Source organism: Gimesia maris, assembly GCF_008298035.1.
GTDB classification, from domain to species: Bacteria; Planctomycetota; Planctomycetia; order Planctomycetales; family Planctomycetaceae; genus Gimesia; species Gimesia maris.
In genome coordinates this window covers 4376512-4491854 of sequence record NZ_CP042910.1, presented here as the reverse complement: position 1 = coordinate 4491854, position 115343 = coordinate 4376512, and the positions used below count along the sequence as shown (strand labels likewise).

The 115343-nt window shown below is 50.5% G+C and carries 78 protein-coding genes and 1 tRNA gene (2 of these 79 only partly in view); 25 read left to right on the top strand and 54 right to left on the bottom strand.

Translation table 11 applies throughout. From position 1 onward, the window contains the following. On the bottom strand, positions 1-664 hold the start of the coding sequence (gene htpG / locus GmarT_RS16410; protein WP_002647477.1) for a molecular chaperone HtpG. Its footprint begins 1247 nt before the window's first position; 664 of the gene's 1911 nt are visible here — the first part of the coding sequence; its start codon is at positions 662-664; its stop codon lies off the left edge, out of view. A gap of 295 nt (positions 665-959) precedes the next feature. Between htpG and GmarT_RS16405 the strand changes: the two genes are divergently transcribed. Beyond that, a complete protein-coding gene (locus GmarT_RS16405) occupies positions 960-1853 on the top strand; it encodes a TIM barrel protein (protein ID WP_002647479.1) in 894 nt (297 codons plus the stop codon). 44 nt (positions 1854-1897) lie between these two features. On the opposite strand, the gene csrA is transcribed toward GmarT_RS16405, so the two are convergent. The 13 genes from csrA to GmarT_RS16340 form a co-directional block, all read right to left on the bottom strand. Further along, on the bottom strand, positions 1898-2095 hold the full coding sequence (gene csrA / locus GmarT_RS16400) for a carbon storage regulator CsrA (RefSeq protein WP_002647480.1): 198 nt from the start codon (positions 2093-2095) through the stop codon (positions 1898-1900). Between the two features lie 243 nt (positions 2096-2338). Then, the gene (locus GmarT_RS16395; protein ID WP_002647481.1) at positions 2339-3130 is read right to left on the bottom strand and encodes an MOSC domain-containing protein; all 792 of its coding nucleotides are present in this window, start codon (positions 3128-3130) and stop codon (positions 2339-2341) included. Positions 3131-3155: 25 nt separating this feature from the next. Continuing rightward, on the bottom strand, positions 3156-4634 hold the full coding sequence (locus GmarT_RS16390) for a hypothetical protein (protein WP_149302973.1): 1479 nt from the start codon (positions 4632-4634) through the stop codon (positions 3156-3158). A 155-nt stretch (positions 4635-4789) separates the two neighbouring features. Continuing rightward, a complete protein-coding gene (locus tag GmarT_RS16385; RefSeq protein WP_002647483.1) occupies positions 4790-7315 on the bottom strand; it encodes an ABC transporter substrate-binding protein in 2526 nt (841 codons plus the stop codon). Beyond that, positions 7312-10959, bottom strand: coding sequence for an outer membrane protein assembly factor BamB family protein (locus GmarT_RS16380; protein WP_002647484.1), 3648 nt, complete (start codon positions 10957-10959; stop codon positions 7312-7314). Before GmarT_RS16380 ends, GmarT_RS16385 begins: the two co-directional genes overlap by 4 nt. Before the next feature lie 65 nt (positions 10960-11024). Beyond that, complete coding sequence (locus GmarT_RS16375; protein WP_002647485.1) at positions 11025-12188, bottom strand: biopolymer transporter ExbD; 1164 nt, start codon at positions 12186-12188, stop codon at positions 11025-11027. 68 nt (positions 12189-12256) lie between these two features. Next, a complete protein-coding gene (locus tag GmarT_RS16370) occupies positions 12257-12733 on the bottom strand; it encodes an ExbD/TolR family protein (protein ID WP_002647486.1) in 477 nt (158 codons plus the stop codon). Positions 12734-12753: 20 nt separating this feature from the next. Continuing rightward, entirely contained in the window at positions 12754-13410 is a 657-nt protein-coding gene (locus GmarT_RS16365) for a MotA/TolQ/ExbB proton channel family protein (RefSeq protein ID WP_002647487.1), read from the bottom strand. Between the two features lie 22 nt (positions 13411-13432). Next, on the bottom strand, positions 13433-14332 hold the full coding sequence (locus GmarT_RS16360) for a hypothetical protein (protein WP_002647488.1): 900 nt from the start codon (positions 14330-14332) through the stop codon (positions 13433-13435). Between the two features lie 38 nt (positions 14333-14370). Further along, positions 14371-16071: a HEAT repeat domain-containing protein gene (locus GmarT_RS16355; RefSeq protein ID WP_044238809.1), complete on the bottom strand. Its 1701-nt coding sequence runs from the start codon at positions 16069-16071 to the stop codon at positions 14371-14373. Positions 16072-16290: 219 nt separating this feature from the next. Continuing rightward, positions 16291-16659 (bottom strand): MazG nucleotide pyrophosphohydrolase domain-containing protein, encoded by a 369-nt coding sequence (locus GmarT_RS16350; RefSeq protein ID WP_002647490.1) that lies wholly within the window; start codon positions 16657-16659, stop codon positions 16291-16293. A 38-nt stretch (positions 16660-16697) separates the two neighbouring features. Continuing rightward, entirely contained in the window at positions 16698-19601 is a 2904-nt protein-coding gene (locus GmarT_RS16345; protein ID WP_002647491.1) for a tetratricopeptide repeat protein, read from the bottom strand. Between the two features lie 94 nt (positions 19602-19695). Next, positions 19696-24294, bottom strand: a complete 4599-nt coding sequence (locus GmarT_RS16340) for a DEAD/DEAH box helicase (protein ID WP_002647492.1) — start codon at positions 24292-24294, stop codon at positions 19696-19698. Between the two features lie 360 nt (positions 24295-24654). On the opposite strand from GmarT_RS16340, the gene GmarT_RS16335 reads away from it, so the two are divergent. From GmarT_RS16335 to GmarT_RS16290, 10 genes are all read left to right on the top strand, one after another. After that, positions 24655-27048: an NfeD family protein gene (locus tag GmarT_RS16335; RefSeq protein ID WP_002647493.1), complete on the top strand. Its 2394-nt coding sequence runs from the start codon at positions 24655-24657 to the stop codon at positions 27046-27048. Between the two features lie 320 nt (positions 27049-27368). Continuing rightward, a complete protein-coding gene (rpsO, locus tag GmarT_RS16330; RefSeq protein ID WP_002647494.1) occupies positions 27369-27638 on the top strand; it encodes a 30S ribosomal protein S15 in 270 nt (89 codons plus the stop codon). Positions 27639-27692: 54 nt separating this feature from the next. Next, positions 27693-29828 (top strand): polyribonucleotide nucleotidyltransferase, encoded by a 2136-nt coding sequence (pnp, locus tag GmarT_RS16325; protein ID WP_002647495.1) that lies wholly within the window; start codon positions 27693-27695, stop codon positions 29826-29828. Positions 29829-29970: 142 nt separating this feature from the next. Continuing rightward, positions 29971-30705, top strand: a complete 735-nt coding sequence (locus tag GmarT_RS16320) for a sensor histidine kinase (protein ID WP_044238812.1) — start codon at positions 29971-29973, stop codon at positions 30703-30705. Positions 30706-30870: 165 nt separating this feature from the next. Continuing rightward, positions 30871-32301: a sigma-54-dependent transcriptional regulator gene (locus tag GmarT_RS16315; RefSeq protein ID WP_002647497.1), complete on the top strand. Its 1431-nt coding sequence runs from the start codon at positions 30871-30873 to the stop codon at positions 32299-32301. 373 nt (positions 32302-32674) lie between these two features. Continuing rightward, positions 32675-33403, top strand: coding sequence for a TetR/AcrR family transcriptional regulator (locus GmarT_RS16310; RefSeq protein ID WP_044238850.1), 729 nt, complete (start codon positions 32675-32677; stop codon positions 33401-33403). Beyond that, positions 33378-34733 (top strand): efflux RND transporter periplasmic adaptor subunit, encoded by a 1356-nt coding sequence (locus GmarT_RS16305; protein WP_002647499.1) that lies wholly within the window; start codon positions 33378-33380, stop codon positions 34731-34733. Before GmarT_RS16310 ends, GmarT_RS16305 begins: the two co-directional genes overlap by 26 nt. Before the next feature lie 87 nt (positions 34734-34820). After that, positions 34821-37988, top strand: coding sequence for an efflux RND transporter permease subunit (locus GmarT_RS16300; RefSeq protein ID WP_002647500.1), 3168 nt, complete (start codon positions 34821-34823; stop codon positions 37986-37988). Between the two features lie 100 nt (positions 37989-38088). Then, on the top strand, positions 38089-39186 hold the full coding sequence (locus GmarT_RS16295; RefSeq protein WP_044238814.1) for a sialidase family protein: 1098 nt from the start codon (positions 38089-38091) through the stop codon (positions 39184-39186). A 311-nt stretch (positions 39187-39497) separates the two neighbouring features. Next, positions 39498-40637: a DUF3179 domain-containing protein gene (locus GmarT_RS16290; protein ID WP_002647502.1), complete on the top strand. Its 1140-nt coding sequence runs from the start codon at positions 39498-39500 to the stop codon at positions 40635-40637. 79 nt (positions 40638-40716) lie between these two features. Here the strand turns inward: GmarT_RS16290 and GmarT_RS16285 are convergent, their stop codons facing one another. After that, positions 40717-42039, bottom strand: coding sequence for a PQQ-binding-like beta-propeller repeat protein (locus tag GmarT_RS16285; protein ID WP_002647503.1), 1323 nt, complete (start codon positions 42037-42039; stop codon positions 40717-40719). A 730-nt stretch (positions 42040-42769) separates the two neighbouring features. Here GmarT_RS16285 and GmarT_RS16280 point away from each other — a divergent pair. The 4 genes from GmarT_RS16280 to GmarT_RS16265 all read left to right on the top strand — a co-directional run bounded on the left by GmarT_RS16280 (position 42770) and on the right by GmarT_RS16265 (position 46356). Beyond that, on the top strand, positions 42770-43759 hold the full coding sequence (locus tag GmarT_RS16280) for a DUF1559 domain-containing protein (protein WP_002647506.1): 990 nt from the start codon (positions 42770-42772) through the stop codon (positions 43757-43759). Between the two features lie 198 nt (positions 43760-43957). After that, entirely contained in the window at positions 43958-44350 is a 393-nt protein-coding gene (locus GmarT_RS16275) for a hypothetical protein (protein ID WP_063825441.1), read from the top strand. Between the two features lie 222 nt (positions 44351-44572). After that, the gene (locus GmarT_RS16270; RefSeq protein ID WP_044238818.1) at positions 44573-45562 is read left to right on the top strand and encodes a DUF1559 domain-containing protein; all 990 of its coding nucleotides are present in this window, start codon (positions 44573-44575) and stop codon (positions 45560-45562) included. A 122-nt stretch (positions 45563-45684) separates the two neighbouring features. Continuing rightward, positions 45685-46356, top strand: a complete 672-nt coding sequence (locus tag GmarT_RS16265) for a DUF2726 domain-containing protein (protein ID WP_044238821.1) — start codon at positions 45685-45687, stop codon at positions 46354-46356. 50 nt (positions 46357-46406) lie between these two features. On the opposite strand, the gene GmarT_RS16260 is transcribed toward GmarT_RS16265, so the two are convergent. Both GmarT_RS16260 and GmarT_RS16255 read right to left on the bottom strand, forming a co-directional pair. Next, the gene (locus tag GmarT_RS16260) at positions 46407-47753 is read right to left on the bottom strand and encodes a DUF1501 domain-containing protein (protein ID WP_044238823.1); all 1347 of its coding nucleotides are present in this window, start codon (positions 47751-47753) and stop codon (positions 46407-46409) included. 230 nt (positions 47754-47983) lie between these two features. Next, positions 47984-48271 (bottom strand): LexA family protein, encoded by a 288-nt coding sequence (locus GmarT_RS16255; protein ID WP_002647511.1) that lies wholly within the window; start codon positions 48269-48271, stop codon positions 47984-47986. Positions 48272-48745: 474 nt separating this feature from the next. On the opposite strand from GmarT_RS16255, the gene GmarT_RS16250 reads away from it, so the two are divergent. Then, entirely contained in the window at positions 48746-50194 is a 1449-nt protein-coding gene (locus GmarT_RS16250; RefSeq protein WP_149302969.1) for a DUF1501 domain-containing protein, read from the top strand. Positions 50195-50213: 19 nt separating this feature from the next. Here the strand turns inward: GmarT_RS16250 and GmarT_RS16245 are convergent, their stop codons facing one another. The 17 genes from GmarT_RS16245 to GmarT_RS16165 all read right to left on the bottom strand — a co-directional run bounded on the left by GmarT_RS16245 (position 50214) and on the right by GmarT_RS16165 (position 71322). Further along, positions 50214-51353, bottom strand: a complete 1140-nt coding sequence (locus tag GmarT_RS16245) for an ABC transporter permease (protein WP_002647513.1) — start codon at positions 51351-51353, stop codon at positions 50214-50216. Then, a complete protein-coding gene (locus GmarT_RS16240) occupies positions 51350-52081 on the bottom strand; it encodes an ABC transporter ATP-binding protein (RefSeq protein WP_002647514.1) in 732 nt (243 codons plus the stop codon). Before GmarT_RS16240 ends, GmarT_RS16245 begins: the two co-directional genes overlap by 4 nt. Before the next feature lie 2 nt (positions 52082-52083). Next, positions 52084-53637: an HlyD family secretion protein gene (locus tag GmarT_RS16235; protein WP_044238826.1), complete on the bottom strand. Its 1554-nt coding sequence runs from the start codon at positions 53635-53637 to the stop codon at positions 52084-52086. Positions 53638-53640: 3 nt separating this feature from the next. Then, positions 53641-54180 (bottom strand): hypothetical protein, encoded by a 540-nt coding sequence (locus GmarT_RS16230; protein WP_002647516.1) that lies wholly within the window; start codon positions 54178-54180, stop codon positions 53641-53643. Positions 54181-54234: 54 nt separating this feature from the next. Continuing rightward, complete coding sequence (locus tag GmarT_RS16225) at positions 54235-55404, bottom strand: ABC transporter permease (RefSeq protein WP_002647517.1); 1170 nt, start codon at positions 55402-55404, stop codon at positions 54235-54237. 108 nt (positions 55405-55512) lie between these two features. Continuing rightward, complete coding sequence (locus tag GmarT_RS16220) at positions 55513-55890, bottom strand: hypothetical protein (RefSeq protein ID WP_002647518.1); 378 nt, start codon at positions 55888-55890, stop codon at positions 55513-55515. A gap of 60 nt (positions 55891-55950) precedes the next feature. Beyond that, positions 55951-57126 (bottom strand): multiheme c-type cytochrome, encoded by a 1176-nt coding sequence (locus tag GmarT_RS16215; protein ID WP_002647519.1) that lies wholly within the window; start codon positions 57124-57126, stop codon positions 55951-55953. Next, the gene (locus GmarT_RS16210; protein WP_002647520.1) at positions 57123-59270 is read right to left on the bottom strand and encodes a tetratricopeptide repeat protein; all 2148 of its coding nucleotides are present in this window, start codon (positions 59268-59270) and stop codon (positions 57123-57125) included. Before GmarT_RS16210 ends, GmarT_RS16215 begins: the two co-directional genes overlap by 4 nt. 202 nt (positions 59271-59472) lie before the next feature. Beyond that, positions 59473-61596 (bottom strand): neutral/alkaline non-lysosomal ceramidase N-terminal domain-containing protein, encoded by a 2124-nt coding sequence (locus GmarT_RS16205; RefSeq protein WP_052301264.1) that lies wholly within the window; start codon positions 61594-61596, stop codon positions 59473-59475. A gap of 167 nt (positions 61597-61763) precedes the next feature. Continuing rightward, positions 61764-62081: a peptidase associated/transthyretin-like domain-containing protein gene (locus GmarT_RS16200; RefSeq protein WP_149302967.1), complete on the bottom strand. Its 318-nt coding sequence runs from the start codon at positions 62079-62081 to the stop codon at positions 61764-61766. Positions 62082-62306: 225 nt separating this feature from the next. Further along, positions 62307-63305, bottom strand: coding sequence for a DUF1559 domain-containing protein (locus tag GmarT_RS16195; protein WP_002647973.1), 999 nt, complete (start codon positions 63303-63305; stop codon positions 62307-62309). 231 nt (positions 63306-63536) lie between these two features. Then, the gene (locus GmarT_RS16190; protein WP_044239264.1) at positions 63537-64400 is read right to left on the bottom strand and encodes a DUF1559 domain-containing protein; all 864 of its coding nucleotides are present in this window, start codon (positions 64398-64400) and stop codon (positions 63537-63539) included. A gap of 226 nt (positions 64401-64626) precedes the next feature. After that, entirely contained in the window at positions 64627-64998 is a 372-nt protein-coding gene (locus GmarT_RS16185; protein WP_002647975.1) for a cupin domain-containing protein, read from the bottom strand. Between the two features lie 196 nt (positions 64999-65194). Then, positions 65195-66514: a DUF1552 domain-containing protein gene (locus GmarT_RS16180; protein WP_002647977.1), complete on the bottom strand. Its 1320-nt coding sequence runs from the start codon at positions 66512-66514 to the stop codon at positions 65195-65197. Positions 66515-66528: 14 nt separating this feature from the next. Beyond that, positions 66529-68883: a DUF1592 domain-containing protein gene (locus GmarT_RS16175; RefSeq protein WP_002647978.1), complete on the bottom strand. Its 2355-nt coding sequence runs from the start codon at positions 68881-68883 to the stop codon at positions 66529-66531. Positions 68884-69052: 169 nt separating this feature from the next. Further along, a complete protein-coding gene (locus GmarT_RS16170) occupies positions 69053-69775 on the bottom strand; it encodes a 3-keto-disaccharide hydrolase (RefSeq protein WP_002647979.1) in 723 nt (240 codons plus the stop codon). Positions 69776-69912: 137 nt separating this feature from the next. Beyond that, a complete protein-coding gene (locus tag GmarT_RS16165; RefSeq protein ID WP_002647980.1) occupies positions 69913-71322 on the bottom strand; it encodes a DUF1501 domain-containing protein in 1410 nt (469 codons plus the stop codon). A 661-nt stretch (positions 71323-71983) separates the two neighbouring features. On the opposite strand from GmarT_RS16165, the gene GmarT_RS16160 reads away from it, so the two are divergent. From GmarT_RS16160 to GmarT_RS16150, 3 genes are all read left to right on the top strand, one after another. Then, complete coding sequence (locus GmarT_RS16160; RefSeq protein ID WP_002647981.1) at positions 71984-72547, top strand: sigma-70 family RNA polymerase sigma factor; 564 nt, start codon at positions 71984-71986, stop codon at positions 72545-72547. Continuing rightward, positions 72534-73826, top strand: a complete 1293-nt coding sequence (locus tag GmarT_RS16155) for an anti-sigma factor family protein (protein ID WP_002647982.1) — start codon at positions 72534-72536, stop codon at positions 73824-73826. Before GmarT_RS16160 ends, GmarT_RS16155 begins: the two co-directional genes overlap by 14 nt. Positions 73827-73925: 99 nt before the next feature. Further along, positions 73926-75386, top strand: a complete 1461-nt coding sequence (locus GmarT_RS16150; protein ID WP_002647983.1) for a sulfatase — start codon at positions 73926-73928, stop codon at positions 75384-75386. 18 nt (positions 75387-75404) lie between these two features. On the opposite strand, the gene GmarT_RS16145 is transcribed toward GmarT_RS16150, so the two are convergent. The 3 genes from GmarT_RS16145 to GmarT_RS16135 all read right to left on the bottom strand — a co-directional run bounded on the left by GmarT_RS16145 (position 75405) and on the right by GmarT_RS16135 (position 79211). Continuing rightward, on the bottom strand, positions 75405-76445 hold the full coding sequence (locus tag GmarT_RS16145; RefSeq protein ID WP_002647984.1) for a Gfo/Idh/MocA family protein: 1041 nt from the start codon (positions 76443-76445) through the stop codon (positions 75405-75407). A gap of 47 nt (positions 76446-76492) precedes the next feature. Further along, a complete protein-coding gene (locus tag GmarT_RS16140; RefSeq protein WP_002647985.1) occupies positions 76493-77782 on the bottom strand; it encodes a Gfo/Idh/MocA family protein in 1290 nt (429 codons plus the stop codon). Between the two features lie 142 nt (positions 77783-77924). Continuing rightward, positions 77925-79211 carry a sialidase family protein gene (locus GmarT_RS16135; protein ID WP_002647986.1) on the bottom strand — a complete coding sequence of 429 codons (1287 nt, stop codon included), beginning with the start codon at positions 79209-79211 and terminating at the stop codon, positions 77925-77927. A gap of 150 nt (positions 79212-79361) precedes the next feature. Here GmarT_RS16135 and GmarT_RS16130 point away from each other — a divergent pair, with 150 nt between their 5' ends. Further along, positions 79362-80705 carry an outer membrane protein assembly factor BamB family protein gene (locus tag GmarT_RS16130; protein ID WP_230682485.1) on the top strand — a complete coding sequence of 448 codons (1344 nt, stop codon included), beginning with the start codon at positions 79362-79364 and terminating at the stop codon, positions 80703-80705. 63 nt (positions 80706-80768) lie between these two features. Here the strand turns inward: GmarT_RS16130 and GmarT_RS16125 are convergent, their stop codons facing one another. Together GmarT_RS16125 and GmarT_RS16120 are read right to left on the bottom strand one after the other, a co-directional pair. Further along, the gene (locus tag GmarT_RS16125; protein WP_002647989.1) at positions 80769-82685 is read right to left on the bottom strand and encodes an exo-alpha-sialidase; all 1917 of its coding nucleotides are present in this window, start codon (positions 82683-82685) and stop codon (positions 80769-80771) included. Positions 82686-82766: 81 nt separating this feature from the next. Continuing rightward, the gene (locus tag GmarT_RS16120; protein WP_002647990.1) at positions 82767-83864 is read right to left on the bottom strand and encodes a twin-arginine translocation signal domain-containing protein; all 1098 of its coding nucleotides are present in this window, start codon (positions 83862-83864) and stop codon (positions 82767-82769) included. 239 nt (positions 83865-84103) lie between these two features. Between GmarT_RS16120 and GmarT_RS16115 the strand changes: the two genes are divergently transcribed. Next, the gene (locus GmarT_RS16115) at positions 84104-85699 is read left to right on the top strand and encodes an arylsulfatase (protein WP_044239267.1); all 1596 of its coding nucleotides are present in this window, start codon (positions 84104-84106) and stop codon (positions 85697-85699) included. 5 nt (positions 85700-85704) lie between these two features. Here GmarT_RS16115 and GmarT_RS16110 read toward each other — a convergent pair whose 3' ends face one another. Both GmarT_RS16110 and GmarT_RS16105 read right to left on the bottom strand, forming a co-directional pair. After that, positions 85705-86490: a polysaccharide deacetylase family protein gene (locus GmarT_RS16110; protein ID WP_002647992.1), complete on the bottom strand. Its 786-nt coding sequence runs from the start codon at positions 86488-86490 to the stop codon at positions 85705-85707. Positions 86491-86541: 51 nt separating this feature from the next. After that, positions 86542-87306 (bottom strand): hypothetical protein, encoded by a 765-nt coding sequence (locus tag GmarT_RS16105; RefSeq protein WP_002647993.1) that lies wholly within the window; start codon positions 87304-87306, stop codon positions 86542-86544. A 221-nt stretch (positions 87307-87527) separates the two neighbouring features. Here GmarT_RS16105 and GmarT_RS16100 point away from each other — a divergent pair, with 221 nt between their 5' ends. From GmarT_RS16100 to GmarT_RS16090, 3 genes are all read left to right on the top strand, one after another. After that, positions 87528-88100 carry a sigma-70 family RNA polymerase sigma factor gene (locus GmarT_RS16100; RefSeq protein WP_002647994.1) on the top strand — a complete coding sequence of 191 codons (573 nt, stop codon included), beginning with the start codon at positions 87528-87530 and terminating at the stop codon, positions 88098-88100. 189 nt (positions 88101-88289) lie between these two features. Beyond that, positions 88290-92987, top strand: a complete 4698-nt coding sequence (locus tag GmarT_RS16095) for a serine/threonine-protein kinase (protein ID WP_081459568.1) — start codon at positions 88290-88292, stop codon at positions 92985-92987. A gap of 73 nt (positions 92988-93060) precedes the next feature. Then, on the top strand, positions 93061-93474 hold the full coding sequence (locus GmarT_RS16090) for a hypothetical protein (RefSeq protein ID WP_002647996.1): 414 nt from the start codon (positions 93061-93063) through the stop codon (positions 93472-93474). Between the two features lie 40 nt (positions 93475-93514). On the opposite strand, the gene GmarT_RS16085 is transcribed toward GmarT_RS16090, so the two are convergent. The 4 genes from GmarT_RS16085 to GmarT_RS16070 all read right to left on the bottom strand — a co-directional run bounded on the left by GmarT_RS16085 (position 93515) and on the right by GmarT_RS16070 (position 104644). Next, entirely contained in the window at positions 93515-100630 is a 7116-nt protein-coding gene (locus tag GmarT_RS16085; RefSeq protein ID WP_149302965.1) for a Calx-beta domain-containing protein, read from the bottom strand. A 260-nt stretch (positions 100631-100890) separates the two neighbouring features. Further along, complete coding sequence (locus tag GmarT_RS16080; protein WP_002647999.1) at positions 100891-101919, bottom strand: DUF1559 family PulG-like putative transporter; 1029 nt, start codon at positions 101917-101919, stop codon at positions 100891-100893. A 196-nt stretch (positions 101920-102115) separates the two neighbouring features. Continuing rightward, a complete protein-coding gene (locus tag GmarT_RS16075) occupies positions 102116-103003 on the bottom strand; it encodes a DUF1559 family PulG-like putative transporter (protein ID WP_002648000.1) in 888 nt (295 codons plus the stop codon). 84 nt (positions 103004-103087) lie between these two features. Beyond that, complete coding sequence (locus tag GmarT_RS16070; RefSeq protein ID WP_002648001.1) at positions 103088-104644, bottom strand: DUF1559 family PulG-like putative transporter; 1557 nt, start codon at positions 104642-104644, stop codon at positions 103088-103090. A gap of 377 nt (positions 104645-105021) precedes the next feature. Here GmarT_RS16070 and GmarT_RS16065 point away from each other — a divergent pair, with 377 nt between their 5' ends. Next, positions 105022-106290, top strand: coding sequence for a lactonase family protein (locus GmarT_RS16065; protein ID WP_002648002.1), 1269 nt, complete (start codon positions 105022-105024; stop codon positions 106288-106290). A gap of 102 nt (positions 106291-106392) precedes the next feature. On the opposite strand, the gene GmarT_RS16060 is transcribed toward GmarT_RS16065, so the two are convergent. From GmarT_RS16060 to GmarT_RS16020, 9 genes are all read right to left on the bottom strand, one after another. After that, positions 106393-106477, bottom strand: a tRNA-Leu gene (locus GmarT_RS16060). 119 nt (positions 106478-106596) lie between these two features. After that, positions 106597-107382 (bottom strand): sensor histidine kinase, encoded by a 786-nt coding sequence (locus GmarT_RS16055; RefSeq protein ID WP_002648003.1) that lies wholly within the window; start codon positions 107380-107382, stop codon positions 106597-106599. A 666-nt stretch (positions 107383-108048) separates the two neighbouring features. Continuing rightward, positions 108049-109053: a glycosyltransferase gene (locus tag GmarT_RS16050; protein ID WP_002648005.1), complete on the bottom strand. Its 1005-nt coding sequence runs from the start codon at positions 109051-109053 to the stop codon at positions 108049-108051. 236 nt (positions 109054-109289) lie between these two features. Further along, positions 109290-110516: a hypothetical protein gene (locus GmarT_RS16045; protein WP_187782296.1), complete on the bottom strand. Its 1227-nt coding sequence runs from the start codon at positions 110514-110516 to the stop codon at positions 109290-109292. A 6-nt stretch (positions 110517-110522) separates the two neighbouring features. Continuing rightward, on the bottom strand, positions 110523-111797 hold the full coding sequence (locus GmarT_RS16040) for a glycosyltransferase family 2 protein (RefSeq protein WP_002648008.1): 1275 nt from the start codon (positions 111795-111797) through the stop codon (positions 110523-110525). Further along, positions 111794-112378: a serine O-acetyltransferase gene (locus GmarT_RS16035; RefSeq protein WP_002648009.1), complete on the bottom strand. Its 585-nt coding sequence runs from the start codon at positions 112376-112378 to the stop codon at positions 111794-111796. Before GmarT_RS16035 ends, GmarT_RS16040 begins: the two co-directional genes overlap by 4 nt. Before the next feature lie 49 nt (positions 112379-112427). Then, complete coding sequence (locus GmarT_RS16030; RefSeq protein WP_002648010.1) at positions 112428-113837, bottom strand: glycosyltransferase family protein; 1410 nt, start codon at positions 113835-113837, stop codon at positions 112428-112430. 28 nt (positions 113838-113865) lie between these two features. Further along, entirely contained in the window at positions 113866-114603 is a 738-nt protein-coding gene (locus tag GmarT_RS16025; RefSeq protein WP_002648011.1) for a polysaccharide deacetylase family protein, read from the bottom strand. Positions 114604-114614: 11 nt separating this feature from the next. Beyond that, positions 114615-115343, bottom strand: partial view of a glycosyltransferase gene (locus GmarT_RS16020; RefSeq protein ID WP_002648012.1) — the 3' portion only. The gene runs 573 nt beyond the window's last position; 729 of the gene's 1302 nt are visible here — the last part of the coding sequence; its start codon lies beyond the right edge, outside the window; it ends in the stop codon at positions 114615-114617.

Below are 115343 nucleotides of genomic sequence, written 5' to 3'. Positions count from 1 at the left end.
AGATCGGTTTCTGATCATTGACAAGTTCTTCGCCGATTTTGATCGGGTAGGGGACGAAGGTGGAATATTTTTTCAGGATGAATTTCAAACGCGTATCGTCGGTATACTCGTCCAGGTCTTTGCGCAGATGCAGGCGAATGGATGTACCGCGCTGCAGGTCGGCCTGGGATTCGATGGTGAAGGACCCGGTTCCATCCGATTCCCATTTATAACCGGTCTCATCCTGGTAACTGCGCGTGAGAACTTCAACTTTGTCGGCCAGCATGAAGGCAGAATAAAAGCCGACGCCAAACTTACCGATCAGGGAGACTTCTTCTTTCTGATCACCGGCGGCTTTACTCAGAAAGTCCAGGGAACCACTGTGGGCAATGGTGCCGATGTTTTCGATTAATTCATCGTGCGTCATGCCGACGCCGTTATCGGTGATCGCGAGGACGCGGTTTTCGGAATCGGGCTCGAGACGGATTTCCAAGGGCTGATCGTCTTTGGCAGATTCATCGGTCAGCGAGATGAAGCGGAATTTGTCTAACGCATCGGAGGCGTTTGAAATGAGCTCCCGGATCGCGATTTCCCGGTTCTGGTAGAGCGAGTGTGAGAGCAAATCCAGAAGTTTTTTGATTTCGGCCTGAAAGGTAAATTTTTCGGGTGCGGTTTTTTCGTTCATGGTCTTACTCGGAATCAAATGATAAAAAGTCAACAGTCGTTTTATTGAAAAGCGGGAAAGAAACAGTTTTCCCGCTGACAGTACGGATCCTGACCTGTTTTATAAAAGGAATGAGTTTTATTGTAAAGCAGACGGCTCCCTCTGCTTGTGTGGTTGAATCAGAAATCATCAGAAAGTTGTTTGTAATCTCTCTCGTGAATCAGTAATAATAGGTAAGATCAAAGAGACGGGTAGGGAACTGACTTCTCTCAGTGATCAGGAACTACCGTATTAATATACTCTGGAGAATGCACTCATGGAATTTTACTCACGTCGTGACTTTTTGAAAACCGCTGCAGCCGGAAGTACTCTGGCGTTAGGCTATGGTTTGTCGAGTTCCGTGTTTGCAGAAAAGAAATCAGCGAAACAGGCCCAGTATGGTCTGGTCACTTATCAATGGGCCAAGGACTGGGATCTGCCGACCCTGTTGAAAAACTGTGAAACAGCGAATGTTCTGGGGGTCGAACTGCGTACGACTCATGCCCATGGTGTGGAACGCACTTTGACAGCAGATCAGCGTAAGGAAGTTGCGAAACGGTTTGCGGACAGCCCGGTGACGTTAGTGGGAATTGGCAGCAATGAACGCTATGACAGTCCCGATCCGATTGTATTGAAGAAGGCAATTGCCGATACGAAGGACTTTATCAAACTCAGCCACGATGTCGGGGGAACGGGCGTGAAGGTGAAGCCCGATTCTTTCCATGTTGGTGTTCCGGAAAGCGTGACGATCGAACAGATCGGAAAAGCATTGAATGAACTGGGCGAATATGGTCAGGGCTTCGGACAGCAGATTCGGCTGGAAGTGCACGGCAAGTGTGCCCATCTGCCGACGATTCGCAAAATCCTGGATGTGGCCGTTCATCCGAATGTGGCAATCTGCTGGAACTGCAATAAGCAGGATCTGGAAGGAGCAGGGCTGGCTGCGAATTTTGCGATGGTTAAAGATCGCTTAGGTGCCACGACACATATTCACGATCTGATTCATAACCCTTACCCGCACAAAGAGTTTTTCGAGTTGATGGCAGGCGCAAATTATACGGGTTGGCTGATGCTCGAAGAAGGTAAACTGCCCAAAACAGACACAGTGGCTGCGTTAGCTGAGCAACGAAAAGTCTTCGATAAAATGTGGGCCCAGGCACAGGACAGCTGAAAACAGCATACGAATGCCCGATGACATGACAGGAAAACGACTGCTTACGGAGTTTCGCAGTTGGTGTTGTCGTGCTCGCTCTGTTCTTTAATGGCGGCGTAGACTTCTTCCCGATGTACGGTCACATCTTTTGGTGCTTCAATACCAAGTCGCACTTTATCGTTTTTGATTTCAATCACCATTAAAGTGATGGAATCTCCAATAATGATCTTTTCGTCTTTTTTTCGGCTGAGGACAAGCATCGCGATTCCCTGCGAATAGTGGGGAGAACATCTTCGTTAAAAGCTTCCTCTGAGTATGAAAAAATTATCATGTTCAGAAAAAGCGACACCTGAAACTTAGCGTACTGTTTTCAGGGTGTCTGCTGCGATCTTGTAAAAAAGCAGGGTATTCCTGTAACCGATTCGCTTTGAGAAGCAGTTGTAGCAGTTGTGCCGTTTGTAATCTCTCACTTTTGGGAGTCTGTTCGGATTATAACTCAGGCCTCAATTCAGGATTTTCAGCGAATCTCCCACATGTAGCCGTAAAGAAACTGTCTTTTGTGAAGCAGGCAGCCTGGTGTTTACAGCCAGTCGGTACATGTTTTCAAACAGGTTGAGATCTCCCCATGTCGGAAACGTTTCCCGGCGTTTCTGAATAAACGTTTTCATGAATTGCGGGTCAGGCTCTCCCGACCAGGGCGAACGGGAAGGAACCACACAGCGTTTACAGGGGTTCGCGCCCTCGAACATGACAGGGCCGACTTGAAACTGCACCGGGGGAGCTTCTGCTGAATAGAGACGATCTTCACAGAAGGGAAGGTCGCCCGTGAATTCCAGGTTGGCGCGAAAACGGAGCCGCAGTTCTTCGACTGAAATCTCCGGGAACCACTGTGCCAGTTCTCCGTACGTTTGCGTACTGATAATGGTTGGTCCTGATGCTGCCAGGTCATCCGGAAAGCCGGTCTCACGATTCTCCTGAATGTGGATTTGGGAATGAAAATAATCGCTGAACCAGGTTTCCAGTTTCCGTCGGTCCTCCTGAAGCGAAAAATGCACGGGTTCAGATGACTGCTGTGGGGCGGAAAGCAGAACTGATTGTTCTGCGAGATCAAACACTGCACGGATCTGATGAATCGTCGGGTACTGTTTTCCGTTGATCAGTTTGCCGGACTCATCGAACAGCGCAAACTGGCGATCGCCTGCCAGTGCACCGTCGGGGAGGAGGTCGGCCTGCTCAACGTAGACCGGATCAAGAGATTTCACGGGATAGACTGCGATCGAAGAGAGCGTCCACATGGTGTTTGTTTTTCAGTCTGCGGTTTCAGCGATTTCTGTTATTACCTGACAGTTGCTTTAAATCCTGGATTTCGGTTTTTAGATCTATGATGCCGGTGGGACTTAGAAAACGGTCGATCCGGTCACCGGTTTCGCGACAGAGGCTGGCAATTCTGGCCTGTGCGGTTCTATTATTTTGCGCCTGCGCTGCTTCCACTGCAGAGATCCGAATGGCGTTCAGTTTATCCAGAAAATTCTTTCGTGGAGAAAGTTCACTCTCCAGTTGCCGGATACCTGTATTGACTTTATCCCAGTCCTCGCTTTTAGCCCATCTGCGAATGCGTGACATTTTCATGGAAAGTTCGGCCACCGCTTCGATCAGTTCTCCATTGAGCACTGCCAGTTCACCCTCTACACCAAGTCGAATTCGGTCATCGGGAATCTGGAGCGAGATCTGTGAATCAATGCCAGGCAGATAGGGGACGTTCGCAACCAGTGCTTTACCGCTGCGAATATACAGCCAGATCAGCGGCTGTTCCGGATCTGCGTCGATCGCAATTGAACCGCTGCGATTGGTCAGGAATTCAGCGGTCACATAATCGGGTTCTTTCAGCGGTTTTCTGGTCTCCTCGCTCTCTTTTTTTGCCGCAATCTGCAGCTGACGAACCTCCTGCGGGTTGAGGGGTGAGAGCTGGACTTTCATACCGGCGTAAGTTTGGGTCGAAGTCCCCCGCGGAATGAGTGACAATTCTGTTGCCTGGAAACGGGGCTGGACATGCAAGGCCAGTGTTTCAACCCGCCGCCGACTGCCGGCCAGAATTCCTCGCAATCCGGATGTAACAGAGCAGGTCGCATGTTTGCGATCCACTTTTTCAATCTGGAGATAGGTCCAGGGGACAATCTGGATGTTTTTGACTTCCCTGTCACGATTCAGATAGCGAAAAAATGGTAGAAAGAAGGAGTTGTTTTTCACAGTGGCAACTTCGGGATCGGGGGTGGGGAACTGGCTGGCCTGCTCGCTGACGGTCACCAGTTCTCCCTCAACCGTTTCAATGCTCACGACAGAGGAAAACAGATCACGCAGTAAATCAAACGTGGTTTCCGCCAGGAACAGTTTTTCATAAGTGATTTTCTCAGACAGCGGGCTGAGACGCTGCGAATAATAGTCAAACTCTCTGCCTGAAACACGATAGCCAATACCTGCCGGCTCAATGGTAATCAGAAAGAGTTTCTCAAATGGTTGAGACGGGTAGCGTGCGAGGATCTGTTCCGGCTGCAATCGTGACAACCCGATAGAAGTGCAAAGTGGTAACCAGCGATTTTCGAAGATACCTGTATTTACATCCTGCAGAGGAACACCGGATTCATTCAGCTGCCATTTTTCTCCCACGGAACGTTCGATGATCTGAGATAACTTTTGATGCAACTGCTGACGTTCAAACTCGTCGAGTCTGGATTCCGGATCGCAGGCGATTTCGATGCGGGTACGGTACGGATTCAGACTGATATGCGTGTTCGTATCCACGCTTGTCTCAGCTGCCGCTGCCTGTGCATATAGCGTTTTCGTTTCGGGAACGAAAAGGATCCCGAGTATGAGAATACCGCAATATAATTTCAAACCTGTAAACGGGGCCATTATTTTCCCAAAGATTCAACTGAGGAAGCCAAAAGTGACACGATCTATTTCTGAGTAAACGATTCCACATCGGGGTAGAAGGGTTCCGGTATCCATTGCTCTATGTTGTCATAAAAATTCAGGGGACGATCGGCATAACCTTTGATGTTCTTACGAAAGACATGAAACTGGTCGATCTCCCAGAGCGGAATAATATGTGCCATCGAGTAGAGCTGCTGCTGCAGTTTTTTAATGAGTGCCGTTGCCGATTCCCAGTCTGTGGCTTCATCAAGTTCAATGAGCGAGAGTCGCATCCAGTCCGGGAGGATTTCCAGTGATTCGATTTGTGCGCCTTTGCCCACCGTCAGAAAAGGCCAGAGCTCCATCACGGGTTCTGTCATGGCGACCGTACGGTAGACGATATCCCATTGCAGATTTTCTTTTCCGGCTTCAGCAGTATTCGGTATCAATACGACCTTCAGTCCGATCTGGGACCAGGCTTTGATCATTTCCTGGGCTGCTGCCTGTGCTTCTGGATTGGGATCACACAGCATGCGCAGCGTTGGAAACTTTCCCCCCAGTTTTTTTTGTGAAGCCACGGCCAGTGCGACCGCGAGTGGGAAACGGTATTCGCGTTGAGGAACCTGCTGGTTATAAACCTGCAGTCCGGTGAAGTACGGCGCGGTAATCAGGCGACCGTTCAGCAGTCGAGATCCCTGGAGCAGGGTTTCAGATAAAATCTTTTGCCGGTCGATGGCGTATGCCAGTGCCCGTCGCAGCTCAACGATCTCCATCGGTTTGCTCTCGGGGTTAAACTGCAGAACGTGGGTGAGGGGAATCGCACTCTGTACGACATTGAACTCCTGGCTATCCTGAAAATAGGAAACCAGCCTGGCCGGCAGAAAAGCGAGCGCCGAGACTTCTCCCAGCAGCAAACCCTGGAACGATTTTTCGAAACTGGGATAGGGGACCTCATTGATCTGGGCAACACTGTATTCCCGCTGGTCAGCTGGTTCGGGTACGGCTCGCCTGTAACTGACAATCCCTTCGTGCTGGTGATCGACTATAAAGCGACTGGAGGCGAGGATTTCATCCCCGGCCGGTGATGTTTCAGACTCCGATGCGGTAGAGATATTCTGCCAGATCGGGGGGGAATCCACGGGGTCGGAGAGCAGCCATTCCGTACGCAGGGGGACACGATCAAAATAAACCCGGAATGTGAAGGGGCCCGTCGATGAGACCGAACGGACATAACTGTCAAATCGTTCGTCGTATTTCGCAGTACCGGGAGTGATTTTCTCTCTCAGGTACGTCGTGATATCAGCAGCAATTAAAGGGGGGTGCGACTCCCAGGGAGAATAGGACTGTCGCAAGATAAAGTCAGCACGCCGTCCGAGGTCGGTCGGTTCCCACTGTTCCAGAAAACGGCTTTGGTAATGAGGAGTCTGGTTGACTCTGGTTACCTCAAATAGCGGGATTTGAGTTAACGTGCGATGGCGGCGGGTCGATTCACGCTCGAGAAAATAAGGTGTTTCTTCCAGTGCGGTTTCCAGCACGCCCACATTGATTACCGGATAACGCTTCTGGTATCTCAACAGTGATTCGCGAAGCTTTGGATTGGCGGGCCAGATGACCACTGCGGTAGACACGGCGTGTATCGCCTGTGGATACTGCTGCTGACTGGCGGCCTGTTCCGCCGCTTTCAGTATTGAATTCGACTCATTGAGGAAGGCGGTTTTCCATTTGGTCACAGTTTCCTGTTGCGGGAACATTAATTCGAGACGTTTCAGATAGTAATGCGCCTTGCGATATGCTTTTTCCTGGACCGCCTGTGAGATCATCACATCAATGATTTCACCAGCGAGTTTACTCAAGCCGGGATATTTGGGGGCGCGACTGTGGAGATCCTGGACATAAGCCAGGGCATTGAGATATTGTTTCGATTGTTGTTTATCCTGCGCTTCCAGCAACAACAGCTGATTCTGCCGCTGATCAAAACCAGGCCAGTCTCGATGCTTCCGGTCGAGCACCAGCAGAAGTTCAAAAGCGGTTTTCAGGTCTTTCTCCTGAAATAACAGATCGATTCTTTTGATGATCTGGTCTTCATGATGAATGACTTCTTTTACGCTTTTTCTTTGAATCTGATATTCCGGGTTTTCTTTATCATCGACGAGGGTGATCTGAATAAAATTCATGTCCGCCCGCATTTTGCGCTGTTCGTCAATTTCCTCTTTGCTTTTGGGTTTCGGCCAGTTGTAGCTTTCTTTAAGGGCAAGATCGAGCTTTCCCAATGTATCAGGTCGGGGATAGATCGGTTCGACGACCAGCACGGAATCATTTTCGAGCACTACCCAGTCAACCGGTGGTTTCTTCAGCAGTTCTTCTACAGTTGGGATCTGCATCTCTTCCAGCTTGGGAAGAATTTCCACTTCGTTACTGTCTGAGTCTTCGTTCTTCGTTTCTTGCGTGGCGGAGCCCGGTTTCGTGTCTGCTTTTTTCTCATTTTGAGCGATGGCAAACGGGCGGTCCACGATGAACGAATGTCCGAACAGAACAAGCAATGTCAGAAAAAGATTTCGATATGTCCTCATAGCGACGCCTGACCTTTCTGCTGCAGTGCCTGGTCAATTCGATAGAGGCTGCCATCCATAGTTGGTACCAGCAGAAAATTCTCAAGATTGACTACCGAACCGCTGGCCGGGAGAGGCGCGACGAGTTCGGCTGAAACTTTTCCGGTCTGTAAATCGACAGATTGTACTTTTCCATTCTGCAGAGAAAGCAGGAGCTGGTTCTTAATGATCGCAGGGGGACCGGCCAGAGAGGCGTCTGGTAAATCCAGATTCCATATTTTCTCGAGTCCCTGGTTGATATTAAAGCAGCTTAATTTCTGTTTTGTTTGTACAAACAGAAATGGATCAATTAACCGGAGATCGCTGGTTGCCGGGCTGGCCAGCTGCAGTTTGGCCTTTGGTTGCAGCGACTTCAGGTCCAGCAACTGCAATAAGCCTGACGCATCAGATACCGCCAGCGTGTCTTTTCCGATGCCTGCCTTGAAATCGATCGGTTGCTTCTTGTCAATGACGGAAAGGACCGCCAGGTGGCGAACCGGGCTGGTACGATATTGCAGTGAGATGATCTGGCCGGACGATGTGATGGCAATGCATTGATCTTTGTCAGACGGGATCAGCTGTTTCCAGCTCACGCTGGCATCGACATCGTCCGGCAGCACATGCTCCAGCACGGAATCCAGTCCACGACCTTTGCGGTAGACTGCGATACTTTTTCGAAATGGCAATGCAATCCCATCGCCGATCAGCACGGGGGGCGCATCGAGGGGTGACTTTAAATCAATTGTCTCTTCCAGTTGTCCGAACTGGTTGAGGATCCAGAGAGTCGGCTGTGGTGCACCGCAGTAAACTGCTGTTTTCCCATTCGACAGACGGCTTGATTGCAGCGGTCCTTCCAGCGAATCGGGGAGCTTGAGTTGCGTACTGGGCTTTTCTTTGAACGGTGATTGTGTTGATTCAAAATCGTTCTCACGCAGGCGGAAAATATCACCATCCGAAGTGATGCAGACCAGCCCCTGTTGATCGCCTGCACCGTAGGGATAGGTTGCGACGATGTCGGTTCCCAGAATGGACTTCCAGGTACTCGACATTTCATCGCGATTGGCGATGCTAAAGATGACGGAATTGGATGAGAGCAGGCGGCGGGCCAGGTAGAGATTGTTTCCGATCAACTGCATCGGCTGTGAAGCCAGGCCGTCCGCGATTTTTTTCTTGTCCAGTGTGATGCCCGTGTTCTGGAGCGTGAATTTACGTAATGCAGAACTGCACATCCAGAGTTGACCACCAGAGCCTGCAGAAAGGTAGATCTGGCAGGAAAGGGGATCCTGTAACTGAGCTGATGCGATTTCGCTCAGCTTGCGTTTGCCCTCTTCGTCTGTGACAGTAAAAGCAGTAATGCGTTCCGGAACGGTCGGAAAGAACATCTGTTTGCCGCGAAGGACAGGGACGCTGTGGACCTGACCTTTGATCCGGACCTGTTCCAGTCCGTTGAGTGTTGCATTTTGTCCGTTTCCATCCAGGACATGCAGTAAGGCAGAGTCGGCACGATCGTTCTCACAAACCAGCAGCAGTTTGCCCATCGAGAGAATGGGAATACCGATCGTACCCGGGCGATGTCCGAGAGAAGCCACTTTCTGACATTCAAAGGGACGCAGGCTTACCAGGTAGATCACCGCTTCAAAACCGGCAACAGCAACAGCCTGTTCGCCATAGACCAGCCCCGGAGCGCCAACGAGAGGCTGGGCAAATTTAAGTTGAGATACGATATCCCCTTTTAACAGATCCAGATTGAGCAACTCACCTCCACTGCAGGAAATGACTATCTGTCCCTGGTACACCAGTGGTTTCCCGGTCGGGCGGGAGGGCATGGGCTGTCGCCAGACCAGTTTTCCGCTTTTCTGGGTGACACACAACAGTTCGTGCTGACGCGTATCGTACAGCAGTAGAGAAGGTTCACTGCCGGCGACCGTCAAGGGAGCAAACGGTGCATCCAGTCCCGTCGGTCGACGCCAGATGGGGTTTCCCGTAATGGAATCGATACCGAAGCAGCTGCCGTTGGCAGTCGCAAATACATTCCGACCATCGGAAACTTCATTCGACCGGGATCGCGTATGCAGCGTGAGCGTCACTGCCTGGGGAAACGGTTCCGGATAGTCTTCCGTCACTGCCGGGACTGCTGCATTACTGGTCTGCACCAGCGATTTTTCCAGATCCAGTATTTTTGTTAATACCGTTGCCATTTTACGATCATCTTTATAGTAGGGGTAACGATCGAGCAGGTGGCGCCTCTGTTCCAGAGCTTGCAGTGTTTTTTTCTGCTTAATGGATTCTTCTATTTGATTGACGGCGACATCAAAAACTTCTTTACGCAGAATTTCCGCCTCCGCTTTTTCATAGCCTGCTTTGATTCTGGCTAAGGCGTCTGCTGGGGGAGCATCGGGAGGGCTGTAACGCGTGAGGATCTTTTCTGCATTACTGGATACGACTAACAGATCGCGTTCTTTTGTGCGGCTGGCTGTTTCGACGGCTCCGAGCGCGATGCGCTGACCGTAGTCGACCAGCGTCGGATACAGTACTTTGAAGTCAGAATCATCACGGTGTTTTTTTATGAACTGATTCGTCGCTTCCAGCCCCCTGCTCCAGGCAGGTGTCGAGCCGGAGATTTCTTTTTCCACCAGTGATTCACTGAGCATGATCCGTGCTTCGTCGGCGTAGTCACTCTTGTTATAATTTTCCAGGAAATGTTCAAACAGTTGAATGGCCTGAGAATATTTACCAGCTTCCATCTCCTGGACTGCTGCATCGAAATGACGCTTTGCGGTATCCCGTCCAATGATAAACCAGAACGTTAAGGCGATTAATACCAGTAGAATGCTACCACCTGCCAGTGAAAGCACAAACGGGGAGCGGACCACCTGGCGTTCGCCCGGTCTTACTGCGTTACGGGAAGAACGTCGACGGACACGGTCTTTCAGAGAAAGGGGACTTTGTGCTTTCGAACGATCATCGTTAGCTGTCTCTTCCTCATCAGAGGCATGTTCACTGGAGCGAGCGAGAAACGTTCCGGCAGGTGTACCGCCAGTGGAATCAGGTTCTTCATAAGTCAGCATTTCCGCAGCGGAAACCAGGTCCAGGTCGTCGACATCCAGGATTTCTTCATCATCGTCCTGGAGAGTCTCTTTCTGTCTGGCAGATTTCTTTTTTGAGGATTTCTTCTGTTTAGGGGGTTTCTTTTCCGGGGGTGCCGTTTCTTCTTTGGGTTTGAGGGGGTTCTGTAAAACCAGTTCCAGTTCATCCTGGCTGACCGGTTTGAGGTCATACATGGAGCTTTCCGCATCTTCTGCAGCATCCGGCAGCGGTTCACTCAGATCAAGCAGGTCGACTTCATCAACAAACAGAATGTCCGCCTCTCCAATCCGAATCAGATCCCCATCCTTTAACAGGGACCGCCCGGACATGGTTCCGTTGATTTCGATACCGTCACTGGTCGCAGCGAGAACTTCAAAGCCTTTTTTGTTCCAGCTGATCCGGCACTGCATCGAAGCAACATTCTCATTATCTATCTGTAAATCATTGGAAGCATGGCTGCCGATCGAAACGGGCTGTTGTTTTGACAGCTCGATGATCTGATGTTTTCCAGACAGGAATGAAATTTCTAAACTTGCCATTTCAGATACTTATCTTTTTTGAAGGTCATAGGCGTGCATTGCAGGAGTGTTCTGACTGATACGGATCAGTCTTCAGGCCCCTTGTAAGAGGCGAGCCGGATTTTTTGCATCCCGACTTCATTCGCTGCATCCACAACCGCGACCACCGTTTCATGTCGCGCTGCTTTATGCGCACTGAGTACCAGTTCTGATTTTGGTTTTCCGTCCGCGTCGCGCCGGTCCAGAATCGCCTGGACAATTTCAGCAGGATTGGAGAGTTTGGTGTCGTCTACATAAATACCGTTATTATTGTCGATCTCGACGATGATGGATTCTTCCCGGAAGTCATCCAGTGTCTGCAGGGATTGGGAGACGCCATCCTCGTCCGGATTGGGTGGTGGCACCTGAATGCTTTTCTGCAGACTGAACGAAGCGGTGATCATAAAAAAGATCAACAGCAGAAACGTGACATCGACCATCGGCGTCAGATCCATCTCTTCAAATTCGGAATCGGCAGAACGGATTGAGAAACCATCGTCGTCGTCCTCATCGTCTTCTTCGGGGGGAAAATACTTTTTAACAGCCGTCGCAGTCTCTGGGGCTGTCTCTGTTGATGCAATGGGAGAAACAGCTGATTCTTCAGGCTCACGTACGATTTCACTGGAGACAGCTTCGGGCACTGATTCGAGTGGGATTTTCGGATCCATCACTTCCGGAGATACCGCTGGTTCACTCTCCGCGACTGGTTCAGTCTCCGGCTCGGCAGCGAAAGTATCATCGACTTCCTCTACCTGCTCCACTTCTTCTTCAAAAAACTCTACGGGAGAAGATTCAAGTTGAGGCGACTCCTCTTCCACAGGAGGTTCAGGTTCTTTCAACTCGTCAGAAACGACGGGCTCAGGCTGCGGGAACGATTCTGGTTCCTGTTCCCAGTCACCGGCGAGCAGTTCGTCCCAGCTTTCGCCGATCGGCCCCAGGTCGTCCAGGTCGTGTAGTAGCTGGTCCTGTTCTTCATCCAGAGGAGTGTCTGCGGCAGGAGTGGGGACAGTCTCTGGATGTTTTTTGCGAGGGGGGACTGGTGGTTCTTCCGCAGCGGGAGCCGTTGTCGGCGGATCAGTGCGCTTGTCCTCGCTCTCAAATGGTATGGTGATCCGGCTTCGGCACGCAGGACAGGCGACAGCCTTACCCGCTCTTTTGCTGGTAATGCTCAGCCTTTGACCACACTTTTTACAATAAAACTTGATTGGCATATGAGATTCAGTATTTGAGTACCTGTAGGAGTGTTCTCATCTGTATTACGTTCTTTCCCGCTGAAAAATCAGTTGTTTTTCTTCTCTTCAATTCCAATATAAAATTTCACGCCATCCACTTCGGTCACGGCGCGTGTGACCTCCTGTACAAATCCATGCGGAACACCACGATCCGCTTTGATAATGACATCCATGACCCCGTTCTGCACACGTTCGCGAACGCGAGCCGTCAGTTCATCCAGCGAGACTTCGGTTGCGCCGCCAGCTTCTTTCAACTCGATGACACTTTGACCGTTGAGTCCGTTTCCATCATTGTGAACCAGGACAATGGTGGAACCCCGCGTATCGACGCCGACACCGTGGCGGGCAACGGGGACATCAGAATCCTGGGTGGCCTGCATGGTTGAAGTGACCATGAAAAAAATCAACAGCAGGAATGTGACATCGATCATCGGCGTGATGTCGAGGTCGTTACCCGCTCCGGCAGCCGGACGCTTCTTCCAGCCATCGGAATCGCCGTTAAATAATGATTTCTTACGCGCCATGTTCTGTATACCTTAGTGAATCACGACTTACGAGAGTCTTCCAGGATCTCGAGAAATTCGCCCGTATGCTCCTGGACCGAATCCTGAAGTTTGCCGATTCTCACATGGATTAATGCCCCTGCCATGACCAGCGGAATCGCCACTGCCAGACCAGCGGCTGTGGTGAATAGGGCAAAACTGATTTCCCCCGCCAGCTGGCTGGGATCGCCACCTGATTCCTGCATGTTGCCGATTTTGTCAAACGCGTTGATCATCCCGATGACGGTTCCCAGCAGCCCGAGCATCGGGGCGCTTTTCACAATCGTACTGATCCAGGACATGCGATATTCGAGGTCAGCCAGAATATCCCGTTCAAACTTTTCAGCGAGCATCTGTCTGAGTTTTTTCGCAGGACGTTCCAGGTTCGCCATGGCTACCAGAATCAACTGGGGGACCGCCTTACTCCAGTAGGGGGGGGAATCGCAGAGGTTGATTACCGATTCATAATCTTTATTCTCGATGTCTTCGTGAATCTGATCGAGAAATTCATTCGCTGCATTTTGTGTCATAAAGCGTTTTTGTGAGATTTGCCTGACCAGCAGAATCACACAGAAAACACCGTACAGAGCCGTCAAACCCAGTGATACGTAGATGGCAATTCCGGCGGCATTTAATATCGGAGCAAGGGAGTAGTTCATAGTTGCCTGCTGATTATCTCATTTAATGGAAATAAGTTTGTCGAGTCACATCAAAGGTGTATCCGGAACGATTTCCGCGAACTGTAAAATAGGTTCTGCGGATTTCATCAAAGTTCTTATTGCGATACTTTTTTTCCTGCGTCAGTAACTGGTTTTCTGTCTCTTTGGGATAGAAGTGAAACAGGATGGCCCCGGTCACATCGTGCCCGGCTTTTTTAAAGAGACTGATATCGCTGGTTCTGCGCTCGCCTCCCTGCCAGGTCATGTAGAGTCGTTTTTCGTCGGTTCCGGAAGACGCAGTACGCGTCACGGGTTTATCTGATGACAGATTGGAGAGATAGACCATTTTGCCGCTGCGGAGCAGGGCCCCCAGTTCGATTTTGAAATAATCCAGTTGCCGGGCGTAATCAATCAGAGAGCCACGATCGGAGAATTTAATAAACCACCGCTGCTCGCGCGGCAGCCCTTTTTTGCCTGGTCCAAAGCCCAGCGCCCGTTTGCCTGTGCCGGCAGCACTCCCGACTTTACCCGAGTTGGTCAGATCGGTTTGCATCTGCTGTTGTACCTGCTGAGTGGCTTTGTCTGACAGCTCAACTACGCTGTCCAGCATCTCTTCTACCTGGTTTTCTTCGCTGGGGGTATCAACCTGGGACGGATCATCAACCGGATCTTCAGGCGATTCAACCAGCAGTTCCTCATCGGGCGAGCCATCTTCGGCTCCACCCGACAGGTCAATCATCTCTAAAGCCACTTCGTTTTCGGTCTGAGGCAGGCGATTGGTGAACCAGACAATGGAGAGCCAGAGGACAGCGATCACCAAAGCCAGCACAATTGCGATCAGCGACGAACTCACCTGGTCATACTGGGTAACCCGCATGACCGGCGACTTGCGATGATCTTCTTGTGGTGGTGCCTGTGCCATTGTATGTAGCGAATCTCTAGGAGACGAATTGATTGAGGTTATTTCGACGCGGGGAGCTGGTTGAGCACTTCGTAGAGGTTGAATTTTTCTTCAAAGGGTTTGATGCTGTTATACCATTTCTGCCAGCGTTTTGCTGTTTCATCTGACCACTGATTGACAATCTGAATCCGTTCTTTTTCATCCAGGCTTTCCAGAGTGTCTGCCAGTGGATCTTCGGGCATTCCCAGCCCTCTGATTTTTCGGCTGAGAGTACAGAGACCATTTCGCGCTTCAATGCGTACGCCTAAATCGGGATCTTTCAACGCATCAATCAGCCGCGGTGCCACAGTAAAATCATTGGTACGCGCCAGCGCCCAGATCGCGGTTCTGCGGACATCGGGTGAGCGGGCATCGATCAGTTTCAACACGCGTTCTTTCTGCTGGATCAGTTTCTCGCGATCACCCAGGGTGATGGTTTCGATCAGTGATTCCTGGGTGGCTTCCAGATCAGCATTCGCAGGATCTTCGAGTTGTGCCAGCAGCTCAGTGAGATCGCCGGACAGTGATTTACTTTCCACTTTGCCGTTTCGCATCTGAACTTCTGCAAGGTTTTTGGGCAGACCTCTGCCTCCTGCCAGCAGTCCGGATCCGACCGGTTCAGGTTGATACTTTCGGTGTAACGTTTTTCCGGTTGCCTTGGAAAGAAAAATAATCGCCAGGCAGGTGGAAGGAGAAATGTTCCCTACTCCATACCAGCTGCCGTCATCGCGCTGGGTCGTGAGCAGCTGTTGGGCTCCATCCGCATACCAGTCGTGCGGTCCCAGTTTTTTAGCATCTGCCAGCGCAGCGATTCGTTCCAGTCCATACAGGTAATAAATGGGCCAACCGGTTGGGTTACGGATGTTGTAATTCCTAATGACCCAGTCTCCCCCTTTTGATTTCGCATTTTCGATTGCACTTAATGGAATATTCGGTTTGGTAATCAGGTTCTTTTCATTGCCAACTGGCTTTTCTGCCAGTTCGACTTTCTCCAGAAAACCAAATCGTTTTTTTCTGATGCTCCCCGTCTGGGGATTGTCGGCCGTGCGCGGTTTTCCCTCGGGGTAAAGCATCAGGGAGATTACATACAGGCTGCCCGTGCCGGCGACCCCCATGGTGTGTTTGGCTGTCGCTTCGGAAGGTGAAGCCGGATGGTAACCAAATCCTCCATCTCGCAGCTGGGTTGTCAAATGCCAGCGTGCTGCCTTATCCCAGACTGCAGTGGGACACTGTACTCCGGCACGTTCCGCAGCCCAGAGTCCCAGAATGGCATATTGAGTAATACTGGTATCACCATTGTGCGGATTGTTACCTGGATAATACCAGCTGCCGGTAGAGTGTTGCGTCCTGATGAGGAAATCCACAGTGGTCTGAATCTCTGTCTGATATTTTTCCGGGTCGATCGCTTCGAGAACCATCAACTGGACTCCCGCGCAATAATTGTAGTCACGCCCCGGCTGGTAGATTATTTCCCCTTTTTCATTTTTCTGATTATGGTCGGCCAATATATTCTTGACGCAATTCTGAATATAGGGTGAATCAGGTGACTCGCCTGTTTTCAGGAGTGTGTAAGCTACAAATGCATTCAGACCACTGCGGCCATAATCAGGAGTATTTTTCAAAAATGCCACACCGCGCTGTATGGCAGCATCGATTTCTGCCTGGGGGGGTTGTGCGTGAACGATCGCCGGAATCAGGCTGCATAGAACCAGAGCAGGCATCCACACCTTCAACATGTGATTAATGTGATGTCTTACCGAATTACGAGAATCATCTGCGCAATATTTTACCATAGTGATGCGATAGCAATCTGAGATGAGAGATAATTGCTGACAGGAATCAGGAGTCACTACTTTCCACGCATGACTCCAGTCTAAATTCTACAGTGAAGCAGTGTCAATCTTTATGACTCAAATCTTTATGGGAATCGCATTTACGTTTCAGGGCTTCCAGGCCAGATCACAGGTACAAACGATCTGATGACAGCGGGGGCAGCCCTGAACATACTTGCGGGATACCGCCTGTTCCAGATCCACTCCCGCAACATTCGCCATGGTCGCCAGCCAGGCCAGCACATCGGCGAATTCCTCTTCCAGATTCTCCCGGTCCGTATTATCCCGCAGCGCCGAGGATAATTCTCCCACCTCTTCCATGAACCACATAAAGGTCCCTTCAATGCCCCGCGACTGATCTTTTTCGTAGAACATCTTATGGATCACCGACTGAAAGTCAGACAACGACAAGGCATTCTGCTGTTGCTTACCCTCATTGGTAGAGGCTGAAGAGGGGGGCTGGGGCGTTTCGCTCACAAGGGTTCCTTTAATTCAGTGTGCTGGGATTTTACAGTCTAAAGTTTGGCTTTTAATTCTCTGCCTGCTGCATGATCGGGATTCAGTTTTAACAGTTGCTCGACTTCGGTTTCCGCTTCCTGTTTTTTTCCGCTTTCAAATAAGGCATTCGCCAGTTGGTAGCGGGCTTCCGTGTTTTTTCCGTCGAGCTGCAGCAGAACACGATATTCGCGAATCGCCAGTTCAGGTTGCTTCAGCTTCAACGCCGTCTCTGCCAGGCATTCATGGGTCTCCGGGTCCAGCACATCGATCTGCAGCGCCGCCTGGCCCCAGTGAAGTGTCTCTTTCAGGTCTCCTTCACTCTGATACAGATACATTAACTCCTGCATACTGTCTACATCAGTGGGATCCAGGTGGACCAGTTTTAACAGTGCTTCTTTCTGTTTATGATCTTCTGTCAGGTGGCGATAGATGATCGCCAGTCCCTGCAGCCATTCCGTCTTATAAGGATATTTTTTGTGAGCCGCTTCGTAAATGGCTAATGCTTCCGGATACTGTTTCTGTTTCAGCAGGATTTTTCCTGCGAGACCCAGCAGTTCGACATCGTCTGTTTTCGCTTTCAATGCAGGTTGCATAATCGCCAGGGCAGCGGGGAGATCTTCGGAAAGCAGTTCCAGTCGAGCGATGGTCAGAGCGGCCTGTGGTTGTGCCGGATTTCGACTCAGAACCGATTGAGCCAGTTCCCGTGCCTCCTGTTTTTTGCGACGAGACAGCAGATTGGCTGCGTATTCGCCGGCCAGAGCCAGGTTTTTTTGATCCGCTTCGTAATCTTTCTGCAGTTCCTTGAAACTGCGTGTTGATTCTGTCCGGTAACCTTTCAGGGATGCGGTGATTTTTTTCAGATAGGCATGATAACGCTTCTCAAATTCTTCGAGACTGATTTGAAAACACTCTTTCACCGCTTCCTCTGTGGAACGCTGGTTCTGATACGACGTCAGCAGCTTTTTCAATGCGTCTTCGCCGAATTCTTCCACCATAAAGTCGGCACACAGCAGGCTCTGGCAGTAAGCGAAATTCCAGTTTTCCGATGACTTGGGCCTGACGAATACGCCGTCCAGTTCTTCCAGCGAATAGATTTCTCCTTTTGGAACACGCTTGACCAGCAACTGGTTGAACCGCTGCGGGCGGGCGCTACCTTCACTGCGTACTGCCAAAGCTTCTGTAAACCAGTGGGGAATTTTGTATTTCGTCTGCTGCAGGGTAAAAACATGTACCAGCTCATGTTTGAGAACACTGGCCCAGTTGAAGGGCTCTTTCATGGCCGTCGGTGAAGTCAACGCGACAACGGCCCCGGTAGAAGCGCCGATGGTCTGAATCCAGGGCAGGCCAATCATGCGGGCACTGAACCACTGATGGGCGCCCAGCCCTTTGGCATCGTGATAGATTTCAAACTGCGTTTTACCCGGCGGCTCATATCCGAACTGTGCGGCGAGTTCCGGGTAGATCTCTTCCAGGTAATCCGCCATGTACTGACCGAGGATCGCGTCGGCCTTGGAATCGTAACGAATCACAAAATGATCGGTGACGATGGCGCCGTATGACTCAAGGACGCCGAGCACTTTCCGCATATTGCTGACGCGCACATGGTAAGGGTCCGATTTGAATGCTTCGTCCAAGGTCTGCTGCGCCAGCTCTGTTTTTCCCATCTGCATGTAGAGCATCCCGAGTGAAGATTTGGGACCGGAAAGCTGAGGCATGAGGCTGATGGTTTTCAGGTAAGCGAATTCGGCAAACACAAACCGACGTTTCATTTCCATCAACTGGGCCAGTTCATACAGAAAGTAGCCCGGTTTTGGATTTTGTTTCAGCAGGTCTACAGTGAGCTTCGTAAAACGGGATGAAGTTGTTTTCGTTTCAGAATCTTCGTCAGCATTAAACAGTTCCGCCAGGGATTCGCGAGCGGGAACACCATCCAGCAGCAGATAGCAGGCCGCCAGTCTGGCGAGAACCAGCTGGCTGCGGGCATTGATGTCGGCTGCTGACTGCGCCGTTTTCAGCGCCTGTTGATATTGACCGTTAATCAGTTCCAGATCGCAGCGGGTGAGCAGCGCGTCGATTGACCGGGGATTAATTTCCAGTGCCCGATTAATCATTTTGACAGCCAGGTCAAAATCATGGCTTTCAATTGCGGAAAAGGCGAGGGCAACATAAACTTCAGCCGCCCGGGGATTGATTTTCAGAGCGGCGGTAAATTCGTCCGCGGCCTGGGGACGATTGTATTTCTCCTGCAGAATCGAACCACTGATGTAGGAAGCCTGCCAGGCCAGCGGATCGGCTTTCAGGGCATCCGGACAGACCGTATTGATGACAAAGGTAAAGATCTGCGACACACTGTTCCACCGTGCGTACTGAGTGGCCCCTTCCGCAATCTGCAGCAGTGTTTCCGCATCTTCAGGTTGAGCCCGGTTGTAATAGCGGACAAACCAGCGATAGCCTTCATTGGCTTCATTAATTTTGCCAGCATCGGTCAGCAGATGCGCCTGGATCAGGTGGGCCAGCGGCTGATCAGAATCCAAAGCCAGCGCACGGGCCACATATTGGTGAGCTTTGTTGTATTCTCCCGTTTCGTATGTGAGCCGCGCACCGACAGCGTGCAGAAGCGGCTGGTCGGGAGTCTGTTTAATCGCCGCCTCCAGCCTTTTGATGGCTGCGCTAGTCTTCCCCGTCAGCCGATCCAGTTCAATCAGTCCCTGTTGTAATTTCAGATTCGCTTCTGCAGTTTGCGGTGTGATTTCTCCCAGTTGTTTTGCTGCCTGGTCATACACTTCGCGCGATTCTTCATAGCGGCCATGCTGCTGATGTTCATAAGCTGATTTCAATAATTCTTTGACGTCGAGGGAATCTGTTTTTTCTGATGCAGACTGCAGTCGGGCGGGATTCGCATTTACACAGCACAAAAACATCAACGCCAATAACGGGTTTCTGCATATTTTGAAAAGAGTGTCTGACATTCTTTGTTTCGCAGTCATATTTAGGGAAACGCCACTGACTTACATCTCAGAGAAAAGAAGGACGCGGTGATTTTTTATCAGGAAGACTGGCGTCGTTACCAGTGGAGATCAGCTGGTCTTCTGCATTAGACACGGATTGTGACGTCACTTCCAGCTCATCCGAGGAATTCTCCTCCAACGTTTGTTGTCTGTTGAATTCCTGAATGGGGAGTCCGAATCCCAGGATCAACTCCCGTTTGAGTTTCTCTGAAACCTTTGTCAACAGAAACAGTTCTTCGTTCTTGGCCCAGGCAATCAGATTCCCATTCCTGTAGGCGATGCGATTGGTAGGAGTCGCCGGCACCCGCGCATCTTTGGTGAGAATTCCTGTCAGGTTCAGCGGGTCGGTAGCAGAAAGAATTGTTAACTCATCGCTGCTCGGGGCATCACGCAGTTTGCGCAATTCCTGAATCGTACCCGACATGGCAAACTGCTCCCCCGCGACCCCGGTTACAAACCGACCCCCTCGAATTTCACCACGCGCTTCCAGTCGACGGTAGATCTGCAGTAATTCAAACCATCGTGGTGCGCCGGATTCCTTGCTGAGTAAATCGCGAAAGACTACACCCCAGCGTCTGATCAGTTGCCAGGCCCACTGTTCAACATATTCAAAGTATTGCAGGCTCCGTTCTTCCACTTCCTCACTGGATTCCCGTCTCCAGATCGACCAGCGTCCGGTGTTGTTCGGAGTCGATCTTTTCCGAACCAGGCCGATTCGCGATTTGCGGGAAGATCGTCTGTTTTTGGAAATACGATCTTCTGTAAACTGTCGCATGCCGGAGAAACTGTCCGAGGTCACCAGGCCACGGGAGATGAGTTCTCCCAGCGAATCAGCAATCTGCGAAGGCAGTGACTGGGTCGTCGCCATCAGATCAGAAGCAAACAGGGCGCCCCGTTGCGTTAACAGTTCCTGAACTTCCTGTGCAGGGCTGCTCAGGTGGTGTTCTGCTTCACTGTCTTCCAGATTCGAGGAGACCTGATTGAAACAGGCCAGCCAGGGAATGTCCTCTCTCAGAAAGAATGAGACCGGCGCATTGCGTGTGATGCTGGTCATCGCTTTACCCTGGTCGGCGGTGCGGCGGGGAGGGTACAGACGCCCCCAGCCCACTTCTCCGGTAAAGCAGAGTTCATCCAGATGACTGCTCTGATAATTCGACAGCCGGGCAGGCAGAATGTCCCGTTCCCAGCAGATCGCCGGGATATCGATGCCTTGCAACATCGAAAGGACTTCAAACAGACCATTGGTGCCGGATCGCTTTTCGTCCTCCGTCAATCCATGTAAACGTGTCAGATATTGAATCAATACACTGACATCTACAGGTTGAACCTGAGCTCGTAAACCCTGCAGAGTCAGGCGATGGATGCGGGAGAGCAGCCGTCGATGACACCATTCTTTGGGCGGAGCAGGGGACGCTTCTTTTTTAGACTCTGTTGTCCCGGACTCATCCAGGCTCTGGTCCCAGTTGGGGTCTTTGATGCGGAAATACCCCTGCATGGCGATGCCTTCGCCTTCCAGCGCCATTAAAGCAGCTTCGGTTTGCGCATCTGTCATACCTGCCTGATTTGCCAGTTCAGCAACCGTCTGGGGGCCGCAGTTATCCAGCAGGCCGCGAATGATCGAGGTACGGGCCTCCGTCGATTCCCAGTCCTGCTGCACACCAGCGGGAACGTTCACATGGGGAGCATGCTGACTCTCCGGAAAAGCAGCCAATGCGGCCGGCAGTCGTTCCGTGGCGACCCAGCTGTGAGCGGTCTTCTGATCGGGACCTGAAACTGTTCGGGACAGAGTGGTAGCCCGTCCTGTCGCTTCCAGTTCCTGATACCAGTCAGACCATTCAGGACGTTCGTTAACGGGCAGGTGGATGCGTCCCAGCAGCACATCGTGAAATTCATCGGCATTTCGCACGACGGGTTGCGCTTCCTGGCAGACCTGGGCGATGGCTTCTGGAGAGAGCCTTCCCAGGTCTTCCACACTTTCGACTGAGAGTGTATGTCGAGTCGCGACAGCCCGCGCCCGGCGTTCCTGCGCTTCGCCTCCATCCAGAAACGTATAAGGACTGGAGTTAAGCAGTTCGTAGCAGAAGGGAGATGGTTCGCGGGTATCGCGGGGAATGAGTTTGACCGAGCCCTGTTCGATTTTGAGCAGAACGTTTTTCAAACCCTCAATATCAAGTTGCTCATTCAGGCAATCGTAAAGTGTCTGGTCGACGAGGATGTGATCGGGTCTGACGATCTCCCCAATTTCGTTTTCAGGGCAACCCGTCAGTCGCGGGAAGACCGCGGTGAGTAAGTCTTCCGCACGAAACCGCTGTAACGGCGGTGGAACTTTTTTACCGTTCTGCATCCGCGAGACCAGCAAAGCCCGCGTCACGTTCCAGCGCCAGCGCACATGGAACATGGGATGATCCAGAATCGCCTGCTCGGACAGTTGCTGCACATTCCGGGTATTGAGCATGGAAAACAGGCTCTCCAGCGGGAAGCTGTGCTGCGGTCCCAGTGACAGAATGATGCCGTTATCGTCGGCGGTCGCCTGCAGTTCAAAGTTGTATGAGCGGCAGAAACGTTTCCGCATGGTATAACCCCACGCGCGGTTGATGTCGCCTCCAAAGGGAGCGTGAATTACCAGTTGCATGCCCCCCGATTCATCAAAAAAACGTTCAAACACAATTCGTTTTTGCGTGGGTACGACTCCCAGGGCGGCTTTCTGTGCCTGGAAGTATTCCACGATCTGCTTGCTGCCCCATTCGTCGGTATTGGTCTCTTGTGAGAGCCAGAGTATCGCCCGTTCGGTATCTTCGATGCGGCGTTCCAGTTCTTTTCTTAAATGCGAGATTTCTGTCGACAGTTCCAGCGAACGTCCGGGAGCTTCACCAAACCAGAATGGAATGGAAGGGGGCGCACCATGCGCGTCGACCACGGTGACATCCCCGCCACGCACGTAGCGCACCTGCCAGGATGTGTTTCCCAGCAGGAAGATATCTCCAGCCATGCTCTCGACGGCGAATTCTTCATCCACGGAGCCGACCACGGTCTGGTCTTCTTCGGTGACCACACGGTAAGAAGCGATTTCGGGGATCGCACCGCCGTTCATCGTGGAGACGAGTCGGGCATTTTTGCGGCTGCGGACGCGGTTCTGAACCTGATCATGATGCAGATAGACGCGGCTACGGCCAGAGGTACTGCTGATGCCTTCGCTGAGGAACTGAATTGTACTGTCAAAATCTTTGCGCTTGAGGTTGCGGTAGGAATAAGCACGGGTCAGTGTGTCAAACAGTTCATCCGTGTTCCATTCCTGGCAGGCGACTTCGGCGGTGATCTGTTGCGCCAGGATATCAATTGGCGCTTCAGGCATACGGACGGTATCCAGAATACCCTGTTTGATGGAGCGAACCAAAGCCATGCTTTCTACGAGTTCGTCGCGCGAGAGTGCAAAGATCCGCCCTTTGGGAACCAGTCCGAGCGAATGCCCGGAGCGGCCGATGCGCTGTAGAAAAGTGGCGATGCCACGCGGTGAACCAATCTGTACAACCAGGTCGATATAGCCGACGTCGATGCCCAGTTCCAGAGAGGCAGTCGCGATGACGGCTTTCAGCTCGCCGCTTTTTAATTTCTGTTCGGTACGATGTCGAATTTTCGCAGACAACGAACCGTGATGGCTGCCGACTACTTCCTCTCCTAATCGTTCGGTGAGCTGGTGCGTAATGCGTTCTGCCAGACGGCGGGTATTCACGAAGATCAACGTACTGCGATGTGAGTTAATCAGTTCAATAATCTGTTCCAGCACTTCCGCCCATTGTTCGTGGCTGCAGATCGCGCTCAATTCAGATGGGGGGACCTGGATAGCGACATCCAGCGTACGGGAATGCCCGATATTAACGATCCGACAGGTCTGCTCAGGGAATTCACTTTGCTCTTTAGAGGGGGGATTGGCGGTGATTTCGATTTCAGGCCGATGACCTACCAGGTACTGCGCCACGCGATCCAGTGGCTTCTGTGTGGCGGACAGGCCGATGCGTTGCAGCGGATGTTCAACCAGTGCTTCCAGCCGTTCGAGAGTGATCGACCAGTGAGAGCCCCGTTTGTCTCTTAACAAAGCGTGGATTTCATCGACAATCACGGTCTCGACCGTTTTCAGTGTTTCCCGTGCTTTGGAACCGGTTAACATTAAATAGAGCGATTCGGGGGTTGTCACCAGGATATGAGGCGGACGTTTGACGAGTGCGGCGCGTTTTGAAGAGGGCGTGTCTCCCGTTCGCAGGCCGATACGGATCGGTGTGAATATCTCGCCGGCTTCTTCCAGAAGCTGGGAAATCTCTTCCAGTGGCTGTTCCAGATTGCGATGCATGTCATTGGACAGAGCCCGCAGCGGTGAAACATAGATGACACTGGTTTCATCATCCAGGTCACCAGCGAGCGAGCGTTTCACCAGACGGTCAATGACTGAGAGGAATGCGGTCAGCGTTTTTCCACTACCGGTGGGAGCCGAGATCAAAGTGTGCTCACCCCGATTGATACACGGCCAGCCCTGTTGCTGCGGTTCGGTCGGCCCCTGAAAACGTTTCCGGAACCATTTTTCGATGATGGGGTGATAGCCGTAAAATGACATGACTGCCCTTTGGAGTGTCGATTGAGAGTTGCTTCTATATTGTAAGAGGTTGATTCTGAGAATTTAACCTGTTTTCTCGGAATTTCTTCCGGTTTAAAAATTCCGACCGGAGGGAAGGAATGAACAGGACGGTTAACTATGCTGAATCGGTCGACCCGAACGGCGTATTTCGATTGAGTGTCCATTCCGAAACAGGGAAATTTATGAAGTTTCTTCATCTCGGGGTGTAAGAATGGAAGAGCGTCTTATTTACCCATGGTAATTCGTCTATAATTGGGGAAATGAATTGATCTGTCGGGTGTAAAATCTCGTTAAAAAGAGTACACCAGATGATCAGTATCTGGCTATGATACAATAATAATGGGTATTGAACGTTCCGGGTTCATCGTGAGCGTAACCTCAGGTGAATCACAGGCATTGCTATCTCATATTGAAAACGGTGAAAGTCACACGATGAAACATGTCAACCAGATGCTACTGGCTTTTATTCTGGGACTGCTGGTGCTCAATGGAAGTTCAACTTTGCGGGCCGATCCGGCTCCGTCTGAAAAGCCGCAGAAGCAGTCTGCGGAACCTGAAAAGAAGGCAGACGCCGATGCGCCTCCTTCGAGACCGGCCTTGTTTATGACAATCGAGAGCCCCGTGGGGGAAGTGACCTATGGAAGAGTCACGAATGCCGCTTTGTCATTGCAGAATGAAGCAGCCAAATCAGGGCAGAAGGGGTATCTGGTACTCCAGATCTCACCTGGTTCCAGCCCGTTTCACCAGGTGCAGGGGCTGGCCAAATTTCTGGCATCCGCCCAGTTATCCGATTTAAAAACCATTGCCTGGATTCCGGAAACAGTGATCGGAAACAATGTGGTTCTGGCACTGGCCTGTGATGAAATCGTGATGCATCCGGACGCGGAACTGGGGGACATAGGGTATGGTAAAGCACTGGATCGGGATGAACGCGAGTTCGTGCTGTCCATCGTTGAGAAACGCCACAATGCCAAGCTGAGTCGCGCCCTGGCCCTGGGCATGATGGACCCACAGCAGGCCGTCCTGAAAGTAAAAATACAACAGGGAGAAGGCGAAAACAGGCAGATTATCTCCCGCATCGTGACTCCCGATGAGCTAAAACGGCTGCAGGATAATATGGCCGTGATCACCGATGTCGAAACCATTAAAGAAGTCGGTTCGCTGGGCGTTTTTTCAGGCAGCAAGGCCCGCGCCCTGGATGTGCTGGTACAGCAACTGGCCCCCACACGTGGCGAACTGGCTGAGATATATGGGATTCCCCGCGAGAAATTACGCGATGATCCCACCCTGGGAGAAGCCCCCAAAGTCATGCTGATTAAAGTGGACGGGATGATTGAACCACTGCTCGAGGCCTTTCTTGAACGACAGATTAATCGGGCCGTCAATTCCGGTGCGAATATGCTGATATTTGAGATTGATTCAGGGGGAGGCTACCTGATGTCCGGCACCAATCTGGCGAATATGATCGCCGATCTGGATTCAAGACAGGTGAGAACGGTGGCTTATATTCCTGATCATGCCATGAGTAGTGCCGCTATTATCGCGCTGGGCTGCGACGAAATCTTCATGCGTCCCGGAGCACAAACGGGAGACGCCGGGCCCATTGAAATGAAAGAGGACGGGCAGTTCGAGCACGTACCAGAAAAAATTCTGAGCTCCCTGCGCGTGACATTGAAGGATCTGGCAGAGAAAAAGGGGCGACCCGCGGCAGTCTGCGAAGCGATGTCCGATAAAGATCTGATCGTCTACGAAGTCACCAACAGTAAAACCGGCCAACTCTGGTACATGAGTGAAGATGAAATTCATCAATCGAATGGCGAATGGATCCAGGGACCAGCCGTGCCCGAGTCGCGGAAAGCAAATTTATTGACGGTCAACGGGGGGCGGGCGCATGAATTAAAAATAGCAGAACCGCCTGTCCGGGATATGGATGAACTCAAGCAGCGACTGGGGATTCCCGCTGATGTCAAACTGAAAGCGGTAGGACGGACCTGGGTCGATACACTGGTCTATATTTTGAATTCTCAGATCATTACTTTCCTGCTGTTCATTTTGGGGGCGATCTTTGTCTACCTGGAGCTCTACACGTTGACCGGTTTGTTCGGCATCATGTCAGCAGTCTGTTTTGGACTCTTTTTCTGGAGCCGCTTTCTGGGGGGAACAGCCGGTTACCTGGAAGTCATGATCTTCAGTATCGGGCTGATTTGTATCCTGCTGGAAATCTTTGTCATCCCCGGTTTTGGTATTTTCGGGATCTCGGGCGGTCTTCTGGTTGTGACTTCGATCATTCTGGCCAGCCAGACCTTTGGTGATTTTAATACACTGCGTCCCGGTTCAGATTTTGCCACCATGTCGAGTACGGTAGGGACAATGAGTGCCTCGCTCGTCACGGTCATTATCCTCGCGATCGTGCTCAATCGTTTTTTACCCGAATCAAAACTGATGAGTTCGATTGTACTGTCGCCTCCGGGCGAACATCAGAAACCCGGGACTCACGAGATCCAGCTGGATCCCGATCTGCTGCCCGGCAAAGCTGGTTTGAAGGTGAAAGGCCTGCATCTGGAAGTCGGCATGCAGGGGGTAACGCGCTCCGTTTTACGCCCGGCAGGACGGGTTGAAATCGATGGCGTCTGGGTGGATGTCATCAGCGAGGGGCCATTTATCCCGTCTGGGGCCTCGGTAGAAATTGCGCATATCCAGGGGAATGAAGTGGTTGTGCGTGAGTTAACATGATACTGCCAAATGGTTTACGGGTGTGGTGTTCAGGTGGGCTCCTGTGGGGAATGGGAAAAAATACGAAAAAAAGAAGTCTCTCTGATTCTATTCAGACAGGTTTTCGTAATCGAGGTAGCGTATCCATTGAATAATCTATTCAAATTGCTACATTAAGTACCTTAAATACCCTGAAAGCTAGCGTAATAGCTTTGTTTTCTCTCGCCATTACCAGTCTCAGATGAAGTCAAGACACGGACGTAGTGGCTGTCTTTGCATTGGGTTTTCCCCGATCTTCTCTGTTTGTCAAGTGGTTTGTTTTAAAGGTTTAGGTTAGAAGAATGTCAGTCACGCAGGAACGAAGAGCAGAATTGATTCAAGAATATCAGTCCAAAACAGGGGATACCGGATCTGCTGAAGTGCAGATTGCTGTACTTACAGAACGGATTGTTAATTTAACAGAGCATTTACGATCAAACTCGAAAGACCACGCCAGCCGAAGAGGTTTGCTGCAGATGGTCAGTCGTCGTCGTAGTCTGCTGGATTACTTGCATAAGAAAAATGCAGAAAGCTATAGGGAAATTCTGGAGAAGTTAAACATCCGAAAATAGTTTCGTTGTTTGCTGCTCTGTGTCGGTTTGTCGGAAAAGAATTAGGAAAATATTGTGAAAGTAGTTGTTGAATGTGAGGTTGGCGGACAGAAACTTAGTCTTACAACTGGTCAGTTAGCGAAACAGGCAGCGGGTGCTGTTCTGGTTCAGTATGGTGAAACAGTAGTCTTTGTTGCAGCAGCAACAGGCCCGGGAAGACCCGGGATTGATTTTTTTCCACTGACGGTTGATTATCGGGAACGCGCAGCGGCTTCCGGTAAATTCCCTGGTGGATTTTTAAAACGTGAAGGTCGTCCTACGACCAAAGAAATTCTGACGGCTCGTTTAACCGACCGTCCCATCCGTCCGCTGTTCCCCAAGGGGTTTCACGACGAACTGCAGATCCAGTCCAACGTGATGTCCTGTGATGGCATCAATGAACCGGACGTGCTCTCAATCAATGGTGCCTCAGCGGCGCTCTGTCTCTCACCTGTTCCCTTCCAGGGACCCATCGGTGCCGTTCGCATCGGTCGTATTGATGGTGAGTTAATTGTCTTCCCGAATCACGAACAGATTGCCGAAGGCGATCTGGATCTGATTGTTGCCGGAACCATCGAATCGGTGCTGATGATCGAAGGTTTCGGAAACCAGATTCCCGAAGACGAAATGTTAGAAGCCATTATGCTTGCTCATACTGAGCTGGCGAAAATCTGCAAATTGCAGCTGGAACTGCGGGAAAAAGCAGGAATAGAGCCCTTCGAATACGAAGCTCCTCCAGAAAATCCGTTTGTGGCCAAACTGGATGATGCGATTTTCCAGAAGCTGAGTTCTGCCATGCAGAGTACTGTAAAAGCAGAACGACGCGATGGTGCCAAAGCCATTCAGGAAGAACTTATAAACAAATTCTTTCCCGAAGGTGCTGACACCACAGAAGACGGTGCCACCATTGGAGACTTCAAAGAAGCATTCCACGATCTGGAAGCGAAAGCAGTCCGCGAAATGGCGATCACCGGTCGTCGTCTCGATGGACGGGCCCCTGACGTTCTGCGTGATGTAACCTGTGAAACCGGTGCCCTGCCGCGAGTGCATGGGTCAGCGGTCTTTACCCGTGGTGAAACTCAGTCACTGGCAACGGTCACACTGGGAACCTCACGTGATAAACAGCGGGTCGATGGTCTGTTCGAAGAAGAACTGCAGCAGTTTATGTTGCACTACTACTTCCCCTCTTTTTCAGTTGGTGAATGCCGACCGATCAGAGGACCGGGACGTCGCGAAATCGGTCACGGTTGTCTGGCAGAACGTTCTGTTTTACCGGTACTGCCGAACGAAGAAGATTTCCCTTACACCATCCGCGTGATTTCCGACATTCTGGAATCAAACGGCAGTAGCTCGATGGCTTCGGTCTGCTCGGCAACTCTGGCTCTGATGGATGCCGGTGTGCCACTGCGACAGCCGGTTGCCGGAATTTCCATTGGTCTGGTGACCAAAGGCAAAGAATATAAGATTCTGACTGATATTATCGGCGATGAAGACCATTTCTGTGACATGGACTTCAAAGTGGCAGGTACTCAGAAAGGGATCACCGGGATTCAGCTGGACCTTAAGAATGATGGAATCAACGAAGAAATCATCAAGGCCACACTGGAACAGGCCAAAAAGGCCCGTCTGGAACTGCTGCGGACCATGTTGACTGCCATTCGTCGTCCACGTGCAGAAATTTCTGCATATGCACCACGTCTGCATCAGACCAAGATCAATCCCGAGAAAATCGGTCTGCTGATCGGTCCTGGTGGAAAAACAATTCGTGCTATTCAGGAAGAAACCGGCGCGACCATCGACATTCAGGATGATGGTACAGTGACTGTTTCCGGCGGAAATGTTTCTGTGGTTGAAAAAGCCATGGCACACATCGAAGCTCTGACGGAAGAAATTCGCGTCGGTCGAATCTATGATGGTGTCGTCAGTTCCATTAAAGAATTTGGTGCTTTCATTGAGATTGCTCCGGGTAAAGATGGACTGTGTCATATCAGTGAACTGTCAGACGGTTTCGTCAAGTCGGTCAGTGACATCTGCAAAATGGGTGACCGTCTGCAGGTGAAGGTGATCGCCGTTGATGATCAGAATCGAGTCAAATTATCCCGTAAAGCAGTACTGGCTGAGCAGGCTGGTGAAAGCAACGGAGATGTTGATACAGAAGCAGAAGAAGAGTAAGAGAAGATTCTCTTTAATCTGAGAAAATAAAAAACGATGAAGGAGCTCGCCGTGAGATGACTTCATCGTTTTATTTTTGTAGATGCGGTTTCGGCATTGGTTTGTCGAAAACCTCTTTTCCTGGACGATCTGGATAAATTGTATGACAAGATCATCAGCAATCAATGAAAGCCCGTTGAGCGCCGAAGAGCGTGAGAAATTTGAAGCGCAGTATTCCGAAATTGCGACCTTGGCCGGAGGGTTGGCTCACGAAATCAAGAACCCCCTTTCAACGATGAGTATGAATCTGGAACTGCTCACGGAAGATCTGGAAACGCTGGATGTCCCTGCGAAACATCGCATGCTGAAGAAAGTGGAAAGTGTTCAGAAGGAATGTAAGCATCTGCAGGATATTCTGGACGCCTTTCTGCAGTTTGCCCGGGTCGGCAAACTGGCGCTGAGTGCGTCCAATCTGAATGATCTGGTCAGCGACTTTATCGATTTTTTCAGGCCCCAGGCGCGTGAAGCCTCGATCGAAATCAGTCCGCATTTTGATGCCGACCTCCCCCAGGTTCAGGTGGATCAGGCGCTGTTTCGACAGGTGCTGATGAACCTGGCCCTCAATGTGATACAGGCAATGCCCGATGGCGGGTTGATTGAGCTGCAGACATCGCATAAAGACGGAATGGTCTATCTCGACATCATCGATAACGGAAAAGGCATTGATGAAAAAGTAAAATCACGGATTTTTGAGACCTTCTTTTCCACAAAACCGGGGGGCAGCGGACTGGGGCTACCGACGGTCAAAAAAATTATCGATGCGCATCACGGCAAAATTGAATGTGAAAGTGAACAGGGGAGAGGAACCCGTTTCACCATTTCATTTCCCGTTTGCTGAAGTTTGACAACTCCCGGGAATTTATTTGTAATTCTGACTTGAATATGATGGGGGCTGCCTGGTCCGACAGTGATCTGTGCAAATCCTCTTCGTTTAATTCAACCGATTTACTTCATGGGAAAGAATATTTCCCCAACCAATCTGGAAAGGCAGAGAGTCCGCTCAATGAGCTCGAAAGACGCCACGGAAACCGATCTGGAATCGATCGTCATTCGCGTATTAATTATTGACGACGATGAAGCCCATGCGCAGGCCGTTGCAGAAAGCCTGGAACGGGTTGGCTGTGATTGCAAAATTGCCACTTCCGGTGAACAGGGTGCCAAGCTGATCGAAAGCGAAACGGCGGATATCGTCATTACGGATCTTCGCATGGATGGTGTCGACGGGCTGGCGATCCTGAGGACAGCAAAAGACGAACTGCCGGATGCAGAAGTCATCGTGTTGACGGGGCATGGATCCATCAACTCAGCAGTGACCGCGATGCAACTGGGCGCTTATACTTATCTGACCAAACCCCTGGATATCAATGAACTGCGTAACGCGGTCGAAAAAGCTTCGACGCGGGTGCGCCTGATGCGGCGGAATGCCGAACTGCACAGACGGCTGGATGAAAAATTTGGTTTTGAAGGTGTCATTGGTAATACACCACAGATGCATAAAATCGTCGACAAACTGAAAAATGTCGCATCAACCAACAGTACCGTGCTGATTGAAGGGGAGAGTGGCACGGGGAAAGAACTGGTAGCCCGCGCCATTCATCAGAACAGCGAACGCAAAAGCAAGCCCTTTGTGCCCCTCAATATTTCTGCGCTGCCTGACAGTATTCTGGAAAGTGAACTGTTCGGTCATGAGCCGGGGGCATTTACCGGAGCGGTGGGAAAACGAATCGGGAAATTCGAACATGCAAACGGAGGCACACTGTTTCTGGATGAAGTCGGCGAAATGCCGATGCAGACGCAGATCAAACTGTTACGCGTGCTGGAAGATCGAAAGATCGCCCGGCTGGGAATGAACGAAGAGATCAGCCTGAATGTGCGACTGGTGGCGGCAACCAATGCGGATCTGCTGGAGATGGTGAAAAAAGGCACATTTCGCCAGGATCTGTATTACCGGCTCTCCGTCGTCAAAATCGAACTGCCTCCTCTGCGCGAACGACGTGGTGATATCCCACTGTTGACGGATCATTTTCTCAAGGAACTCTCTTCGCAGTATCACAAACCCTATGATGGCGTTTCGCGTGCCGCACGTCGCGCCTTGATGTCTTATGACTGGCCGGGCAATATCCGCCAGCTCAAAAACGCTGCTGAGCGAATGCTCGTACTGGACACCGATGGGATTCTGGATCTGGATGACCTGCCCGAAGAAATCGTGCCCATGACGGGACCAGAGGGAGACAGTAGTTACATCTCGGATCGTTCAGGCGCTGATTTTCTGATTGGACGTCCTTTCTCAGAAGTCGAGCGGTATTACATCGAACGGGCTCTGGATCTGGCGGACGGTAAGCGGGAAGAAGCTGCCAGGATGCTGGGCATTGGGGAACGAACCCTCTATCGTAAGCTCAAAGAATATCAGAAGCAGCGGGAAGAACAGACTTAGGTTCTGGAACACAGCACATTTAAGTGTCGCGTCTCGCAATCTGATATACTCGGGTCAAACATCCTGGAAACGCTACAGTAAAACTGGACACAGTCCAGCAACATGTGACGGTCATTTCCTGATGAAAAAATGACGCAACGTACGCTAGCTGACGGCCTGTCTCATTTTTCCAGACTCTGATTCAATTGCAGGCATGCATCCGTTGTCACGATAGCTTGTGTTGCCTAAAGTTTATATATGAAACGAGATGGGTGTGTTCTTCCAGCTTGTTCTGTGGGCGTAGATGTCGCCCCGATGTCCCTTTTCCCGGCAATCTGAAAAAATCCCATTATTAACTTGACAATAAATGACGATCCGTCAAAATAGTGACATCATGAATACCCGAGATCGCAAACAACGAGAGATTCAGGAACGCGAAGCGAAAATCCTGGAGTGCGCGCGCCCCATGTTCATTGAAGGCGGGTATAACGGTCTGAATATGGATCGGCTCACCAGTCTGCTGGAGTACTCTAAGGGCACGATTTATAACCATTTCTCCTGCAAAGAAGAGATTATCATAACTCTGGCGATTCAGACCCTCGAAAAGCGGCTGGCCATGTTTCAGAAGGCGGCGCTGTTTCAGGGAACCTCGCGCGAACGGATTGCTGCAATCGGCGCTGCTGCCGAACTGTTTGTCAAAACCTATCCCGATCATTTCTGTGTCGAGCAGACCATTCGACTCGATTCGATCTGGGATAAAACATCAGAAGAACGTCGTAAACTTATGTCAAACTACGAGCATCGCTGCATCGGGATCGTAGGCGGCATCGTGCGTGATGGTGTCTCTCGGGGGGATGTGCATCTGGGAGAATCTGCCACCCCTGAAGAAATTGTGTTCGGTCTCTGGTCTCTGTCTGTAGGCGGCTATTCGATCATTACTACCAGTAACTCGCTCAGTGAATTGGGCATTTCTTCACCCTATGAAATGCTCCGCCGAAATTTTAATCGTTTTCTTGACGGAATTCAGTGGCAGCCATTGAGTACCGAAGTCGATTACGACGCGGTTTACGACCGTATTACCCGGGAGGTATTTGGAAATGAACTTCAGCAGAACGCAGTCTGAGTCGTATTTTTTTGAAAACAAGTTGACGTTTCGTCAAAAACTGGCACGCTATAACATGCTGTTCGCTCTGGCGGTGGCAGTGTTGCTACTGACAGTTTTCCTGGGGTTGTTCCAGGGGAGCGTGCACAATGCCTTTTCCACTGAAGCTTCCATGAAAGAGACCAGGCAATCCGGAATACCAGTGGATGTGATCGAACTGGAGCCCGTCGATTCGTTTGCCCGAAAACGAACCTATACCGGTAAAGTGACGGCGGCTCGATTGAGCGAACTGGCATTCGAGCGGAGTGGAAAGCTGACTGAAATTGTTGTCGATGAGGGAGATCAGGTTCAGACGGGGATGGTACTGGCCCGACTGGATACCAGACATCTGGAAGTCAGTCGTTTGAAACTGCAGGCAGAGCGCGCCGCAGCACAGGCAAAGCTGGATGAGCTGCAAGCAGGGCCACGAGCGCAAACGGTTGCTGTCGCGGAAGCCGAAGTCAGGCAACTGAATGCCCGTCTCAAAAATCTCCTCGCGGATCACTCCCGGAATCAGCAGTTGCTGAAACGCAATGCAATTACCAGTTCCGATTATGAAGCGTCCCAATACGAAGTGGAACAGCAGCAGGCCCAGCTCGATGCAGCGCGCAGTCGGCTCTCAGAGTTGCAGGAAGGGACTCGCAAAGAGCAGATTGCAGCCCAGAAAGCGGTTGTCGCTAATCTGGATGCCTCACTCGAAGACAACCAGGTCGACCTGGATGATACTGTGCTCAAAGCCCCCTTTGGTGGTCGGATTTCAAAACGCTATGCCGATGAAGGGACCGTGATCTTTCCCAATGCGCCACTGTTTCGCCTGGTCGAAGATCAAAGGCTGGAAGCTCATATTGGTGTGCCCGTAGAGATGGCCATCCATCTGAAACATGGCAGCCAGCAGGAAGTGGGGCTCAACGGAAAAAGTTATCAGTCAACACTGAAAGCGATTCTGCCTGAACTGGATCCGGTAACGCGAACGCAGGAAGTGGTGCTGTCACTCAGTGAGCAGGCGGCTGAACAACTCGTTCCAGGTCAGGTCATTCGCATTGAAATCTCTGAACCGGTCGAAATGCAGGGGTTCTGGCTTCCTCTCAGTTCACTGGCACGGGGAGAGCGGGGGCTCTGGTCTGCCTATGCCGTGATTCCAGGAAAAGAAGCGGGAGAAAAAGTCCTGGAAAAACGCCAGCTGGAAGTATTGCATACGGAAGACAATCGGGTACTGGTACGTGGTACTTTAAAAAGCGGTGATCAGATCGTGGCAGATGGAATTCATAAGTTGACTGGCAATCAGCGGGTGGTGATTAAAGACCGTCGTTGAACGGGGATGGCAGTCATTCGGAAATCAATCGTTCAGCGTTGATCGGGTAAACATCAGACCTTTCAGAAAACAATGGGGAATCAAACTATGCTGGAAGGATTATTTTACCGAAACAGGCGGTTACTCATCCTGCTGATGGCGCTGATTACCGTCGCGGGTCTTTCCAGTTACTATGTGCTGCCTCGGATGGAAGATCCCGTGCTGACGCAACGCGTCGCGCGGGTCAATACGCGTTTCCCGGGCGCAGACGCCACCCGTGTGGAATCGCTGGTCTCTGAAAAGCTGGAAGAAGAACTGCGGGAAATTGATGAGATCAAAGAACTGAGGACCATTTCCCGCAGTGGGATGTCCTCAATGACGATTGAGCTCCGCGATGATGTCTACGAAGTTGACGAAGTCTGGTCGCGGATCCGGGATAAAATTGATGATGCCCGGGTGGAATTCCCAGCCGGTGCCCAAGAACCGGATTTTGAAGAGCTGGAAGTCAAAGCCTACGCGTTGATTGTGGCACTGGTGTGGGACAATCCCAATCATGTGAATTATGCTGTGCTGCGTCGTTCAGCCAAGCAGTTGGAAGACCGACTGCGGGCGATTTCCGATACCGAGGATATTGATACGTTTGGCGATCCGGATGAAGAGATTGTGGTCGAAGTCCAGCCCGATAAGATTGCTTCGCTGGGTTTGAGTGTGAAACAGATCGCGCAGCAGGTGGAATCGTCGGATGCCAAGTTAACTGCTGGCCAGTTGCGTGGCGTGAAAAGTGATTTGCTGATTGATGTCGACTCCGAACTGGATAGTCTGTCACGAATTGCTAATACACCTGTCCAGTTCGGTTCGGAAGGCCATTCCGTGCAATTAGGGGATATTGCGACCATTCATAAGGGAGTGGCTTTGCCATTGAGTAGTCTGGTAATTGCCGACGGTAAGCCTGCGGTCACGTTAGGAATGTTTGTGCGGGATAATGTGCGGATTGATCATTGGAGCCATGCAGCAAAAGTGGCACTGGCTGAGTTCGAACAGTCGCTGGCAGATGATGTCAGCGTGCAGACGCTGTTCGATCAGAACCGCTATGTCGAGGCGCGTCTCAGCGGTCTTGTCTGGAACCTGGTGCTGGGCGGAATCGCGGTGATCGTGGTTATCGTCTTCATGATGGGCTGGCGAAATGCGCTGGTGGTAGGAACCGCGTTACCGTTATCCGCGTTTATGGTACTGGCAGGACTGCGCTTTATGGACATCCCCATTCATCAGATGTCAGTTACCGGGTTGATCATTGCCCTGGGATTACTGATTGATAATGCGATTGTCGTGGTCGATGAAGTCAGGGCCAAATTGCATATGGGGATGGCTCCTGAGGATGCCGTGATTTCAACCGTAAGACATCTGGCAGTTCCGTTATTGGGGTCCACTTTAACGACGGTACTCGCTTTTGCGCCGATCGCATTGATGCCCGGACCCGCAGGTGAGTTTGTCGGCTCGATCGCCATCAGCGTGATTCTGGCGATCTGCAGTTCCTTCTTCCTGGCGATGACAGTGATTCCCGCCATTGCAGCTCTGTTTGCTGATGCGAATGAAGATCTCGAACACGCTCACTGGTGGCAGGTGGGGTTCAGCCATGCTGGTCTGCGTGACTGGTATCAGAAATCGCTGGATTATCTGTTTGCTCGTCCCGTGCTGGGCGTGGCACTGGGATGCCTGTTGCCTATTAGCGGGTTTATCGTCGCTGGTTCGCTGCCCGAGCAGTTTTTCCCGCCAGCTGACCGCGATCAGGTAAATATTGAACTGGAACTGAATGCCCATGCTTCACTGGCTGAGACCCGGCAGACGATCGAATCGATTCGACAGGTGGTACTCGAACATCCGCAGGTGAAGGGGATTGAATGGTTTCTGGGTGAAAGTGCACCCCAGTTTTATTACAACATCGTTGCCAAACGGGAAAACGCTTCCAACTATGCCCAGGCACTCGTGCAGCTCAATACAGCCGAGGGAGGCGAAGCCCTGATTCATGAACTGCAGCGGGAACTGGATCGCAAGGTGCCACATTCGCGTGTCCTGGTGCGGCAACTGGAGCAGGGGCCTCCCTTCGATGCGCCGATCGAGGTACGGCTGTTCGGACCTGACCTGCATCAGCTCAGTCAGAGTGGAGATGAGCTGCGGACGATATTAAGTCGCACGACGAATGTACTGCATCATAAAGCGGAACTGGCGGATCCCCTGCCAAAACTGACATTGAAGATCGACGAAGAACAGGCACGACTGGCGGGGCTGGATCATGCGGAAATCTCGAATCAGTTAAATGCGGCTCTGGAAGGTTCGCTGGGGGGAAGTATCCTTGAAGAGACAGAAGAACTGCCAGTACGAATTCGCGTACCACAGGCGCGACGGGCTTCGGTCAACGATATTGCATCGCTGCAACTGATCTCCCGTAAAATAACAGAAGACGGTCAGCCACAGTTTGTGCCCTTGACGGCGATTGCGGAAGTGAAAATGTCGTCGGAAGTGGCCGCCATTTCTCACTTCAATGGTGAGCGGATGAATGAAGTGCAGGCGTATCTGAAGGCAGGTGTACTGCCCGCTGAAGCACTGGCAGAATTCCAGTCAAAATTGAAGCAGGCGGGCTTTGAACTTCCCCCGGGCTATCGTCTGGAATGGGGGGGCGAAGCATCCAAACGCGATGACGCAGTCGGAAATCTGCTGGCGAATGTCGGCGTGTTGATGGTCCTGATGGTGGCGACCCTGGTGCTGTCTTTTGCTTCGTTTCGCGTGGCGGCGCTGGTGGGGACGGTCGGGATTCTTTCGATTGGTCTGGGGCTGGGGATGTTGTGGTTATTTGGTTTTCCCTTTGGCTTCATGGCGATTGTCGGTTCGATGGGACTGGCGGGCGTTGCGATTAACGACGCCATCGTGGTGCTGGCCGAGTTGCGTGCGAATCCTGAAGCCCGCAAAGGGAATCGAGTCGTCGTCCGCGACGTTGTGCTGCGATCGACACGACATGTGGTCGCCACGTCGCTCACTACGGTAGCCGGCTTTGCACCGCTGGTGATTGCCGGAGGCGGGTTTTGGCCACCGCTGGCGATCACGATTGCCGGGGGCGTCGGCGGTGCCACGCTCTTGGCCCTCTATTATATTCCCTCGGCTTATATCCTGGTGATGTGTCGTCAGTGCCCGCTTCGCGCAAAGGTTGGTGAACCGGTGCAGGCAGACAGAGAATCTTCGCTGCTCTCTAAGCTGAAAGATCGACTGCCGGTGTTACGTTAAAAAAAAGATGGACGCGAAATCATTCTTTTCTGTATTATGAATCGTTCATTGTTCTTTTTCGGTACCGTTTCTGATCATGGAAAGCTTGTCAGGTGTCATCATGCGTATCTTCATGTTGTGTATTGTTGTCGTTGTGTTGGCTGCCTTAAGCCCTGTAGAACTGTCCGCAGAAGAACCGCATGTTCTCAAACAGGTGGTCGCTGTGGAAAACGTCTGTGCCTGGCCCAATCTGACACTGCTGCCTGACGGAACGATTATCGCAGTGTTTCACAACCAGCCCAGCCACGGACAGCAGGAGGGAGACATCGACTGCTGGGCGAGCCCTGATGGAGTGAACTGGGAGAAACGCAGCACTGTCACAGAGCATGAGCCGAATACGGTGCGGATGAATCATGCGACGGGACTGGCGAAGAATGGCGATCTGATTGTACTCTGTTCCGGCTGGAGTAATCTCAAACAGCCGGAGCGTCCCAAGCAGACAGTCTTTCGGGATGCGATTCTGCGCAGCTGGGTGCTGCGGTCGAGCGATGGGGGGCGCAGCTGGACGAAATCGGAAGACTTCCCGGCAGCAGAAGCGGGCTGGTCGGAATACATTCCTTTCGGTGACATCTGGGCCGGCTCTGATGGCGCGCTCCATGTCTCCTGCTACCAGGGCCAGTTTAAAGATCCCAGCCAGTCCACCAAAACGAAAGGCTGGAAATCATCGCACTTGAAGAGTGAGGATGATGGACGGACCTGGAGTGTGGTTTCTGTGATTGGTCCTGCGCACAATGAAACCGATCTGTTTTACCTGGGAGAAAAAAACTGGCTGGCGGCAGCCCGCATCGACAAAATGGAACTGATTCGCAGCAATGATAATGGCGTGACCTGGCAGAAACCGCAACCGGTGACCGGTCGCAATGAGATTAACGGACATCTGACGCGGCTGAAAGATGGCCGCCTGCTGCTCAGCTATGGCATCCGTGTCAACGGGCGGCGGGGCGTGAGTGCGAAGCTCAGCAGCGATGAGGGGCAAACCTGGAGTGAACCGATCCGGATCTCACACACAGCGGATGGCGGGGACTGCGGTTACCCATCCAGTATCCAGAAGGAAAACGGCGAAATCGTGACGGCCTGGTATTCCAGTGAGTCACCACAACACGTGGGATATCACCTTGGAGTGACGGTCTGGAAAGTACCAGAGAGGGAATCGAATTAAGCTGGCGAGCGGGTTTTAGAGGCTCAGTCGGTGCGCACCAGGGAGACTTTTTTATCGGTTCAGAGCTTCTGTCTGACCAACTCATGGGCCGCTGTTCTGAGTCTGGTAAGTTAACTTTCCAAACGAACTCTTCACAAAAAAAAATAAAAAACCTTACCCAAACTCATGGCATTTCTGTATGGTTTAGGCTTCAGTAAGTTTCTATTGCGAAGTTCTTCGCTGCGTTTTTCTACTTTCACTCTGAATGAGCTTATTTGATTGTATGTCGGGCCTCGAGATATGCAGTCGATCTACATAAGAAAGCGCCTGTTATGGATTCCTCTCATCTGAGTGAGGAGGTGACGGTTCAGGATCCGTCAAATACTTCTTTCCCGGCAGCTCCTGCCAGTGATAAACCATCACAGCCAGCATTACTGCTGATTGCTGTTTCAGGTCTGTTATTTGCCGGCTGGTACGCGTGGGTCAATCAGGTTTATTTTCTGTCGTTCTGGCATAATCGCCCGGTGGCGGCGTTGACGAATAAACCGGAGTTCAATGTGCAGGGCCTGATGTTGCCGAACCACGAAATTGTCAATGCACGGATTCCCAAAGATGGTATTCCCGCTTTAACAACCCCTGACTTTATCCAGAACAAAGATGCCACATTTATGAAACCACATGATCGCGTGGCGGGAGTCTGTCTGGAAGGCGAAGCCCGGGCCTACCCACTGAAGATCCTGGATTGGCATGAAGTGGTGAACGACCAGATTGGAGAGACTCCGTTTATCGTGACCTATTGCCCTTTGAGTGATTCGCTGGCGGTATATAACGGCCAGGGAACAGGCGGAAAGATTGAGTTCGGGATCTCTGGTTATCTTTTCAACAGTAATCAGCTGTTGTATGACCGTACCGGATCGGGGGAGACGGATGGGCTCTGGTCACAAATGATGTCTCAGGCTATCTGTGGTCCGCGGGTACAGGAAACGCTGATGCATCTGCCTGTCGAATTGACAGACTGGCAAGACTGGAAACAGCGCTACCCCGATACAAAGGTTCTTTCTCCGGAGACCGGGTTTCCATTTGAGTATCAGTCGACGGCTTACAAAGAATACCTGAGCAATGACAGCCTGATGTTTGAGGTCAACAGACAGGATCTCCGACTTCCGAAAAAAACACCTCTGCTTGGGATCTGGGTGGGAGATCAGAAGCGGGCATATCCGGTAACCGCTTATCAACATCTGACGGAGGCGACCGAGTGGGAAGAGGAACTTGAAGGCAAAAAATTCACACTGGCCTATCATCCCGAAGCAAAATCATTGCGCGTGGTAAAAGCAGAGTCAGGGCTCAACTGGATGTATGCCCTGTGGTTTGCCTGGTATGCTTTTTATCCCGATACCGAACTCTATCCCGCATTGGAATCTGCCGTCACGACTGAAGCTGTAAAACCAGACATCAAAATTCTGGCAGACTAAGATTTTAACTGAAACCCGATCGCGAAAACCCTCTGGTCATGGTGTCTGCCTGACCAGAGGGAGGTACACGGCATCCGGTTTATTTCTTGAGATTGACGCGAACCAGTTCCTTGTCATTGCGGGCGAACAGCGACTGGTTGGCAAACGCCGGGTGGCTCCAGACGACGGAACGGCCGAAGGCTTCGTTTGTTGGTTCCAGGACATGGAAACGACTGATTTCTTTATAACCTTCCGGGGTGAGGTCAGCGAGGATCAAATCCCCTTTTTCCGTGAACAGGAAAAAGTGCTCGTCGTGTTTCACAATAAAAGCCGTCGCATGACGATCACGGCGGCCTGCGTTCGTGACTTCTTTAGTTGACCAGCGACGACTGCCATCCTTCAGATTGACGGCGACAAAGTCTCCCGACTGAATATCGCTGCCATACACGGTGTCACCTTCAATGTAGGGAGTGCTGTTGCAGCAGAACAGAGCGGATCGCGGTTTTCCTTTCCAGACAACTTCCGCAGCAGGTTTTGTGTTTCCCGATAGTTTGATCCAGGCAGCTTCGTCACCAATGGCAGAGACATACAGATAATCTCCCTGTTGCCGGGGGACAGTGACCGACATTCCATATCCGGGTTGGAGGGGGAGTGACCAGTAAACTTGACCGGTTTTGGGATTCAATGAGTTTAACGATCCCGGATGCCAGATGAGCAGCTGTTTCGTGCCCTGATGTGTGATCATGGTCGGAGGGCAGTACCCGGTTTCTGCATTATCCAGTGAGCGCCAGAGTTCTTCGCCGGTATTTTTATTGAAAGCGACGGCGATGGAATCTTTCCCGCCCACCAGGCAGTATAACGTATCGCCATCAACGAGCGGGCTCGCAGCGTGACCCCAGAATGGAGTTTTGGCCTGGTAATCTGACTGAAAGTCTTTTTTCCAGATGAGCTTGCCAGTTTCAGCGTCCAGGCAGGTCAGATTCCCTTCAGCTCCCAAGGCATAAACCTTGCCATCTGCGACCGTGGGAGTACAGCGTGGACCCGCTGCATACGAAATCTCGTAAGGGCGATCGTATTTATATTCCCAGATCACCTTTCCCGTATCAGCGGACAGGCAGAGGACGCGTTCTGCGCCTTCCAGGCTGGAAGCACCACCCGGGTTATTCTGAACCTTCCCGGACTTTTTCTGGTAGTCCATCACATACACCCTGTCGTTGGCTACGGCAGGGCCACTGTAGCCCAGTCCCACGGGAGTGCGCCATTCCACTTGCAAACCGGATTCAGGAAAGACATCGACAATTCCATCCGCCTGCCACTGACTGGAACGGTCCGGCCCGAGCCATTGAGGCCAGTCTTCCGAAAAACCAGTTGACGAACCAATGAGCAGTAGAGCAGTAACAACAGGGAGTATACGCGTCAGCATGATAAAGCGTTCCTTTTCCGGGTGGCGGTAACAGAAATCAAATATTCCAGATAACTGAATTAATCAGTTGTTCAGACTCACTTTAGGTGTTGTCCAACGGATGATCAACGTCCCGATTATAACCCGCGAAGCAGGTTGAGGAGTTAAGAACCTGATAAGTGCATCTATTCATGCATGAAACAGGTCGGTGTCTGGTATGGACATTTAAGAATCCAACAGCGATTTCTGCAGCTGCTTTCAGCGCAGAAAATTTGAAAGTTTCTGCGGAAATACAATATATGTGAACAAAAGATTCGACGTGCTCGAGTGCTGCTCTTCCAAAATTAACATAAACTTTTTGATATTCGAGTATTACGTCGTCTGATTATTGAAAGGTGTTTAGTACTGTTCGAGGGAAAATTATCCTGAATCAATAGTTATTTATGTTTATTAAGTTGAAATTTGGTAATGGTTTAAGAATTGTTGTCACGATTTATTTTGACAAATCAAAAAATGGTTGTTTAAATAAGTGAACATATTCCGGCTTCTGTAATTTTCAATTCCAGGAAGTTCTCTATTTCAGGCCATTCGGACTGTTGATTTTCCATCATTATTGTGAGTTCGTTTTAATTTGCGGAATCCAGCGCAGACATAAGGTTTTTCCATCGGCATTGGCATCACACATTTGTCCGTAATTCAGGCAGATATGATGTTTCATTTTTTATTCTTTTCTATTCCTACGGAGTGTAATATGAAAAACGAAAGAGGTTGTCGAAACAAAGCGGGGTTTACCCTCATTGAGTTACTGGTTGTGATTGCCATCATCGCGATCTTGATCGCTTTACTGTTACCAGCCGTACAACAGGCACGTGAAGCTGCCAGAAGAAGTACCTGCAAAAACAATCTAAAGCAGATGGGGTTGGCTTTACATAATTATCATGAAACGCATCGGGTATTTCCTCCCGGTGCCATCGTGACAGCAATCGCTTCTGGATCAGGTACCAGTACCCAATGGACACCATGGCTTGAGGCTGGTAACACAACGGGAACTGGGTTGCATGGCACCAGCTGGATGCTCATGATCCTGCCGTTTGTCGATCAGTCTAACATTTACAATAAATGGAATTTTAATACCAATGTCATTGGAAACCGTACGCAGGCGGAAGTGGATATTCCCGGTTTTTACTGTCCGTCACGACGCAGCAAAATTCGCAAGAACGAACTGAGACTTCAGCTGGGGGAAAACCCTTCCGCAACATCACCAGTCAACGGTTTTACCAAGGGTGGGACTGACTATGGTGCCTGTATTGGTTCTGGAAACGGCTTTGGAGATACTTCGCCTGGACATAATTTATTAGATTCCGATTGGAGTGGGTATTTGAGTGGTGGTGAGCTGGGTATTTTTTACGCGAACAGCGATACTCAAATTCGGGATATCAAAGATGGAACGACAACCACCATCATGACTGGAGAAATGCAACGATTAACCAGCAGTGGCTGGACAACGACCCGGAGTAACGATGGTTGGGCCGCCGGTGGTGTGAGTACCTTGTTCGATACCGATGCCGGGAGCAAGGGGATCAATGGGAATTTTTTCCAGGGACCGGGCAGTGATCATACTGGAGGTGCGCATTTTGGGATGGGAGATGGCGCAGTTCGTTTCATTTCCGAGAATATCGATGCAACAACGTTCCAGCGTCTGGGCAATGCCGACCAGGGATCGGTCGTTGGCGAGTTCTAACCAGCCTCTCACCACTTTTCCCCGGCGCCTCCGGAGTACTGGAAGTGCCGGTAATTGTCCGAGAAATACTCCAGTAAAATGTGACGGGTCTTCGTCGTACCGGGCAGATTCACAAAACACAGAGGGCTGATTGAGTTCTCTGTGTTTTGGAGAATATGGGGATGCCACCAGTATTATTTAGCTAAGGATTCATTGAGTATGCAACCAATGCGAGCGCTTTGTAAGGCTGTTATCTGTTTCCTGTTTATCGTGTTTCTCACCGCGTGTGGTGGAGGAGGCATCGCTCCACCAGAATTAGGACAGGTGACTGGTAAGATTACTCTGGATGGTGCCCCGCTGACTGATGCCAGTGTGACTTTCATGCCTGAAAAAGTGCGTGCTTCTTCTTCCATGACAGACAGCGAAGGAAAATATGATCTAGTTTACATTCGAGATGAAAAAGGAGCTGCAATAGGCCCTCATAAGGTTGTCGTGAGTAAGTTGGTCAATGAGAAAGAAGTCATACCGGAGAGATATAACTCTGAGACAGAGTTGACGGCAGATGTGAAACCCGGAGCAAATGAATTCAATTTCGATTTGACTTCAAAATAGAGTCGTACCAGTGATTCAGAGATCAATTAATTGATCGCACTCTGTGGCTGCTTCCGCTATAGAGTGCGGTTTGATTTAGCCTGTGCCCAGGTTGACTGTGGCGTCTACAGGTCGATTAAGACAGAGTTAATAGTTTGAGAGAAGCTATAATTGAATGTGATTCGCTCTAGATTATTTATATCATTTTATCTTCATTTCTATTATCTAATAAAGGGCTCTCTGATGCGCTATCGGAACAGAAAGTCAGGGTTTACGTTGATTGAGTTGCTGGTGGTGATTGCCATTATCGCCATATTGATTGCACTGCTGTTACCCGCGGTGCAACAGGCGCGGGAAGCTGCCCGACGCAGCACCTGCAAAAATAATATGAAACAGATCAGCCTGGCGCTGCACAATTATCATGAAATTCATGGTGTGTTTCCTCCCGGGGCCATTGCAACAACGGCAACTTCCTCTGCATACAATGTCTGGGGAGACGCTGGAAATACCAGTGGGGTCGGCCTGCACGGCACGAGCTGGATGGTGCAGATTCTCCCCCTGGTAGATCAGGCCAACATCTACAATCAATGGAACTTTAGTACGAATGTAATCGGGAACCGGTCTGCTGCCGAAAATGATATTCCCGTTTTCTATTGCCCGACGCGGCGGAATAAAGTCCGTAAAGTAGATGAGAAAATTATGATTGGAGAAAATCCGGGGACCAGTACGCCCCCCTCCAATCGTTTTGCCAAAGGAGGCTCTGATTACGGTGTCTGTATCGGAGGCGGAAACGGCTGGGCCGATGGAGATCTCATCCATCTGACACACAGGACAGATTCGTTAATTGGAACATTTGGTGGGGGGAGCCAGGGGTTTCTGGGGATGTTTTACGTGAACAGTGATACGGCGCTTCGTGATATCGATGATGGCGCGTCGAACACAATTATGAGTGGTGAAGTACAGAAACTTCATGGTCCTTCGGCGCCTAATACCAGTCAGGACAGCTGGGCCGCGGGTGGCGTCGCAAACATGTTCGATACCGGAATCTCGGGGGGAACAGCAGGTGGGTTTAATAACAACTTCTACCAGTCTGCCGGCAGCGATCACACCGGGGGCGCTCACTTTGGTTTCGCAGATGGCTCCGTGCACTTTCTCAGCGAGAATATGAGTTCTCGGGTTTACCTGGAACTGGGAACAGCCGATGGCAGAGAAACAACCAATTTTGTCCCCTGATGAATAGATTGATACACTTGTTTTTTGTATCGACTGGGGGGGGGGTTACGGCTGTGACCTGAACTTACCGAATGATTTCTCTTATCGGCATTGACTAGTTTCCTGTAGATCATTGTGCTCAAATGTCAAAGAAAAAAACGACAGAACCTGTTGGTTGTTTAGCTGTTCTTTTGAAACTGGTTGGTATCGACCTGGGAAGAATACCAACGGATAAAACGCTGCCTTTTCATTTAAGGGATAACTTTCTTTCACCCGCAGAGTTATCGTTTTATCATGTTCTGCTGCAATCCATTCGGGGTGAATATACAGTCTGCAGCAAGGTCAATCTGTCAGATGTGTTTTTTGTTTCCAGGCCAAACGAGAATCAGGGATACCGTAATAAAATTGATCGCAAGCATGTCGACTTTCTGTTATGTGATTCAAAAACAATGCAACCACTTCTCGGTATCGAATTAGATGATGCCAGTCATGCAAAGAAAAAAAGGCAGGAACGGGATCAGTTTGTCGATCAGGTTTTTGCTGCTGCCGGTTTACCAATCTTACATGTGCCTGCCACCAGAGGATACAATGTTTCAGAACTGTCAGAGATAATTAGATCGAGTCTGCAGAGTAAGAAAACGGTGCCCCGTACTCCCAGGGTTCTGAATGGTGAGCGATTTTGTCCTAAATGTCAGATTCCCATGGTTCAGAGAATCGCATCTAAAGGGATGAAGAAAGGACAATCGTTCTGGGGCTGCGCTAATTATCCGGAATGCCGTGAAACAGTCTGGGGAGATGATTCATCTGCGGTCTGATTTATCGTGGAGCTTATTCTAAGAAAGTCCTGGTTTATGTTCTTGCGGGGCTACACCAGTTCGCGGATCGGTGTCTGTTCGTCGATCAGGTACTGGGGACGGCCGTTGTTGTCTTCGATGGTTGTCGAGGCGACATCGATGCCCAGGTTGTGATACAGGGTCGCAAAGACTTCCTGCATATGTACGGGGCGGTCGACCGCTTCTTCACCCAGACGGTTGGTTGAGCCGATCACCTGACCGGTTTTCATGCCACCGCCGGCCATCAGGGCAGCGTGCACACGCGGCCAATGGTCGCGACCGGCATTTTTATTGATTTTAGGCGTACGTCCAAATTCACCCCAGACCAGAACGGTGACGTCTTTGTCCATGCCACGCTCATGCAGGTCTTCCACGAGAGCGGCGACTCCCTGGTCGAGCAGAGGGATCACGCTGCGGGCATGACCAAAATTATTGCCGTGCCAGTCGAAATGGGCGAAGCTGCAGGTCACGCAACGTGCCCCTGCTTCGACTGCCCGGCGTGCCAGCAGAAAACGGGACATGATCGCCTGGTATCCCATATCCAGCGGGTACTTCAGAACTTTAGGGTCGTCTTTCCCATAACGGGCTCTGACTTGGGGATCCTCATTTTCGAGGTTCAACGCTTCGACCAGTCGGGATGAGGAAAGAACTTCCAGAGCCTGCTTCGTGTAGCCATCGTATGTGCCATCAGTCAGTTTTGTCTCAGAAACCCGCCGGAAGCGATCCAGGTTATTCAACAGGCTGGCACGTTCATTGAGCCGGGAATTCGAAATGGAGTTGAGTGTCATGTTCTGCATCACATCACCGTCCGGTCGGAACGGTGCATGTTCCAGCCCCAGGAACCCGGAACCTTTAATGTTCCAGGGATTGTGTGCCATCGTGTGTGACAGGTCGATGTAAGCGGGTACGGTAGGGTGTACCGGTCCTTTGACTTTGGAGATTGCCGAGCCAACAGAAGGCCAGCCACCCTGTGGCTGTGCGCTGCGGAAATGATGGCCGGTACAGCACTCGAATGAATCGTGACGGCCTTCCGCGCCAACCAGTGAGCGGATAATCGAAAACTTATCCATCATACCAGCTACGCGTGGCATCAGTTCGCTGATTTGAATCCCGGGCACGTTGGTGTTGATCGGTTTAAATTCGCCCCGAATTTCATCGGGTGCATCCGGTTTTAAATCGAACATATCCTGATGCGGAGGACCACCTGCCAGGAAGATCATGATGACTGCTTTATGAGAAGATCGTTTTCCGCTTTCTTCCTGCGCTTTCAAAATCTGAGGCAGAGAGAGTCCGCCCATGGCAAGGCCGCCAATCTGCATGAAAGAACGGCGTGGCATCCGGTCACATAAACGTATCGATTGATCTTCAATTCTGAGCATCTAAGTCAGAGCCTTCCGAATAAGATGAAACAGTTTTTAACTCGAGGCTGTACAGGGATTTTCTGTCCCATAAGCGTACACTCATGGGAAGGGTTTGAATAGAAGAATCGGCTTAAATGAAAGGAAAATTAAGAAATTATTGGCGACCTGCTTTATTATACCCTTCATAATGAATTCAGGCCCGGTCCTGGCTTTTCCAGACAGGGAGTAGCACGAATCTTTTTTTGCTCTCAGGAGCTTTTTTTGAACGCGACCCGGCGGCCTTCAACATCGCCACAGACAGCCAGACGGTAAGAGTTGCCGTTTTCCACCAGAGCAATTCCGCCTTGAGGTGAGGCGTTGCAGGTAATCCAACCTTTGCCTTCCAGGGCGTGCAGGTATTGAGTGACCCGATTAAGCGAGGGGATTTCAAATTCGGAAGCAATCTGTTCCGTATTGGGGGCGATACCCGATCGATCAATTTCTCGGGTAATATAGTCCAGAATTTTCTGTTGTCGTTCAGTTAAATACTGGTTCATGATTTTCTCCTGTGCGCATCACGGTGCGCGTTGGGGGCGCAAACAGAGCCCACATCATCCTTGAGAATCAGACCCGGATTCCAATACAGGTCTTTAGAAGAAAACAGTAATTTTAATTTTCAACGTGACTTCCTTCAGCGAGCCACACGCGGTCACCACCTGGCGAACGGGGAGGGAATCAGTTAGCGAAAAGCATATCTACGGTATCGTCGATCGTCAATCATATTTTGAAGCGCGATTTCCTGATTTGATCTCATTCTGCGGAAATTACAGTCAATCAGGCCCTGAAAAAAAACAACTTTCTTTGCAGTCGCCAGAATCAGTGCAGTGAAAAAATACACAGTTCTGTGTGACACTTTATAGTAATTGGACTTTTACTCAGTATCGCATTAGATTATATTGATGTGAATATATAAGGTATGTTAAGATAACTGCTTACGCTACACAGTTTCGTCTCTTGTATTCAGGAGAGTCATGATGCCTGCGAATACTTCTGTCAGCCACCCTGCCATGTCGCGACGTACGGCATTGGAAGTTGGTTCAATCAGTCTGCTTGGTTTTGGAATCAACCATCTGGATGCACTCCGCGCGGAAGCAGCAGCCCCCACCAAGTTTCAAACTGCGAAGTCATGTATCTTTATCTTTCTCTCGGGTGGACTTTCGCAGCATGAAAGTTTCGATATGAAACCGGAGGCGAGTGCCGAAGTCCGCGGAGAATTTAACCCGATTTCGACAAAAATACCCGGTCTGCATGTTTCAGAACATCTGCCGATGCTGGCGAAACGCAGTCATCTCTGGTCGGTCTGTCGAACACTTACGCATGGTACGAATGAGCATTCAATGGGCCATCATATCATGTTGACCGGTCGTTCAGATGTGCCTGTCGGTTTCAATCCCAGCAGACCGATGAGTACCGATCACCCTTCGATTGCCGCCATTGCCGGTGATGTCATTCGGCCACGCACGAATCTGCCGCCGGCCATCGTGCTTCCGGACAAAATCGTCCATCGCAGCGGGCGAGTTGTTCCGGGACAGTTCGCTGGCAGAATGGGTTCCAACAGAGATCCCTGGTTTATCGAAGCCTCACCATTTCATGTGCAGTCCTATGGTGCGTTTCCGGAGTATGCATTCGACCATCAGCAACGTGGAGGCAGCGACAACCGGGTATTCCAGACTCCACATTTGAAACTCTCGCAGGGCATGACTCAGAAACGCATGGGCAATCGGATCGGTTTACTTAAGGAACTGGGGAAGCAGCGCGAAGTGCTCGATATCGCCGGTCAGGTTGAAAGTTTTGACCGGTATCGCAGTGCTGCCATTTCATTGCTCAATGACGACAAAGTCCATTACGCAATGGATGTGACCCATGCGGATGATAAAGTTCAGGAACGTTACGGCAAGAATTCATTTGGCTGGTCTCTGTTGATGGCAAGAAGATTGGTAGAAACCGGAGTCAATCTGGTTCAGGTCAACCTGGGAAATAATGAATCATGGGATACGCATGGCAATATCTTCCCGCATCTGAAAGAGAAACTGCTGCCGCCAACCGACCGGGCTGTCTCCGCTTTGCTGGATGACCTGGAGACGAGCGGCCGACTGAAAGATACGCTGGTGGTAATGTGCAGCGAGTTTGGTCGAACTCCCAAGATTTCTCAACTGGCGAAAGTTTATGCTCGCCCGGGCCGTGACCACTGGGGGGCGACGCAGTCGGTCTTTTTTGCCGGCGGCGGTGTGAAAGGGGGGCGTGTGATTGGAACGACGGATAAGATCGGTGGCTTCCCCATTGATCAACCACAGAAACCGGAAAACTTTGCCGCGACCATTTACCGCGCGTTAGGACTTCCGCAAACTACCTACTGGCACGATGATGTCGACCGTCCCCACTTTATCTATGAAGGTGAACCGATCGCCGGACTCACCTGATAAAGAAGATCTCAGTCGGTCAGACATTTCGTAATGCCGGCACAATTTCTGCACGAGAAGCATAACTGGCAGGAATGATGCCTGCGCAGATCCCCGTCACACATGCCAGCAGCATGCCGACCCAGGCCAGATGCAGTGAGGGAATAAAGGCGACGGTGACTGCTTCCGCACCAACGGAAAGACTGCTCAGTTTAAGAACCACCAGAGCGGTTCCGACTCCCAGGGTGCCACCAGCTACACTGAGAAAAGTGCTCTCTGCCAGAACCAGCGTGAAAACTTTGAATCCGGAAAAACCAAGCGTGCGTAACACCGCGTGTTCCTGGATTCGGTCTTCGACTGACATCAGAGTGGTCGTTGCCACCAGGGCCAGGACCAGTCCGACACAAGCCAGTCCCAGGTAGTGGGCCATTTCGATCAGTTGAGAAAGATCCCCCAGACTTTTGGCCTGAAACACTCCCTTGGCACGTGTATTGGTTTCCACGGGTCCTTTACGATATCGCTCATCAATGGCTGTGCTGACTTGCATGGGATCGGTACCCGGTACAAGAATCACTTCTAATTGTGTGACTGTACCCACCAGATTCGCGCCCTGACGACGCTGTAGAAACTCCAGATGGCTGTAGATGTAGTTTTCTTCTGCGGGATTCTCCGAACGATAAATGCCCGCGACGTTCACCGACAGATCGCCGATGGAAAATTTATCGCCGACCTTGATTTTCCTGCGATTGGCAACAGACTGACCCACTATGGCGGCATCCTGATGCGTTTCGAACTCGTTCCAGTTACCTGAGATAAATTCAAAGTCACGCGCGGAACGCAGTTTCTTCGGTGGAACGCCATAAAACACTACGACATCCAGACTGGCACGACAGTTATTGGTGAAGACCTGAATGGGAATGACATCTTTGACCCCGGCGAATTTAGAAATCTGCTGATCATAATCCTGGGGAAGGTGACTGGTTGCCGGGCAGAATTTGTTTGCCTGGAAAACAATCAATGAACCGCGGGCTTCCTGCCGCTGTTTGAGATCGTTCATGCCTTCCTGGATTGACTGAATAAAACAGAAGACGAATAATGCGACCGCAGAACCAGCGACGGTAAGCATGGTCCGGGCACGATGCCCCCACAGGGTTTTCATGATGTAAGCGATCAGTTTCATGGCGCTTCTCCGGCTGTTGCAGCTGTATTCGTCAGTTCGGCGTGCTCCGGTGACTGTCTGAGAATCAGTTTTCCATGATCCAGGTAAAACCGACGATCGGCGATACCGGCGGCTTCGGCGTCATGGGTGACCATCAGCATCGTGATATCCAGTTCCCGATTGAGCCGTTTGAGTAGAGACAGGATTTGATCAGAGGTTTCCGGATCCAGATCGCCCGTTGGTTCGTCGGCGACCACGATTTTTGGATGTTTGACGATCGCGCGGGCAATGCCCACACGTTGTTCCTGACCGCCGGACATCTGCCGCGGATAGTGGTCTGCCCGGTCCAGCAGGTCAACAGCCTGCAACGCGACTTCCACCCGTTTCCTGCGTTCGACACGAGACATGGGTAACAGCAGCAGGGGGAGTTCCACGTTTTCGTAAGCAGTTAAAACGGGGACCAGGTTATGGGTCTGGAAAATGTAGCCCAGGTTTGCCGCCCGCCATCGGGCCAGTTGAGAACGGGAAAGTTTCGTAATTTCGACACCATCGACGTGAATGGAACCGGAGTCCGGATGGTCGATGCTGGCGATCAGATTCAGCAGCGTCGATTTTCCAGTACCGCTGGCACCCATGAGAGACAGGAATTCTCCCTGCTCGATATTCAGGCTGACCTGATCCAGCGGAGTGATCGATTCACCCCCCTTGTGATATTGTTTCGTCAGATTTCTGATGACAACAAGTGACATATTCAATTTCCTTTTTGATCGGTTTCGCCGGTGATCAAGATACGTCTGCCCGGTTCAAGATCGGCTGTGGATGACGAAATCAGGTGGCTGGTCATATTTAAACCATTTGTAACTTCGACCAGCGGTCCACTTGAACTGGATTCGGTTTGAATGATTTGTGGTTGAGCCGTGCGAGTCGATTGATCGGCTATCCAGACGATATTTTGCCCCGCTGCATTCTGCTCGATCATATTGCGCGGAATATAAATACGCGTTTCCTCTGTTTCGGCTTCCGCATCTTTTGCAGGTTTCGGAGCCAGAAAAGTGACATCGACCAGCATTTCCGGTTTTAACACCGGGTTTGCAGCATCGATGTCGACTTTGACCTGCAGTGTATTTTTCTGAATGTCGGCTTCGGAACTGATGAAGAGTACTTTACCTGTAACCGACTCACTAAGAGCCGGGTTATTGATCTCAACAGGCTGATCCAGGCTGACTTTGGGAATATCCTCAAAGCGGACATCGACGCGAACCTGCAGCATTTCCGGCTGGTACATGGTGACGACGGTACTACCATCATGGCTTGACATTTGTGTGAGCATGTTGCCGACACTCGATCCAGGATGACCAATCAGCCGATAAATGCGACCAGAGACCGGGGCACGGATCGTCATGCGGTCTAATGTCAGTTTTGCCTGATCCACGGCGACGCGCGCCTGATCCAGGCGTGCAGTGGCTGCCTGGATGATGGCGATGGTTTCATCTCGCGCCTGAGTTTCTTCGGTCAGCAGTTCCAGTTCCTTGCTGAGAGCATCGCAGCGTGACTTCAGGGCTTTGCGTTCTGCCACCAGCGAAACCTGGCGTCCCTCCAGTTCTTCCGCAGCTGCCCGCGCCGATTCCAGTGCCGTCAACGCTTCGTCAACAGCCCGTTGTGAGACTGCTGCTTTGGCTGACAGCCTGCGTTTATAATCGTTCTGCGCAAAATTTAATTCTGACTGAGCGCGACGGACCATGAAGGGAAGGTTTTTCAGTTCGGTTTCAATTTTTGCCAGCTCCGCTTCGGCAGCCCTTAATGTTGCTTCACGATGCACGGGTTGCGCCAGACGTACTTCAGCAGCAGCTAAGGTGGCTTTGGCCTGTTTGAGTTCCGCTTCACGCAGTTTGAGATCCGCAGTGGCAGCGCGCACTGAGAGTGCAGCATCTTCTTTGACCAGTAACGCAATCGGTTCTCCCCGTTTCACTTTCTGGTCTTCGACAACCAGCAGTTCTTCAATGACCCCGGGGGATAATGCAGCGACGCGGACAGGAGTGGGACGCGGCTCCACCCAGCCTGCTGCCTGGAACAAAGGTGTGCCAGCATTCCGAATCGATGCTTGCGTGACGATGACAGGCATAACGGTGACCTGGCGGGGAGGAAAAATAAAATCACGGGCGGCCCAGGTGATCAGCGCCAGAAAACCGAAGATGAGTACACCGGGCAGCAGAAAACGCGTAACAAGCCGCAATCGCGTGTGCCCTCTTACCTGTGAGGGCGCACTGCGATCAATGGCTAACTGTGATAGGTCGACTTGTGACATGGTTTACTTCCGTACAAAAATTCCATTGGCAAATACGGTCAGATTTCCCGCGTCGTCACGTTTGGCTTTACCTTTGACGACAACCGTCTGCAGTTCTTTCAGATTTAACAACTTACGCGCATCTTCATTGATGAGAGTGCCGTCCTGATCTACGACTTTGACCAGCGCCGTTGCAGTCGGGAGTTTGTCTGTTTCACAACAGTAATCCCAGGGTTTTGGACACCCATCGCCTTCAATGTCAGAGCAGGCTTTCAGCGAGTTATCCACAATTGAGAATACAGCTCGACCGTCGACCCAGGGATTTTCGCTGCCACCAATCCGGCCGACCACGACGACTTCAGAGTTGTCTTCTGCGGATTTACGAGCCGCGATTACTTCTTCTGCACCCGTTGGTTCACTGGTGAGCAACACGTCTGAAGTTGTTACCGCTTCGGCAGTATCTGGTTCTGTGGAAGTCGCCTGTTCGGGAGCAGATTGTCCGCATCCCGAAACCAGAACGGCCATAACAACAGAAAATACGAGGGGGGTTACTGAAAAATTCATTCGTTTCAATCCTTTTAAAAAAACAGATACTCGAACACAGTATTCGAGATAGAGTTAAACTGATTTCAAACCATCGACCACAGGTAACCGTAGTGCCCGCAGAGCAGGGGGGATTGCTCCCAGCAGGCCCAGCAGCACGCCGACTCCACTGCCGATTAAAAGTGAAATACTATCGATCTGGAGCGAAAATGCTCCCATCGTAAAACGTACCGCAACTCCGTTAATCAGAAATACGGCAATCAGAGCAGCAATCAGGCTGGCAGCAGTCGACAGCAACACGCCTTCCTGTATCAGGCTGATCACAATTGCGCGGCGTAAAAAACCGAGTGTCTGCAATGTAGATAATTCGCGCGTGCGGCCGACGACTGCACCGTAAAGCGTATTTAAACCGGCAAATACTCCTGCACCGGAAACGAGAAAAACGACCAGCCAGGCCAGCATGCGAATCGGCCCGTAATCTTTTTTCAGCCCCTGGTAATAATTGATTTCACGCAGGGCCTGCAATTCCAGGTCGAGACGTTCCTTGCAGAATAAATCCAGGTCAGGAAAATCGGCGGGCGAGTTCATTGTAACAGCGACCAGACTCAGGTCCTGGCGTTTCATTGCCTGTTGCAGATCATCCAGGCGACACCAGATCTCAGATTCAAATGCGGAATCGGCTGCAGAGAAAGTCCCACTGATCCGCCAGGTACGACCTTCCAGAAGTATATTCTGGCCAACGGCCAGTTGCTGATCAGTGAATCCCAGTTTGGTGGAGACGAGTGTGCCGATCAGCACTTCTCCCGGAGCAGGCCAGCCACCTGATTCCAGTTCCACCTGTCTGCGAACCAGGAGGGCAGACTGTGTGACTCCCCGTACCAGTCCCATGGAAGACTGACCCTGCTCAGGCAGTTCAATCTGCGTTCCCAGGTAGAGTTCCGGCGAGACATACTTACGCTCTTTGAATTCTTTGATTCCAGCGACACTGGCAGCAACCAGTTCACTGCTGCGCATCGGGATGGATGAGTATTCCAGGTTTTCTCCCATGCCCAGTGAAAACAATAACGCGACCTGAGGGTCGCCACTGGCGGTGAGTGAGTGTTCGAGTCCGCGAATAAACCCGATGACAATAAAGACCAGCACGATTACCGTAGTTAATCCTGAGAGTGTCAGCAGGGTGCGCACCGGTCTCCTGAAGAGATTACGGACACCATATTCCCAGGGAATGAGGGAAAACCAGATCATGGAAAATCATTCTGAATGCTTCCGCCGACGCGTCTCAATGGCAGGAGCGCGCAGCAGAATTGAAGCTAAGATCGAGTAACGGGAGCGAATCAAAGATTCAGAATGAAATCAGCACTGAAAGGACATCTGCTGGCAGCGCAGCGTGCGGCCGTAGAGCGGAACAGGTTCCGCGGGAATCGCGAAAATAGTCTGTTCGTCAATAAATGTTGGACTGGAAAGGCTGATGAGCGGTAAAGTGATCCAGTAGGCAGACGTGGTATCGTCGTCAAGCTGCGCGGTCTGTTCCTGAATGGCTCCCGAACAGAGGCATTGACAACAGTCAGATTCAGGAGAGGGGGCCAGCGGTGCCTGTTCCGATTTTGACTGGCAGTGACTGCAGCAGCTGTGTGCCGTGGCATCCGTACCAGCATCGATTTCTGGCATGCAATTGAAAGGGCAAACCAGAATCAGTAGAGATAACAGGATGGGTAATACATTCGCAGTCACAGTATTCCTTTGAAACAAAGTACTAATACATCGTAGTAGCTGGTGTGACGTGTGACAACATCAGTTTGATTTGTTGAGCAGAAATTCCGGAAAGCGTTCCTTGTCACGTTCATGGATACGAATCCAGTGATCCGTGAACGGCAGGTTATCGTGAACCTGAACAGAAGGCATATGGCATTGCAGGCACTCACTTTGCATGGGTTTTTTGGAACAGACCGGAGCATGATCTTTCAGATCGCTATGGCAGTTCAGACAGATCTGCCGATAAAATTCAGGATCTCGACTCGCCTGCTCATGGGGATTGTGACAGGTGGTGCAATCCATGCGAGCCGTTTTTCCATCGGCGAATTTCACGTCATTCTGCTTCAGAAAGCAGGGACTTTGAGACAGACCGACCGGAGCGAAGCGAATCAGCAGTTTATTATCCGGATGGATTTCGTCCGGTTCCAGTTGATCGGATCGGCGATGGCATTCTCCACAACGGTTGATCGAATCGAGAGGCGTCAGCTGATTCCAGTTGAGAATGTGTAAATTCTTGTCCCCCCGTTCCGCGGCCTGAATATGCGCTTCTCCCTCCAGATGACAACGAACACAGGAGACGCCGGCAATCATCTCTTTAGTATTGATTTCTCCCTGGACATCGCCCAGATAGGAAGTATGACAGCCAAAGCAGTTCAACGTGCTGGCATGCGAACTGACTTCACCGAGTGCCTGAATGCCGGACCGGTCATGGGCCAGTTCCTGTAATCCCAGTGTGATACCTAATTTATCAGAGGGGTACCAGGAGACAATATGTTGCAGCAGTTCCGATTTACCCGCTTCATTCGGGAACAGGGAAACGGGAGTGATCGCGTGCAGACCGGAGCCGAAGAACCATTCGATGCGAACCGGGCTGGGATAACCGTCGCACTTCACCCAGAGTTCGTCGTGGTCTTTATAGAAGCGGTAGGTGTGTCCGTTCTCTTTGAGCGTAATCTTCCTACCGGCAAATTTATCCAACACAGACGGATCAGTGGCTTTACGAAGAGTTCTCAAGTGGGGCGCACCGGTGTATTGCTGGCAGACTTTATCGTGACATTCACAACACTGTTTCATTTTGACCGGCTGTACGGTGGCACGCACTTTGGGAATAAACAGGTCAGATTGTTGAGAGCCGTTCAGATACCAGGCCGTTCCTGAAAGACAGGCCAGCAGCAGAATCAGCAGCGGTGGTATCAGTGGCTTGTTTCGGCTCATTGCAGTGTATCCACCATATTCTTACTGGGATTAGCCAGTTGATCGTCAGGATAAAGCTGAATCAGTTGACGAAACGTTTTTTTAGCGCCATCAGGGTCTCCTGATTCCAGCAGGATATGAGCTTTCGCGTACAATGATTCGCTGTCGGTATTAGATAATTCTCTGAGTGCCGCTTCCCAGTCACCTTGGGTATAATGCTGAATGGCACGTTCGATAGTATGTGATGTGCGAAGCGGGTTAGCCGTTTCATTGAGCATCGGTCCTGCGTGGATGAGGTCCACATCGGAGCTTCCCTGGGCCTGGATCAAGACAAATGTTCTGAGAGAACTGGGAGTGTGTAAACCGGTTTCCAGTTTTTCCTGATAGGCCAGTTCTTTCTGACAGAGGATAAACTCTCGGCGAACCGCCGGCGAAGGATAATGTTGCAGCAGAGGATGCAGAACCCTCAATGCAGCGGTATACAACTCCATGGCACGAAAGGTTCGTGCCTGTAACAACGCCGGATGCAGATTTGGCGAGCCAGTCAGAATTCCCCACCAGTCAGAACACTCAGGTGTACCGGATGGATTGGGGAGAGAGTAGTTCCACTGTTTCCGGTTCAGAAAATCTTTGATGGGTAACAAAGCGACAATTTTGGGACTGCTCAATAGCTCCCCCGACCAACCGTAGGGGATGATAGCGGCATCAATCGACATGGGTTGCCAGCGGCTGTTGAGCAGTGCACGAATTGTTTGTGCTTCACCATTGGGAACGAGCAGAAGTTGACAGTTTCTGTTTTTAAGGCGAATCCACCAGCCCCCCCAACTGTTGTCGGCGCGCGGATGTTGAAACTCCCATCCATTGGACAGTTCGGCATTCAGAGTAAGTTCTTGATACAGATGTCCCTGGAGAAGCGCCTGCCGAACGGTTCTGACGGGACGGATTTTGCGATCGGCCTTGATCCAGGTCAGCATGCCTGTGGAAGCGATATCCATTCCGTGCGCGGTCCCCTGATAGTCGACCGGGCCGATGGCTTCTGCCAGCAGTGTAATATCCAATTCGGGAGTAATACCCCAGCCCAGACGTTGTGACTGCCCTGCCAAGGTGCCGGAGGCGGATTTTAAGCATAGAATGAGAATACCGATCACCAGTAATGATCTTCCCATTAAGGGAGAGATGTACCGACTGAATTTCAGCCTGTGAAATGATAGGGGATATGTAGCCAGGCAGTGGCAGGCGAGCAGGGAGATACCGATTACACAGGGGGCCAGACTGTCGTAGTTTGTCCAGGCGGGAATCGCGAACAGGATAAAAGCGATGCTTTCGATCCAGCCTCGACAATTAGTCAGCAGGTAGACCGCCATACCCATTGTCAGGATACTCAACCCGATGGTTTCAATATTCAAACCCGCTGAAAACGTGGGGTGCCAGACTGTCTGCGCGAGCAGTCCCTGATCATAAAATAAGCCGGGAAACAGCTGGATGCACGAATCATAGGGAGTCAACCAGCCTCGCGGCGTGAGCATGATGGCGATAATTGCGAACAGAACGAGCAGTCCCGATTGTTTTGGGAACGATGAATTTCTGGTAGAGATTCCCGGCAGCCAGGGAACACAGGTGACTACAACAATTCCCAGCAGACAAAGCGGAGCCAGGTTGGCCCAGGCCAACAGCGTCAGTAAAACGAGCAGCAATTTTTTTGTATTGGGGGCCTGGGCCCAGCGTTCTGTCAGCAGACAGGTCAGCAGAAGAAACCAGCAGTCGAAGAGCCGCGGCGTGGGTTGCCAGGCAGAGTTGGCAGTCACGAATGACAGCACGACGATGGCAAAAGCAATCCAGTGCAAACGGGCTTCAAACTGTCGCAGGATCGCGTAACCCAGCAAGCCTGCGGCCAGAAACTTAAGCAGCATCAGTCCCGAAATTCCCGCTAACTGCCACGTTAGAAAGAATGGAAGTCCGCCCAGCCAGTCTGCCTCAGCGATGTTCGTGCCTGCAGTCAGCAGGGGGCCCGGAGGGGACAGCTCGGAGAAGACAACGCGTCCCCGGCTCAACTCCCACCAGAAATCTGGTGCCGCGATCGGTGTCAGTACAAAACTGACCGTGATCACGAAGAGCAACACACGGCGCAGTCTCCGGTCGATCATGGAATAGTCGTGTTCAATCATGGGACGCTGGAATCAGAGTGGAAAACGGGATGCGATATTTCAGAATGGTATCTTCTCTTATTATAGAGTCGATATGGGGGTCTGAATATGCTGGAATCCTGTTCGAGACAGAGAATGTGAAATTCCAACGGTGACAAAAAAATCAGCCCGATCACAGAAGCAATCGGGCTGATATTATCAGGATATCTTTTAAGGAAGACTCCTATTTTGCCAGTTTCTGTACTTCAGCATCAGTCAGAACGCGATTGAAGACGGCGATTTCATCCAGGCGTCCTTCCCAGTTAGACTGGTTATCCGTGCGCCCCCCGAAGAAGATCTGATCGAGCATCGGGCCAGCCTTGGCAGATGTCGTCTGCAGATCGATTTCCAGTTTGCCGTTCAGATAGACTTTGAGTGATTTCCCGTCGCGGACCAGGGCCACGTGGTTCCACGTCCAGCGTTTGATGGCCGTTTTGCCTGAATGTAGCTTACGGTCGGCTCCGTTCATGAAGATCAGTTTGCCGGGAAACTCTGTACCGCCGACACCCAGGTGATCTCCGTAAGCGGCCAGCCCATGGTCGGGTCCCTGTGAAAACATCCAGCCGCTGATCTCGCGGGCATCCAGGGGCATGCCATTCCAGAGCCAGAGTGAGATCGTAAACTGATCGCTGAGATCGTTGATGCGAGACTGCAGACGATCCCCGGCGAAGTGGACTGCGCGGTTGGTTTCCCCCTCTTTACAGAATGATTTCGATTTGGGGCCTTCCAGGAAGTAAGCGATGGCCGGTTCATAAAAAGCATCGCGTTGATGACCGGACAGATCGCGGGCACGCGGACCGTTGAATTCATCCAGACGCCAGTATGCGGCTGGTTTGAGCGAGAGAATCGCTTCTGTCGCCGGTCCTCGACTCTGCTGGTAGAATTTGCGACGCTGATTGGTCACTTTTTCCAGCAGTTCCAGATCAGATTCTACAATGCGGGGTTCCGCTAAAACTTCGAGACCAGCAGAACGGGCAGCCCAGGTGTTATAGCCCCCCAGCAGATGCTGTTCAGGAGGAGGAATATAACCGTCGCCCCCATTGGCCAGCTCAATGACCATTGTCTGTTTAAGTGGGCTTTGTCGTTTCAGTTTCAGGCCGGTCAACGCATAGGTTTCATTGGGAGTGGTTGTGATTGCAATATCGCCGATACGAAGCGCCTGCGTGACGATTTCCGTCGACTGGCGTTCGTGCAGGATGACCTGTTCGCGTGCGTAGATTTCTTCCTGGGTTTTAGGGAGACGGTCACCGAGTTCTTTCACGATGCGCTGAGACCACTCCAGCAACTGTTTATTGGGAACGCGATAGTTCATCTGCAGACGGTTTTCCGCCATCTCGATATCAGCATCTTCAAGGTAGTTGATATTCTTGTACGCCTGCATGGTGATTTTGATCAGCCCATCAGAATACTCGTTAATATCATTGGTAATCGCCCATTGATCTTTGGGTTTAGTGTAGTCACGGCGGTAGATGTCACCACTGCAACCATGCGACATGATGGCGACAAACGCGGGTGCATCTTTCACATCTTTTTTGCCCAGTTTTTCCTGCAGTCCATTACAGTACAGGCCGAAGTAGTCAGCAGAGAGCGCTCCATCGCCGAAATAGTGCATGGAGAAATTCGCCAGCAGCGCAATGGGGCGTCCATTTTTCGCGCGGAACGAGATCAACGATAATTCCGGGTCCTCTGGTCCGGATTCACCGACGGCGTTGTCCCAGTTGGTACCGGCGTGCATGGTGGCGCGGACGGTGGGATTGCCGAACGGATCATTTCTGAGTCGATCGGATCGCAGGATCCAGCGTCTGAGTGCCGTGTAGTCGGCAGCGTTTTCTGATCCCCAACCGACTTGGGCGGGTTCCAGGTTCGCTTCCGCGGCAGCGATCGCATCCACCAGTTTCCCTCTGAGAAAGGGGACGTATTCAGGATCGGCGTCGGTTCCCAGGCAGGCCAGGCTGGAAGGGGCCGAGTGAGCATGCGTGGCGGAGATCAGAATATGGTCGGCAGGAATTTTGGTTCGTTGTGCGGCCAGCTTTTTGACTTCATCCAGCAGGGGACGGGGCAGCATGCAACTGTCGACAACGACAATCGCCAATCGTTCTTCTCCGTCAGCAACAACGATGGCGCGGGCGTTGACTTTGGTTTTGACCGTGCTCACGCTGCGACTGGTCATACTGCCGTTGACAAGAACAGGGAATTTGGTGGGAGTAACATCAACAATGGTGGCACCTGCCTGCAGTTCAGCAAACACCTGCGACGGTATCAACAATGCCAGGGCGGCAAGCAGGAGCGGGGCGAGTGGCGATTTCATAAGAGGATCCTTTTTGATGGTCAGCCAATAGAGGTGGGTTTTGATAAATCATCACCGATGATTTGAGTATAACTGTCTGCTTCTCAGAGCGAAACGGAGATAGTTAAAAAAGTTAAGTAAAAGGATTGCCTGAAACATCACCCTGTTCATGAGACAACTGCAGAAGGTTATTTACTTTTTAACTCAAAATCAGCTTCGTTTGTTCCCGCCTGTTCAACGCGGGCGGAAAGACCGCTGGTAGTGCGATCAGAGTATTTAGCTGGAATCTTCATGGTTGATTTATTCTGAGCCTGTTCTGCCAGTGCCATCGCGTTTTCTTCCTCGACGACCGGCGGGGTGATTGTGATTTCGTATGCAGAACCGATGTCAGCTTTAGGAAACGTGATCGAATACCTGCCATTTTCATCCAGGTTCGCGTAGGCGCTTTCCCCGGTTTTGGGAGACGTGAACTGGATGCTGGCTTCTTGCAGGGGAGAACCGTCCATGGTTACGGTCCCCTTAATTTCTACTGTAGGTCGTGAGTCGGGATCACTACCACAGCCTGGTAGGAAAGCCGTCAAGAAGAGCAGGCAGGCGGTATGTTTTAATTGGTTGAATTGATAAAAATGCATGTTTAGTGTCCGGTTGAAAAACAGGTGATTCGATCAAAGAGAATTCTGATCGAATCACGGGATGCTATCGAAATTTCAGGTAGAGAATGAAAAGGGGGCTTACCATTCCCCGACCGTCATGCCGTCATTTCGTGCACACAACTTCTGGATTAGCAGGAGGTCTGTATTGTCGCCCAGGAAGCGAGTTGCACCATCACCCAGCAGCACATGGACTCCGCCGGTGTGATAGGATGTGAGCGGTGTGTTCCAGTCCCATTGGGCATTGGCTTCGCTGCCCGTGGAACTGGGGTTCGGACTGTGAAAAACCGAAGTGACTCCGGTTCCGAATTTATGTTGCATCGGTGAGCCGGCGATCCATTGGGCAACGGTGCCTGCGACACTGGTGCCTGCCCAGCCTGAGGTATAATCGGACCGTCTGAGAACAGGATTGCTGCTGGAGTTGCGTGATTGCTCTCCAATGATGATCGTATTGGAACTGCCGTCGGTGATATCGCGCAAACCACGACATTCGTTGATTAACAGCGTTCCATTGTTTGTCGCGAAACTGTTGTACTGTGTTTCATAAGCGACATTAGAGTTACCGGCGGGATCAGGGTATGCGCCCATGATGCCGACATACATGTGTGACTGTGAACCTTGTCCCAACTCTCCGTTGGCATAGCTGATCGCAGGGTCTGAACTGGACGGGCACATATAGATTGGTGTGATGACTTTGTCTTTGAAGAGCAGGGTGTCGCCGTTATAAGTGCCGCCGCCCCCTTCCCAGAAATCAACGTCAGAACCGGGTCCGGTTTTTGCTTTCTCGTAAATATTGGCCTGATCCATATAAGGCAATAATGCAAAACGCCAGTTGTTCGGCTGGTCATTGGGGTAACGTGAACCGATCGGGAATTTGACGTAGACGTCATGATAATTGTGCAGCGCCAGTCCAATCTGTTTCATATTATTTTTGCACTGACTGCGGCGAGCTGCTTCGCGAGCCTGTTGTACGGCAGGCAGGAGCAGGGCAATCAGAATCGCAATAATCGCGATCACGACCAGTAATTCAATGAGGGTAAAACCAAAGCGGCGCGCTGCGCGCGAAGTAAAAGTATTCATGGAAAACCTTAGGAAAATTATCAGGCAGGAAAAATATCAGGTGGGAAAACAATCACACAAAATGTTTGTAGAACTCATTTTAAGAGGGAATGAAACTTATTGCAATAATATTAAATAAGCAATGTTTATATTTGGGCGTGCCATAAAAAGAGCCACAGGCAGTCCTGTGGCTCTTAGAAGATTGCAATGGTTTCAGCTTAACGACTCTAAGGTCGCCAGGCGGGAAAATGCTTAATATTCGCCGATGACTTCGCCACCATTCTTGGTGGCCAGATCTTCGTAAAGCTCACGATTAATGTTCTCGGAGATAAAACGGACTTTTCCGTCTCCCAGGAGGAAGTGGCATCCACCAGTATGGGTACTGTTGAACGCGTCAGAATCGGTTCCGTTGATCGCCCAGGCAGCAGTAGCGGTTGCATTGGCCATATTATCATGAACGTCATCAATCACGCCCATCCAGACGGCCCCTACATAATTTCCCATGGTTGCAGCCTCACCTACCTGGATGGTATTGCTGGTTCCATCGGTGAAGTCACGCATGCGAGAAGTAACGGCACTGGTGCCAAACGTAAAAGCCTGGTTGGTGGCTTCGTTGGTGACTCCCTTGTAATTGGATTTCCCAAACACTTTGGTTGAGATATCGATATTGATACCACCCATGGGATCAGAAGGGCAGTTGTAGACAGGAATCGTAGCGCGGGCTCCGGTTCCGCCGGTATCAATCAAAGCAGTCGTGGTGTGCCAGATTGCACAGTCTGAGGCTCCATTAGTGTTACAATACTGGTAGAGTGGAGCCTGATCGATGAACGGCAGGATGAAGAACGCCCAGCCAGTGCGGATGTCTCCAGTTCCATCGGAACAACCCGGAGCGGGAACAGTGTTGTAGCCATAAGGGAAGATACGGTGTGTCTCGTGGTAGTTGTGTAATGCCAGCCCGATCTGTTTCAGGTTATTTTTACAGGTGCTGCGACGTGCTGCTTCGCGTGCCTGTTGTACGGCTGGCAGCAGTAATGCAATCAGAATCGCGATGATGGCAATCACCACGAGTAGCTCAATCAGGGTGAATCCCTTCTTACTGTGTACGTTCCTCGACATCAAATAACTCCCCCTTAGAATTTACAGGATTAAAAAGTATTGAAGCTGATATTGGGATGGATGTATTAGAGACTGTGAAATGAGAAGATTTATTAAATAATAGATGAATATCGTACTCAAGATCTAACGGAATACAGGTGGAAAGGTAACAAAATCTTTAAAATATTAATATATAACCTTAACAATGGTTAAAGTATATAGTGTTAATATGTTACAGAAGGGGATTCTATCGTCCACTTTCGGTGTCGATGTAGCATGATTTGAGGAAGTGTGGATTACAGACTACGAAGAAGACCAGATCGTCTTCGCCGATATTAGTGATGCTCTGGTCGGTGTCGGGGGGGATGCGAACTACATCGCCGGGATAGACTTCGGTGGGGGGATAGTCGCCGACTTCGACGAGACCGGTTCCCGAGAGCATGATATAACGCTCAAATGTTCCTTTGAGCCGATGAAAGCGGGTTTTCTTACCCGGTTCCACACGCGCTCGGGCGAGGGAGACTTTTGGATCTTCATCGGGGTGTGACATTTCGAGTATGAAACAGCCTTCTTCGAAAAAATATTCGTCTTCTTCTTTGGGGCGAGTAATGTGATCCATGCTGCTGTTTCCTTTCGTCGCATCAGAGCTCTGTCTGATTCATTATTTCGTTCTAGCTGAAATACCGATTATGACAGAGCCAGTCGAGATCGTCAAAGAACGCAGACAGCGACGGTAAGAAAAAACTGCGTGTTCCTCTACAAGAAAAGAAACACGCAGTTGTGTGATTGTCAATGTAATGCTGCGAGGAATGTAATCAGGTCAGTTCAGAGATGATTCCGTCGCCGCAGAAATTGGGATTCCCGAAGGTTTTGACCCGGTGCCCCATCGCGTGGGCGAAGGACATCAGCAGACGATTGTGTGCCAGGTTTTTGAATTGCAGCGAACGACCCATTTTGAAGTCGAGCCCTTTTCCGATCAGTACCAGGGGCACGTCATTCAGCGTGTGTGAGTTCCCTTTGCCCAGTTCATTGGTCCAGACGATGGTCGTGTTATCAAGCAGTGTACCGTCACCATTGGGTTCAGGCGTCGTGTCGAGTTTTTTCACAAGGTAAGCAAGTTGTTCGCAGAACCACTTGTTGATTTTGATCAGTTTCTTTTGTGATTCTTCATCGCTGTCCGGTTTATGTGACAGTGAATGGTGACCATCGTCGATCCCCAGCCACTTCATCCGTGCCTGACCGACCGAGTTGGTATACTGCAGTGTGGCAATCCGTGCCATATCATTGGCAAGGCTGTTGACCATCAGATCAATCTGCATTTTGCTGGTGACCGGCATATTGTCGTTGTCATTTTTGATGCCGACTTCCTGGATGGGAACTTCGACAGCCAGTTTCTGATCCTGGCCGGCTTTCAGTTCCTGTTCCATTTGTCGGACATAGCTTTCGTGTTCTTCCAGTAACTGGCGATCTTCTTTGCTGAGTTTCGTGCGAACTTTTTTCAGATCTTCGCGTACGTCATCCAGAATGCTGGCAAGACTCTTACGGTCCTTCATGGACCCGTAGATTTTTTCGAACATCTGGTACGGGTCGTCGATGGGGGCAATCGGTTTATTGGAACCGGCGTAGACCATGCGTGTCCAGGGATCAGCGCGATGCGGAACATTCACGCCAAACTCCAGCGAACCGAAGCGGGTACGCGTTTCCTTCTGGCTTTGCAGGAATCGTTTGATTTCCTGGTCGATCGAATTTCCACTGGCCCAGCCGGCGGGTGTGTGAGAGCCCCCCTGAATATTACCGGGCAGTAATTCAATTCCAGTCAGCAGACAACTCATGCCACGCATGTGACTGTCGCCGTCGCCGCGAACGCGGTCGGCAATCCCTTTAATCACCAGCATCTGGTCCTGGTAAGGTTTCAGGGGCTCCATGATTTCTTTGAGTTCAAATTTGTCGCCTGTTTCATCGGGCCAGTAGGCTTTCGGTACGATACCGTTGGGGCTGAACATCACGATGAGACGTTGTTTACGAACACGGGCGTCTGCGGCAAAGCCCAAGCTGGGCAGATGCATGATCAGCGGCAGGACAGCGGTGGAGAGTCCGAGTTCTTTCAGGAATGCGCGGCGGGATTGAAAAGCCATGGTCTGTCTCTTTCTCAGGATTGAGGTTGATGGAGGGAAGCAACCTGCATGATTTCGATCAAAAGCTGTTGTATATTATAGCCGGATTTTTCAAAAATTGTGGTTAATTCTTCACGGATGTTTGGTCCATAAGCATTTATCGGCTGTTTGACCGCCTGGTGGAACAATTGGTCGACAAAGGCAGCGTGCGCCTGATGATCGCTGGCAATAAACTCTGCCAGATCCCGGGCACCGTTAAATCTGGCGGGATCACCCGAGAGGACCGGCAGCTCGGATGAGGCGTCAATGGTTCGGTCGGCTTCTTTTTCTCTATATCGGCCAATCGCGTCAAAGTGCTCCAAGCTAAAACCAAGTGGATTAATGATGCTGTGGCAGGACATACAGGCAGAAGGTTTCGTAATGAGCGCCACTTTTTCACGGGTCGTCATCCCCGGTTTGAAGTCACCGTCTTTGAATTCGGTTGCCTGCGGAGGCGGCTTCAGGGAACGTCCCAGCAGCCTTCGGGTGACAAATACACCACGATGTATCGGGGAACTCAGGTTATGATACGCGAAATTGGCCATCAGGTAAGGGTGGGTAATCACACCAGCCCGTTTGTCCTGGTCGAGGGATACTTTCTGGAAATCCTCGTTCTCAGGCATTTCGACGCCATAAACTTTTGCCAGACGCGGATTGAGATACACATAATCTGCCAGCAGTAACTGACGATAATCTGAGCCACTGTTCCAGACGACATCGTCAATGAACAGGTCGAGGGATGTTCGCAAGTCGGAAACCACCTGCGCGTCAAAATCCGGGAAGAGAGCTTTGTCTTTCGCGAGTTCTTCTTTTTCATCCAGTTGCAGCCAATGATGGAAAAAGTAACGCAGTTTGGCCTGGGCCCTTGGATCTTCAAGCATCCGCTTTGACTGCTGCCTGATCTGTTCTGGTGTTTTCAGACGATTCGCTTTCGCGGCGTCATACAATTGCCGATCGGGCATGGAATCCCATAAGCCGTACGAGAGCCGGGAAGCAATGTCGAAACTGTCCGGCGGATTAAATTCGCGGTCCGTGTAGAGAAAACGGGGAGACTTCAAAATCAGCAAAACAGCGCGCTTCGCAGCAAGTTCTACAGGTAGTTCTTTCTGGAAATGCTGATCGACGAAAAACGCTTTCTGTTCGTCTGTCAGAGGACGTCGAAAGGCCAGTTCCGCAAAACGCTGGCAGAACTGTCTGATTTTTTCGGTTCGGTTTTGATCATCCTGTTTTGTGCCCGCCATCCGATCCAGGTGTTTGATGACGACTCCCATCACTTCAAGCGCTGCGGAGGTCGTGGCTTCGTCCCATGATTTGGAAACTGCAATACCGCGTTCGTAACCCGAGACACTGTCGTCCGGTGGAAAGACGGTAGAGCAGATAAACGTGCCAGGTACCTGTTGTGGTGTCAGGTTTCGCGCCGGGATGACTTCCTGTGCTTTATGAGGCGGTTTCCATTCCAGTACGACGGATGAAGATTTCTCTTTATATTTGAAGACATGTAATTTTAATGTGTAGGGTTTACCTGCCAGCAGACGAATCGTCGCTTTGTGTTCTTTCGGACGTCCCTGAGAGCTGACCCACTCATCGATGATGGGCTCCTGCTCATTCACCCAGAGTCGCGCCCCGTTTTCTGTTTTGAGAATGATTTCGTAGTCACCAGTTTCTTCAGCTAGGACAGAACCTTCCCATTTCATGGAGAATTCTTCGGCGTTTTTGATTTTATCAACGGGTGTTTTGTCACCAAACTGAAAGTTCACGATGGGATCGATGCGTTTTTCAACACGTTTGTCGCCGCGAAAATTACGAGTTGAGTAATACTCGGCCCGTAAACCCCGTTCCTTGGTAGTGGATTTCGCTGTGCCTAGAAACGAAGACATCAAGTCAGACGTAGTATACAGGTACTGCCTGACCGTCATGTGTGATAATTGAACCCGCGCGCTCTGGCTGTTCTCGCCAGCCGTCGAGGTGAAAAAATGCTGCAGGACATATTCGGCTACCTGTCGGGCGGCTTCCCCTTTGCAGAGTTCCGGATCTTCTTCAGGCATGGTTTCTTCGATGAGCATGGTCAGCTCGTCGAGTGTTTTTCTGCCTTGGAAGGGATTCGCTTTGTCAGTCACCCCTTTTCCATTGGTCGCATGACATTCGATACAGAGTTTGCGATAGATGGCCGCGCCTGTTTTGGGATTTGATTCAGCGGCACCAGACGCATTTTCTACGTTGAAGAGAAAACAGCCAATCGTTCCGAGTAGAAAGAGGGCAGAGATCCGACATTGGACAGGACTCGATTGCGGGCTGAAAATCATAAATCGCATCACAGTCTCAGGCAGGAATAATAAGGTGGGATTGCGCATGCTCTTATACAGAGGCTTTGCTGACAGCCCCGCTGGACAGCGGATCTGTTTATCCCATTATATGCTGCCTCAGACCGATCGTCAAGAATCCGTATGAAACACAACTCCTTGGAATTACTGAGGTTAGTTTAGGAAGTGGCGGTCTCGATTCTGATCAGCTCGTCTATGATTATTTCAGCAGCGGCGCGGTCTGTTCCTGAGTCGTGATGCCGGGCGGGAGTTCCATAATCTGGATATTGCGGAACTGGATTTCCGCCCCTTCTGATTCCAGGCAGAGATAGCCCTTTTTAATTGACGCATTACGGACTCCGTTGACAAATTTTCCGTTCACGGAAAGTTTGACCACCCCGTCTACGCACACCACATCATAAACGTTCCATTGTCCTTTACCTTTGCATCTGTTTTCGATCGATTTGCTGCGTGTACCCCGTGGGTTATCAGGAGTGGTGATGAGCCCGTTTGCGCCGAAGAGTTCACCGTGGACATACGCGATCGGGGGCAGGCTGCCGTCTTTCAGTTTATGCTGATTCACCCAGTCGAGTTCCAGCATCTGAATCTCCATTCCTTTGGGCAGTCGTCTGCCTTCGGGAACGGTTCCTTCGCTCCAGGCAAAGACACCCGAGTTGCCACCCGCTTCCATATGCCGCCATTCGATGTGCAGTAGAAAATTCTCGTACTGCCTGTCGCTGCGCATCACGCCGATAGGATGTCCCGTGCAGACCAGCGTGCCATCCTTCACGTACCAGGTGTCTTTGTCCGTATTGACATTCACCCAGCCGGTCAGATCTTTACCGTTAAAGAGAGGTTTGTATTGCGGCAGTTCAGCGGCTTGCGCTGAGATGGTACTGCTGAGAACAAATAGAACCATTCCGATTGTGAGTATCTGTTTCATCGTTGAATCTCTCCTGTTCGAAAGCGGCAGTTTTTCAGTGATGCAGCTGCACTGCAAGGGCTCCCTCACAGTCCAATTGATCATAACTGTCCCATTCAAGTGAAACAAGTAGCAACTGCGTTCATGACGAAGTCGAATCAGACGAGTTCCGGGATGCGTGTTCCGGCATCAAGCAGATATTGCGGGCGGCCGTGGGGATCTTCGATCGTGACCGCATGCGGATCAATTCCCAGGTTATGATAGAGTGTGGCGAAGACATCTTTATAATGTACGGGGCGTTCTTTAACCGCGCTGGCCGTACGGTCGGTTGCACCGATGACCTGACCAGTACGCATCCCTCCGCCGGCAAGAATGGCGGGGCCCACGCGAGGCCAGTGATCGCGGCCACCTTTTTTGGAGTTGATGCGCGGGGTGCGTCCAAATTCACCCCAGGCGACGATCGTCACATCGTCCAGCATTCCTCGTTCTTCCAGATCGGAGATCAAGGCCGTTAATCCGTGGTCGACAATCGGGAGTAACTGGCGGAGACGATCGAAGTTACTGGAGTGCGTATCAAAATCGCTGATGGAAAGACTGACACAACGAACCCCTGCTTCCACAAGTCTTCGCGCCAGCAGAAACTTTTTCACCGCCTGAGGACCTTCACTGGTATAAAATCGTGGTGTCTCTGAGTGGTTTGCCGGAGTATAGCGTGCCAGGGTGACTGGATCTTCAAGCGACAGGTCGAGCGCATCCGCCAGGCGGCCTGAAGTGAGAATACTGACTGCCTGTTGAGAAAAACGGTCCATGGCATCCATCATGCCGCTGGCGTCCACCCTGCTGCGGATCGTATCCAGTTCAGCGAGCAGGGTCGTACGGTTTTCCAGTCGTTGCAGACTGAGCGTGGGGTTCAGTTTCAGGCTGACCTGATGATCTGTGCCGAGTCGTTTCAATTCACTCTGCATCCCTTTTTCCAACTGGCGTTCAAACAGGTCCGAGAGATCGGGCCGGAATGGTTGAAAGGAGGGACCCAGGAATCCAGGCCGGGCACTGTTTCGAACCAGGCCGCGTCCCTGCATCAGATCGACAAATAAGGGGGTGCGATCCGCTGGTGAGCTTCTCAATTTCGAAACAACAGAACCCAGGGCAGGGCGTCCGCCCGTTGAGGCGAGATCTTTTTTGCGAAACCCGGACTGGCACTGGAACGCGTCGTGGGCGCCTGCTGATCCCACCAGTGATCGAATCAAGGCGAACTGATCTGCCTGGGCTGCCATGCGAGGCAGGAGTTCACAGATCTGCACGCCTGTGACATTTGTAGAGACAGGCAGGAATTCACCGCGGATTTCAGCCGGAGCCTCCGGTTTCAGGTCTATCATGTCCATATGAGGAGGACCACCATCCAGATGCACATTGATGATGGATTTATTTGATTTAAGAATACCAGACTGTGCTTCAGCGCGTAAAAGATCGGCCAGTGTCAGTCCGGCAAGACCGAGTGTCCCCATCTGCAGGAACTGTCGTCGTGAACTGGAGTGGTGCTGATTCTGATCGTTGAAGAATGACAGCATCGATTCCCCCTGTTTTATCGCGAGCTCGCATTTTCAGAGAGCCAGCCGAATGCTCTCTGGAATGAAGAGTCTGGAATACTTACGGATCAGCGTATGTTTATACCAGAATGAGTAGGTTTAACTCAAGCGCGATTCTGCCGCCGGGGGAATCAGGTGGAAAATCAGCCTCTCCCTGTAATTCGCTGCCTGTGGAAGGAGTTCTTCCGACTGCTCAAAAAATCAAAGGCTCGGAATAGTACGATTACGTATTAATACCACTGGATAGAATAGTGGGGATCTGAATAGATAAAGTTGAGATCAGCTATTGGAGAACTTCATTCTGTAGAGAACAAAGCAACTTTTTCTGTCAGAATGAGCTGTTTTGAAACAGGGTGTATTTTGCCCTCTATTGTATATCGCAAAAGGGGCCAAAACGTTAACAACTAATTTCTAAAAAAGTGAGAATAGTGCTATCTTCAGAAATTTACCTGAATGATTTGAAGTTCTTCCGGTATCTTCATTTAATCTTAATACATTCTACTACAATATAAAATATTGCTATTGGTGAATGCCCAGATTACAGTTTTTCTTTCATGACAGAATTTCGCTATCGCTCTGTTTCATCTGGTGACATTAACTTTAAAAAATATACTAACTGTTTAAGAAAAGATGTACGTGCCCGATGGATGCGACACAAACAAGAACATTGCAAACCGAGTCTGCTCAAAGTCGTGCTGAACTCGCGCGTAACTGGGTGAAAGTTCAACCCTCTCTGATGGCATTTGTAGTGGCTTCAACTCCTCAGTTCAGTGATGCGGAGGATCTGCTACAGGAGGTCGCAGCAGAAATTGCGATCCGTTATGACGAATATGATAAATCTCGCCCGTTCCTGCCCTGGGCATTATGGATCGCCAAAATTAAGATCGCCGATTTTTATCGAGGTAAGCGACGTGATCGGGTCTTGTTCATGGGTGAAGCGATGGACGCTTTGGCAGATGCCTGCTCCCGGGTTCAGCAGTTGATGACCGAGGAGCGGGATTTACTGGAGTATTGCCTGGATCAGTTAACAGAACGTTCGCGGCGCTTACTTGGTTTACGTTATACCGATGATTTAAAGCCAAAGCAGATTGCCGACGAACTGGGAACTTCGATGGGATCGGTACGAGTGACCTTATCCCGGATTCGGACCACATTGATGGACTGTGTTCAAAAGCGAGCTGCTGGTGAAGCGAATGTCGGAAACTAAAACAGAACTCGTAGAGAGCACGGCACTCGAAAATATCGATGCCTATCTTGATGGGGAAGAGCTTTCCGAAGAAGAGGCCCGGAAGCTTGAGCAGTGGATCAAGACGGACAGCGAAAATGCAGACCAGGCCTTTCGTCGCGTGTTTCTGCATTCTTATCTGCGGGAGCGTTTCCAGGTTCGTTCGATTGGTGAAGCACAGGCACGTGAGCGGGAAAAACAACTCAAGGAACCGTTGATTCTGCCGACGGACGCGGAATTTGAGATCAATTCGGTTTCTTCCAAGCCTAAAGCAAAGCCGAAACCCAGACAAGGTCGGCGGATTTTAACCTGGCGCTGGTTTCTGTTAATCGGAATTGGCATTGTTTCGACCATTAATCTCTCGGTGATGTTCATCAAAGACTTCCAACTGCCTTATGATGAAGACAAGGCATTTGAACCGATCAATTTCGAGTCGGATTATGTCAAAAAAACATTCCTTATGGCTCGTATCGCGGCTCAGCCGTTTCTATATGAAGGCTTTAATTATTCAGAGAATCTTCTGGGGGAAAAAGCATCAGAGGGAATTAATGATCTGACCGGTGGAGTTGGCTGGGCTGGTCCCTGGGCCGATAAAGGAAAAAACCGGTCCATGATTGTGCACGATACCAAGAAAGTAAACCTTGGGAAAAACGATATGCGGCTTTTCGGCCAGCTCGGGTTTTCCGATCAGTTTGGAAACATACTGTTGACGAAAGGCGGGCAGTATCGCTCAGGAGCTGGTTCTGAAACGGTTGCCGTGCGCTATCTGGATTTGCAGCAGGTTCCGAAAGCACTATTAGACTCCAAGGGATTCGGAGCCGACGGAGAAATTCTGTGGATGAGCTTTATGGTGCAGTCTTATGATAATGCCGGCAGTGGCCGTTATGCATATATCGATTTCGGAAATGAAGAATCAAGCTTACGTATAGGAAAACTGGCGTCCGCCGACCGCGGGAACTGGGCTGCTGCCGGTCAAGTGAACGGTACCGAAATCAATACCGCCTCCAGTGAGGTTCTTTCGGGACAGGCTGCCCTGATTGTGGTGCGAATTTTGTTTCGTCCCGGCGCGGAAGAAGTCGATCTCTGGTTAAATCCCCCGTTGAATCAGATCCCCGAACTGAAAGATGTGGACCTGAGATTGATGGCACCTGATCTGCGGATTGATCGGGTCAAAATCGTCAGTAATTATTCCACGGACTTCGATGAACTGCGGGTGGGAGTCTCCTTTGTAGATGTGATTCCCGCCGGCGATTATGACTGAAAGAGAGTTGTGACCCGTTCTTGCGGATCATAGAATGAATGTTTGAAGTGACGAAAAATGTTACATCTGTATTTATTCTTCTGATCGCCAGGGTGAACGATGAAATTAACTGCTTTTCAGATCATGGCCTGCTGGCTGCTGTATTGTTTGAACCAGGTTGTTGCAGCAGAAAAGCCATACAATGTGCTGTTTATTATCTCAGACGATCTGACGGCAACCGCGCTCTCCTGTTATGGAAATCAGGTGTGTCAGACTCCCCATATTGACAGTATTGCAGCCCGGGGAACGCGCTTCACACATGCATACTGTCAGGCAACATATTGTGGCCCCTCACGCGCTTCTTTCATGTCGGGTTATTATCCCCACGCCTCCAAGGCGTTTGGATACGTGAGCCCGCGGTCATATATTGGCGACCGTCCTACCTGGGCACAGCATTTCAAAAATCATGGTTATTATTCCGCCCGCGTCAGTAAGATTTATCACATGGGCGTTCCCGGTGATATTGAAAAAGGGAACGATGGTACCGACGATCCTGCTTCGTGGACCGAGCGATTCAACAGCCAGGGACCCGAGTGGGCTGCACCCGGGAAGGGGGAGACTCTGGAAAACAACCCGGACGGGAAGAAACCCGCGGTCGGGGGAAATACGTTCGTCGTGGTGGAAGCGGACGGTAATGATCTGGTGCACTCTGATGGCAAGACCGCGCGGAAAGCAGTGGAACTGATTGAGCAGCATAAAGACGAACCTTTTTTTCTGGGGGTTGGATTTGTGAGACCACATGTCCCTTTCGTTGCGCCGCAGTCCTACTTTCCTCCTTTTCTGCCGTATTCTAAACACGTCTTACCTGAAAAAGTCTCTGGCGACTGGGATGACATTCCCCGATGGGGAATCAATTACAAAACCAGTCTGAATATGAAAATGGATGTCAGACGTCAGAAAAAAGCGGTGGGCGGTTACCTGGCATCGGTCGCGTACATGGATGCGCAGGTCGGGAAAGTTCTGGATGCTGTCAAACGGGCCGGCATTGAGGACCAGACGATTGTGATCTTCACCAGCGATCACGGCTACCATCTGGGGGAACACGATTTCTGGGCCAAGGTCAGTCTGCATGAGGAATCGGCGGCAGTCCCCTTGATCATCAGTGTGCCCGGCAAGCAGCCTGCGGTTTGTGATTCACTGGTGGAATTGCTGGATCTGTATCCCACGATCAGCGGTCAATGTGGTTTACAGATACCGGCTGGTATTCAGGGGAAAGATCTCTCGCCCCTGCTGGATAATCCAGAGAAACGCGTGCGCGATACCGCATTCAGCGTGGACCCGCGAAACAAGGGGAACCGTGGCTTTTTACTGCGAGATGAACGCTGGGCCTATATTCAATACAAGGAAGATGCATCCGGTGGGATCGAATTGTATGACATGCAGCATGATCCCCAGCAGTTTACCAACCTGGCCGATCGACCGGAAAACCAGTTGACTGTGAAGGTGTTTAAAGAGAAACTCGCCGAAAAATTAAAAGACATTCGCACGAATGATCTGGGGCACACCTATCCGACCCCTTGAGCTTGTATTGAGCTGGCTTCAATCGATACGCACCTGCTGGGTCTGGCCGGTTTCTGCTGCTTTGTAGGCAGCATAGATAGTTCTTAAGACCTGCAGACTGTCGTGACTGTCGAGGGTCGGTGGTTCCTTATCCAGAACCGACCTTACGGCGGCGTGCACGCAGGGGGAGTAACCCCGGGGCTTAATCGATTCTTCGAACTTATGAATCGTCCCTGGTTTATCCGAGTAGAGTGACCATTGCAGATATTTGCCGGTCGAGTAATCCATTTCCAGCCAGCCTTTGGACCCCCAGATTTTAATCAGTGACTGTTTACCGCGATTGACGTAATACCCGGACGTCATCGTGCCTAGAAAGCCTTTGTCAAATTTGAGGCTGAGGGCGGCCGAGTCTTCCACGTCGAGAGGCTGTCCCCCGATATTGGTGATGAAACCGCTGACGTCGGTGATTTTGGAGTCGGTAATGTACATGCCCAGGTCGAGCCAGTGAATGCCCAGCCAGATCAGATGTCCGCCCCCTGCGCGTGCTTTCTGTGCAAACCAGCCGGACTGATAACTCTTGCTGGTTAAGCGGGTCTGGTCGGCAATGAAATTCAGTTCGATGCCGTAAATCTTTCCGAGCGTCCCTTTGCGAATCATGCGGCGGGCAGCTTTGACTTCGGGGTTATTGCGATTGGCCAGCGCCAGCATCAGGTTGAGATGTTTACTGTCCGCTTTCTGGACCAGCGCTTCAAAGGCTTCGATGTTTGTGCAGGCCGGCTTTTCTGCGAAAACTGCACAGTTATGGTCCAAGGCGATATTAATGGCTGCCGGCGCTTTGCCCGCTTCCAGTGTAATCAGCGCCAGATCGGGTTTCTCTTTCTGAAAGAGTTCTTCTGGACTGTGATAGACGTGTGTGAGTTTATCACCCAGTTTCTTGCGGGCTTCCTCGACATGCTTCTGGCCTTCGTCGCTGAGGATGACTTCGCTGATGTCTTCGCAGGAGGCGAGTGCCGGGAAATATGCGCCGAGATGCGCAGATGTTTCACTGATGATGAGCGCTACTTTTGCTTTGTCTGCCATGAGTCTTTTTTCTCTCTATGAAACTCGTGTTGAAGATCGTGTTGCTGTTAAACCTGAGGCAGTTCGTAACCATCACGATATTGACGGGTCAGATACTGATTGGCTTCTTTGTCTTCAGGGAACGTCTCAGTTTTGGGATCGAAGACCAGGCGTTTGCCGGTACGATAGGAAATATTGCCGAGGTGACTGAGCATGGCGGAATAATGCCCCTCTTCAATTTCCGCCAGCAGTTCCTCTGATTTCCGGTTCTTCACACAGTCGATGAAGTTCTGATAATGCGTCGGCGTGTCCTGCCATTTGGCTTCGTAGGAAGGGCCGCGTTCGTGTTTATAAAAGATGCGATAGCCTGAGCGATCGACCATCATGAAACCTTTATCGCCATAGAAGATGTTGTCGTTGTCATGTCGATGGGACTGCAGGCGATAGGGAGTGAAGTCACGTTGCTCGTAGACGTAGAGCAGGTCATCATATTCCCAGGTAACGACCATGGTATCAGGCGTTTCCTGGGCATCTCCTTTGGAACCCAGCTTGGCGCCACTGCAGGAGACGGCATTTGGCGCTTTCAGATTCATCCCCCAACGGCCGATGTCGATTTGATGCACGCCATCATTGCCGATATCGCCGGTTCCGAATTCCCACGTCCAGTGCCAGGCGGTATGGAAACGATTGCGGTTGAACGGGCGTTTTTTTCCAGGTCCCAGCCAGAGGTCGTAATTGACGCCGTTGGGTACCGGTTCATCCGGACGGACAGGATACAAAGCCCGTCGTTGATTATTGATGGCTTTGACCATCAGAACTTTGCCGATGGCGCCGTCCTGAATCTGTTTCCAGGCTTTTTGATAGACGGGGGTCGCGCGCAGATTGGTGCCATGCTGCACGACGCGTTTGTATTTACGGGCTGCATTCACCAGTTGGCGGCCTTCGTGAATATTATGCGAGCAGGGTTTTTCGACGTACACATCCTTGCCTGCCTGGCAGGCCATGATCGCTGCAGGGGTGTGCCAGTGATCGGGGGTGGCGATCACTATCGCGTCGATTTCATTTCCGTCGAGCAAGGTGCGGAAATCCTCGACTTGTTTTGGTCGCTTTGCACCTGATTTTTCAATCTGATCAGCCATCTGACCGGAACGGCTCTGGTCGGGATCGCAGACCGCCACCAGCTGACTGTCAGGAAGTTTTGCAAACCAGCTCCCCAGCCCTTTGCCTCGTCCCCCGCAGCCTACAAGTGCGACATTGACTTTGTCGTTTGCAGAAAAAGCAGCCTGACTGAGAGAAGACATCCCGGCCCAGACTACGGGAATCGTTCCCAGAAACTCACGACGGTTCAAGTGACTCATAGCGATTCTCCTTCAGATGCGTGCTGGTTGCCGTTTATACTTTTCTTTGGGTGCCCGTTATCCTACCACGCGATAGAATGTTATATCAAGCGATGTTGATGTTAAACCTCAGTTCTAAGACTTGCTGCAGAGCTACTGTTTTTCAATGATCGGTCAGTTTCACCAACTTGTTGGCACGCTTCCACAAAATCTTCGAAACGTACACACTGTTATCCGAGCCGTACTTATTGTCGACGGGCATCACATAGTCGGGCCCGAATCGCTGCATCCATTCGGTGACGATCACCCAGGTTTCGTTTTCGTTGACATCGACGACGCCAAAGTTACCCAGCCGGGCACCACGTTCAGGGACCAGGATGCGTTCGGAATCGCGGATAATGGCCATTTTATCAGGATTGACTTGGCCCATAATCAGCGGGGCACGGTGACGGATGATATGATCGTTATTGGCACCGCGTCGGGTGTAGACCAGATAAAGTCCATCGGAATGCGTGACCCAGTGGGCCTGCGTATTGTAGCTGCCTAAATCCTTGCCGTCTTCGAAGGTCCATTTTTGTGGCTCTGGAAAATGCAGTCCGTCTTTGCTGCGAGTGACATAAGCGGCATTGTCGTTTCGTAGTGTGAGGTAGAACCAGTCCCCGTATTTTGTAATGGAAGGTTCCGCGAAACCACGACCGTTGTCGATGGAGAGTTCGTTTCCATGTTCTATATATTTCAGCGTTTCACCGTCAAAGCGACATCGGAGCACCATCACGTCTGAGTATTTTCGCTCGGGACGTTTATAATAGACGGGAAGCAGAATGTCGCCGTTCGGCAAATCATAACGCTGCACCGAGCCGGCACCACTGCTGATGAATTCCGGGCCGTCCGGAAGTTCCAGAGATTTCCAGGCAGACCAGAGGTTCTTGTCTGGGTCATAGGTCGCATAAGAGGAAACGCGGATGTTTTTCTCTTTTACAATGCGATTATTGTAATACCGGACGGTATGTCCGATGCCCAGCAGAGTTTTTGATGCAGCGTGCCATTGTGGCCAGAAATCAGAGACAACAACTTCACCTCCATCGGGCAGATTATGGCGGCTCAGATTATTCTGCTCAACCGGTCCCTGCCAGGTTTTTCCCAGGTCATCAGTCCGCATGGAATTCAGGGCGTAAAAAATATCGCTGCCGGAAAGCAGCAGTTTCTGCATGGTCATCACCACAATCGGATTATCGAGGTCATTGCCTGGCGCGCCTACGGGAATGGCACCTGCCCGGGCATGTACCCAGCAGGTTTTGCCATCATAACCTTTGGTAGCAGTCGTAAGTTGAATGCGAAAGTCGGGTGACTCCCGTTTCAACACCGCATTTTTCTGGGCAGAGAGTTTGCTTTGAGGGACACACAGCAGGATGAACGAGAAAAAGAAAATCGAAACAGTCTTCAAAGGCATGGTTCAGGTCCCTGGTTGATGTAGTGAGAGTCATTTCGGTGTGTAATGATCAGAGATTCATCTTAACCCGGCTGATTCTTCAGAGCAATCAACAGACCGATTCGATGCGTATCGTTCAAAATGCTTGCGGTGGCGTAGAGACTGCTTACAATGAATATCATTCTTACCTCACTCAATACATTTTCAAAGCCGTACCTGCCCGAAGAAAGCACGTCCATGTTTCGAACCATGATTTACTGCCTGTCGATTCTCTCTGTCTCTCTCAGTTGTCCTGCTGATGAAAAAGAACCTGTGAAGCCGGAACCGATCCAGGTAAAAGCGACCGACTGGCCCTGGTGGCGCGGACCCGAGCGAAACGGCATTGCGAATCCCGATCAGAATCCACCACTCAAATGGAGCGCGACGCAGAACATTCTCTGGAAATCGCCAATTCAGGGACGCGGTTACAGCTCACCCACGGTTGCAGGAAACCGGATCTTTCTGACCTCAGCGGATACCGAAAACGAAACACAATTTGTGTTGTGCTATGACAGAGAGACAGGGAAGCAACTCTGGAAAACTGTGGTCTTCACGGGCGGGTTAAGCGAGAAGGGGAACAAGAAATCAACGCACGCTTCTTCAACGGTTGCCTGTGACGGGACGCAAGTCTATATCAACTTCATCAACAATGGAGCTGCTTACACGAGCGCATTGACGCTAGATGGTCGACTCATCTGGCAGACGAAGATTACCGACTACATCATTCACCAGGGATATGGTTCTTCACCGGCGATTTATCAGGATCTGGTGATCGTGTCCGCGGACAATAAAGGGGGCGGTGCCATTGCTGCGATGAACCGGGCTGATGGCATGCTGGTCTGGAAGATCGATCGTCCGAAAACACCGAATTATCCTTCGCCGATTATTTTGGAAGTGGCAGGCAAAGAACAACTGCTGATGACCGGCTGTGATCTGGTGACGGGCATCGCGCCGCTGACCGGTAAGAAACTCTGGGAGATTGAAGGTGCCACCACAGAGTGTGTGACTTCAACAGTGACGAACGGGGAAGTGATTCTGACCAGTGGTGGTTACCCCAAAAATCATATGGCAGCCGTCAAAGCCGATGGTTCAGGCGAAGTCGTCTGGGAAAACAGTAATCGTATGTATGTACCTTCCATGCTGATTCAGGATAACAAAATCTACTCCGTCACCGATAATGGAGTTGCCGTCTGCTGGGATGTGATGACGGGAAAGGAACTCTGGAAAGGTCGTCTGGGTGGGACCTTCAGTTCGTCTCCGGTTCTGGTCGGTGATCGGATTTACGTGACCAACGAATCCGGCGAGACCTATATCTTCCGAGCAAGTCCTCGCGAATTCGAATTGCTGGGAGAAAATAAACTGGGAACGGAAGTTTTTGCGACTCCCACATTCTGCGACAGCCGGATTTATATGCGGGTATCTCAGGAAGGGGATGGCAAGCGACAGGAAATGCTGTACTGCATCGGCAGGAAATAGTTCGACTCGCAAAAACGAACATGCTCCCCGCATCCGAAATGAAGCGGGGAGCATGATTCGAAATCAGTCCGTCTCTGGTTGATAGAACCAGGCGAGGGGCAGTGAACGAAAGCGGGATGAGATCATGCGGTTCTGGTCCCCCACATAGTAGCTCATAACAGCCCGCCCGCGGTAAAATGTGAGACTGATGTAGGAATAGGTGTGATCCGCATCGGTCTCGAGGTTCTTTTTAAGCTTCCAGGTTTTGCCTTCATCAGAACTGATCGCAGCAGTCAGAGGCGTTCGTTTTCCACTGTGACCGGCGCCAGGTTCAAAGTTGTCGTTCCAGATCAGCAGCAGGTCACCAGTGGAAGGAATGCGACGCAGAGTGGCAGGTGCTTCAGGAGCCCGCACCCCCCAGGAAACGGGTTTGCTCCAGGTATCACCTTTGTCACTCGAGAGGCTGGACCCGATGTGACCGGATTGCGTACGGAAAATCATCAGCACGTTACCGTCTTTCAATTCAAAGACTTCCGGTTCCATGGCACCACGTTTGGCATAGTCGACGCTGCCTTTGGACTGCTTCCAGGTTTTTCCCTGATCGTCTGAAATGAAACAAGTGCAGACAAAGTGATTGTTCTTGCGGACATCGGGAGTCGAAGCCACCGGGGCCAGCCAGCGACCACTTGAAAGAATCGTGATCCGATCGTTGTTCATCACGTGATAGCCGGGAGGCGTTGTGATTTCGATGGGAGGCCCGAAAGTTTTACCGTTGTCGTCAGAAACTTTGAGATAAGCTTTCAAATCGGACAGGGTATTTTTCTTGAGGTAAAACAGTCCGATGGGGCGTTTTTCCTGCATCGGTCCAGCTAGGTACCGCAGTGTCGCCGACATTACATTTTTCTTACCTGTATTTTCCTGCAGGACACGCTGTTTTCCCCAGGTACGACCGCCGTCCGTAGATTTTTTCGCGATGATGCGGGCTGTAGCAAAGTCGGAACCACTGCCGATAAATTGAGTCGTGGCATAGAGCAGCGAGCCGTCGTTTAAGGGGAGGATGGAACCTTCACTGTAACGGGGATATTCTTTCGATGCTTCATACACATCGTTGACGACAATTTCGTCTTTAGGATGTTCGCTTTTAGCGAGCACAATCAATGCCTGGGCGGCACGAATACGGGCGTCCCGGTTTTGATCACTGAGTTGTTTGATCAGATTTCCTTTAAGGTTGGCAGCTCCTGCTTCGCCGGCAAAGATAGCAGAATAAGTTTTGACGGCCGCATTGTCGCTGGAAAGATTGGCTTTGATGGCTGCCAGTCCCTCTGGATCACCGTGCATAGCGAGTGCCGTTTCAAAATAAGCACGTGTGAACGGATCGTCGGTTCGTTTCAGATTGGCTTTGAGAGCGGGAATGTCTGATTTGTCTCCCACGCGGGCGATGATCCAGGCGGCCGTTGCAGCGATACTGACATCTTCGTCCTGCAGAAATTTACGTACGACTTTAAAGGCCTCAGGATTGCCCCAGCGACAAAGCAGGGCGGCGGCCATCATCGCTTTTTTAGGATTGTCTGATTTCACTGCTTCACGAATCAGAATCCCGTCACCCAGTTCATTGACTTTGTAGAGCGATTCGCAGGCATGCACATGCCCATGGGAATCTTTACCGGCGAGAATCTGAAACATGATGGCGGCCTTGGAGCGGTCGCCGGCACGGACCAGTTCGCGAGCCAGGCCACAGCGGTGCTGATCGTCCTTTTCGGTTTTGAGTTTGGGCTCAATAATCTGACGGACTTCAGCCCCTTTTCCGGCCAGGGTCAACGCTTCGGCAGCATGCATGGACGGCCAGAATTCATCGCTGTTAATGGCTTCCCGTAGAACTTCCAGGCAAAGCTTTTCGGTTTCCGGGCTCAATTTTATTTTGGGGGCGGGTGAGTCGGCGTTTACCAGAGAGGGGATGCCGTAAAACAGCAGGAGTGTCAGAATCAGCGAGATCTGTTTCATGTTGTGGCTTCTATTGCTAAGTGAGAGTCTAGTGGCATTCAATGGATCAGGTGAGACGAATGACGATTGAGCAGGTCGTTGTCAGCTGAGTCGTTTCAGTTTACTGACGCGTCCGGTGGCAACCCACTCGGCGACGAAGATATCTCCGTTCTGATCAAAACAGGCATCGTGGGGATGCACGAAGCGTCCGGCCTGCCATTTGTTCGGGGTTTCGCGCATACGGGGTTTGGCTGTTTTCATGGCTTTCTCCCATTCTGGATCCTGTCCCAGATGAGCGATCACTTTGTTGTTTTTATCCAGCAGTGTGATCCGGGAAGCCAGGTCAGGCACGAGCAGCAGGTCCTGGTAGGTGTCGAGGTTGGCAGGCAAAATGAAGCCTGTCATGGTCTGCAGATGCTTACCTTCCAGTGTGAACCACTGCAGGCGAGCGTTAGCACGGTCGGCGACGACGACTGACGGTTCGCGTCCTGGTCGGTCGTCAATCCACAGGCCGTGGGGCAGTTTGAATTTACCATCTTCTTTCCCTTCTCCACCGAAGGCAGACAGCCAGAGTCCGTTTTTGTCGTAGCGGTGGACCTGATACGCGCCATATCCATCGGCCAGATAAAAACCACCATCGGGATGGAAGGCAAAGTTGGTCGGCAGGAAACGATTGCGGCCCCAGACTTTCTCAGGATTGGTTGCTTCTCCTTCGGCATAACATTTCGAAATCATGGGGGCATATTTCTGCCAAACGGTTTCCCCGTTGAGATCCAGCTTGGCAAACGTTTTCAGGTGCTGATAGGCGGTCACATACAGGAACTGGTCAGTCCCCTCCTGGCGCACTTCCAGTCCATGCCCACCTCCCTGAAACTGTTTTCCGAACGAGCGAACATATTTTCCCTTGGGATCAAATACGAAGATCGAAGGATGATCAGTCTGGTCGGCACGACCTTCATGAATCACATACACAAATCCGTCTTTATCGACGGCAACATTGTGGGTTGTCTGCCAGGTGAATTCGGAAGGCAACCGGGCCCAGTTGTGAGTCACTTCGTATTTATGATCTCCTGAACCGAGAATCACGCGGGAATCGGTTTTGGAATCGGCGTGAATGGCGGGGGCTCCGAATAGAGCGACAGTGGTGCCAGCGGCTGTGGTTCTCAGAAAATCCCGACGTGTCTGTCTGGAAAAACGCATCTCTTTTCTCCTAGAGAGGCTGACTGATGAATGAAAATCGATAAATTGAATCAGAGCCCATATCAGTAAACTGTAACCTGTGAGAGAACCGAGATCAATTCGGAACTCACAGGTTCCTGCATTTCCAGAGATGCGGGAACGGTTTCGAGATTCGATTGTTGTAAGGTGTCTGAAGTGGACTTACAATGAATGCTCATTCCCTGTTGATTTCAATCACCCTCTGAATATGAAGAGACATTATGCTTTACCGACGCTCGCTCCCTGCCAGGTCAGTTTCTCTGATTTGTTTTCTTCTATTTCTTTCACCTGTATCGCTATCCGCTGCGGAGAAGCCGAATATTATTCTGATCATGTGTGATGATATGGGTTTTTCCGATATCGGCTGTTATGGCGGTGAAGTGCAAACGCCGCATTTGAACCGGCTGGCCCAGGAAGGGATGCGGTTCACGCAGTTTTATAACAACGCAAAATGTACGACGACCCGGGCGTCCATTCTGACCGGATTGTATCCCCGCTTCGGAAAAGGGGGACACATGCGGCAGAATATGGTGACGCTGGGTGAAGCAATGAAAACCGCAGGATATCATACCGGTCTGAGCGGTAAATGGCATCTGATGAAAACGCAGGGCTATGCCAAAAGCGAAAAACCGGGTGGCTGGCTAAATCGTTACGATAAGACTACGCATCCGTTCTTTCGTGGCTTTGACTCGTATTATGGCGTATTGGATGGTTGCTGCAATTTCTTCGACCCGACGATTTCCGATCCTCCCTACAAGCGGGCGGGTATTCGCAGCTTCGGTCACGATGACAAGGCGGTTACCGAATTTAAAGAAGGCTATTACACGACTGATGCCTTTACCGACCATACGCTGGGTATGATCAAAGAATACAGCGACAACGAGCGGCCATTCTTTATTCATCTGTGTTATACAGCGCCCCATTATCCGCTACATGCGAAACCGGCTGACATAAAGAAGTATGCGGGTAAATTCAAAATGGGCTGGGATCAGATGCGGAAGGATCGCTGGAAACGTCTACAGGAAATGGGAATTGCCGGAGAGAACTGGTCGCTTTCGGAAGGTGACAGTCGTGCCTATGCCTGGGAGACGGCGAATCAGGAATTTGAAGATCAGCGGATGGCCGTCTATGCAGCGATGATTGACAGTATGGATCAGAATATCGGCCGCATCATGACGACGCTCAAAGAGACGGGGCAACTCGACAATACGCTGGTCCTGTTTCTTTCCGATAATGGGGGCTGCAGTGAAGAACCAGGAGGTCGCAATCCCCAGGAGAGAACTCCCGGGCCGAAAGATGATTACGTCGCCGTCGGCCCTGCCTGGGGTTGGGCTCAGAATTCTCCGTTCCGTCGCTATAAATCGTGGGTGCATGAGGGAGGCATCTCGACTCCAATGATTGCCTGGTGGCCGGGCAAGGTGCCAGCGGGAGCAATCAATCGCAGTCCGGCGCATATCATTGACTTGATGCCCACTTTTCTGGAGATGGCAGGAGCAGAATATCCAAAAACATACCAGGGGCATGAGATTCTACCTGTGGAAGGAACCAGCATCCTTCCTCTCTTACAAGGGGAAGAAAAGACCTTGCACGATTCGCTGGCCTGGTACTGGTCCGGGAATCGGGCGTTAAGACAGGGACCGTGGAAACTGGTATGGGACAAAGGTGTCGGGGAGTGGGAGCTGTACGATATCAGTGCCGACCGGTGTGAAACGAAAAATCTGGCAAAGCAGCAGCCGGAACGGGTGCAGCAGATGTCGAAAGACTGGTTTGCCTGGGCGGAAAAAGTGGAGCTGGGTACGAAGGTCAAGCAGAAATAAGTCGCTTATGGCAGGTCATCATAAGTCAGTGTCGGCAGTCCGATCTGTTGCGCGTGTGCCAGGATTTCTTCGAGTGCCCGCGGCTGTAGATGATGTCCTGGTCCCTTGTCGCTGATGTTGTGGGCATAAAAAACAACGATTTCGCCGCGCTGTTTGGCGTGGTCCATCGCATCTTTAATTTCAGTGAGATAGTCAGGTCGTTTTTCGGTGCCCGCGTAATCGATACCGGTTCCAATCAGACAGCCTCGCCCCGCGATCTGATCAACGGGCGTGAATATCGCTTTCAGATCCCGCATCCGCTGCCCGGCTGACAATCCTGTTCCCCCTCGCAGATGACGAAACGTTTTCAGTAGTGCAGTGTCGATTTCCTCACTGCGGGAGCTGTTGGGATACGCAAAAGCCGTCGGTGGAAAGCCAGCCTCGGTCAGCCGTTTGACGGAAGGATCGATTTCATTTTTCAAATACGCATCCATGCCTTTCGTACGGACGTAGTAGACGGCTTTAATATGATTCACACTATGACTTCCTATGGCATGGCCCGCGTCCTGCAGCTTTTTCAATCCAGCAATATGTGCGGGTTTCAGCAAATAAAAGTGATCGACAAAAAACGTGGCATGCGCGTCATACTTTTTGAAGAGAGGAATCTGCTGGACCCACTGGTCGACATACCGGTCGTCAAAGGTCAGAACTATGCCGGATTTAAATGATTTTTTAATTGTGGCCGGTTTCTCTGCAGCGGGAGCGACCGGTGTGATCAGGAACAGACAGAGCAGGGAGAGAAAAAATCGCATGAGCTAACTTTACATAAAAGAGGATTCACAGAAACTTGAAGAAGTTCCTAACTATTGTTTGTCGACAGTCTTTATTTCAAACAACTTGGGAGAAACTTTAACCACACCCAGGTCATTTTTACCCGGTTTTATCTGAATTTTAATTCGTCCTCGCTCCCAATCTTCTCGGGCTGCCAGATGGCCCACTCGTTCGTGCCAGACACGAAACTCCCATTCTCCGACGGGCAGGTTTTTAATCTGGAATGAGCCGGTTTCATCCGTGATGGACAAATAAGGATGATTCTGAACGAGCAGGTAACTGCTTTCCCAGGGGTGGATATCGCATTTGATCAGCATGGGAAATAGTTCCGCATAGTTAAACGGGATGAGTTTCTTACGATCCCTGTTTTCATGAAGCGAATCAGGCAGGTGATTTTTAAGGGGAAATAAGTGTGTCAGATGCAGATGCGGGGTTTGATTCAGGACCACCAGTTTCTGGTGCGGCTGCCAGAGACCGGCAGCATGCGGTTCGATGTGGTCTCCCTGATGTTGAATCACAACCTGATCCGGCAGCTTCTGATAGTCCGGATGAATCAGCTCCTGTTTGAAACTTCGGTCCTTTAAAAACACAAAGATATTCTTGATGCCCCCCTGTGGTCCGATGATCAATGACTGGTCCTCAGGGATTCTGGGATCCGTTTGTTTGACAGGAGTACCTGTATAGACGAACTTTCCCGACAATGTCCCCCACTCAGCTGCTGCCACGGACTGCCCCCCAAATATGACCAGCCCACTGATCAGCAGGCACCAGGCAAAACACTGTTGAGGACGGTACAAGGTGCTAAACTTTCTCTGATTGAAGGTCGCTATTGAGTTTAAAAATCAAAATTCAGAAGATGACCGAAGACAGTCATCCAATGCATCAACTCTCATGTTAACTGATCACAGGTCTGGTGGGAAATGTAATTCTGATTTGCATGGGCTGTCCCACAGGTTACACTGGCCAGTAACATTTTGTTTTACCAGTCTCTAACTTTTAAATTGCACGAGTTCAACGCATGCAGGATGTAACCCAAATCTTACAGGCTCTGGAAGCAGGCGATGTCGCGGCGACGGATCAGCTGCTGCCAATCGTGTATGCGGAACTGCAGCGACTGGCGCGGCATAAGCTTTCAAACGAACCGCCGGGACAGACACTGACGGCGACGGCACTGGTTCATGAAGCTTATTTGAGACTGGTTGGGGATGTGAGCGAACAGCGATGGGATCATCGGGGGCATTTTTTCTCAGCTGCTGCGGAATCAATGAGGCGGATCCTGATTGAAAACGCCCGCAGAAAAAAACGGTTGAAGCATGGCGGCGAGCATGCGCGGGTCGATCTACCCGAGATCGCAGCACCGGCGCTGGAACGTCCTGACGACCTGCTGGCGCTGGATGAGGCGTTGACTCAGTTTGCGAAAGAGAGTCCGGACAAAGCAGAACTGGTTAAGCTGCGATACTTCGCAGGACTGAGCGAGCAGGAAGCAGCCGAGGTACTGGGGATTTCACGCGCGACTGCAGCGCGACACTGGGCTTATTCGCGTGCGTGGCTGTTTTCTCAAATAAAGTCTGACACTGATCAAACGATTTGATAGTATGTGTTTACGGCGAATTCTACCTGCCCGCCAATAAATCATTTCTGATAGAAACACTTTTTATTTCTGATTTAGTGAGGCGCGCCAGATCTGAAAATCGCATGATTCAATAGAGGGGGAACAAGGAATGTTCCGTAATCAATTCTGAGCCTGATGGGGTCCTCCATCCTGACGAAAAATGAAATCATGTCCGATCCTGCATCCGAAAATCCGGAATTTGAACCGACGCGTGAGAATGTAAATCCACAATCAGTCGAAGGTTTATTTCTGGTCGCGTTAGAAAAAAAGACACCAGCAGAGCGGGCCGCTTTTCTGGAAGAGATGTGCGGCGACAATCGGGAACAACGTCGTCGCGTCGAAGCGCTGCTGCTGGCTTATGATGATGCCGGTAGTTTCCTGGAAAAGTCGCCCGTCGATTCAGGAGAAGTGCAACCTTTTAGTCTGGAATTTCTGACGCCCTCAGCTGACCCGAATCTGCTGGGGACACTCGGTGAATACCAGATCTACAATATTATCGGACAGGGGGGCATGGGAATTGTCTTTCGTGCCCTGGATCCCAAATTGAATCGCATTGTGGCTATTAAAGTCATGTCACCTTTACTGGCGGTGAATCCAAATGCGAAGAAACGGTTTATCAGGGAAGCACAAGCAGCCGCTGCGGTGAGCCATCCCCATATTGTGACGATTCATGCCGTTGATGAAGACAAACTGCCTTACCTCGTAATGGAGTATGTCGTCGGCCAGTCACTGCAGGAGAAGCTCGATAAGGTGGGGTCGCTCAAAGTAACAGAGATCCTGCGGATTGGCAGTCAGATCGCAGAGGGGTTGGCGGCTGCTCACAAACAGGGACTGATCCACCGCGATATCAAACCTGCCAATATTCTGTTGGAAAATGGTGTCGAGCGGGTCAAGATTACTGATTTTGGCCTGGCCCGGGCCGTCGATGACGTCACGATCACCAGGACCGGAGAAGTCTCAGGCACTCCCCAGTATATGTCTCCCGAGCAGGCGACAGGGGATCGGATTGACCAGCGGAGTGATTTATTCAGCCTGGGTGCGGTTCTGTATGCAATGTGTACGGGACGTTCGCCATTTCGTGCCAGTAACCTGGCTGCGGTGGTTCGTCGTGTGTGTGATGATACTCCGCGCCCGATTGCAGATGTCAACGAAGATATTCCGCCCTGGTTGAGCGAAATTATCAACTGTCTGCTCGAAAAACGCCCCGAAGATCGTTTACAGACTGCGAGTGAAGTTGCCGAATTGCTGGGGGCACATCTGGCTCTTGTGCAGCAGCCAGGTGCAGTACCACGGATTGAGAGAAAACCGCCGCAACCACAGCCACAGGAAACAATGGCACCCGACACAGGTACCGTTTCTGTGGATCATCCACAGGGAGAAAATCCATTCACAATGGAGACTGATCTGCGGGTATTTATGCCAGTCGGATACGCCATATTATTTCTGGCGGGGATGATTTTGTTTTCGGAAGCGCATGCTGCATATTCATTTCTGATGACTGCAGCAAGTAGTATCTTCCTGGGGATTTTGATTGCTTTGATAGTTTATGAAGCAGAACACCGTCAGGCTGAACCTTTTTTGTCATTGCGTATGTCTGATGCCCTTTTCATGCCCGCTGCAGCAGCTGGCGGAACGTGGGTGATGCAGATGCTGTTTTATCTGGGGATGATTCCAGATTTTCCGAGAGTTCTGCTCTATATTCTGTTTGCGATTGGGTTCACAATTTATTTTGTGGGGGGATTGCGTAAACGTTATCCTCAGTGGGGGCAGTCACAGCAACAATCAGTAGAGCCTGTCGAAGTGCAGGATAAACAAACAGAGTCGGTCAGGACTGCGACCTCTGTGGTGTTGGAAAGAGGGCAAACACCGGCAAATTACATCATTGCCATTGTGATGGGCCTGGTATTAGGAACGATCATCGGATTGAAGATGATCAGTCCCAGCACTCCCGAATCGAGTATGACTTATGAGACCATGAATAAAATTATGAAATTCACGGGCACGCTCATAGTTATTTTGTCTATAGCCTCAATAGTCTATTGGAATCGAGCAGATAAAAAACCGCTCCCTTTCTTAACATGGTTTCTGTCAATGCTGGCGATGTTTATGACGTTGGCGTTGTCATTTATCACTACCGCAGTCATCCGTTCTGCCCCCCCCGGATCAGAATTTCAATCGGTGCATGCATCGATCCTGGCGGCTTCGGTGTTGGGTGTGCTGGCTGTTGCCGGGTTCGCTATCTGGGGGCAGTGGCAGCATATCGCAAGTCAGGGAGCTGAATATGTCGCGGCAGTGAAACAGAAAGATGCACGTACTCTGACGGGGACCGGCATTGTGATCTGGGTGATGATGGTTCTATTTTACTGGATGTTTACAACAGGAGTCTACCAGCCTGCGTTCCTGGTTCAGGGAGAAAGGTATTTGGTGCCGGTCTTGATCTTTTCCCTGATGGGCGGGCTCTTCGTGACAGCAGGGTTCCTGATGGAACGCAATCGTACACAGGGAACTGTTACGCAACATGAGGAAATAGAGGAGACCTCTGCGTACTCTGTATCGAGGTCGGTTCCCGCGGGAGTCTCCCGGGGATCCTGGGGCGATCGGGCCGCTGTCTGGATTGGGAGCATTATGTTGGTGCTTCCGGTTTTTATCTTGCTCTATGGCAGGTCGACCGGACAGCATTTTGCAGCAAATGTTGAAGAAATGACGCTGGTCAGCGCGTTGTTCTTCGGGCCGATTGGATTCCTGATGCTGGTGTGTGGAATACAGAATCTGGTAGAACCAAAATCGAAAGCATCGAAAATTCTGGATGGGCTGTTTCTATTGGCGTGCGTTATTGCAGGGCCACTGGGGATTTTACTCTATATCGCCCGCTATCTCAAACAGCGTGATAATCCGGTGGCAGGTAACCTTGAGCAATCACCTGTCACTTCCGGCGAAGACCCGTTTGTTCGCGAGCATCGTCGTTCCAACAAACGGGTCATCCTGGGAGTTGTGATTGCCATTGGTCTGTTGTTGGGAGCGATCCTGTCTGTGCAGATCTGGCGGCATCTGAATCAGGTTGAGAAACAATGGGTCCTGATCTGGGGTTTGAGACTGGCAGTGATCTGTGGGATGTTCATCGCCGCGTATTTTATTAAGCGGAAAGCAGCTTCAGCGGCGAGAAATAACCCCTGGAATATCATGGGCTGGGTGGCCGCGGTACTGGCTGGTCTGTTTACACTCACAATGTTGATGCAGGTCGTAAGCGAGCCTGGTAGCGATTGGGTTGAGATTACCTTTGATAAGCAGTATCCAGTGACGCGTATTTCAACTAAACCTGGTGAGGAAATACATGTTGTTTCTCAGCCGGTTTTAGTCAAGTTGTTACCGGGTGAGCATACTTTACAGGTTACTTATAAAGCGTCTGGCAAGACGTTGCGTTTTACAAGAAATGTAAAAAAAATAGCTGGGAAACGACAAAAGATACACTTGGCTCCATTAATTAAGCATTTCGTTAACGACGCCAAAGATAGAAAAATAGAGGAAGCAGAACGTGAGAAGAATATTGGTGCGATCTTAATGAGCGGACAATCGCTCGGCTTGCGGCCCGGTGTATTTCCGGTTGATCCGATGCAGGTGGGCCCGGAAGATGGTCTTTTCGGTTTTGCCGATCGATTCTTTACTCAGAAGCCACAACTGGTGGAACTACCCGCTGGGAAGTATCTCATCCGCGTTTCCAGTAAAAACGCCGGTTGGGAAGTTGAGGGAGGAAATCCAAAATATGATCTGTCTGAGGTCGAAGTGAAGCCGGGGGCGATCGTGGTTCCCGTCACGCTTAAACGGGACTATGCAAAACTGGCTGAGAATCCCCCGGACTGGTCCACAGGAGGGCTGTTCAAGTTTCGCTGGCCTGACTGGAAAATGGGGGGGGCTCAGATATTTACACTTACCGCGCCTCAGGCAAAGGTCGTGCAGGAACTGCTCAAGGCCTATGCCACCAAACAACCGGAAGTCTCTGAGAAGGTCCTCCTGCTAGTGGTCCCGGCAGGCGAGGATGCAGAGTCTTTCCAATCACTGAAAGAATTGTTTAATGACGGACAGCATCCCGCCTGGGATAAATTGATCGTCCCTGGAAAAGAAACAGGTGCCTGGCGACTGGCGGAGCCTCAAATTAATAGGCCATCGACAGGGGATCCGTTTGGAAATGTCAGTAATCAGCCTGCAAAAAAGAGAGCAGCAGGGGGGGCACTCATTCTATCGAAAGAGCCTGGCTTGCAGGTAGAGGTCAATCTAGTGGATGCACCACAGAATCCGGTAGATAAACCCTGGATGATGAAAAAGTCTATGGCGGGCAAATCTATTTTCGAAATGTCCCCCGGCAACTACATGCTGAAAGTCGTCAGTAATACTGCTGGTTGGGTAATCGAAGGACAACCAGTTCAATATGTTGATTCACAGGTCACGGTGAAGTCTGGGGAAATTGTCAGGAAAACGATTCGTCATGATTTCCGGAAACTCTCGGAGCAGCACCCCAACTGGTCCAAGGGAGACAGTTTTAGGTTCCGCTGGCCTGGGCCCAGGAAAGAGACAGGGATGGGGATGGGGGTATATTTGCCTTATACCCTCTCCACGTCTCAGGCGAAGGTGGTGCAACAGTTACTGGCTGCGTTTGCTGCCAGAAAACCAGATGTGGCAGAGTCGGATTTGCTCAAGACAGCGAATTTCCATTTTGAACTCGTACCGTACGCCTCAATAAAAGAAATATTCAGCACAATTCAGTACCCTGCCTGGGATACATTGATTGTTCCCGGGAAATCAGAGGGTACCTGGCGATTAAATGAGCCAATTCTAACCGAAATAAATCTAAAAAATCAGGCCCGTTTCTAAATGACCAGGGTGAGTATACCAAAATGTATTGACAGAAGCAGTATGAATTCATTCTGCAAGTGGAGAACATGAGATGAGAGAGTTTGTCACTACGATTTCTTCTCTGATAATCATTGTGTGCTGCTTCTGCAGTTTTCTGCCATCCGAAGAATCTAATGTAGATCAAAGCAGGCAGGATCAGTTTTCGGGCCCCAGTGGGAAATTCATCCAGGATGATAAACCTGTATCCCGGTCGAAACTGTTCAAAAAAGTTCAGGCAGTGAAGATGAAACAGGGGGTTCTGATGTTTGTGACGCTGGAGGAAGAGGGGGGATTACGAGAACATTATTTTCAGATTCGAGACCGGAACGTAATTCTCTGTAATCTGGGGGACGCGAAGATGCCTCTCGATTCCATCAAGTTTGAAGAAGATGGTGCGAATACCATCATCGTGACGATTCCGCCAATGTACGATGTAGATCTGGTGGAAGCATTGACTTCAATGTGATGAGAATTTCCTGGGGTGTTTTCGTTTATGACAGGCATACTCAGAACGGAAGCAGGTTGGTTTCATCCAGCATGTTCAAGAAGAAGGGGTCGACGGCTTCTGGTTCCATAGGGTTTTCATATTCATAATTCAATTCCCACTCTGGGAGTTTACGAATTCCAGGGGCGAGGGTTTCCTGCATCAGTCCGGTTTCTGAATGTTCGTAATCCAGCAGGTGACCGAGTTCATGCTGAATGACGGTCCAGAGATCGATGCCACCAGCAGCGTCGCTGTCGGGCAGGGCGATCAGGGTCAATTCGCTGGACCAGGTGTATTCACTGTTTCCGGTGGGAGTCGAGTCGATAAACCAGCCATAACCGGCGGCATCGACGTCGATATAAATTGTACTGCCCGCTGCAGTTCCCAGAATATCACCACCAAGGTCGATCACCTGAATGTCGATGTGTTTCAGGGATTTCTGCTGTTCAATGGAAAGAACCGGGCTGTTCATGGTCTGATTGATCACAGTGTCGAATGTGGAGACGACGTCGGACTGCGAAACGGAATCTGCTGTCACAGGTGGTGTGCTCAATGTATCGACGAGCAATAAATCAGACCATGCGTTCGGGTAAGTTTGTGGATATATGACCTCAGTCTGATCCTGTTTACCTTTGTTATAATTCCCTACGAGTGAAATCAGGTCCCTGTAATTTATACGATCATCCTGATTGAAGTCAGAGAACCAGGCGAAACTGGAATCAGACTCGCTGGGGACCGTATTGTACAGACCGACGAAGAGGATCAGGTCGCGATAATTAATAATATCATCGTCATTCAGGTCGAACGGGTTGGCGTAGATTGACGCTCCTGGCGACAAGTCCACGTTTACAGTGACTGGTGTATTTCCACCTAATTCGACATGAGAATTTGTGATCTCAAAGTTCAGATTATAGGGGCCTATGCTATTAGGCTCGGTTTCGAGTGAAACCTGGTCTTCAGAACCAGGTGAGAAACGAACACGAGCGAATAAAACCGGGCTGTCCGCTCCCAGGTGATTTATTGTTGTTTCAGCATAAATTCCTGTAACGGATCCAGTCAGATCATTGATGGAACCAGCCTGATTTTGTGTGAAGCCTTCTCCAAATTCAATTTCTGCAGCAGAGGTGTATGCCGTGTTGTAATTGAAATCTGCACTGACTGAATAGACTCCGTGCTCGATCTGGCTGGTGAGTTCGACCCAGATCTCTACCCAGTAGGTGGACCATTCACTGATGATGCTTTCATTTTCAGGAAGTGTGTCTGCTTCTCCTGTCAGACTGGTACTGGTTGGCTGATTCACCACTCTGAAGTGAATTTCCCCCGCTGTGATAACTTTGTCCTGGATTGTGATCACTGCCTGATCGTCTGCGATTGTGACATCGCGCGCTGTAGTTTGAATATTTTCTAAATCGATCTGGAAGGTTTCATTGATTTCAAAATTATCAGAATTGACGATCGCAATCGTGATAGTCTGTGACAGGTCACCGGGATTGAATGTTAAGGTTCCTGAAACAGCAAGGTAATCATCGGGGTGATATGCGGTCTGATCAGACGTGGAGAAGTCTATGCTGACGGCGGTATCCACAGAGGCATCCAGAGAGACAGTAATCACCGCCGTTCCGGCATTTTCAACAACAGTAATATCATCAATGGAAATCTGAGCCTGATCGTCATCCTGGATTCTCACAACAGCCTGATCATTTGCCAGAGTAATGTCGGCCTCGTTTGCCTGAATGTCAAATAGATTAATCAGAAAGGTTTCATCGGACTCAACCAGATCGGTATTTACCAGGGAGACGGCAATGGTTTTACTCTGCTCTCCGGAATCAAATGTCAGCGTTCCTGAAGTCGTAATAAAGTCGAGCGTGCCAAGTGCAGACTGCTCAGTGGTGGCATAGTTGACAGTGAAAGCGGTTTCAACCGGCTTGCTCAATTCGACGGTCAGTAAGGCCGTGCCTGCGTTTTCATCGACTGAAATATCACTGATGGAAATGCTGGCCTGATCATTATCCTGAATCGTAATCAGTGCCTGTTCGCTGAGGAATTCAACATCATAACCATTTGCCTGGAGATTGGTCAGGTTGAATAAAAATGATTCATCACCTTCCACAAGGTTGTCGTTGAGAATGGGGATCGAAACGTATTTGGTCTGTTGCCCTGCCAGGAATGTCAGGGTACCAGATTTTCCGAAGTAATCTGAAGCATTCAAAGCAGAATCATCGGCAGTGGTATAGTCGAGTGTAATCGTGGACGCGACGGGATGGTCCAGAGTGACCTGGATCAATGCAGACCCGGATGCCTCATTCACTGTGATATTATTGATTGAAACTTTCGCAAAATCATCATTTTCGATTGTCAGGACGGACTGCGAGTCGGCAAGGATGACGTCGGGACTGGCCGTTTGTAAATTGAAGAGATTAATCAGCAGTGTCTCTGTGGTTTCCGTGTAGTTATCATTGGTAATGACGATCGGGATGACCTTGGTGAGCTCACCAGGCGCGAAGGTCAAAGTTCCCGTTGATTGTTCAAAATCAACGGACTGTGTGGCTGACTGACCGACGGTGCTGAAATCAATGGAAACCGGCGTCAGCAGCGGCTTGTCAAGGGAGACTGTCACATACCCAGTGCCGGAATCTTCCTGGATGGTGAGATCACTGATGCGCAGATTGGACTGATCATCGTCCAGAATTGTGATAACGCCGTGGGTGTCAGCAAAGCTGACAGCAGCTGTCCCGGCCTGGAGATTTGACAGGTTGACCAGTAAACGTTCATCCGTTTCCACAAGATCTGAATCAATGATTGAGATGGTAATCAATTTTTCAACTTCAGAAGGAGCAAAAGTCAGAGTTCCCATCTGAGTCACAAAATCCTCAGGGCTGGTCGCGGTGACCTCACTAGTCTGAAAATCGAGGCTGACAGACTGATCAACGGCATGATCCAGAGAAACGGTCAAAGTCGCAGTACCAGCTGCCTCGTTGACTGAAATATCGTTGATGGTTACCTGAGCCTGATCGTCGTCAATGATGGTTACTTCTGCCTGATTGTCAGCAAAGACAATATCGTAGCTTCCGGATTGAATATTACTCCGGTTGACCAGAAACGTTTCGTCCGACTCCACAAGATCTGAATTGATAATGGGAATGGTGATGGTTTTGGACTGTTCCCCTGCATTGAAGATTAATGTACCTGAAACCGCGGTATAATCCTGCTGATCCACAGCGCTGTTGTCAGCAGTAGAGAAGTCAACGCTGAAAGCAGCATCAGCCGGGTTACTCAATACGACGGTGAGTACGGCCGTCCCTGCATCTTCATTGACTGAGATATCACTGATCGAGATACTGGCTTGATCATCATCAAGGATCGTTACTTCAGCATGATCGTTCGCAAAGATAACATTTCTTGCTGCAGCCTGAATATTGTTCAATTGAACCAGGAAGCTTTCAGTCAGTTCCAACAGGTCGGAATCGACAAGAGGAATCGTAATGGTCTTTGACTGTTCGCCAGCGGAAAATGTCAGTGTGCCGGACTGGGAGATATAATCAACCACGGAATTGGCAGATTGATCTAATGTCGTGTAGTCGACTGTGATCGCAGTGTCAACAGGTTGAACCAGCGATACGGTGATGGTTGCGGATCCTGCGTCTTCATCGACAGTCAGATCATCTATTGAGATCTGAGCCTGATCATCATCCTGGATTGTAATTTCTGCCCGATCAATTTCGAATATAATATTCGAACCATTTGATTCGATACTGGTAAGCTTGACGAAAAATGTCTCGTCTGATTCGACCAGATTGTCATTCAAAATTGCGATTGAGATGGATTTTGTCAGATCACCTGGATTAAAGGTCAGCGAACCAGACTGAGAAATATAATCAGGATCGCTGACTGCAGTCACGTTTTCTGATTCAAAGTAGATTGTTACAGGAAACCCGACCGCATATTCAAGTGAAACTGAAATCGTGGCATATTCAGCAGACTCGTCGACTGTCACGTTAGTAATCGATCCCTGTAGCTGATCGTCATCGGAAATCGTGACTTCGGCCTGATCGTCGAATACTACCACGTCAGCCCCATTGGTATTCAGGTTAGTCAGATTGATCAGGAACTTTTCGTCTGTTTCGACCACATCGGAATCGGTGATCGGGATGACAATTGTCTGGACATGTTCCCCTGGGTTGAATGTGATTGTTCCAGCTTGAACGAGATAATCATCAGAACTTGTAGCAGTTTGATCTACAGTGGCGTAATCGATGCTGATCGTTGTGTCGACCATTCGGTCCAGTGAGACCTGAACAGTCGCGGTACCAGCATTCTCGTTCACAGTTAAGTCGCTTATTGAAAGACGAGCTTGATCATCATCCAGAATGGTGACTTCTATCTGTGAAGTGTTCAGGGAGACATTCAATCCACCGCTTTTCAGATTGCCGAATAAAACCAGAAACGATTCGGTTAGTTCTACGAGGTTTGTGTCATCGACAATGGGTATCTGTATGGTTTTTGATTGTTCACCAGCAGCGAACGAGAGTGTCCCGGAAGTTGAAAGATAATCATTGGAGGCAGTCGCGGATGCATCTGCAGTGGCATAATCAACCGTGACTGGCAATGAGACAGGATGATCCAGGGTGACGACAACAGATGCGGTTCCTGTATCTTCATCAACTGTCAGGTCCTCAACGAACAGGTTGGATTCGTCGTCATCTTTAATGGTGATAATACCGGTACTTGTGCCAATCTGGACGTCTGCACCGCTGACCTGAAGATTACTCAGAGTCAAGGCAAAAGTTTCATCTCCTTCAATCTCATTGGTATTGACTAGCGGAATTGCAACGGTTTTGGTCAGCACACCCGGTTCAAAAACAAGCGTTCCACTTGTAGGCGTATAATCACTGGATTCAAGAGCAGAAATATCAGCGGTTGAAAAGTCGACACTGACATTAGTGTCGACTGAATTATCCAGGGTAACATTGACCAAGGCCATTCCGGCGTCTTCGTCGACCGTTACGTTTTCGACGCTAACCTTAGCAAAATCATTGTCAAATATTAAAATTTCCGCTCGATCGAAATAAAAGCGAAAATCACCTGTGTCGTCAGTAAGCTGTACGTAGAATTCTTCATACCCTTCTAATTTATCGTCATCATTAACGTAAATTGTAATGTATTCGAGTTGACTCCCAGCATGAGGATCGCCTGTGAAAGTGATTGAACCGGATTGCTCCTGATAGTCACCATCCGCAGCTGTGGCTGTACCATCTACCGTATGGTAGTAAACTGTTACATCAGAATTTAAAGCGCCCACACCACGATCACTTGATCTGGTGACATAAAGCCGGACTGCCGTTTGTCCGGAAACATTTTCCCTGGTTCCTTGAAACGAGAGTTCAAAACTGACCTCAGATCTATGCGGCTCGAAGATATACAACTGGCCTGCATTTCGAGTCGAATCGGGAGCTTGAGGAGTTCCTATAATGAGTTGCGAATCTGTATAAACTACTGCATAGCCAAAATAGTCATCAGTGTAACCATAATCAGCAAAAATACTTTCTGAGAATGACCAGTAATTCCCCCCTGGTTTTCGATGATAGATGTTAACTATGCCAGTTTCATTTCTATAACCATCACTCAGGATTGAACCAATGGCGATTGAGTTTCCTGATACTGAAATTGAGTTAGCAGATGGATTGTTTCCTATTCCTGGTGTACCAAGATTATAACTGTATTGCCAGGTGCCATCTACATATTCAAAGACATACGCTTTTCTTTGACCCGCATCTCTTGAACCGGAAATGACCCCCAGGATGTCCCCATCAACATCCAGGTCGAATCCGAACAGGTCATCTGTTTCGCCATCTGGAACGCCCAGAGTTTGTTGCAGAGTCCAGACTCCGTTTATATTTCGATAAACAAAAACAGCTCCCTGGTCTACCGTTGAACCTTGGAAATCGGATTTCAGTCCAGAGATAAAGAGAGTGTCATTCTCAAGCTCCACGCTCCAGCCAAATTCGTCTGATGTGTCCATGTTAGGGGCAGTAATAATTTGTGTTTCCGACCATTCTGACCCGGTTCTTGTAAATACATATGCTACACCTGCATCAGCAATATAATAAGGAGCATTGGGGATAGTGGGATTTTTTTCTGCTGCTCCGACGACAATGACATCATTCTCGATAGTGACATCACCACCAAACTTGTCATTAAATCTTCCGTCTGATGCGATGAGTTTATCTTCAAAATTCCAGTCGTTGCCATCCCAGCGATATACATATGCTGTTCCACTTCGGTATTCCCGGCCGTTATCCTGGTACGCACCAATCACAATTGTATCACCATCAATGGCGACACTGCACCCAAATTGATCATTTTCTGCAGCATCAAAGGCTGTCAAAGTTGTCTGATATTCCCAAATGTCATCGAAGTCATTATCAGGAGTATTCTGTCTGTTTCGAAAATAAACATATACAGCACCGGCATCAGTTGCGATCAAATCACTTTCGATTGCACCGACGACCATGAAATCTCCATCGATTGCGATCGCGTTTCCAAAATGATCTCCAATGGTAGCAGACTCAGGGGGGGCGATACGATCTGCCTGATCCAGAACCATAATGTCGTCATCCAGAATCGTTCCCCTACCGATGTTTTTATCGAAAATGACATTTCCATTGTTCGTGGACAAACTAACTTCAAAGTATTCGTCTGTTTCAACTTCACCATCTTGAACAACTTGAATCATGATCGTTTTCGATTGAGAGGTTGACATGGCATCTGCAGAAAACAGGATCGATCCACTTTTGGAGATATAATCATCGCCATAAAGAGTTGCTGTGCTATCTTGTGTTATAAAATCAATTATTAACTCTTGATTGAGATCACCAGGAGTCATGCCGGTACGGGTTACCGTAAATATAAAGTTCGTTTTTATATTCCAGGAATCACCTTCCCATTCACTCACATCATCAACGCTGATCATCGACGTCAGCAGTGTGCGGTCTTCGAGTTCTTCGACAGTAACCGGTCGCCTTTGATGATTCAGGATTGCAGGTTTGCCATATCGGGAACGAACACGGCGTTTGTGCAAGGGGTGATGTGATGGTCGGAGGAAAGATGAAATCGACCTTAACCAATGGGTCAACAGCATGAGCGTCCGGTTCTTTCTGGTTTATTTTCAGTTCAATCAGCTCACTTAGAAGCTCATGAAGCGAAAGACATTACGGTCAAATCAGACAGATGGATAAAATTGCTGATATGGTCCCTACGGATCATGTCAGCATGTGTGGTCTGTTTGTTCATAAGCATACAAAAGAAGACATGTCTTTGCCAGAATATTTATCTTGTCTAACTTAAGAATGAAGAGATATTAATATTAGCGCTGGAAATATCTGGGTTCGATTATCTGCCTCAAAACAGGGGTACTACCTGACCGTCATTATGCTGAATCGCATTCTTAAGTGTTTGAGGGGAAATGCCAGCTGGAATTTTTCTGATCGAACCATCAGCCATGATACAGAGGAATGCGCCCCGGGATGTCTGCCCCAGTACGCTGACTGGATTGGCCTGATTGAAGGGGAGATCGACTGGTTGTGTCCAGGGGACCGCTTTGTCCGGGCCTGCCTGAACGCAGAGGATGACATTTCCCGTACCGTCAACAAAGTTCCGTATTTGTGGCCCTTTACCTCCGGTGAAGGGGGTACCCTCGCCACTGAAGGTCATGATCGAAGTGTAACCTGCTTGATTGACTCCCTCGGTCTGATAGATATCCGGCATCTCATTCAGCAGGGCAGAATTATGGGGGCTGTCCCAGGACTCCTGCAGATTAAAACGTTGATAAAGCTCTTTCTGGCCGAGAAAAGGCAGCATGTGTACGCGCCAGCTGAGCAGTGGTTTTCCATCGACCAGATGCGCATCCGCGGGAGGAAAACGGGTAAATGAATCATGGAAGTTATGAAACGCCAGGCCAATTTTTTTCATGTTATCAATGTCGGAGCCTGCAGATCCGCTTCCGTTACTTCCCGATTTGCCAGCGGACTTGTCTAGTTGTGAATTGACAACCACATCGACTTTGTCCGTGATCGACTTGAAAAGGCCTCCACCTGATTTACTGGAAGAGAACATAAACAACAGGCCGCCGCCAATCAGTACGAATGCCACCGCGCCACCTGCGATCAACAGCTTCTGGTTCGGACCACCAGCTGTTTTTTTTCGGCTTTTGGATTTCGACTTATTTTTTGGTGCGCTGCTTTTGCGACGTCGGGCAGGGGCCTCATATTCCGGTTCTGGTTCTTCCCACTCTTCTGAAAAGTCATTGGCTTCGAGTTCCGGAATGCGCACAGGTGCATCACACTGGCGACATTTGACTTTTTTACCGGCTTTGTCATCACTGACTTTATAGTTCTTACCACACTTTTGGCATTGAAAACTGATTGTCATGGTCGTCTGGGGATCTTTGAGAAAAAATAAAGGAGCTGGGTGGGGATCTGAATCACATCATGGGGATGTTTATTTCTGTTTCGGTAATTCAATGTCGTTGGCTTCAAATAACAGACGACAGGAGTGAACCGCAGCAGACGATTCACTCCCCGTCCGATCTGAGAGAAACGAGAGACATGCCTCGGGGGGATGCTTTCTACGGTTGAACCTCAATGGCATCCCAGTCGATCCGGGTCATGTCTTGTGGGCCCACAAGTTCTTTCCATTGAATCTTGTCCAGATCCTGTTTGATCAGGGAGACGGAACCGTCACCTTTCAGAACGGCAACTGTAGAGGCGGTAGCCCCCAGTTCCTCTTTGGGTTGTGTCAGGCTCAGTCCGCCAGGCTTGGTCCATTCGACAGCTTTATCGGGACCGACTTCGACCACCATAATCGTGTTGGAAGTCCCATCAAGGGTATCTCTTATACGGGCAGGTGTTCCCAGGGGGAACAGGGAAGTCATTCTCATTTTACCTTCGCTGTCCTTTTCAGGTTTGCCCTGAAAAATGCGGAAGCGCGTCTTTGTTGCATTAGCTGGAGTATCCGGGGAGCGGAAGGTCTCAGGCATGTTTTTTGCCAGGAGAGCATTGTGCGGACTGTCCCAGGCTTCACCCAGTTTGAATTGGTTGTACAGATCCTTCTGATCGAGGAAAGGCAGAAGGTGCACCCGCCAGCTTACCTTCAGAAGGCCGTTCTCATCATAGTATTCTGGATGGTCTTCCGGAGAGGGTAAGAACATGCTGTATTCTTCATGGAAGTTGTGCAGCGACAGCCCCAATTGCTTGAGATTTTCTTTCACAGTTTTAAATCGCTCTGCTGTCATCGGCTCACCTGGCTTGACCACCAGTTTTGGATCAATGGGCATTTCTTCCGGAGTCGTAGTTGAAGAAGCTTTTTCCTCAGCAGTATTTTCTGCAGGACTCTCGGCGGCGGCCTGTTTCGCATCCGTTTCCGGGCTTGTGGGGGGATTCTTCTGGCAGCCACCGTTGTTGGTACTGAAGAGGATGGTCAGAAACAGAAGTGGGATGCTGCGTGAAAATTTCATAGATAAGACTCTCATCGAAAAAGTGATTGTTTCGTTTCAGAGATAGAGCAGGCTGCCCGAATCAGACAGAAACTGCTTGCGGTATTATTGGGGACGGTAAGGTTTAAGTTCTGCACCAGTGATCATGCCGTCGTCAGGTTGAATCAGTTTCGATAACGTTGCCGCAGGGATGTTCACGGGCACAGAAGCAAGTGAACCATCAAACATGGCCGCCGGGAAATCTGGCGTGGACAATGCTCCCAGTGCTTTGATCGGATTTGCCGAGTCAAAGGGAAGATCCTCCGGTTTCGTCCAGGGGACCGCTTTGTCCGGGGCAGCGATGACGAATAGAATGGTATTCGAAGATCCGTCAGTAATGTCTCTGAAGCGGGGTCCCGGCCCTCCCGGGAAGGGGGACTTCTCACCGGAAAAAGTCATGATCCGTGTGGTGCCCGGATTACCCTGTGGCCCAAACTGGTAGAAGCCCGGCATTTTCTCCAGCAAGGTCTTGTTGTGAGGACTGTCCCAGGGCTCATCCAGTTTGAACTGCTGGTACAGCGCATCCTGACCCAGTAAGGGGAGCAGGTGCACCCGCCAGCTCAGGAGGGGCTTTCCATCCACCAGTTGCTCGTCGGCAGGCGGAAATCGTTGATACTTATCTGTATAGCGAAAGAAAGCGACGGCGATCATGCGCAACTGTTGTAAAATTTGAATCTGCTTGGGCTTCAATGTCGTATGGATGATTAGAAATTCTCTCCAGTCCATTACTTTGCCATCGTTTGGGTCAATCAGGTCTTTCCATTTGCCTTCATCGATATCCCGCTTGAAACAAAGTGTCGCGCCATCGCTCAGCAGCACGGGGATTCCCCGCGCTGCATTCCCGAATTCTGCTTTAGGATGTTCGCTGTTCAGTCCTCCGGGTCTGGTCCATTCGACTGCTTTATCCGGTCCCGCTTCGACCACCATGACCGTGTTGGATGACCCATCCCGAATGTCGCGAATCCGGGCCGGTTTCCCCTGCGGAAAGATGGTTGTCGGAGACGCGCTGCCTCTGCTGTTTTTTTTCCATTGGCCTTCAAATACACGAAAGCGGGTTTTATCGGAATCGGCGGGGGTGTCCGGAGAGCGGTAGATATCGGGCATGCGTTTCACCAGGGGAGCATTGTGGGGGCTGTTCCAGGCTTCATCCAGTTTGAACTGTTCGTACAGCGGCTTCTGGCCCAGATAAGGCAGGATATGCACTCGCCAGCTCACTTTCAGCTGACCATTTTCGTCGTAGTATTCAGGATGTTTTTCCGTCGAGGGTAAGAAAGCCCCGTGCTCATCATGCGAGTTATGCAGGCCCAGGCCAAGGCCTTTGAGTTTAGCTTTGACCGCCTGATAACGCTCTACCGTCATCGGTTTGCCGGGTGTGATGACCATCTTGGGATCAATGGTTTTTGTTTCAGTTTCGGCTGGTTGCTTGCTGATAACGTTGCTTGTCTGAACTGCCGGCTCAGAGGTTTGCCCTGTTGCAGAAGTTTGTCCGCTTTCAGCCTCGGCTTGTGACTGTTGAGACACCGCGTTTCGATCAGTCTCTTCTTGTGGGTTCTGCCGACAGGAGAAACAGAGACAGAGCAGCAGTACTGTGCTGCAGGCGAGTGGAAAGCGATAGGCTGACATGGATAGAACTTCCGGTAGACACAGTATTCTGCTGGATTCGGCGCGCAATGAACCCGTTAAATCTTCATTCTGAATTTTGTGCCTGCCTTCGTTCTGAGGTCACCAGTATGGTAGGATCAGAGAGAAGTTCTATAAGTCTATCCATCTGTATCGTTTGGGGCAAGTTATTTCACTGCAATCAGACAAACGGTGGCACAATTGTGATGATTTCGGTCCGGGAGGAAATAAACAGCGATTTGCGAGCATTTCAGCCCCAATCAAGACATGGTTTCGAATGAATCACTGATAACAGATGCAATCTGTCAGCAGGCAATATATCATCGGGAACAGGCTCTCTGAAAATCTTACACCTTTGATCATCAATAGAAATAGACTCCATGAATCGCCACGATCAATCTCGTCGTTCGTTCCTGAAATCGTCCCTCGCCATGACAGGTACATTGCCCCTCATTACTGGCCTGGCTCACGCAGAATCAAAGTCGGCAGACAAGCCACTGATGGCCTATGTCGGCACGTTCAGTTCTCCCCTGCAGGATGTACTAGACACTCAAGTCGATCTGCCACCCGGCAATGGACGGGGCATTCATCTCTTCAAGATCGATCGTAAGACCGGAGCGATGACTCCCGCCGGCATCCAGCGGATGGGAACCAGTCCCAGTTGTCTGGCGGTCAACGCAAGCGGCACGCGTCTTTATTCCACGAACGAAACTGATCGAGTGGGGAAAGAGAAACACGGTTCCGTTTCCGCTTTTTCCATTAACAGCGAAGACGGATCGCTGACCCCACTCAACAAGGTCAACTCGGGGGGAGACGGACCTACCTATGTGAGCATTCATCCTTCTGGAAAATATCTGTTGATCGCGAATTATTTTGGTGGATCGGTCTCCGTGCTTCCCATACTCGATGATGGATCACTTGGCGAAGCCACTGACGTCAAAAACGATGCCGGAAAGATTGGTCCCACCACCGCTGAAAATGCACCGGAAGGCAGCTTTGCCTTCAGCGGTCACGATCACACGCACGCACACATGATTCAGGCCGATCCATCCGGTCGGTTTGTACTGCACGTCGATCTGGGGCTGGACAAAATCTATATCTGGAAGTTCGATGAGAAAACGGGAAAACTGACCCCGAACGATCCGCCTGCGATCTCTCTGCCTCCCGGCGATGGTCCCAGGCACTTCCACTTCCATCCCAATGGGCGCTGGTTCTATTCCATTCAGGAAGAGGGTTCGACCCTGGTCTTGTTCGATTATGACTCGAAAGCAGGAACGCTGACGGCACGACAGACTGTTTCAACTCTGCCAGTCGGTTTTAAAGGCAGCAACTTCTGCTCCGAAATTCTGGTTTCAGATGACGGTAAGTTTGTTTATGCAGGCAATCGGCTGCATGACAGCATTGGCATCTTCGCAGTCGGCCCACAGGGCGAATTGACCTGGGTGGCCGATGAATGGACCCGCGGCAATTATCCCCGCAGCTTCAGTTTTGATCCCACAGGAGAATTCCTGTACTGCGGCAATCAGCGAGCAGACAACATCGCCATTTTCAAGGTAGACAGAGTCACGGGGAAATTGACGTTCACCGGTCAGTATGCCGCCGTGGGTAACCCCTCGCATATCGTTTTTCTGGATCTGGCTAAAAAGTAATAGCTGATACAGACATCGGTTGAGCCTCAGCAAGGACCAGTCTCAAAAGCAAAAACCCGACGGGAAAGGCTTTCACGCCATTTCCTGTCGGGTTTTTACAAGTACCGGAGGGGGGACTTGAACCCCCACGAGGTTTACCCTCACTGGATTTTGAATCCAGCGCGTCTGCCGATTCCGCCACTCCGGCCTGAGATTAAGATTATATAGTCTAACGCTTTAAGGAATTCAATGGAAACAGGCTAAAATATCACATTCCCTGATTGGTCAGGCAATCGAATGCTGATTTTATGTCGTCCGTTTCGTGTTTCAGGCGGCTTCGATGGCAGCGGTAGAAAGCGGGAACTTCAGTGTGAATGCGGTTCCTTTACCGACGGCACTTTCTACACGAATCCGGCCGTGATGCGCTTCCATGACTTCTTTCGCCAGAGAAAGACCCAGTCCGGTTCCTCCCTGACCATTTTCATCCGCTTCTTTGGTGGTGTAGAACTGATCAAAGATATGATGCAGTTGCTCTGACGGGATGCCTGCTCCACTGTCACGAACAATGACTTCTGCCATATTGGCTTCCGCGTTCAGTCGAACCGCCAGATCAAGTCGACCTCCGGTAGGCATGGCCTGTCGTGCATTGACGATCAGATTGACAAGCACCTGCTGAATCTGGTTCGGATTGAGACTAACCTCTGGCTGGGCCTCGAAATGAGTGTGCAGATTGACACGGTTCATCGAGAGATCTTTTTCGACCAGGGCAATCACACTTTTCACCAGTACGACCAGATCAACTGGTTCCTGACGGCTGTCACTGCCGCGGGCATAGGAAAGCATCCCGGTCGTGATTTTTGCAGCACGCTGACCGGCAGACAGGATTTTGTTAAATGCTTTCTCGCGGCGTTCTTCTTCTTTGTGACGCAAACCCAGTTTGGCGTAATTGATTACGGTGGTCAGGATGTTATTGAACTCGTGAGTAATTGAAGACGCCAGAGCGCCGACAGAACTCATTTTCTGAGCATGAATCAACTGCTTCTGATAGTCTTCAATTTGGGTTTCCAGCTCTTTAACCCGTTGTTCCAGTGATTCGATGGTTTGATTTGACATGAGCCGCTTGCATCCTTGCCTGGCGATTGAATGATTTATAGAAAACAGCGACTTGCCACTGATTCTGGAATTTTTACTTATAGTTTACATATCGGCGTCTTGGATACAGGACTCCAGATCGTCACAGTAGACGCGTCTAATGCGATTGGAGAAATAGTCAGCAGGATCCTGTTGCCGAGAATAGGTGGTATTGTGTGAATGGGTGGTATGGGGTCTGGTGCGGGAAAACCTGCGTTCGTCGCACCCTGAATCATGCCAGGTCTTTATTTGGGTTGGACTTTAAAATGCAATAATGATCCGCGTTTCTCAATATTGTTGTAAGTCATTAAAATGGAATAGGATCGAGAATAAGGATCAAGCAGAACAGCACAAAAGATCTGCTTCGGTTGAAGCGAGTTTCAATTGTGTTTCTGCCAGTGGTTTCAGCCGGGAAACTGGAATTATCAGACTGATTATGTCTATCAATATGCAAACAGGTCCAGGTGTAACACTTTGCGAAAGTTTCCCAGATTACCAACAAAGAGGGGACAGGTTTCGATGAAAGTGTGTGTCCGGACGATTGAAGAATTCATGTCCGACAGACTAAGCAACAGGGGACTGCGTCAGCTGATGTCTCTTCTACAGTCGCTTGATTCAGTCCCTGAACTGCAGTCAATTGTGAGCAGACTATGCGGCGATGCGCTCTTCTGCAGGTCCCTGGTCGTCTTGTTGATCCTGGATCTGTTTTTTGCGTGCAGCTGTCTGGATCCGGTAGGCAATTTCTTTAGCGATGGCCTGGTTAAAGGCAATCTGAAACTGATGAAAAGAAAACTGTGCGGCACAACACCAGCCAATTACGGGCTGGCAACGCTGAGGTCTGAGTTCCAGTTCACGGATTGAACTGGCAAGAGACACAACCGCTTGCTCTTCAAAATAAATTCCACTCCCCAGTCCATTCTGTTCGAAACAGACGACTGAACGGGCTGCTTCGCAGTCCGAGTAGATTACGACAGGAGTACCACAACTTTGTGCCTCAATGGCTGAAAGGTCGAAATCAACTTCACGGGGACAAATCACGGCAGAGCAGAGGCGGTATTGATCCCGCAGTTGCTGATCATCCAGTGGGCCCAGAAGTTCAATCAGGGGATGATCCTGCAGATCCTGTGGGAGTTGCTCAGCACTGATTCCTGCAATCGAGAGGCTTCGCCCCAATTCCTGACAGGCATTCACGGCAAGTTGATCAGATGCGGTCCACTGGCCATCAACAACCAGCAGGTAAAACTCCGTTCTCTGGTCGAATCCGGAGCAGAAGAAATCGGTGTCCACAGGTGGTTTGACGAACGATGTGAATCGATCCCGATTCTGATTCTGAAGGGTCTTTGTAGGAACGACAAATTCCACTTCCGTCAAACTGTTGATGAGCTGCTGATTCAGAGGGGCATGATTACTGGAACGGGGTTCCAGATAACACATGTGTAACTGGTGTTCCTGGCATTTGATAGAAGCGGCTGCTTCCAGGCTGGTACTGATGATCAGATCAGAGTCAACAGTGTTGATCTCGCGCGCAGGGGAAAACCCTGTTCCGAAGCGGGCTATCGTAGATGAGTGAGGCCAGATTTGATTCAGTGCTTCCCAAATACAGTACTCGATGCGAGTATGTGATACGCCGGTATGCACTAATGTGACACTCATTATGTTTCCTCCTTGAAACGTTGATGAGCCAGTATGGATTTCTCTCGCGATCAGACCAGCAGTGCGCTTGCCGGTAATTCGATATCGAATGATAAGATAGGAAGTCTGAAGGATGGGCTTTCAACCATCGCACCTTCGCCGATGATCTTGACAAATCTTAATATTCTGGTCAATGCGAATTTGTTCAGAAACAGTCGTCCGCTGCCATGCAGTAAAAAATAGAATGATAACTTTCTTTATTTTTTACTGCTGACCGCGGGGGTCTCAGCATTGATCAGCGGTTCAGATACTTGTGTTGATTGCTTATGAATCGCGTCAAAATCAGGAATAGTAACTCCCTGTTCCGCCTGATGGATCAGGGCGGCCATCTCCCAGGCAGTGACATAGTAATACTTCCACTCGGGGTGCCGTTCGGCTTCTGCACGGAGTTCTGTATGAAAAGCTTCTGTTTCCGGCCCCAGCAGGGTGTCGATATTGCCAGGCTTGGCACCATGGGTATGGAGTTTAATAAAAGTCCAGTCGGGGCGCCCGGTGACGTGGACATCTGCGGCCAGCCAGTGATGTAATCGATTAATCGTGCCGGGACGTCCCGCGTGCAGATCCGAATTTTCGATTCGTGGCACCAGACCCCATTTGCGTTGACTCCAGTCGAGTCTTAACGGTCCCTGGATCATCAGCAGACTGTCTGAATCAGGTGAGTGACCTACCTGGGTATGAACTCCCTGGTTCTGTGATTTCCGTTCTCCCGGGCGGTTTTTTGCGTAATAGATGCTGTTGATGATTTCGGTCTGAGTATTACTGGGGGCGGAGGGCATGGTCAGGTCGGCATAACAGCCGGTTTCCAGCAGGATTTCAATCTCATTGTCGACGCCACACCAGCGACCATCGGGACGCGAGTTGCAAAGTGCCCAGTTACCGTGGATAAAACTGTAGAGAATCTCTCCCGTCTGGGGATCTTTTCTCAGTAGACCATGCCGGTCGAAGAGGGTCTGGCGAAACTCGTTCATTTTCTGTCGCAGGCCGTCTGCTGTGTCATGGTCATGATGTAAATGAATTTCCACATCACCGTATCCCTGTTTACAGAGGGACGCGAGACGATCCAGGTACTCAGGCGCATACTGGTCTTGAGGGTAGAAGAATGTATGTTGTGGCACTTGTCCCCGCGAATCGCTGAACCGGGAAAATCGAGCCGGGTATTCTTCACACCAGCGATCGACGCGGGCAATCGCCTCTGATTTCGTGGGGTTACCCCATTCCGGTTCAAAGTGGTCACAGACCGCAATGAAAATATGTCGGGGTTGTTCCGGGCTGAAGGAGAGTTTCGGATCTCGCTTCTTTGAAAGCAGGTAAGCGGGGAGCCAGTACTGCATGTTCCGGGCCCGGATGGCAAAACAGAATGCGCCAGCCAGACCTATCAATAAGGTGACACTAATCATAATACAGGTAAATAGAAACGGGGACATGTTGCTTCAGCTTTTTGTAAAGGGGAGGGTATCAGCAGTCGTCGACTCCACGTCACTGACGACAGGATCTGTTTCCGGAATATGGTGATCATTCACCGGAACCGAAACAGGCTGACTGCGTTCGGTACGTTCCCAGATGCCACTTTGCCTGGTAAAGAGCCAGCGGTACAGGCCGATCCCTAAGGCCAGATTCATCTGAACGAACATGCCGGGAACGCGACAGAGTTTTAACAGGCGACTGCTGCCATTCAGCTTCATACCAATGAAAGCAGAAATATAAAACAGTATCTGCAGCGACAGTGTTGCCTGATACAGTGGTTGATTTAATAAAAACAGGTTACTTAAGAAGGCCAGCGCCATAAAAACTGGACAGAACCAGCGCAGCAGTTTGTGAGACCAGAAGGCGAAGGCGATTGAACCATAGCGGGGATGCAGCAGACCTTTGAGATGCTTCAGGCTCTGAAAGGCCCCGGTACCAATACGAATACGACGTTTGAATTCGGCCTGGACGGAAGTTGCTGATTCCTCGACCGCGAAGGCACTCTCATCGTAGATGAGGCGTTGTCCTGCCAGGTGGACCCGCATGCCGATCAGAAAATCGTCAATGATCGTATCGGCTGGAACAGGCTGATAAAGCGATTTTTTCAATGCATAGATCGCACCATTCACACCCAGGACTGCACCGAGACGGGTTTCACAATGTTTGAGGAAATTCTCATACTTCCAATACAGTCCGTCTACGTTTTTCCCGGTTTCTACATCTTCGAGGATAAGTTGCCCGCAGACGCAGCCAGTTGATTCGTCCTGGAAATGCCTGACGAGTTGTCGGATGCACTGTGGATCCATGTTGGTGTTCGCATCGGAAAAAACAAGAATCTCTCCCGAAGCCAGGGGAACACAGTCATTCAGTACCGACGCTTTCCCGCGACGTTGTTCAAACTGAATCAGTCGTATCTGATCATCGCCGTACGAGTCGACAAGCTCTCCAGTCAGGTCTTCATTTCCATCGCAGCCAATCAGGATTTCCAGTTTTGATGTTGGATAATCGAGTCTGGCAAGGTTGTTGAGGCGTTCGAGGATCACTGCTTCTTCACGATACGCGGCGATGATGATCGATACCTTCGGCAGAGAATTCGTATCGAGTGGTTCCCGTTCCTCTGTGTCTTGTTGCCTGGATTTATTACGTGCCAGCAGCCAGATTACCAGGGGGTAACCGAAATAGGAAAAACCGATCAGAAACAGAGAGGTCCAGAACAGGCTGGCGATCAGAACGGGATTCATGTGGATGATCCTTTCTGGAACTGTTTATAGGGTAATTCAGCCTGGTTCACTTCAATCTGTTTTATCGGCTGACTTTCATTATGAGTTTTGATCACTCGCGCCGGAATCCCGCCGACGGTTGTGTGTGAATCAACGTTCTTAACGACCACCGCATTGGCACCGACTTTGGAATGTGATCCTACGTGGATTCCGCCAATGATTTTAGCACCGGCGCCAATGAAAATATCCGAACCGAGCTCGGGGGAAGTGTTGCGTTCTGCACCGATCGTCACCTGATGTTCGATTTTGATGTCGTCACCGGCTTTGACAGAACCGTTGATTACTATCCCCTGGCTGTGGATGATCACAAACCGTCTGCCAAAACTGGCGCCCCGTCCAATGATACACTGGCAGAAAATGGCATTACACTTATTGAAAATCATGGAAAGCGGAAACAGTTTCCAGGTATCAGACCATTGCATCAGTCGATACCACAGCATTGCCATCGTGCCGTCTGTCAGGCAGGTCTTCAGCAGGCTGCGGTAGGTGATGCTCCCGTAGCACCATTCTGATTTCGCTTGCAGGTCTTCCCAGAACTTCATATTCAGCTCACTTCTTATTGAATGTATTGGTAGTGCGCGCTCTCTTGGATCAGACGGTATTGTTTACCAGTTGATTCAACAGGTCTGCCAGTTGCCCCGCCTGGTATTCCCGCTTGAACTGATCTATCTGTTCCGGTTGAGAGATGCAGGCATCATGTGTTTCTGTGAGTCGTTCTGTTAACCAGGTTGCCATGCCGGCAATATTGTCTGCACGGAAATTGGATGCGGGCCAGAAACTGCCAAGGATCTCTGCGGTTTCACCTGCAGGAGTAATCGACAATATTTCCCGTTGAATCGCCAGGTATTCGAACAGTTTGGCGGGAGCAACCCGGTCGGCACCTTCGACATCACTGAGCAACAGGCACAGGGCGTCAGCGTTTGCCATTTTTTTCAAAGCTTCATGATGCGCACAGTATTCTTCAGTAAGCAAAGTGCATGCAGTCTGTCTGATCCGTTCGAGTAGTGCCTGTTGTTCCGGTGTTTTTCTGCCAATGAACTGCAGTTCCAGATTTTTCAGGATCTCAGGCTGTGATTGATGAACGGCTTCGATTGCGTGAATGAGTGGTTCGACCGTTGTCAGATTCCAAAGTGTTCCTGTATAGACGATCCGGAATCGTTTCTGCGCTGCAGGGTGATGTGTTTTCTGCAGAGGCTGATCCAGATGATCAAAGTCATCCATGTCGAAGCCGTTGTAGATGCATCTGGCAACGGCGTCAGTTCCGAACTGGTGTGCGCGGTCAAGCAGCCTTTGAGTGCTGGCTTTGGTTGTCGCAACGATGGCATCCGCCTGCTGCATGACCGATTTCTGTAAGCGGGTCTGGATCAGATGTGAAATTCGGTCCTGTTGATGATTTTCCAGGTACTTGCTGCTCAGGTCCCATTCGTCCCTGAAATCGACGATCAGAGGCAGCCCCGAGATGCGTTTCAGTTTGCTGGCGAGAATCAGATTGGAGTAGGGGGGCGCCGTCGCCAGTATGGCATCGTGAGGCATTTCGTTCAGCAGTTTTTTTCCCGCTTTGAGTGCATTGGGGTACCAGAGGATTTGAGAATCGGGTTGAAGTAATAACCCTGCAGCTGATCTGGCGATCTTACGGCAGCCAGACTTCATAGATGACAGCAGACTGGTTGACTGATGATGCTGTTTTTTGCTGGCCATGTTCTGTTTGAGAGAGTAATCTGGTTCCCAGGTTCGGGCTTTGACCAGATTTGTTTCTTCCGGAATATCGACCAGCAGACTGTTGTCGAATACAGGGACAGAGGGGTTGGCTGCCATCAGCACACTCACGTCCCAGCCGAATTGACGCAGGTATTTGACGAATTTTACCGGACGTTGTACGCCCGCACCGCCGACCGGTGGAAAGTGATAGCTGACCAGCAGCAGTCGTTTTCGCGTCCCTTCCGAAGATATATGATCCCGGGAGTCAGAGGATTCTGTTGGACGAGAGATAATCGTGGACATGGTGTCGTGGTTCCTTCAATATTATAAATCAGGCGCAGGCCTGCTGTGTTCGCGTTGAGTGCTGTGTTTTATTTTCAATCCAATGACTGACTGTGTGAGACTGAAGGCGGGTGTGCTGGCATTCAGAGAGCTGGCGGACTGCTTCAATCGCGTAGGGATGGTTGTCATGCATCAGGCAGAAATTTCCAGAAACGGGATGATAGTTCTGACACCAGTCGATCATTTCAGACTGGTCATTCATCAGATAATCGCGAGGATCGATGTCCCAGAGCACCACCGTGCGTCGTTGCCGCCAGAGTCCCAGCAGTTTACCGAGGTTCAGTTTGCCTTTCGGCGGTCGTACCAGCTTCACTTTTTTGCCTGTGAGCTGCTCCAGTATCTGATCGGTCTGCTCAATTTCTTCAAGAAAGTTGCGGGTGGATGTTTGTGCCGGTTCGGAATGTGTCAATGTATGGTTTCCGAGTTCATGACCTTCCTGGACGATTCGTTCAATCAGATGAGGATATTGCCGGGCTTTTTCACCGATGACAAAAAACGTGGCCTGTTGCTGATATTTCTGTAATACGTCCAGCAGAAGTGGCGTGTGTTCCGGGTGGGGGCCATCATCAAAAGTGAAGGCTATCTCTTTGAGTGGCCCGGTGTCAGCAGTGCAGCAGTTGGCATGAGCTTCCGAGTCGATGTGGCTGACAGCGCCATGCACCAGATACAGTTTCGGCGGAATCACTGCGGGAATCGCTTTCTTGACGAATTGACGAATGATATTCATGGCGGCTGTTTTCAGGTCTGTTGTTTTGTTTTTTTGTCTTTTCGCTGATAAGACGATCGTGTTTTCTGTTGTCCGGTCAGGCCAGCTGTATAACGTGTACTGCAGTCAGACAGAATCTGGCTGATCTGTAATGACGACTCCTGCCATGACATCGGTTCAAAACTCCGCCGATCAGCAGGAGTCGTTGATTCCAGCATTTCAGCGAGAGCCACAGCCAGTTCACTTGAATTGTCAGCTGTCACCAGTCGATCACAGGTGGGATCTGCAATTTCGGGAATTCCACCCACACGACTGGCAACAAATGGTTTCCCGCAGGAAATGGCTTCCAGGAGAACGTTGGGAATCCCTTCAGACAGGCTGGGTAATGCGATAACGTCAGCTGCACGATACCAGTCCACCAGCCGATGTTGCTGTTGTGATCCCTTTAACTGGAAGAATTCTCCCAATCCGGTTTGTTCTGTTTTTTGTAATAAAGCTGATTCCAGAGAACCATCACCTAAAACATAGCACGTAAAACGAGTGCCCACTTTACTTATTTTCTCGCAGGCCTGCAGGAGAACAGAGTGTCCCTTGACCGGTTCCAGGCGTCCGACGCTGACTATGATTTTTCGTTCCAGGGGAAGTCCCAGTCGTTCGCGGGCGGCTCGCTGATCCCCGGGACTGAACAGGTCCCGATTAACACCGCGGTAGACGGTATGAATTTTCTCCGGATGTACATACAGGTTTTTCACCGCATTCTG

Excerpts from the sequence above, each read along its gene's own strand:
- GmarT_RS16230 (WP_002647516.1), bottom strand. The coding sequence starts at position 54,180 with ATGAATTTTTCAGTAACCCCCCTCGTATTTTCTGTTGTTATGGCCGTT.
- GmarT_RS16380 (WP_002647484.1), bottom strand. The coding sequence starts at position 10,959 with ATGGCAAGTTTAGAAATTTCATTCCTGTCTGGAAAACATCAGATCATC.
- GmarT_RS16345 (WP_002647491.1), bottom strand. The coding sequence starts at position 19,601 with ATGTTTTTGTGCTGTGTAAATGCGAATCCCGCCCGACTGCAGTCTGCA.
- GmarT_RS16275 (WP_063825441.1), top strand. The coding sequence starts at position 43,958 with ATGCAACCAATGCGAGCGCTTTGTAAGGCTGTTATCTGTTTCCTGTTT.
- GmarT_RS16250 (WP_149302969.1), top strand. The coding sequence starts at position 48,746 with ATGATGCCTGCGAATACTTCTGTCAGCCACCCTGCCATGTCGCGACGT.
- GmarT_RS16150 (WP_002647983.1), top strand. The coding sequence starts at position 73,926 with ATGAAATTAACTGCTTTTCAGATCATGGCCTGCTGGCTGCTGTATTGT.
- GmarT_RS16035 (WP_002648009.1), bottom strand. The coding sequence starts at position 112,378 with ATGAAGTTCTGGGAAGACCTGCAAGCGAAATCAGAATGGTGCTACGGG.
- GmarT_RS16200 (WP_149302967.1), bottom strand. The coding sequence starts at position 62,081 with ATGGACGGTTCTCCCCTGCAAGAAGCCAGCATCCAGTTCACGTCTCCC.
- GmarT_RS16295 (WP_044238814.1), top strand. The coding sequence starts at position 38,089 with ATGCGTATCTTCATGTTGTGTATTGTTGTCGTTGTGTTGGCTGCCTTA.
- GmarT_RS16165 (WP_002647980.1), bottom strand. The coding sequence starts at position 71,322 with ATGCTGTCATTCTTCAACGATCAGAATCAGCACCACTCCAGTTCACGA.
- GmarT_RS16240 (WP_002647514.1), bottom strand. The coding sequence starts at position 52,081 with ATGTCACTTGTTGTCATCAGAAATCTGACGAAACAATATCACAAGGGG.
- GmarT_RS16245 (WP_002647513.1), bottom strand. The coding sequence starts at position 51,353 with ATGAAACTGATCGCTTACATCATGAAAACCCTGTGGGGGCATCGTGCC.
- GmarT_RS16405 (WP_002647479.1), top strand. The coding sequence starts at position 960 with ATGGAATTTTACTCACGTCGTGACTTTTTGAAAACCGCTGCAGCCGGA.
- GmarT_RS16045 (WP_187782296.1), bottom strand. The coding sequence starts at position 110,516 with ATGTCCCCGTTTCTATTTACCTGTATTATGATTAGTGTCACCTTATTG.
- GmarT_RS16135 (WP_002647986.1), bottom strand. The coding sequence starts at position 79,211 with ATGCCTTTGAAGACTGTTTCGATTTTCTTTTTCTCGTTCATCCTGCTG.
- GmarT_RS16190 (WP_044239264.1), bottom strand. The coding sequence starts at position 64,400 with ATGTCGAGGAACGTACACAGTAAGAAGGGATTCACCCTGATTGAGCTA.
- GmarT_RS16025 (WP_002648011.1), bottom strand. The coding sequence starts at position 114,603 with ATGAATATCATTCGTCAATTCGTCAAGAAAGCGATTCCCGCAGTGATT.
- GmarT_RS16270 (WP_044238818.1), top strand. The coding sequence starts at position 44,573 with ATGCGCTATCGGAACAGAAAGTCAGGGTTTACGTTGATTGAGTTGCTG.
- csrA (WP_002647480.1), bottom strand. The coding sequence starts at position 2,095 with ATGCTTGTCCTCAGCCGAAAAAAAGACGAAAAGATCATTATTGGAGAT.
- GmarT_RS16155 (WP_002647982.1), top strand. The coding sequence starts at position 72,534 with ATGTCGGAAACTAAAACAGAACTCGTAGAGAGCACGGCACTCGAAAAT.
- GmarT_RS16160 (WP_002647981.1), top strand. The coding sequence starts at position 71,984 with ATGGATGCGACACAAACAAGAACATTGCAAACCGAGTCTGCTCAAAGT.
- GmarT_RS16095 (WP_081459568.1), top strand. The coding sequence starts at position 88,290 with ATGTCCGATCCTGCATCCGAAAATCCGGAATTTGAACCGACGCGTGAG.
- GmarT_RS16180 (WP_002647977.1), bottom strand. The coding sequence starts at position 66,514 with ATGGCTTTTCAATCCCGCCGCGCATTCCTGAAAGAACTCGGACTCTCC.
- GmarT_RS16085 (WP_149302965.1), bottom strand. The coding sequence starts at position 100,630 with ATGCTGTTGACCCATTGGTTAAGGTCGATTTCATCTTTCCTCCGACCA.
- GmarT_RS16120 (WP_002647990.1), bottom strand. The coding sequence starts at position 83,864 with ATGCGTTTTTCCAGACAGACACGTCGGGATTTTCTGAGAACCACAGCC.
- GmarT_RS16335 (WP_002647493.1), top strand. The coding sequence starts at position 24,655 with ATGGGTATTGAACGTTCCGGGTTCATCGTGAGCGTAACCTCAGGTGAA.
- GmarT_RS16235 (WP_044238826.1), bottom strand. The coding sequence starts at position 53,637 with ATGTCACAAGTCGACCTATCACAGTTAGCCATTGATCGCAGTGCGCCC.
- GmarT_RS16320 (WP_044238812.1), top strand. The coding sequence starts at position 29,971 with ATGACAAGATCATCAGCAATCAATGAAAGCCCGTTGAGCGCCGAAGAG.
- GmarT_RS16050 (WP_002648005.1), bottom strand. The coding sequence starts at position 109,053 with ATGAGTGTCACATTAGTGCATACCGGCGTATCACATACTCGCATCGAG.
- GmarT_RS16260 (WP_044238823.1), bottom strand. The coding sequence starts at position 47,753 with ATGCTCAGAATTGAAGATCAATCGATACGTTTATGTGACCGGATGCCA.
- GmarT_RS16065 (WP_002648002.1), top strand. The coding sequence starts at position 105,022 with ATGAATCGCCACGATCAATCTCGTCGTTCGTTCCTGAAATCGTCCCTC.
- GmarT_RS16290 (WP_002647502.1), top strand. The coding sequence starts at position 39,498 with ATGGATTCCTCTCATCTGAGTGAGGAGGTGACGGTTCAGGATCCGTCA.
- GmarT_RS16355 (WP_044238809.1), bottom strand. The coding sequence starts at position 16,071 with ATGCCTGCTCTGGTTCTATGCAGCCTGATTCCGGCGATCGTTCACGCA.
- GmarT_RS16055 (WP_002648003.1), bottom strand. The coding sequence starts at position 107,382 with ATGTCAAATCAAACCATCGAATCACTGGAACAACGGGTTAAAGAGCTG.
- GmarT_RS16340 (WP_002647492.1), bottom strand. The coding sequence starts at position 24,294 with ATGTCATTTTACGGCTATCACCCCATCATCGAAAAATGGTTCCGGAAA.
- GmarT_RS16385 (WP_002647483.1), bottom strand. The coding sequence starts at position 7,315 with ATGAGGACATATCGAAATCTTTTTCTGACATTGCTTGTTCTGTTCGGA.
- rpsO (WP_002647494.1), top strand. The coding sequence starts at position 27,369 with ATGTCAGTCACGCAGGAACGAAGAGCAGAATTGATTCAAGAATATCAG.
- GmarT_RS16375 (WP_002647485.1), bottom strand. The coding sequence starts at position 12,188 with ATGCCAATCAAGTTTTATTGTAAAAAGTGTGGTCAAAGGCTGAGCATT.
- GmarT_RS16205 (WP_052301264.1), bottom strand. The coding sequence starts at position 61,596 with ATGAAATCGCCACTCGCCCCGCTCCTGCTTGCCGCCCTGGCATTGTTG.
- GmarT_RS16285 (WP_002647503.1), bottom strand. The coding sequence starts at position 42,039 with ATGCTGACGCGTATACTCCCTGTTGTTACTGCTCTACTGCTCATTGGT.
- GmarT_RS16100 (WP_002647994.1), top strand. The coding sequence starts at position 87,528 with ATGCAGGATGTAACCCAAATCTTACAGGCTCTGGAAGCAGGCGATGTC.
- GmarT_RS16365 (WP_002647487.1), bottom strand. The coding sequence starts at position 13,410 with ATGAACTACTCCCTTGCTCCGATATTAAATGCCGCCGGAATTGCCATC.
- GmarT_RS16090 (WP_002647996.1), top strand. The coding sequence starts at position 93,061 with ATGAGAGAGTTTGTCACTACGATTTCTTCTCTGATAATCATTGTGTGC.
- GmarT_RS16225 (WP_002647517.1), bottom strand. The coding sequence starts at position 55,404 with ATGATCTGGTTTTCCCTCATTCCCTGGGAATATGGTGTCCGTAATCTC.
- GmarT_RS16310 (WP_044238850.1), top strand. The coding sequence starts at position 32,675 with ATGAATACCCGAGATCGCAAACAACGAGAGATTCAGGAACGCGAAGCG.
- GmarT_RS16145 (WP_002647984.1), bottom strand. The coding sequence starts at position 76,445 with ATGGCAGACAAAGCAAAAGTAGCGCTCATCATCAGTGAAACATCTGCG.
- GmarT_RS16300 (WP_002647500.1), top strand. The coding sequence starts at position 34,821 with ATGCTGGAAGGATTATTTTACCGAAACAGGCGGTTACTCATCCTGCTG.
- GmarT_RS16030 (WP_002648010.1), bottom strand. The coding sequence starts at position 113,837 with ATGTCCACGATTATCTCTCGTCCAACAGAATCCTCTGACTCCCGGGAT.
- GmarT_RS16215 (WP_002647519.1), bottom strand. The coding sequence starts at position 57,126 with ATGAGCCGAAACAAGCCACTGATACCACCGCTGCTGATTCTGCTGCTG.
- GmarT_RS16075 (WP_002648000.1), bottom strand. The coding sequence starts at position 103,003 with ATGAAATTTTCACGCAGCATCCCACTTCTGTTTCTGACCATCCTCTTC.
- GmarT_RS16395 (WP_002647481.1), bottom strand. The coding sequence starts at position 3,130 with ATGTGGACGCTCTCTTCGATCGCAGTCTATCCCGTGAAATCTCTTGAT.
- GmarT_RS16360 (WP_002647488.1), bottom strand. The coding sequence starts at position 14,332 with ATGGCACAGGCACCACCACAAGAAGATCATCGCAAGTCGCCGGTCATG.
- GmarT_RS16280 (WP_002647506.1), top strand. The coding sequence starts at position 42,770 with ATGAAAAACGAAAGAGGTTGTCGAAACAAAGCGGGGTTTACCCTCATT.
- GmarT_RS16110 (WP_002647992.1), bottom strand. The coding sequence starts at position 86,490 with ATGCGATTTTTTCTCTCCCTGCTCTGTCTGTTCCTGATCACACCGGTC.
- GmarT_RS16175 (WP_002647978.1), bottom strand. The coding sequence starts at position 68,883 with ATGCGCAATCCCACCTTATTATTCCTGCCTGAGACTGTGATGCGATTT.
- GmarT_RS16315 (WP_002647497.1), top strand. The coding sequence starts at position 30,871 with ATGAGCTCGAAAGACGCCACGGAAACCGATCTGGAATCGATCGTCATT.
- GmarT_RS16265 (WP_044238821.1), top strand. The coding sequence starts at position 45,685 with ATGTCAAAGAAAAAAACGACAGAACCTGTTGGTTGTTTAGCTGTTCTT.
- GmarT_RS16255 (WP_002647511.1), bottom strand. The coding sequence starts at position 48,271 with ATGAACCAGTATTTAACTGAACGACAACAGAAAATTCTGGACTATATT.
- GmarT_RS16170 (WP_002647979.1), bottom strand. The coding sequence starts at position 69,775 with ATGAAACAGATACTCACAATCGGAATGGTTCTATTTGTTCTCAGCAGT.
- GmarT_RS16140 (WP_002647985.1), bottom strand. The coding sequence starts at position 77,782 with ATGAGTCACTTGAACCGTCGTGAGTTTCTGGGAACGATTCCCGTAGTC.
- GmarT_RS16115 (WP_044239267.1), top strand. The coding sequence starts at position 84,104 with ATGCTTTACCGACGCTCGCTCCCTGCCAGGTCAGTTTCTCTGATTTGT.
- GmarT_RS16195 (WP_002647973.1), bottom strand. The coding sequence starts at position 63,305 with ATGAATACTTTTACTTCGCGCGCAGCGCGCCGCTTTGGTTTTACCCTC.
- GmarT_RS16080 (WP_002647999.1), bottom strand. The coding sequence starts at position 101,919 with ATGACAATCAGTTTTCAATGCCAAAAGTGTGGTAAGAACTATAAAGTC.
- GmarT_RS16130 (WP_230682485.1), top strand. The coding sequence starts at position 79,362 with ATGAATATCATTCTTACCTCACTCAATACATTTTCAAAGCCGTACCTG.
- GmarT_RS16125 (WP_002647989.1), bottom strand. The coding sequence starts at position 82,685 with ATGAAACAGATCTCGCTGATTCTGACACTCCTGCTGTTTTACGGCATC.
- GmarT_RS16185 (WP_002647975.1), bottom strand. The coding sequence starts at position 64,998 with ATGGATCACATTACTCGCCCCAAAGAAGAAGACGAATATTTTTTCGAA.
- GmarT_RS16040 (WP_002648008.1), bottom strand. The coding sequence starts at position 111,797 with ATGAATCCCGTTCTGATCGCCAGCCTGTTCTGGACCTCTCTGTTTCTG.
- GmarT_RS16370 (WP_002647486.1), bottom strand. The coding sequence starts at position 12,733 with ATGGCGCGTAAGAAATCATTATTTAACGGCGATTCCGATGGCTGGAAG.
- GmarT_RS16070 (WP_002648001.1), bottom strand. The coding sequence starts at position 104,644 with ATGTCAGCCTATCGCTTTCCACTCGCCTGCAGCACAGTACTGCTGCTC.
- GmarT_RS16210 (WP_002647520.1), bottom strand. The coding sequence starts at position 59,270 with ATGATTGAACACGACTATTCCATGATCGACCGGAGACTGCGCCGTGTG.
- GmarT_RS16305 (WP_002647499.1), top strand. The coding sequence starts at position 33,378 with ATGAACTTCAGCAGAACGCAGTCTGAGTCGTATTTTTTTGAAAACAAG.